90 protein-coding genes and 4 pseudogenes (2 of these 94 only partly in view) are annotated in these 115,343 nt (G+C 71.2%); 43 read left to right on the top strand and 51 right to left on the bottom strand.

Going from position 1 to position 115,343, the window contains the following annotated elements:
* From AC5P09_RS12905 to AC5P09_RS12860, 10 genes are all read left to right on the top strand, one after another.
* Positions 1 to 1,268 carry the final stretch of a putative bifunctional diguanylate cyclase/phosphodiesterase gene (locus AC5P09_RS12905; RefSeq protein ID WP_493873994.1) on the top strand. The gene continues 1,975 nt to the left of window position 1, outside the view, so 1,268 of the gene's 3,243 nt are visible here — the last part of the coding sequence; its start codon lies beyond the left edge, outside the window; the stop codon is at positions 1,266 to 1,268.
* Between the two features lie 72 nt (positions 1,269 to 1,340).
* Entirely contained in the window at positions 1,341 to 4,634 is a 3,294-nt protein-coding gene (locus AC5P09_RS12900; protein WP_493873993.1) for an amino acid adenylation domain-containing protein, read from the top strand.
* Entirely contained in the window at positions 4,631 to 5,419 is a 789-nt protein-coding gene (locus tag AC5P09_RS12895; protein ID WP_493873992.1) for a leucyl/phenylalanyl-tRNA--protein transferase, read from the top strand. The genes AC5P09_RS12900 and AC5P09_RS12895 overlap by 4 nt, the downstream gene beginning before the upstream one ends.
* Before the next feature lie 182 nt (positions 5,420 to 5,601).
* Positions 5,602 to 5,991: a response regulator gene (locus AC5P09_RS12890; RefSeq protein ID WP_493873991.1), complete on the top strand. Its 390-nt coding sequence runs from the start codon at positions 5,602 to 5,604 to the stop codon at positions 5,989 to 5,991.
* A complete protein-coding gene (locus tag AC5P09_RS12885; RefSeq protein ID WP_142165764.1) occupies positions 5,991 to 6,365 on the top strand; it encodes a response regulator transcription factor in 375 nt (124 codons plus the stop codon). The genes AC5P09_RS12890 and AC5P09_RS12885 overlap by 1 nt, the downstream gene beginning before the upstream one ends.
* Positions 6,365 to 7,462 (top strand): HEAT repeat domain-containing protein, encoded by a 1,098-nt coding sequence (locus tag AC5P09_RS12880; RefSeq protein WP_493873990.1) that lies wholly within the window; start codon positions 6,365 to 6,367, stop codon positions 7,460 to 7,462. The genes AC5P09_RS12885 and AC5P09_RS12880 overlap by 1 nt, the downstream gene beginning before the upstream one ends.
* Complete coding sequence (locus AC5P09_RS12875; protein ID WP_493873989.1) at positions 7,459 to 8,946, top strand: glycosyltransferase family 2 protein; 1,488 nt, start codon at positions 7,459 to 7,461, stop codon at positions 8,944 to 8,946. Before AC5P09_RS12880 ends, AC5P09_RS12875 begins: the two co-directional genes overlap by 4 nt.
* A complete protein-coding gene (locus tag AC5P09_RS12870) occupies positions 8,943 to 11,042 on the top strand; it encodes a sensor histidine kinase (RefSeq protein WP_493873988.1) in 2,100 nt (699 codons plus the stop codon). Before AC5P09_RS12875 ends, AC5P09_RS12870 begins: the two co-directional genes overlap by 4 nt.
* A gap of 331 nt (positions 11,043 to 11,373) precedes the next feature.
* Entirely contained in the window at positions 11,374 to 14,178 is a 2,805-nt protein-coding gene (locus AC5P09_RS12865) for a response regulator (protein ID WP_493874039.1), read from the top strand.
* Positions 14,179 to 14,474: 296 nt separating this feature from the next.
* Complete coding sequence (locus tag AC5P09_RS12860) at positions 14,475 to 15,779, top strand: diguanylate cyclase domain-containing protein (RefSeq protein ID WP_493873987.1); 1,305 nt, start codon at positions 14,475 to 14,477, stop codon at positions 15,777 to 15,779.
* A gap of 242 nt (positions 15,780 to 16,021) precedes the next feature.
* Here AC5P09_RS12860 and exaC read toward each other — a convergent pair whose 3' ends face one another.
* The 6 genes from exaC to xylB all read right to left on the bottom strand — a co-directional run bounded on the left by exaC (position 16,022) and on the right by xylB (position 23,755).
* Positions 16,022 to 17,545, bottom strand: coding sequence for an acetaldehyde dehydrogenase ExaC (gene exaC, locus AC5P09_RS12855; RefSeq protein WP_493873986.1), 1,524 nt, complete (start codon positions 17,543 to 17,545; stop codon positions 16,022 to 16,024).
* 138 nt (positions 17,546 to 17,683) lie between these two features.
* Complete coding sequence (locus tag AC5P09_RS12850) at positions 17,684 to 18,961, bottom strand: winged helix-turn-helix domain-containing protein (protein ID WP_493873985.1); 1,278 nt, start codon at positions 18,959 to 18,961, stop codon at positions 17,684 to 17,686.
* 110 nt (positions 18,962 to 19,071) lie between these two features.
* Positions 19,072 to 19,671 carry an N-acetylmuramoyl-L-alanine amidase gene (locus tag AC5P09_RS12845; protein WP_493873984.1) on the bottom strand — a complete coding sequence of 200 codons (600 nt, stop codon included), beginning with the start codon at positions 19,669 to 19,671 and terminating at the stop codon, positions 19,072 to 19,074.
* Between the two features lie 81 nt (positions 19,672 to 19,752).
* Positions 19,753 to 20,766: an acetamidase/formamidase family protein gene (locus AC5P09_RS12840; protein ID WP_493873983.1), complete on the bottom strand. Its 1,014-nt coding sequence runs from the start codon at positions 20,764 to 20,766 to the stop codon at positions 19,753 to 19,755.
* A 255-nt stretch (positions 20,767 to 21,021) separates the two neighbouring features.
* On the bottom strand, positions 21,022 to 22,230 hold the full coding sequence (locus AC5P09_RS12835) for an ROK family protein (protein WP_493873982.1): 1,209 nt from the start codon (positions 22,228 to 22,230) through the stop codon (positions 21,022 to 21,024).
* A gap of 79 nt (positions 22,231 to 22,309) precedes the next feature.
* A complete protein-coding gene (gene xylB, locus AC5P09_RS12830; RefSeq protein WP_493873981.1) occupies positions 22,310 to 23,755 on the bottom strand; it encodes a xylulokinase in 1,446 nt (481 codons plus the stop codon).
* 117 nt (positions 23,756 to 23,872) lie between these two features.
* Here xylB and xylA point away from each other — a divergent pair, with 117 nt between their 5' ends.
* Together xylA and AC5P09_RS12820 are read left to right on the top strand one after the other, a co-directional pair.
* Positions 23,873 to 25,039 carry a xylose isomerase gene (xylA, locus tag AC5P09_RS12825; protein ID WP_493873980.1) on the top strand — a complete coding sequence of 389 codons (1,167 nt, stop codon included), beginning with the start codon at positions 23,873 to 23,875 and terminating at the stop codon, positions 25,037 to 25,039.
* A 348-nt stretch (positions 25,040 to 25,387) separates the two neighbouring features.
* Positions 25,388 to 25,786: a hypothetical protein gene (locus AC5P09_RS12820; protein WP_493873979.1), complete on the top strand. Its 399-nt coding sequence runs from the start codon at positions 25,388 to 25,390 to the stop codon at positions 25,784 to 25,786.
* A gap of 42 nt (positions 25,787 to 25,828) precedes the next feature.
* Here the strand turns inward: AC5P09_RS12820 and AC5P09_RS12815 are convergent, their stop codons facing one another.
* The 3 genes from AC5P09_RS12815 to AC5P09_RS12805 form a co-directional block, all read right to left on the bottom strand.
* Complete coding sequence (locus tag AC5P09_RS12815) at positions 25,829 to 27,169, bottom strand: esterase-like activity of phytase family protein (protein WP_493873978.1); 1,341 nt, start codon at positions 27,167 to 27,169, stop codon at positions 25,829 to 25,831.
* Positions 27,170 to 27,354: 185 nt separating this feature from the next.
* Positions 27,355 to 28,623: an SWIM zinc finger family protein gene (locus AC5P09_RS12810; RefSeq protein WP_493873977.1), complete on the bottom strand. Its 1,269-nt coding sequence runs from the start codon at positions 28,621 to 28,623 to the stop codon at positions 27,355 to 27,357.
* Positions 28,620 to 31,475: an SCO1167/SCO6262 family helicase gene (locus AC5P09_RS12805; RefSeq protein ID WP_493873976.1), complete on the bottom strand. Its 2,856-nt coding sequence runs from the start codon at positions 31,473 to 31,475 to the stop codon at positions 28,620 to 28,622. Before AC5P09_RS12805 ends, AC5P09_RS12810 begins: the two co-directional genes overlap by 4 nt.
* A gap of 242 nt (positions 31,476 to 31,717) precedes the next feature.
* On the opposite strand from AC5P09_RS12805, the gene AC5P09_RS12800 reads away from it, so the two are divergent.
* Positions 31,718 to 32,785 carry an acyl-CoA desaturase gene (locus AC5P09_RS12800; protein WP_493873975.1) on the top strand — a complete coding sequence of 356 codons (1,068 nt, stop codon included), beginning with the start codon at positions 31,718 to 31,720 and terminating at the stop codon, positions 32,783 to 32,785.
* 128 nt (positions 32,786 to 32,913) lie between these two features.
* Entirely contained in the window at positions 32,914 to 33,096 is a 183-nt protein-coding gene (locus tag AC5P09_RS12795) for a tail-anchor membrane protein (protein ID WP_189697265.1), read from the top strand.
* A 152-nt stretch (positions 33,097 to 33,248) separates the two neighbouring features.
* On the opposite strand, the gene AC5P09_RS12790 is transcribed toward AC5P09_RS12795, so the two are convergent.
* Both AC5P09_RS12790 and AC5P09_RS12785 read right to left on the bottom strand, forming a co-directional pair.
* Positions 33,249 to 34,118 (bottom strand): hypothetical protein, encoded by an 870-nt coding sequence (locus AC5P09_RS12790; protein WP_493873974.1) that lies wholly within the window; start codon positions 34,116 to 34,118, stop codon positions 33,249 to 33,251.
* Between the two features lie 136 nt (positions 34,119 to 34,254).
* On the bottom strand, positions 34,255 to 34,551 hold the full coding sequence (locus AC5P09_RS12785; protein ID WP_493873973.1) for a hypothetical protein: 297 nt from the start codon (positions 34,549 to 34,551) through the stop codon (positions 34,255 to 34,257).
* Here AC5P09_RS12785 and AC5P09_RS12780 point away from each other — a divergent pair.
* The 3 genes and pseudogenes from AC5P09_RS12780 to AC5P09_RS12770 all read left to right on the top strand — a co-directional run.
* Entirely contained in the window at positions 34,550 to 34,720 is a 171-nt protein-coding gene (locus AC5P09_RS12780) for a hypothetical protein (RefSeq protein ID WP_493873972.1), read from the top strand. The two genes, AC5P09_RS12785 and AC5P09_RS12780, sit on opposite strands and share 2 nt — an antisense overlap.
* Before the next feature lie 248 nt (positions 34,721 to 34,968).
* Entirely contained in the window at positions 34,969 to 36,324 is a 1,356-nt protein-coding gene (locus tag AC5P09_RS12775; RefSeq protein ID WP_493874038.1) for an FAD-dependent oxidoreductase, read from the top strand.
* An 85-nt stretch (positions 36,325 to 36,409) separates the two neighbouring features.
* Positions 36,410 to 36,556 (top strand): annotated as a pseudogene (locus AC5P09_RS12770) (alpha/beta fold hydrolase); the annotation flags it as partial.
* Between the two features lie 5 nt (positions 36,557 to 36,561).
* Here AC5P09_RS12770 and AC5P09_RS12765 read toward each other — a convergent pair.
* Positions 36,562 to 37,161, bottom strand: a complete 600-nt coding sequence (locus AC5P09_RS12765) for a class I SAM-dependent methyltransferase (RefSeq protein WP_493873971.1) — start codon at positions 37,159 to 37,161, stop codon at positions 36,562 to 36,564.
* A 152-nt stretch (positions 37,162 to 37,313) separates the two neighbouring features.
* Between AC5P09_RS12765 and AC5P09_RS12760 the strand changes: the two genes are divergently transcribed.
* The 5 genes from AC5P09_RS12760 (at position 37,314) to AC5P09_RS12740 (ending at position 42,274) form a co-directional block, all read left to right on the top strand.
* Positions 37,314 to 38,087: an MHYT domain-containing protein gene (locus tag AC5P09_RS12760; protein WP_493873970.1), complete on the top strand. Its 774-nt coding sequence runs from the start codon at positions 37,314 to 37,316 to the stop codon at positions 38,085 to 38,087.
* A gap of 63 nt (positions 38,088 to 38,150) precedes the next feature.
* Positions 38,151 to 40,673 carry a sensor histidine kinase gene (locus AC5P09_RS12755; RefSeq protein WP_493873969.1) on the top strand — a complete coding sequence of 841 codons (2,523 nt, stop codon included), beginning with the start codon at positions 38,151 to 38,153 and terminating at the stop codon, positions 40,671 to 40,673.
* Positions 40,670 to 41,143, top strand: a complete 474-nt coding sequence (locus AC5P09_RS12750; RefSeq protein WP_493873968.1) for a roadblock/LC7 domain-containing protein — start codon at positions 40,670 to 40,672, stop codon at positions 41,141 to 41,143. The genes AC5P09_RS12755 and AC5P09_RS12750 overlap by 4 nt, the downstream gene beginning before the upstream one ends.
* A 19-nt stretch (positions 41,144 to 41,162) precedes the next feature.
* The gene (locus AC5P09_RS12745) at positions 41,163 to 41,576 is read left to right on the top strand and encodes a DUF742 domain-containing protein (protein WP_493873967.1); all 414 of its coding nucleotides are present in this window, start codon (positions 41,163 to 41,165) and stop codon (positions 41,574 to 41,576) included.
* Positions 41,577 to 41,668: 92 nt separating this feature from the next.
* Positions 41,669 to 42,274 (top strand): GTP-binding protein, encoded by a 606-nt coding sequence (locus AC5P09_RS12740; protein WP_266444260.1) that lies wholly within the window; start codon positions 41,669 to 41,671, stop codon positions 42,272 to 42,274.
* A gap of 30 nt (positions 42,275 to 42,304) precedes the next feature.
* Here AC5P09_RS12740 and AC5P09_RS12735 read toward each other — a convergent pair whose 3' ends face one another.
* Positions 42,305 to 42,733, bottom strand: a complete 429-nt coding sequence (locus AC5P09_RS12735) for a PPOX class F420-dependent oxidoreductase (protein WP_307673077.1) — start codon at positions 42,731 to 42,733, stop codon at positions 42,305 to 42,307.
* Positions 42,734 to 42,826: 93 nt separating this feature from the next.
* On the opposite strand from AC5P09_RS12735, the gene AC5P09_RS12730 reads away from it, so the two are divergent.
* Entirely contained in the window at positions 42,827 to 43,240 is a 414-nt protein-coding gene (locus AC5P09_RS12730; RefSeq protein WP_307673076.1) for a roadblock/LC7 domain-containing protein, read from the top strand.
* Positions 43,241 to 43,367: 127 nt separating this feature from the next.
* Positions 43,368 to 44,360, top strand: coding sequence for a DUF6397 family protein (locus AC5P09_RS12725; protein WP_493873966.1), 993 nt, complete (start codon positions 43,368 to 43,370; stop codon positions 44,358 to 44,360).
* A gap of 26 nt (positions 44,361 to 44,386) precedes the next feature.
* On the opposite strand, the gene AC5P09_RS12720 is transcribed toward AC5P09_RS12725, so the two are convergent.
* Both AC5P09_RS12720 and AC5P09_RS12715 read right to left on the bottom strand, forming a co-directional pair.
* On the bottom strand, positions 44,387 to 45,253 hold the full coding sequence (locus AC5P09_RS12720) for an acyl-CoA thioesterase (protein ID WP_493873965.1): 867 nt from the start codon (positions 45,251 to 45,253) through the stop codon (positions 44,387 to 44,389).
* Between the two features lie 19 nt (positions 45,254 to 45,272).
* Entirely contained in the window at positions 45,273 to 47,786 is a 2,514-nt protein-coding gene (locus tag AC5P09_RS12715) for a DEAD/DEAH box helicase (RefSeq protein ID WP_493873964.1), read from the bottom strand.
* A 145-nt stretch (positions 47,787 to 47,931) separates the two neighbouring features.
* On the opposite strand from AC5P09_RS12715, the gene AC5P09_RS12710 reads away from it, so the two are divergent.
* Positions 47,932 to 48,726 carry a metal-dependent hydrolase gene (locus tag AC5P09_RS12710; protein WP_266444278.1) on the top strand — a complete coding sequence of 265 codons (795 nt, stop codon included), beginning with the start codon at positions 47,932 to 47,934 and terminating at the stop codon, positions 48,724 to 48,726.
* A 260-nt stretch (positions 48,727 to 48,986) separates the two neighbouring features.
* On the opposite strand, the gene AC5P09_RS12705 is transcribed toward AC5P09_RS12710, so the two are convergent.
* From AC5P09_RS12705 to AC5P09_RS12690, 4 genes are all read right to left on the bottom strand, one after another.
* The gene (locus tag AC5P09_RS12705; protein WP_053751235.1) at positions 48,987 to 49,238 is read right to left on the bottom strand and encodes a type B 50S ribosomal protein L31; all 252 of its coding nucleotides are present in this window, start codon (positions 49,236 to 49,238) and stop codon (positions 48,987 to 48,989) included.
* A 63-nt stretch (positions 49,239 to 49,301) separates the two neighbouring features.
* A complete protein-coding gene (locus AC5P09_RS12700; protein WP_266444286.1) occupies positions 49,302 to 49,772 on the bottom strand; it encodes a DUF5709 domain-containing protein in 471 nt (156 codons plus the stop codon).
* Between the two features lie 309 nt (positions 49,773 to 50,081).
* On the bottom strand, positions 50,082 to 51,863 hold the full coding sequence (locus AC5P09_RS12695; RefSeq protein WP_493873963.1) for an ABC transporter ATP-binding protein: 1,782 nt from the start codon (positions 51,861 to 51,863) through the stop codon (positions 50,082 to 50,084).
* Positions 51,860 to 53,656, bottom strand: coding sequence for an ABC transporter transmembrane domain-containing protein (locus AC5P09_RS12690; protein WP_493873962.1), 1,797 nt, complete (start codon positions 53,654 to 53,656; stop codon positions 51,860 to 51,862). Before AC5P09_RS12690 ends, AC5P09_RS12695 begins: the two co-directional genes overlap by 4 nt.
* A gap of 193 nt (positions 53,657 to 53,849) precedes the next feature.
* Between AC5P09_RS12690 and AC5P09_RS12685 the strand changes: the two genes are divergently transcribed.
* Together AC5P09_RS12685 and AC5P09_RS12680 are read left to right on the top strand one after the other, a co-directional pair.
* Entirely contained in the window at positions 53,850 to 55,517 is a 1,668-nt protein-coding gene (locus AC5P09_RS12685) for a peptide-N4-asparagine amidase (protein ID WP_493873961.1), read from the top strand.
* Between the two features lie 171 nt (positions 55,518 to 55,688).
* Positions 55,689 to 57,131: a cation:dicarboxylate symporter family transporter gene (locus AC5P09_RS12680; protein ID WP_493873960.1), complete on the top strand. Its 1,443-nt coding sequence runs from the start codon at positions 55,689 to 55,691 to the stop codon at positions 57,129 to 57,131.
* A 95-nt stretch (positions 57,132 to 57,226) separates the two neighbouring features.
* Here the strand turns inward: AC5P09_RS12680 and AC5P09_RS12675 are convergent, their stop codons facing one another.
* On the bottom strand, positions 57,227 to 57,682 hold the full coding sequence (locus AC5P09_RS12675; protein ID WP_493873959.1) for a MarR family winged helix-turn-helix transcriptional regulator: 456 nt from the start codon (positions 57,680 to 57,682) through the stop codon (positions 57,227 to 57,229).
* 99 nt (positions 57,683 to 57,781) lie between these two features.
* Here AC5P09_RS12675 and AC5P09_RS12670 point away from each other — a divergent pair, with 99 nt between their 5' ends.
* Together AC5P09_RS12670 and mltG are read left to right on the top strand one after the other, a co-directional pair.
* Complete coding sequence (locus AC5P09_RS12670; protein WP_493873958.1) at positions 57,782 to 59,584, top strand: ABC transporter ATP-binding protein; 1,803 nt, start codon at positions 57,782 to 57,784, stop codon at positions 59,582 to 59,584.
* Between the two features lie 43 nt (positions 59,585 to 59,627).
* Complete coding sequence (mltG, locus tag AC5P09_RS12665) at positions 59,628 to 60,470, top strand: endolytic transglycosylase MltG (RefSeq protein ID WP_493873957.1); 843 nt, start codon at positions 59,628 to 59,630, stop codon at positions 60,468 to 60,470.
* Positions 60,471 to 60,482: 12 nt separating this feature from the next.
* Here the strand turns inward: mltG and AC5P09_RS12660 are convergent, their stop codons facing one another.
* The 5 genes from AC5P09_RS12660 to AC5P09_RS12640 form a co-directional block, all read right to left on the bottom strand.
* Positions 60,483 to 61,559 (bottom strand): NAD(P)-binding domain-containing protein, encoded by a 1,077-nt coding sequence (locus tag AC5P09_RS12660; RefSeq protein ID WP_493873956.1) that lies wholly within the window; start codon positions 61,557 to 61,559, stop codon positions 60,483 to 60,485.
* Between the two features lie 98 nt (positions 61,560 to 61,657).
* The gene (locus AC5P09_RS12655; RefSeq protein ID WP_493873955.1) at positions 61,658 to 62,683 is read right to left on the bottom strand and encodes an ABC transporter substrate-binding protein; all 1,026 of its coding nucleotides are present in this window, start codon (positions 62,681 to 62,683) and stop codon (positions 61,658 to 61,660) included.
* Positions 62,684 to 62,751: 68 nt separating this feature from the next.
* The gene (locus AC5P09_RS12650) at positions 62,752 to 63,495 is read right to left on the bottom strand and encodes an ABC transporter ATP-binding protein (RefSeq protein ID WP_493873954.1); all 744 of its coding nucleotides are present in this window, start codon (positions 63,493 to 63,495) and stop codon (positions 62,752 to 62,754) included.
* Positions 63,468 to 64,352 carry an ABC transporter permease gene (locus tag AC5P09_RS12645; protein WP_493873953.1) on the bottom strand — a complete coding sequence of 295 codons (885 nt, stop codon included), beginning with the start codon at positions 64,350 to 64,352 and terminating at the stop codon, positions 63,468 to 63,470. Before AC5P09_RS12645 ends, AC5P09_RS12650 begins: the two co-directional genes overlap by 28 nt.
* Before the next feature lie 141 nt (positions 64,353 to 64,493).
* Entirely contained in the window at positions 64,494 to 64,577 is an 84-nt protein-coding gene (locus AC5P09_RS12640; RefSeq protein ID WP_349817350.1) for a putative leader peptide, read from the bottom strand.
* A gap of 122 nt (positions 64,578 to 64,699) precedes the next feature.
* On the opposite strand from AC5P09_RS12640, the gene AC5P09_RS12635 reads away from it, so the two are divergent.
* Positions 64,700 to 65,128 (top strand): secondary thiamine-phosphate synthase enzyme YjbQ, encoded by a 429-nt coding sequence (locus AC5P09_RS12635; protein WP_307673060.1) that lies wholly within the window; start codon positions 64,700 to 64,702, stop codon positions 65,126 to 65,128.
* A 120-nt stretch (positions 65,129 to 65,248) separates the two neighbouring features.
* On the opposite strand, the gene AC5P09_RS12630 is transcribed toward AC5P09_RS12635, so the two are convergent.
* Entirely contained in the window at positions 65,249 to 65,983 is a 735-nt protein-coding gene (locus AC5P09_RS12630) for a hypothetical protein (protein ID WP_493873952.1), read from the bottom strand.
* A gap of 122 nt (positions 65,984 to 66,105) precedes the next feature.
* Between AC5P09_RS12630 and AC5P09_RS12625 the strand changes: the two are divergent.
* Positions 66,106 to 66,646 (top strand): annotated as a pseudogene (locus AC5P09_RS12625) (DeoR/GlpR family DNA-binding transcription regulator); the annotation flags it as partial.
* 209 nt (positions 66,647 to 66,855) lie between these two features.
* Here AC5P09_RS12625 and AC5P09_RS12620 read toward each other — a convergent pair.
* The 9 genes from AC5P09_RS12620 to AC5P09_RS12580 all read right to left on the bottom strand — a co-directional run bounded on the left by AC5P09_RS12620 (position 66,856) and on the right by AC5P09_RS12580 (position 75,179).
* Positions 66,856 to 66,981 carry a SapB/AmfS family lanthipeptide gene (locus AC5P09_RS12620; RefSeq protein WP_493873951.1) on the bottom strand — a complete coding sequence of 42 codons (126 nt, stop codon included), beginning with the start codon at positions 66,979 to 66,981 and terminating at the stop codon, positions 66,856 to 66,858.
* Positions 66,982 to 67,142: 161 nt separating this feature from the next.
* Entirely contained in the window at positions 67,143 to 67,817 is a 675-nt protein-coding gene (locus AC5P09_RS12615) for a hypothetical protein (RefSeq protein WP_493873950.1), read from the bottom strand.
* Positions 67,808 to 68,653 (bottom strand): hypothetical protein, encoded by an 846-nt coding sequence (locus AC5P09_RS12610; RefSeq protein ID WP_493873949.1) that lies wholly within the window; start codon positions 68,651 to 68,653, stop codon positions 67,808 to 67,810. Before AC5P09_RS12610 ends, AC5P09_RS12615 begins: the two co-directional genes overlap by 10 nt.
* 143 nt (positions 68,654 to 68,796) lie before the next feature.
* Positions 68,797 to 69,699 (bottom strand): amidohydrolase family protein, encoded by a 903-nt coding sequence (locus tag AC5P09_RS12605; RefSeq protein WP_493873948.1) that lies wholly within the window; start codon positions 69,697 to 69,699, stop codon positions 68,797 to 68,799.
* Complete coding sequence (locus tag AC5P09_RS12600) at positions 69,696 to 70,649, bottom strand: aromatic amino acid lyase (protein ID WP_493873947.1); 954 nt, start codon at positions 70,647 to 70,649, stop codon at positions 69,696 to 69,698. Before AC5P09_RS12600 ends, AC5P09_RS12605 begins: the two co-directional genes overlap by 4 nt.
* Positions 70,550 to 71,068 (bottom strand): aromatic amino acid lyase, encoded by a 519-nt coding sequence (locus tag AC5P09_RS12595; protein WP_493873946.1) that lies wholly within the window; start codon positions 71,066 to 71,068, stop codon positions 70,550 to 70,552. Before AC5P09_RS12595 ends, AC5P09_RS12600 begins: the two co-directional genes overlap by 100 nt.
* A gap of 24 nt (positions 71,069 to 71,092) precedes the next feature.
* A complete protein-coding gene (locus AC5P09_RS12590) occupies positions 71,093 to 72,424 on the bottom strand; it encodes a vWA domain-containing protein (protein ID WP_493873945.1) in 1,332 nt (443 codons plus the stop codon).
* On the bottom strand, positions 72,421 to 73,698 hold the full coding sequence (locus tag AC5P09_RS12585; protein ID WP_493873944.1) for an AAA family ATPase: 1,278 nt from the start codon (positions 73,696 to 73,698) through the stop codon (positions 72,421 to 72,423). The genes AC5P09_RS12590 and AC5P09_RS12585 overlap by 4 nt, the downstream gene beginning before the upstream one ends.
* Before the next feature lie 83 nt (positions 73,699 to 73,781).
* The gene (locus AC5P09_RS12580) at positions 73,782 to 75,179 is read right to left on the bottom strand and encodes a hypothetical protein (protein ID WP_493873943.1); all 1,398 of its coding nucleotides are present in this window, start codon (positions 75,177 to 75,179) and stop codon (positions 73,782 to 73,784) included.
* 152 nt (positions 75,180 to 75,331) lie between these two features.
* Between AC5P09_RS12580 and AC5P09_RS12575 the strand changes: the two genes are divergently transcribed.
* The 6 genes from AC5P09_RS12575 to AC5P09_RS12550 all read left to right on the top strand — a co-directional run bounded on the left by AC5P09_RS12575 (position 75,332) and on the right by AC5P09_RS12550 (position 86,471).
* Positions 75,332 to 76,507 (top strand): cytochrome P450, encoded by a 1,176-nt coding sequence (locus tag AC5P09_RS12575; RefSeq protein ID WP_493873942.1) that lies wholly within the window; start codon positions 75,332 to 75,334, stop codon positions 76,505 to 76,507.
* A gap of 12 nt (positions 76,508 to 76,519) precedes the next feature.
* On the top strand, positions 76,520 to 77,728 hold the full coding sequence (locus AC5P09_RS12570) for a cysteine desulfurase-like protein (protein ID WP_493873941.1): 1,209 nt from the start codon (positions 76,520 to 76,522) through the stop codon (positions 77,726 to 77,728).
* Positions 77,729 to 77,750: 22 nt separating this feature from the next.
* On the top strand, positions 77,751 to 78,566 hold the full coding sequence (locus tag AC5P09_RS12565) for a DUF427 domain-containing protein (protein ID WP_493873940.1): 816 nt from the start codon (positions 77,751 to 77,753) through the stop codon (positions 78,564 to 78,566).
* Positions 78,567 to 78,678: 112 nt separating this feature from the next.
* Complete coding sequence (locus tag AC5P09_RS12560; RefSeq protein WP_493873939.1) at positions 78,679 to 82,053, top strand: pyruvate carboxylase; 3,375 nt, start codon at positions 78,679 to 78,681, stop codon at positions 82,051 to 82,053.
* 246 nt (positions 82,054 to 82,299) lie between these two features.
* The gene (locus AC5P09_RS12555; protein WP_493873938.1) at positions 82,300 to 85,011 is read left to right on the top strand and encodes an MGH1-like glycoside hydrolase domain-containing protein; all 2,712 of its coding nucleotides are present in this window, start codon (positions 82,300 to 82,302) and stop codon (positions 85,009 to 85,011) included.
* Positions 85,008 to 86,471 (top strand): alpha-amylase, encoded by a 1,464-nt coding sequence (locus AC5P09_RS12550; protein ID WP_493873937.1) that lies wholly within the window; start codon positions 85,008 to 85,010, stop codon positions 86,469 to 86,471. The genes AC5P09_RS12555 and AC5P09_RS12550 overlap by 4 nt, the downstream gene beginning before the upstream one ends.
* A gap of 21 nt (positions 86,472 to 86,492) precedes the next feature.
* Here the strand turns inward: AC5P09_RS12550 and AC5P09_RS12545 are convergent, their stop codons facing one another.
* From AC5P09_RS12545 to AC5P09_RS12505, 9 genes and pseudogenes are all read right to left on the bottom strand, one after another.
* Positions 86,493 to 89,402, bottom strand: a complete 2,910-nt coding sequence (locus AC5P09_RS12545; protein ID WP_493873936.1) for an ATP-binding protein — start codon at positions 89,400 to 89,402, stop codon at positions 86,493 to 86,495.
* Between the two features lie 163 nt (positions 89,403 to 89,565).
* The gene (locus AC5P09_RS12540) at positions 89,566 to 90,573 is read right to left on the bottom strand and encodes a (-)-alpha-amorphene synthase (protein ID WP_493873935.1); all 1,008 of its coding nucleotides are present in this window, start codon (positions 90,571 to 90,573) and stop codon (positions 89,566 to 89,568) included.
* Positions 90,557 to 91,945, bottom strand: coding sequence for a cytochrome P450 (locus tag AC5P09_RS12535; RefSeq protein WP_493873934.1), 1,389 nt, complete (start codon positions 91,943 to 91,945; stop codon positions 90,557 to 90,559). Before AC5P09_RS12535 ends, AC5P09_RS12540 begins: the two co-directional genes overlap by 17 nt.
* A gap of 342 nt (positions 91,946 to 92,287) precedes the next feature.
* A complete protein-coding gene (locus AC5P09_RS12530) occupies positions 92,288 to 95,185 on the bottom strand; it encodes a glycosyl hydrolase 115 family protein (protein ID WP_493874037.1) in 2,898 nt (965 codons plus the stop codon).
* A gap of 444 nt (positions 95,186 to 95,629) precedes the next feature.
* Positions 95,630 to 97,237, bottom strand: a complete 1,608-nt coding sequence (locus AC5P09_RS12525; protein WP_493873933.1) for a C40 family peptidase — start codon at positions 97,235 to 97,237, stop codon at positions 95,630 to 95,632.
* Positions 97,238 to 97,546: 309 nt separating this feature from the next.
* Complete coding sequence (locus tag AC5P09_RS12520) at positions 97,547 to 98,617, bottom strand: NAD-dependent epimerase/dehydratase family protein (protein WP_493873932.1); 1,071 nt, start codon at positions 98,615 to 98,617, stop codon at positions 97,547 to 97,549.
* A 175-nt stretch (positions 98,618 to 98,792) separates the two neighbouring features.
* A pseudogene (locus tag AC5P09_RS12515) lies at positions 98,793 to 98,948 on the bottom strand (FAD-dependent oxidoreductase); the annotation flags it as partial.
* 388 nt (positions 98,949 to 99,336) lie between these two features.
* Positions 99,337 to 100,008 carry a response regulator gene (locus tag AC5P09_RS12510; RefSeq protein WP_493873931.1) on the bottom strand — a complete coding sequence of 224 codons (672 nt, stop codon included), beginning with the start codon at positions 100,006 to 100,008 and terminating at the stop codon, positions 99,337 to 99,339.
* Positions 100,005 to 100,862, bottom strand: coding sequence for a sensor histidine kinase (locus AC5P09_RS12505; RefSeq protein ID WP_493873930.1), 858 nt, complete (start codon positions 100,860 to 100,862; stop codon positions 100,005 to 100,007). Before AC5P09_RS12505 ends, AC5P09_RS12510 begins: the two co-directional genes overlap by 4 nt.
* Positions 100,863 to 101,022: 160 nt before the next feature.
* On the opposite strand from AC5P09_RS12505, the gene AC5P09_RS12500 reads away from it, so the two are divergent.
* Positions 101,023 to 101,730, top strand: coding sequence for an ABC transporter ATP-binding protein (locus AC5P09_RS12500; protein ID WP_493873929.1), 708 nt, complete (start codon positions 101,023 to 101,025; stop codon positions 101,728 to 101,730).
* Entirely contained in the window at positions 101,727 to 104,039 is a 2,313-nt protein-coding gene (locus tag AC5P09_RS12495; protein ID WP_493873928.1) for an ABC transporter permease, read from the top strand. Before AC5P09_RS12500 ends, AC5P09_RS12495 begins: the two co-directional genes overlap by 4 nt.
* A gap of 34 nt (positions 104,040 to 104,073) precedes the next feature.
* Here the strand turns inward: AC5P09_RS12495 and AC5P09_RS12490 are convergent, their stop codons facing one another.
* Positions 104,074 to 104,556, bottom strand: coding sequence for a MarR family winged helix-turn-helix transcriptional regulator (locus tag AC5P09_RS12490; RefSeq protein WP_493873927.1), 483 nt, complete (start codon positions 104,554 to 104,556; stop codon positions 104,074 to 104,076).
* 180 nt (positions 104,557 to 104,736) lie between these two features.
* On the opposite strand from AC5P09_RS12490, the gene AC5P09_RS12485 reads away from it, so the two are divergent.
* A complete protein-coding gene (locus tag AC5P09_RS12485; protein ID WP_493873926.1) occupies positions 104,737 to 105,696 on the top strand; it encodes an alpha/beta hydrolase in 960 nt (319 codons plus the stop codon).
* Positions 105,697 to 105,779: 83 nt separating this feature from the next.
* Positions 105,780 to 106,580 (top strand): alpha/beta fold hydrolase, encoded by an 801-nt coding sequence (locus tag AC5P09_RS12480; protein WP_493873925.1) that lies wholly within the window; start codon positions 105,780 to 105,782, stop codon positions 106,578 to 106,580.
* On the opposite strand, the gene AC5P09_RS12475 is transcribed toward AC5P09_RS12480, so the two are convergent.
* The 5 genes from AC5P09_RS12475 to AC5P09_RS12455 are packed head-to-tail and all read right to left on the bottom strand — an operon-like array spanning position 106,561 to position 111,943.
* Positions 106,561 to 107,811 (bottom strand): glucarate dehydratase family protein, encoded by a 1,251-nt coding sequence (locus AC5P09_RS12475; protein ID WP_493873924.1) that lies wholly within the window; start codon positions 107,809 to 107,811, stop codon positions 106,561 to 106,563. The two genes, AC5P09_RS12480 and AC5P09_RS12475, sit on opposite strands and share 20 nt — an antisense overlap.
* Positions 107,808 to 108,716 carry a 5-dehydro-4-deoxyglucarate dehydratase gene (locus AC5P09_RS12470; protein WP_493873923.1) on the bottom strand — a complete coding sequence of 303 codons (909 nt, stop codon included), beginning with the start codon at positions 108,714 to 108,716 and terminating at the stop codon, positions 107,808 to 107,810. Before AC5P09_RS12470 ends, AC5P09_RS12475 begins: the two co-directional genes overlap by 4 nt.
* A gap of 46 nt (positions 108,717 to 108,762) precedes the next feature.
* Positions 108,763 to 109,707 carry a carbohydrate ABC transporter permease gene (locus AC5P09_RS12465; RefSeq protein WP_266444467.1) on the bottom strand — a complete coding sequence of 315 codons (945 nt, stop codon included), beginning with the start codon at positions 109,705 to 109,707 and terminating at the stop codon, positions 108,763 to 108,765.
* The gene (locus tag AC5P09_RS12460; protein WP_493873922.1) at positions 109,704 to 110,609 is read right to left on the bottom strand and encodes a carbohydrate ABC transporter permease; all 906 of its coding nucleotides are present in this window, start codon (positions 110,607 to 110,609) and stop codon (positions 109,704 to 109,706) included. The genes AC5P09_RS12465 and AC5P09_RS12460 overlap by 4 nt, the downstream gene beginning before the upstream one ends.
* Positions 110,606 to 111,943, bottom strand: a complete 1,338-nt coding sequence (locus AC5P09_RS12455; RefSeq protein ID WP_493873921.1) for a sugar ABC transporter substrate-binding protein — start codon at positions 111,941 to 111,943, stop codon at positions 110,606 to 110,608. Before AC5P09_RS12455 ends, AC5P09_RS12460 begins: the two co-directional genes overlap by 4 nt.
* Before the next feature lie 225 nt (positions 111,944 to 112,168).
* Between AC5P09_RS12455 and AC5P09_RS12450 the strand changes: the two are divergent.
* Positions 112,169 to 112,818: pseudogene (locus AC5P09_RS12450) on the top strand (phosphotransferase); the annotation flags it as partial.
* Between the two features lie 241 nt (positions 112,819 to 113,059).
* Positions 113,060 to 113,935, top strand: a complete 876-nt coding sequence (locus AC5P09_RS12445; RefSeq protein WP_493873920.1) for a fructosamine kinase family protein — start codon at positions 113,060 to 113,062, stop codon at positions 113,933 to 113,935.
* A 133-nt stretch (positions 113,936 to 114,068) separates the two neighbouring features.
* Here the strand turns inward: AC5P09_RS12445 and AC5P09_RS12440 are convergent, their stop codons facing one another.
* A protein-coding gene (locus tag AC5P09_RS12440; RefSeq protein WP_493873919.1) for a TerD family protein crosses the window boundary here: on the bottom strand, positions 114,069 to 115,343 show its 3' portion. The gene runs 897 nt beyond the window's last position; only the last 1,275 of its 2,172 coding nucleotides appear in the window; its start codon lies beyond the right edge, outside the window — the gene reads right to left on this strand; the stop codon is at positions 114,069 to 114,071.

The following is a 115,343-nucleotide window of genomic DNA, read 5'->3' as shown; positions in this document are numbered from 1 at the left end:
GGGACGGCACGGTGGTCGGCGTGCTCTTCATCGACGTGGACGACTTCAAGGTCGTCAACGACATACACGGCCACGGTGTGGGCGACGAACTCCTGGTCGCGCTGTCACTCCGGCTGCAGACCACCGTCCGTGCCTCCGACACCGCCGCGCGCATCGGCGGCGACGAGTTCGCACTGCTGGTGGAGGGCTCCGTCACCACAGAGGGCGTGGAGCGGTTCACCGAACACGTGATGACCGTGTTCGCCGAGCCGTTCCGGCTCAGTGTGGGGCCGATGAGCACGTATGCCAGCATCGGCGTCGCGACTACGGAGGACAGCATCGACTCGGTCGAACTGCTGGCACACGCCGATCTCGCGCTGTACTCGGCGAAAATGGCGGGCAAGCGCCAGTGGTGCCGCTACCACCCGGAACTGCAGAGCGGCATGGCCGAGCGTGCCAATTTGCAGGAGGCTCTGGACAGTTCGACGATCGAGACTTCGTTCATGGTGCTTTACCAGCCCATCGTGGAGCTGGCCAGCGGTAAGATCACCGGCTTCGAGGCGCTCGTTCGCTGGCCGCATTCCACGCGCGGCATGGTGATGCCGGAGCAGTTCATCACACTGGCCGAGGAGAGCGGGCAGATCGTCCCGCTCGGCGCCTGGGTGCTCGACCAGGCCGCGGCCGAGGCGGTCCGGTGGCAGTCCTCCGTGCCGCGCGGCGGGACGGCCGACCGCAACGTGCCTTACATCAGCGTGAACGTGTCGCCGCGCCAGTTCCGGGACGATGAGTTCTACAACGTGGTCCTGCGTGCCCTGGATCTCTCCGGCATCGAACCGTCGTCTCTCGTACTGGAACTGACCGAGAGTGTGCTGATGTACAACGACGAACGTATCCTGGCTGAGATGAATTCGCTCACGGACCTCGGTATCCGTATCGCGATCGACGATTTCGGAACGGGCTACTCGTCGCTGAGCTATCTGCGTGAGTTTCCGATCTCGGTACTCAAGATCGACAAGTCGTTCGTCGACGATCTCGGGCGCTCGCCGGAACAGTACGCCCTTGTCGAGGGCATCACGCATCTCGCGGACACCCTCGGCCTCACGGTTATCGCCGAAGGGGTGGAGAACGTGAGGCAGCAGGAGTTGCTGATCTCCATGGGCTGCCGGTTGGCTCAGGGGTACCTCTTCGCCGAACCGGTCAGTGCCGAGGAGGCGGAGCAACTCGTCCTCGCGCCGCCGCTCGGACGCCTGGCCGAATTGCCTGTGAGGCCCGTGGAAGGGGAGCGGTGATGGCGGCGGCGCTTTCCCGCTAGGGGCGCAGATCGTGCTCCGCGGGACGCCGCGCGAAGGCAGGAGGCCCGAGTGACGGAACGTGAGCAATTGCCGGCAGAGTCGGCCGCACCGTGCGTCGTGCTGCGCAACGACGAGGATCAGTACGCGATCTGGCCCGCCCACCGCCGGATTCCGGCCGGGTGGCGTCGGATCGGCGGACCGGAGTCCGCCGCGTGGTGCGGGAGTCTGGTCGACCGCCTGTGGACCGACATGCGGCCCGCGAGCGCCCGCGCCGGGGGGCGCCCCCCGGAATCCTGGCCGGGCACCGTGTCCGAGCTGGTCCGGGAGCGGGCGCGGCGTGAGCCGTCCGCTCTCGCGGTGCTCTCGGACGACGGTCGGCTCAGCTACGCCGAGCTGAGCGGCCGCGCCGACCGGCTTGCCGACCAGTTGCGGGAGTCGGGCGTCGGCGCGGAGTCCGTCGTCACCGTGTGCCTCGACCGCGTGCCCGAGCTGGTCGTCGCCCTGCTGGCGGTACTGGGCTCCGGAGGCGCGTTCCTGCCCCTCGACCCGGCGACTCCCCGGCAACGGATGGTCGCACTCGTCGGGGAGACCGGTTCCCGCCTCATCGTCACGAGCCGCGAACACGCCCCGATGTTCGCCGGGTGCGGGGCACGGATCGTCTACGCCGGGGCCGCCGGGGCCGCCGGGGAACCGGCCACGCAGGCGCCGCTGGAGGCACCGCGGCCGGCACGCGGCCCCCGGCCGGACGACCTCGCCTACGTGATCTACACCTCCGGATCCACCGGACCCCCCAAAGGGGTGATGATCAGCCACCGGTCGCTGGCCCACTCCCTCACCGCGGTGGCCCGGGCATACGAACTGACGCCCGGCGACCGGGTGCTGCACGCCGCGGCGCTCGGCTTCGACACCTCACTGGAGCAGATCTTCGCCACGCTGATCAGCGGCGCGACGCTCATCCTCGCGGGAACACCGACGTGGGCGCCCACCGACCTGCTGCACCGCCTGCCCGAGCACGGGATCACCGTCGCCGACCTGCCCCCCGCCTACTGGCACCGGATCGTCTCCGTCGCGGAGCGCGGTGAGATCCTCGCGTCGCTGAGGCTCGTCATCGTCGGCGGCGAGATCGTCACCGCGAAGGACTGCCGCGCCGTTCTGCGCCGGATCCCCGGCGCACGGCTCGTCAACGCCTACGGGCTCACCGAGACCACCATCACCTCCACGCTCTGCGACCTGAACCAGGAAGTGCTCGCCGCGCCGGACACCGCCGTCGCCCCGGTCGGCAGGCCCGTGGAGGGGAGTCACGTCCACGTGCTCGACGCCGAACTACGCCCGGTGCCACCGGGCGAGCGCGGCGAGATCTACATCGGCGGTCAGGGTCCGGCGCGTGGTGTCTGGCGGCAACCCGCCCTGACCGCACGGCAGTTCCTGCCCGATCCGTACGGCTCCGCGCCGGGGGACCGGATATATCGCACCGGGGATCTGGGCCGGTGGCGCTCGGACGGCAACCTGGAAGTCCTGGGCCGGGTCGACGACCAGGTGAAGATCCGCGGGTTCCGGGTCGACCCGGCCGAGATCGAGGCCGCGCTCGTCTCCCGCCCGGAGATCGGCCAGGCGATGGTGGTGGCTCGGGCGCGCGACAACGGCGACCGGGACCTGATCGCGTACTACACGCCGGCCTCGCCGCCGGCGGCCGGTGGCGAGGCCGCGCTGCGCGCACGGCTGCGGTCGGCACTGGCCGAGGTCCTGCCGGGTTACATGATCCCGGCAGCCTTCCACGCGATGGAACGGCTGCCCGTCGCGCCCAGCGGAAAGCTCGACCGCAGGGCCGTGCCGGAATCGGGGACCACGACGACGGCCGGCGTCGACGACCGTCCGGTGCCGCAGGGGCTGGCCCAGCTGTGGTGTCAGATCCTGGGTGTGGACCACGTCCGTCCGCACGACGACTTCTTCGAGCTGGGCGGCAACTCGCTGCTGGCCATGGAGATGCTCGCCCGGACCCGCGTCATATTCGGCATCGGCGTCACCCAGATCCGCGAACTGACCCGTTCACTGCTGCGGCAGCCGATGCTCGCCGCGTTCGCCGAGTCCGTGCGCCAGGCACGTGCCGGCACACTGACCCACCCGGACGGCGGGAGCGTCGACTTCGCCTCGGAGACCGATCGGCGCGTTCCGGCGGTGGGCCGTGACGCGCCGGCCCCGGATCACCGGCACCCCGGCGACGTCCTTCTCACCGGGGCGACGGGATTCTGCGGCGCGTACATGATCGACGAGCTGCTGCGCAGCACGACGGGCCGCGTCCTTTGCCTGGTCAGGGCATCGGACGAGCAGCACGGCATGGAGATGATCCGCGCGAGCCACCAGCGGTACGTCCTCAGCGATCTGTCCAGCCCGCGCGTCCAGCCGGTCGTCGGCGACCTGGGCAAGCCCCGACTGGGGCTGTCTCCCGGCCGGTTCGAGGAGCTGGCATCGACCATCGACGCCGTCTACCACTTCGGCGCCCAGGTCAACTTCATCTACCCGTACCACGAGTTGCGCGCAATCAACGTCGACGGAACATACGAGATCATCCGCCTTGCCGCCGGCAGGGCCGTCCCCGTCCACTTCACCTCCAGCATGGCGGTGCTCGCCGGATTCGGGCCGGCCGGTGTGCGCGAGGTGGCCGAGACCACGCCGCTGGACTTCCCGGAATATCTGTCGGTGGGATACGTGGAGACCAAATGGGTCGCCGAGGCGCTGCTGAAGAAGGCATCCGACGCGGGCTTGCCGGTCGCCGTCTACCGCCTGATGGATATCACGGGCAGCAGCGGAACCGGCGTGATGAACACCGGCAGCGAGATGGCCGCCCTCATCAGGTTCATCGCGCGGACCGGTCTGTGCCCTGACGTCCGGCTGCCGTTGGACTTCCTGCCGGCCGACTGCCTCGTCCGCGCAATCGGACACATCTCCACCCGCCATCCCGCGCGCGGCGAGGTCTACCACCTCACCAACCCCCGTCCCTCGCTGCTGGATTCGCTGGCCGAGCGCATGCGCCAGCTGGGATACCCGGTCCGGGAGATCCCGTACGCCGAGTGGATCTCCGCTCTGGTGAAGTACGCGGCCGGGCACCCCACCGACGCGATAACACCGTTCGTCCCGCTCTTCGTCGACCTGTGCCACCACGCCGACATCACCGTGAGCGAGATGTACTTCCAGGGCGTTTTCCCGGAGTTCACCCGCACCAACGCGGAACGGGTACTGGTGGACGCCGGGATCGACATTCCGCCCGTGGACACGGAGATGATGGACCGCTACATCGACTTCCTCGAACAGCCGGAGCACGCCCGGCCGGTGAACGGCCGAGGGCAGGGAGCGGCACGGTGGTGAGCCGATGCCCCGGCTGGGAGGCACTGGACGTGCTGGAAGCGGCGCCCGACGGTCCGGTGGCCTTCTCCGCCGACCTCAGTCCTGGCGGCCTCCTGGCGGCGTACCACGCCGGGGTCTATCCGTTCCCGGCATCCGGCGAGTACACCCGCGCCCTCAACGAAGTGGTTTTCGCCGATCAGGTCGAGGAGGGCCGCATCCGGCTCGTGGGAGAGTTACTGGCCGATCCCTTTGCCGTCTCCTGGTGGTCACCCGACCCCAGGCCGGTGCTGCCCGTCTCGGCTGCCCACCTGAGCCGGAGCCTCGCCCGGCGGCTGCGCAACCGGCTGCCGTGGTCGACCAGCCTGGACCGCGGGTTCGAGTGGGTCGTCCGCGAATGCCGCGGCGACCGTGTCCCGCTGTGGCTCACCGAAGAGCTGATCGCGAGCTTGATCCGCCTTCACGAACTGGGTCACGCTCACAGCGTCGAGGTGTGGGAGGACGGCGATCTGATCGGCGGCGTCTTCGGCCTCAGGATCGGACCGGTTTTCAGCATGGACTCGATGTTCTTCCGGCGTCCCGGCGCCTCGAAGGTCGCGGTGAGCGACCTCGCGGCGCGTTTCGCCCAGGCCGACGGCGAGCTGCTCGACGCGCAGCGGGACAGCCCGCACGTCCGCGACCTGGGCTGCATTCTCCTCCCGCGAGAGCAGTACGTGCGATACCTCCGCCGCACCGCGCGTGACACCCTCCCGATGCCCACCGCCACCTTGCCCGCCCGCCGCCTCGCCCAGCCGGCGGCATCGCGCTGACCGTGTTCGTCGCGCTGCCCGGCGCCCCGGGCCTGCTCATCTGCCGTCCTCTGCCTGAGCCTGTCTGTCACGTCTGTGATGGGTGGGGCGGTGTCCAGCGGGATCGGTGGGTCATATGTGGTGGAAGTGCACTATTGGTTCTAATTTGTGACTGACGGTCTGACTTCGTGGAGAGGACGGTGATGTTCCCACCGCGCGTACTCGTGATCGAGGACGACCAGGATGTGAGCGCCCTGTTGGAGCGGCACTTCCGCGAGCGGGGATGTCCCGTGGCCGTCGCCTATTCGGGGGAAGAGGGGCTCGACCTCGCCTTCGCCGACCCTCCGGACATCGCGGTCGTCGACGTGATGCTGCCCGGTATCGACGGACGGGAGGTCGTCCGCAGGCTGCGGACGGACGAGCGGACGAGGACATGCCGTCTGGTCATCTCCTCGGTGCTCGACCCGCGAGATCTGGACGGTCTCGCGGACGAGGTACTGGCCAAACCGTTCCGGCAGTCGGCCGTGGCACGGCTCGTGGACTCCTACCGAAGCTCCCTGGCCCAGGAGTCCCAGGAGTCCCAGGAGGAGTAATGGCTCATGTCCTGATAGCCGACGACGACGCGGACATCCGGGATCTGGTGGCGTTCAAGCTGACCCAGAGCGGTCACCAGGTCACGGCCGTGGAGGACGGAATGGCGGCGCTCCGGGCCGCGCGTGAGAACACGGTGGACCTGGCACTGCTCGACATACGGATGCCGGGCATGTCGGGTCTGGATGTATGCCGGGAGCTGCGCGCGGCGGCCCGGACCGCGACGCTCCCCGTCATCATGATCACCGCCCGGTCCCAGGAAGCGGACGTCGAGGTTGGCTTCGCGGCGGGAGCCGACGACTACATCATCAAGCCGTTCAGCCCGCGGGAGCTGTCCAGCAGGGTCACCGCGGTGCTCAACCGGGTGGAACGGTGATGCCCGCCGGCCTCCTCGGCGGCGCGTTGCTGGGCCTGCTGGCCGTCGTCTCGGTGCTGGGCCTGCTGATCGTCGGCAACCGGCTCGTCCGCAGGCACCGACAGCGCAGACGCGAGCGGATCGCGGCACCGGTGCGCGGTCTCCTGCTGCAGCTCCTGTGCGCGGAGGACGACGAGCAGACCGAGTTGCCGCGCCGGCTGGCGGAGACGGACAGACGGACCTGGGCCGCCCTGGAGCCGACCCTGACGGCGCTGCTGGGAAAGGTCGCAGGTGGAGCCCGTACGGCGCTGGTCCGCCTGTACGAGCTGCGCGGGGCCGCGGTGGACGCCGTCGCCGACCTGTCGAGCCGCAGTGCGGTCCGGCGGGGGCGCGCCGCCCAGGTGCTCGGTCAACTGCGCCACCGTCCCGCCGCCCCGTCGCTGTGCCGTCTGCTGGCCGATCGCGACCCCGAGGTCCGCCTGGCCGCCGCACGCGCGCTGGGCCGGTGCGGGGGACCGGAGTCCGTTCCGTACCTCCTCGAGGCCCTCCACGGACCGCGGACGGTGCCGCCCGGCGCGGTCACCAGTGCGCTGGTCTCCCTGGGACCGGAGGCACAGCGCAGTGTCGCCGCGGGACTGGAACATCCGGAGCCTCTCGCCAGAGCCGTGACCATCGAGGTCCTCGGCGCGACCGGCGTGGTCTCCCACACGTCCGAGATCGTCCGCGCACTGCGCGAGGATCCCCAGACCGAGGTACGCATCAAAGCGGCACGCGCGCTGGGCAGACTGGGTATGCCCGACGGCGTGGAACCGCTGCTGGAGGCAGTCCGGCCCGGTCGGTCGGTCGCCCTGCGCATGGTGGGCGCCGGGGCCCTCGGCGCTCTGGGAGCCGTCGCCGCGACAGGCCCGCTGGCGGAGCTGCTCGGCGATCCCGACCCACATGTGGCAGCCACCGCGGCTCGCGCGCTGCTGCAGCTCGGCCCGGAAGGGCAGGCCGCGCTGCGCGCGGCGGCCGACGACCAATCCCGCCGCCAGGCCGCCGCCCAGGCCAGAGCCGTGCTCGCCGAATCGGCGGTCGGGGCCGCACGCCACGACGTCCGCGCGGAGGTGGCTCTGTGAGCACGGCGGCCGACGAACCGTGGGCGTCGCTGCTGGGCGTGGCGCACACGGTGGTCACCGTGTGCGACAGCGTGGTGATCATGTACTTCGTGGCCATCAACACCAGTTATCTGGTGCTGATCCTCATCGCTCTCGGGGAGTTCGTCAGAACGCTGCGCCGGGCTCCCTTCGCGGGCCACGACGAGGCCGCCACCAGCCCCCTCACTCCACCCGTTTCGGTGATCATGCCCGCGTACAACGAAGCGGCCGGCATCGTCGAAGCGGTACGGGCCATGCTGCTGCTGCGCTATCCGGAGTTCGAGGTCGTCGTCGTCGACGACGGCTCCACCGACGGCACGCTGGACGCCCTGCGGGACGCCTTCGACCTCGCCGAGGTGGAGTACGTGATGCCCGACGACGTCCCCGTACGCGGCAGGGTCACCTCCGTTCATCTGCCCAGGGGCGGCCCGGTGCGCCTGGTGGTGGCCCGCAAGGACAACGGCGGAAAGGCCGATACGCTCAACGTCGGGATCAACCTGGCGCGCTATCCGCTGCTGTGCATGGTGGACGCCGACTCGATCCTCGATTCCCAGGCGCTGCTCGCGGTGGCCAAACCGTTCTGCGACGATCCGCAGCGGGTGGTCGCCTCCGGCGGCGTGGTCGGCCTCGCCAACGGCTGCACTGTCGTGGCGGGGCGGGTGGCCGAGGCGCGTGTACCGCCGGACCTGCTCGGACGCGTTCAGGTCGTCGAGTACCTTCGCGCCTTCCTGCTCGGCCGCACCGGATGGTCCAAGCTCGGCAGCCTGCTGGTCATCGCCGGGGCCTTCGGTCTCTTCCGCAAGGACGCGGTCGTGGCGGTCGGCGGGATGGACCCGGACTGTATCGGCGAGGACGCCGAACTGGTCATCCGCCTCCACCGGCACATGCGCGAGCAGGGTCGTGACTACCGCATCGTCTTCGTCGCCGAGCCGATCTCCTGGAGCGAGGCACCCTCGAAGCTGCCGATCCTGGCCCGCCAGCGGCGGCGGTGGCACCGCGGCCTGACGGAGATCCTGCTCAAGCACCGCAGCATGATCGGTAACCCCCGCTACGGCCGCATCGGACTGCTGGCACTGCCCTTCTACGTCGTCTTCGAACTCCTGGCGCCGTTGGTGGAGCTCGCGGGACTGGTTCTCGTACCCCTGGGCGTACTGATCGGCGCGGTGAACGTGGACTTCCTCTGGCGCTTCATGCTTGCCGCCTACGCCTACGCCATCGTCGTCAGCATGGTGTCGGTCGGTGTGGAGGAGTACGCCTTCCACCGGTTCACCCGGTGGCGGGACGTCTGGGGCGCCGTCGTCGGGGTGGTCGTCGAGAACATCGGATACCGCCAGTTGACAGCGTGGTGGCGGCTGCGCGGCATGTGGGACGCGTTGCGCGGGGCTCCCCAGGTTTGGGGTGCCATGACCCGTGCCGGATTCGACTCTCCCGGTCAGGAGAGGGAGAGCGGAGGTGATCGTGCATGAGCCGTGCTTCCAGACGGGGCAGCGGCCGGGTGGCGCACCGGCTCGGCCTCGCATTCGGACTGCTGACCCTGCTGATCGCCCTGTGCGGAGCCGGCACGCTGATCGGCGCGCTGGTGCTGGACAGCCAGCGCGACCGGATCAGCGACCGCCTCCACCCCGCCGAGATCGACAATCTGCGCCTGCTCAACGCGGGCATCAGCGTGCAGCGTTCGATGCGGGGCTATTTGGTCACGGGTGACCGGAGAGAGCTCGTCGCCTTCCGTGAGGCCCGGGGCAGCATCTCGTCGATCATCGACGGCGTCCGTGGGCACGAGGTCGCGGACGAAGGCGATCTCGCGACGCAGCAGCGGCAGATCGAGGCGTACCTGCGCGTAGCCGACGACCAGGCGCGCACCACTCCGGGAAGCGCGCAGGCCCTCGCGCTCACCCGGGAGGCCAGCCGGCGGTTCGACGCGTTCGAGGTGACCAACGCCCGTCTGAACGACCAGCTGAACGAAGAAGAGCAGCGTCTGGAGGCGCACGCCGACATGGTGATCCGGGCGGGCGTCGCTGGGCTCGGCGCGGCGCTGGTCGCGGCCCTCGCCGTGGCCGTGTACACGTCGGTGCACGCCACGCGCGCCCTGACCGGGCCGCTGCGGAGAACCGCGTGGACGCTCGGCCGGCTCACCGCGGGAGACCGTGCGGCCCGGGCCGAGGTGACGGGGCCGGAGGAGATCAGGGCGGTGGCGCGGTCGGTCAACCTGCTTGCGGACGAGAGCGACCGGCTGCGGGCGGTCGAGCAGGAACGGGAGCGACTGTCGACGGCCGCGAGGGAGACCGGCATCCGGATCAGGGACCGCCTCGAGGTCGACTATGTCCTCGACGCGGCGTGCGACGGCATCGGCGAGGTCCTGCACGCCGACTACGTCTTCATCCTGCTCGCCGAGAACGGCGGCTCCGAGTTTCCCGTGGTCCGGGTGTGGTCCGCGGAGCGGGGCCTGCTGCCCGACGAGGAGCGCGGACGCATACCGACGCTCCCGGCGGACGTGGTCCGCGACCACTACCGGCGGGGAACGGCCTGGCTGGTCACCGACCTGCCCCAGTACGTGTCCGACCCCAGACGGATGCCTGGTGCCCCCGGCTCCTTCGGGACGACCGGTATGCCGGCGGAGAACCGCGCTGCCGCGGCGGCGCTGGGCCTGTACTCGGCGGTGATCATCCCCATAGGGGTGGGGGAGGAACCGATCGGTGCCGTGTCCGTGGCCCGCACCAGCGCCGACCGCCCCTGGCGTCCGGTGGACATCGAGATCGCCGAGTCCATGGCCGGCGGTTTCGGCCGGGCGCTGCACACCGCCCTTCTCTACGAGAAGGAGTCGGGCCTGGTGGACAAGTTGCGCGCCCTGGACAAGGCCAAGAGCGACTTCCTGTCCACCGTCTCCCACGAGCTGCGCACCCCGCTGACCAGCATCGTGGGATACATCGAGCTGCTGAAGGACGAGGACACCGGTCCGCTCTCCCCGTCCCAGCTGCGCATGCTGGACGTCGTCGACCGCAACGCCAACCGGCTGCGGGCACTGATCGAGGACCTGCTCACGCTCTCCAGGATCGAGTCGGGAGCGTTCACCTCCCAGAAGGCACCGATCGACCTGCGACGCCTGGTGGCCTCAGCGGCCGAGGCGATCAAACCGGCCGCCCAGGCCGCCTCGGTCGCACTGGAGACGCGGTGCCCCGAGCAGCCGCTGGTCCTGGAGGCGGACGGCGAACAACTCGACCGGGTCCTGATGAACCTGCTGTCCAACGCGGTGAAGTTCACCCGCGGCGGTGGGAAAGTCAGGGTACGAGCCGACGTGCAGGACGGGGAGGCGGTGCTGAGCGTGAGCGACACCGGCATCGGCATCCCCGCGGCCGAGCAGGAGAAGCTCTTCCAGCGGTTCTTCCGCGCCTCGAACGCCACCGAGCAGGCCATCCCGGGTACCGGTTTGGGGCTGACCATCGTGCACACGATCGTGGCGAACCACGGCGGCCGGACGGAGGTGCGCTCCGAAGAGGGCCGGGGTACCACGATCACCGCCTGGCTGCCGCTCACCGGTACGGACGGTGGGGCGGGCTCCGCCTGAACGGCGTCGGCACGCCGGCCCCGCCCTGACCGGACCTCAGGGTCCAGCCGTGCAGGGGCAGACCAGTCCTTGCGCGTCGAACTGAAGGGCCGTCAGAAGCTACGGGAAGTCATGGGCATGAAGGTGCCTGGGAACCGGGCTACCCGGGCCGTAGCCCGACCGCAACCCCGGCTCGGCGTCCGCTTCCTCGATTTGCGATCTTCAATGGTTCATTCTTTGCTGGAAATGTCCGACGAGCGGATCGCTTGATCTCCGTCATCGCACGCCGCACCGAAACCGTCGCGACCGGTCTGTTCGGCGGTCCCGGCCGCGCCTTGTGGTCGTGCCTGACATGTGGAGGCGGACGATGGAACCGGAACCGACAGCCACGCCAAGGCAGTATGCGGCCGACGATGAAGAGCGGTTTCGGCTACTGCTCAAGAACTCTCCGGACATGGTCTTCCGCCGGACGATGGAGGGCGTCTACCGGGAGGTGTCCGCCGCGGGGCAGGCATTGCTGGGCCGTCCGGTCGAGGAGATCGTGGGGACGTCGCTGGAGTCCTGGGTCCATCCGGCCGATGTGGAGGAATTCGAGTGGGCGGAGCGGGATCTGCTCCGCGACGGCCGGGTGTCGGTGTGTCTGCGTCTGCGGCATGCCGACAGGCACTCGATGTGGACGGAGTTGACGTCCTGGGTGGTGCGGGACCCCGCAGGCGAGCCGATCGAAGTACGTGGGTTCCTCCGTGAGGCGGAGGGCCAGCGGCGGAGGGAGGAAGCGCTGCGGCTGTTGCAGGATCAGGCACGGTCGGTCATCGAGACCGCCCGGGACGCCTTCGTCTCCCTCGACGAGGACGGTCTGGTCATCGACTGGAACCTGAGCGCCGAGAGGCTGTTCGGGTTCAGCCACCACGAGGCGATGGGCCGCCCGCTGACGGAGACGATCATTCCTGAGCGGTACCACGCCGCGCACAGGGCCGGTCTGCAACGGGTGCTGGCCGGCGGGGAGGCTCATGTACTGGGCGGTCAGGTCGAAGTCACCGCCCGTCATCACGACGGCCACGAGATCCCGGTCGAACTGGCGGTGTGGCGGCTCAAGTCGGCGAAGGCGCGCTGCTTCAACGCCTTCATCCGGGACATCAGCGAGCGCAAACAGGCCGAAGCCGCTCTGGCGGAGGCCCGCGACCAGGCGATCGCCGCGTCCCAGGCGAAGTCGCAGTTCGTCGCCTCCATGAGTCACGAGATCCGCACCCCCATGAACGGCGTCATCGGGCTGAGCGACCTGCTGCTGGGCACCGAACTGGACGCCGGGCAGCGACGTTACGCCGAGGGCATTCAGGCCGCCGGCACGGCACTGCTGTCGCTGATCAACGACATCCTGGACTTCTCCAAGCTGGAGGCGGGCAAGCTGGAACTGGACGCAGTCGCCTTCAGCCCACAGGTGCTGGTGGAGGAGGTCGTCTCGCTGGTGGCGCAGACCGAGCAGGCCCAGGGCCTGGAACTGCTCAGCGACTGCCATCCCTACCTGCCCGCGATGGTGCTTGGCGACGCCGGCCGATTGCGGCAGATCCTGCTCAACCTGGCGTCCAACGCGGTGAAGTTCACCAAAACCGGCGAGGTCGTGCTCCGTGCCCGCCCGGCCCCGTCCCGGCCACCCGCAGAGCAGGCGCCGTGGCTGCGATTCGAGGTGGGCGACACAGGCATCGGTATCGCCGAGGCCGATCAGGCACGGATGTTCGACGCCTTCTCCCAGGCCGATGCCTCCACCACCCGCCGCTACGGAGGCACCGGTCTGGGCCTGGCCATCTGCCGAAGGCTCACCGAGGCCATGGGCGGCTCCATCGGCGTCAACAGCCGGCCCGGCCAGGGCAGCACCTTCTCCTTCGTGGTACCGGTTCGCGCACCCGACGCCCCCGAACAACCCCCGGCCCCACCGCACCCCGACATCCTTCGCGGGCTGCGGGTCCTGGTCGTCGACGACAACGACACCAACCGGCTGATCCTCGACACGCAGCTGCGCAGATGGCACATCCAGCCGGCCATGGTCGCCGGCGGCCCCCAGGCACTGGTGGCCCTGCACGAGGCAGAGGCCGCTGGTCGTCCCTTCCACCTCACCCTTGTCGACATGTACATGCCTGACATGGACGGCCTGGAACTCGCCCGCCGGATCACCACCGATCAGAACTTCGCCCGCGTGCAGCTGCTGCTGCTCACCTCCGGCCCCCCGCCGCCCGCCGCCGAGTTGCAGGCGGCCGGGATCGCCCAGAGCCTGTCCAAGCCCGTCCACCAGTCGCAGCTCCTGGACGCCTTGGTCGAACTCGCCACCCGGAAAACGCCGGTGGCCAGAGCGGCTCCGAAAGCGCAGACCCCCGGCACGCCCCAGCCCGCCCACCGGGGCCATCTCCTGCTGGTCGAGGACAACGAGATCAACCAGATGGTCGCCCAGGGCATGCTCACCCGGCTCGGCTACAGCACGGACACCGCCGCCGACGGCGTCCAGGCCCTGCGCATGACCGAGGAACACAGTTATCAGGCCGTGCTCATGGACTGCCATATGCCCCGGATGGACGGCTACAGCGCCACCCGGGAGCTGCGCCGCCGGGAACGGGACCACGGCCGTCACCTGCCGGTGATCGCCATGACCGCCAGCGCCCTCGCCGAGGACCGGGAACGGTGCCTGGCCGCGGGCATGGACGACTACGTCTCCAAACCCGTCAGCGCCGACGAGCTGGAACAAGCCCTCGCGCACTGGGTCCGCCCCACCGACCCACAGGCGGACAACGAGGACCTGCGCGCATCCATCGAGCAGCGGCTGGACGAACTATGCGGCGCCGGCACCCCGGCCGAGCACCAACTGGTGGACAGGCTGGTGGACCACTTCCTTGTCCGGACCCCCGAGATGACCAGCGCACTCTTCCACGCGCTCGACCGCCACGACACGCAGGAGATCGCAGATCAGGCACACAGCCTCAGAGGCGCCGCCGGCAACATGGGCGCCGAGGGCCTCGCCGCCCGCTGCCAGGAGCTGGAAGAGCAGGCGCGTGCCGGACACCCGGCCTCACTGGCCAAGACCGCTCCCCGCCTCCAGGACGAACTCGACCGCACCTGTCGCACCCTCAAGACGCTCCGGTCCCAAACTCCTGGCCATGAACCTGGTTGAGGAGCCGCCCGCACACCGCCGCCCGGGCGCGTACGGGCCGGAGGAGGGAAGGAGAACCTGTGGGCAAGGTTCAAGTCCTGTCGCCCGCCCGCCGTGATGCGGCGGTCTGGGCGTATGCGGCAGCAGGGACCACGATCATCGTCTTCTATCTGGTCACTTCCTCCCCAGCGCGTTACATGCTGCCCGTGCTGGTGGCCGCCTCGGTCGTCTTCGCGATAGCAATGGGACTCACCAGGAACAGGCCCCCATCGTTCGTTCCGTGGTGTCTCTTCGCGGCGGCAATGGCACCGTACACGGTGGCGGACGCGATCTGGGGCATGTACCAGGTCCGCGACGCAGACGTTCCGTTCCCGGGTGTGGCCGACATGCTGTACCTGGGCAGCTACCTGTTGTTCGCCGCGGGCCTGGTGACGTTGGCCCGGCAGCAGTCAGGCCGTCTGCACTGGGCGGGGCTGCTGGACGCGGGAATCGTCACGCTGGGGTTCTGCATTCTGGCGTGGGCGTTCATCATCGCCCCCTACCTGCGCAGCGAGCTGTCCGCGTGGCCACTCGCGGTGTCCATCGCCTATCCCGTCGCCGACTTGGTGCTGTTGTCCATGGCCGCGCGGCTGATGCTCACCACTGGCAAGCGTACTCCGTCGCTTCTTCTGTGCACCGGATGGCTGCTGGCCCTCCTCGCCGCCGACGGTCTCTACTACGGGACGCTGGCGACGACCGGGACCGCGATCGCGGAAGACGTGTCCGAAGTGGGGTGGATGGTCTCGTCCCTCCTGCTGGGGGCTGCGGCGCTGCACCCGTCGGTCGGCCGTCCGACACAACTGTCGGACGGCAAGGAGAGCATGCCCCGGAAGCGACTGTCGATCCTGATCGCGCTCATCCTGGTGGGGCCGTTGATCGTGGTGGCCAATGTCGGGGGTATCCGGTACCAGCCCGTGAACGTCACGGTGATCGTCGGCATGCTGGCGACCCTTTCGCTGCTGTTGGTGCTGCGCATCGCGTTCCTGGCCCAGTACGCCCAGAGCAGGGCCACCGAAGCGCGGACGCAGGCCCACGACCTCGCAGCATCACTGCGAGAGCAGGAAGAGCTCCAGAAGCAGCTGAGCCATCAGGCGACCCACGACCCGTTGACGGGTCTGGCCAATCGAGTGCTGCTGGACGAGCGCCTGGAATCCGCTCTCGGCCGGTGCTCCGCCACTTCCCCCGCCGGACTGCTGATGCTCGATCTCGACGGCTTCAAGGAAGTCAACGACTCGCTGGGGCACCCGTCCGGCGACGAACTGCTCGTTGACGTCGCACGGCGGCTGACAGGCAGGGTCCGCGACCAGGACATCGTGGCCAGGCTCGGCGGGGACGAATTCGCATTGCTCGTGGAAGGCATGGGCGCGAGCGCACTGTACGACTACACCATGCGGATCCTCGACTCCTTCAAGGACTCCTTCACCCTCGCCCATGGCCATTCGGTTCACGTGACAACAAGCATCGGAGCACGGAGCATCACCAGGCCGACCACGCCGGCAGAAGCGCTGAGGGACGCTGACATCGCCCTGTACCGAGCCAAAACCGCAGGCAAGAACCAAGCCGTGTTTCTCGAAGCCCCGTAGCGGAGTCGTGAATGGGCTGGGCGACAGGCGCCTGACGGGTGCTAAGACCACGTCAGGCGCCTGTCTTCGGGCGTCTAGACCCGTACTTCGCAGGTCGCTGAAAAGGTTCGCCGCAGCGGCCTCCCGGCGTCCGAGATCGACCGGGTCAGCCCTTCGTCGGCGACTCTGGACCGATCCCGTCCGCCAGGCGATCGATCCTGACCTGTCGATCTTCACGATCGGGTGACCTGCGAAGTCCGGGTCTAGAAGAAACCCAGCTTCTTCGGCGAGTAGCTCACCAGCAGGTTCTTCGTCTGCTGGTAGTGCTCCAGCATCATCTTGTGCGTCTCGCGGCCGATCCCGGACTGCTTGTAGCCGCCGAACGCCGCGTGCGCGGGGTAGGCGTGGTAGCAGTTCGTCCAGACGCGGCCCGCCTGGATCGCGCGGCCGGCGCGGTACGCGGTGTTCATGTCCCGTGTCCATACGCCCGCGCCGAGGCCGTACAGCGTGTCGTTGGCGATCTTCATCGCGTCGTCGAAGTCGTCGAAGGACGTCACCGAGACCACCGGTCCGAAGATCTCCTCCTGGAAGATCCGCATACGGTTGTCGCCCTCGAAGATGGTCGGCTGGACGTAGTAGCCGCCCTTCAACTCGCCGTCGTACTCGACGCGTTCGCCGCCGGTGAGGATCCTCGCGCCCTCCTGCCGGCCGATGTCCAGATAGGACAGGATCTTCTCCAGCTGGTCGTTGGACGCCTGGGCGCCGATCATCGTGTCCGTGTCGAGGGGATGGCCGGGCCGGATCAGCTCGGTGCGGGCCACGGCCGCCTCGAGGAACTCGGCGTAGTGGCCGCGCTGGACGAGGGCGCGCGACGGGCAGGTGCACACCTCGCCCTGGTTGAGGGCGAACATCGTGAAGCCCTCGAGCGCCTTGTCGCGGAAGTCGTCGTTCTTCGCCCACACGTCGTCGAAGAAGAGGTTGGGCGACTTGCCGCCGAGCTCCAGGGTGACCGGCTTGATGTTCTCCGAGGCGTACTGCATGATCAAGCGCCCCGTCGTGGTCTCGCCGGTGAACGCCACCTTCGCCACCCGCGGACTGGACGCGAGCGGCTTGCCCGCCTCCGCGCCGAAGCCGTTGACGATGTTCACCACGCCCGGCGGCAGCAGGTCGGCGATCAGACTCATCCAGTAGTGGAGGGACGCCGGGGTCTGCTCGGCGGGCTTGATGACGACCGTGTTGCCCGCCGCGAGGGCGGGGGCGAGTTTCCAGGTCGCCATCAGAATGGGGAAGTTCCACGGGATGATCTGCGCGACGACTCCGAGCGGCTCGTGGAAGTGATACGCCACCGTGTCGTCGTCGAGCTCGCCGAGCGAGCCTTCCTGCGCGCGGATCGCCCCCGCGAAGTAGCGGAAGTGGTCGATGGCGAGCGGGATGTCGGCCGCGAGCGTCTCCCGCACGGGCTTGCCGTTCTCCCAGGTCTCGGCGACGGCCAGGGGTTCGAGATGGGCTTCCATACGGTCGGCGATCTTCAAGAGGATGTCGGAACGCCCGGTCACCGACATGCGACCCCAGCCGGGCGCCGCCGCGTGCGCCGCGTCCAGAGCCCGCTCCACGTCCTCCGCCGTGCCGCGCGCGATCTCCGTGAACGGCTGCCCGTTCACCGGCGACGGGTTCTCGAAGTACTGTCCGCGGGCCGGCGGCACGTACTCGCCCCCGATGAAGTGGTCGTAGCGCGCCTGGTAGGAGACGATCGCGCCCTCGGTTCCGGGCGCCGCGTAACGAGTCATGCCGGTCGGCCTCCTTCAGAAGCGCTGCCCGCCGTTGGGCAGCTCTCGGCGCGAGGCTAGGCAGCGGGAGGTTGCAGGTACGTTGCGTGAACCGGCCCAAGGCGGGTCCTCGGATCCTCGGGTCCTACGGTCCCTGGGTCAGTGTCCTGACGAACGAGACCACGCCGGCGGCGCCGCCAGCTCCGACTCCAGCGCGGCGAGGCGGGCCCGGATCGCCGGCGTCGGTCGTACCGCCGCGAGTGCCCGCCATACGTCGAGGTCGTCCTCGCCCCAGGGCGCGTGCGCCCAGTCCGCCAGCAGGTCGGGATCGCGGCGGGCGATCAACGCCGTACGAAGTCCGTCGGCGAGACGGCGCCTGAGCCTGCGCACCGACGGGGCCTGGGAGCCGGGCAGCAGCGGTCCCGCGTACGCGGTCGCGGCCGCCATGATCGCGCCGGTCTCGAGCCGCCGCTCCACCACTCCGACATCGGACTCGACCGGGACGGTGAGCCGGTACGGCCGCGACGCGAGCAGGCCCGGGCCGAGCACCCGGCGCAGCCGGGCCAACTCGGCGCGCAGCGTCACCGGCGTCACCGACTCGTCCTCGTACAGCGTGCACAGCAACTCGTCGCCGGTCAGCCCCTCCGGATGGCGGGACAGCAACACGATGATCTCGCTGTGCCGACGGCTGAGCCTGATCCTGCGACCACCGGTGACGAACTGGGCCTCGTCGCGGCCCAGCGCGGTCAGCTCGGCAGTGTCGGTGGCGGGCTGCTCGGGTGTGAGCAGCGCCAGGTGGGACTCGGCGGCCCGCGCCACGGCCTGCACGAAGCCCAGGCTGTGCGGATGCGCGAGCCCGTCCCCACCGGTGATGTCCACGGCACCGAGCACCCGCCCGGAGCGCGGATCGTGGACCGGCGCCGCCGCGCAGGTCCAGGGCTGCACCCGCCGGATGAAGTGCTCGGCCGCGAACACCTGCACCGGCCGGTCCAGGGCGACCGCCGTACCCGGCGCGTTCGTCCCGACCGCCGTCTCCGCCCAGCGCGCGCCCGGCACGAAGTTCATCAGTCCCGCCTGTGCGCGAGTGGCCGGATGGCCCTCCACCCACAGCAGCCTGCCGTGCGCGTCGCACACCGCGAGCAGGTGCTCGCCGTCGGAGGCGAACGTGCCCAGCAACTCACGGAACAGCGGCATCACCCGCGCCAGCGGATGCTCGGCCCGGTAGGCACCGAGGTCACCGTCCATGAGCTCCACGCTCGCGGTGCCGTCGGGCCCGACACCCGCCCGTGCGGAACGCCGCCACGAATCGGCCACCACCGATCGGACCGGCCGTGGCACCATGCCCACCTCGGTGAACGTCTCGTGCGCGCGACGCAGCATTCGCAGGTGCTCGGCAGGGTCGGCCCCCGGCTCGAGGGCCACCCACGGATCGGACAACTCGGCCTCCCCGAAAAGCGATGCGCTTGGGGACATGGTCACGCCGGGTGCCCGCCCGGACAACCGTTTCGACCGCGCTCACCCGAACGGTGAGGCCCTCACCGCTCCGGTCAGGCGAAGTTGACCAGCCTTATGTAGCGCGTCCAGTCCCAGTTCGGCCCGGGATCGGTGTGGTCGGTGCCCGGCACCTCGTAGTGCCCGATGATGTGCGCGCGGTCCTTCGGAATGTCGTACGTCGCGCAGATCGCCGCCGTCAGCCGCGCCGACCGCTCGTACAGGGCGTCGGTGAAGTAGGCGGGCCGGTCCACCCAGCCCTCGTGTTCGATGCCGATGCTGCGCGTGTTGTGGTCCCAGTTCCCCGCGTGCCAGGCGATGTCGGCCTCGCGGACACACTGCGCGATGTGTCCGTCGGCCGACCGGACGAGGTAGTGCGCTGACACCTTCTTCTGCGGGTTCTGGAAGATGGCCAGCGTCTGCGCGTACGTCGCCTGTGTGACGTGGATGATCACGTGGTCGACGGGGTGGGCGGTGGGGCGGTCGGCCACCGTGTAGTTGTACGTGGTCGCCGGCTGCCACTCGGCGGCGGGGAAGTCGACGGCCTGGGGCTCGGCTCCGGCGCGTGCGTCGGGGAGCAGCGCGTAGGGGACGGCGGCGAGAGCGGCGCCCTTCAGCAGCCGACGCCTGTCGACGAGCGGTCTTGCGCGTTCCATGAACGAATCGCCTTTCGAGGACGGGGGTTGGTGAGGCGTGCCCGGATGGAGAGACCGGCGCCCGACGCCTGGTGGAGGTGCTCAGCCTAGGAGAGTCGCCGCCGTCTCTCGCAGCCGCGCATGCACTCCCCGGTGTGTCTCGCGGGGCGGCAGCCACCGCTTGCGAAGCTTGGCCACGCAGGTGTAGTTGGTGTCGCAGACGTTGGCCAACGGCGACTCCACGGCCTGGGTCGCGAACTGGTACGCGTCCAGCTCGCTGAACCCGTAGTCGCGCACCATCCACTGCACCAGGTCGAGCTGCGATATCCGGAACGCGTCCTCCAGCGGGCGAGCCGAGCCCGTCGAGATGATGTGGGTGTCCGACTCGATCCGCGGCCAGGGCGTGGCCAGCCCCTTGAGCAACTCGACGACCACCACGGTGTTCATGGCGCACTCGACGGCGACTCCGCAGGTTTCCCCCTCGCCCTGCCGGGCGTGTCCGTCGCCGAGGCTGAGCAGGGCGCCTTCGACGTTCACCCCGAGGTAGCAGGTGACGCCCGCTCGCATCTCCGGCGTGTCCATGTTCCCGCCGTGCGCGTCGGGCACCAGCGCCGAGCGCACCTCCAGGTTGGCGGGAGCCACGCCCACCGTGCCGTGCATCGGGTCGAGGGGCAGCTCGAGTTCGATGTCGCTGTCGTGGGCGCGGAACAACGCCGTGCGCCGGGTGCGGTCGAGCTGCCAGATCCAGACGGTCTCCGGAAGAGGGGGCTGCAGCGTGGCGGTGGTGTGCGTCGAGGTGAGCGCGCCGAAGAGGGGCACCGTGGTCGACGCGGCCCAGTCCCGCGCCGGTTCTATCGACACGAAGTGCACGGCGACTGTGTCGCCCGGTTCGGCGCCCTCCACGTAGAAGGGGCCCGTCTGGGGGTTGAGGAAGGGGAACTCGCACACCTCGGACACCAGGTCCTTCTCGGACCGCACCCGGCCGGCGAAGCAGTCCTCCGTGTACAGGTCGAGGACCGTGCCGGGCGCGATACGCGCCACGGGCGGCGCCCCGCCGAACGTCCAGGCGTACTCGCCCGGTTCGGGGCGCACGGTCAGGACCCTGGGGTCGTTCATCGCTGCAGTGCTCCGTTCTTCGGACGGCTGGTGGACGCCGATTCGTCGAAGTGCCAGTCGAGGTGCCAGTCGAGGTGTTCGTCGAGGTGGACACGCGCGGTCTCCGCTGTCCGCCGGGATGGCCCGATGGGCTGCGCCTCGCGTGAATCACGGTACGGCCCTTGCCGGTTGGGCAGAAGGACACAGTGCTTCTCGGTGGACGACGGCGCGACTGTGGAAAACTCGCTCACCCCTGCGAGTGAAGTCGGCTCGGAATCAGGCCCGTTCGGCCACGGCTGCCGGGTCGTCGAGGACGGCACGGATCACCGAGTGGGCGGCCCCCAGCAACGGCCCCTCCGATCCCAGCCGTGACACGGACACCGGACATGCCGGTCCCGCCGTGCGCCGGGCCAGCTCCGCCCGCAGGGACGGCAGCAGCCACGGGGCGAGCCCGGCCAGCGCACCGCCCAGCACGACACCCTGCGGATCGAGCAGGTTGACCGCCCCGGTCAGCGCTATGCCGAGCGCCTCTCCCGCGTCACGCAGCGCCCGCCGCACGTCCTCGTCGCCGTCCGCGGCGCGCCCGGCGAGCAGCCCGACGCGGTCCTCGCCCGGCTCCAGCCCCGCCGCCCGCAGCACCGCCTCCTCGCCGGCGTACTGCTCCAGGCACCCGCGCCCGCCGCACGCACAGGCCGGCCCGTCCGGCCGGACCGGCACGTGCCCGAGCTCGCCCGCGAACCCGCGCGTTCCGTGCAGCAGGCGTCCGTCCACCACGACCGCCGCGCCGATGCCGATCTCCGCCGACACATGCAGGAAGTCGCGCGGCGTGCCCTCGCCGAGCCAGAGCTCGGCCAGCGCGCCGAAGTTGGCCTCGTTGCCCACGGCCAGCGGGAAGTCGGACGGCAGCAGAGCGCCGAGGTCCGTGTTGTTCCAGTCGAGGTTCGGGGCGCGTACGACGGTACGGGCGTCGCGCGCCACCAGCCCGGGCACGGCCACGGCGAGCCCGGCGGGCCACAGGCCCTCGCTCTCCGCCTCGCCGACCACCCGACGCACCAACCCGACGAGCTCCTCGATCACCGGTCCGGCGGCGCGGCCGCGGTTCGCGCCGTACCGCACGGCCCTGGACCGCACCTCTCCGCGCAGGTCGACCGCGCAGACCGCGAGGTGGTCGACGCCGATCTCGGCGCCGATCCCGGCGGGGCCGTGCCCGCTGACGGCGAGCGCCGACCCCGGCCGGCCCACCCTGCCGGGCCGCTCGGGGCCCAGCTCCTCCAGCAGTCCGGAACGTATGAGCTCGTCGACGAGGGTGGACACCGCGGCCCGGGTCAGACCGATGCGCGAGGCGACGGCGGCACGGGACAGCGGCCCCTCGGCGCTGACGGTGTGCATCACGCGGGCGAGGTTGCGGCGGCGCATGCCCTGCTGGGTGTCGGGCAGCGTACGGCCGGGTCCGGCCGGGTGGGCCTCGTGCAGCGGTGCGGTCATGCCTCCGTCCGTCCTTGGTCGGGGTCGGTCGACGGTCACCCGTCGGTCGGGCGGTCGAGGGGGCACGCCGGGGGCGCCGTCAGTGGTTTCCCGTCCCCCGCTCCAGCAGCGGCGCCGCGTCGGAGAGTACCCCGGTGATCCTCGCCAGCGTCGCCTCGTCCCGCTGCACGGCGTCGAGCACGGGACCGGCGGCCGTGTTCCAGCGCCGGGCGACCGCGGCCGGGTCCTCGCCGGTCAGCAGGCCGGCGGCCTGAGCCGCGGCGCCGAGCGCGACCAGCTCCTTGGCCTCGGGCACCTGGACGGGACGCCCCGAGAGCCGTCGTACGGTCTCCTGCCAGGCCGTGCCCCGGGCCCCGCCGCCGATCAGCAGCAGCGGGCTCGAGCGGTCCGCGTCCTCGTCGAGGACCAGGTCGAGTGCGCCGAGCAACGCGTGCACGGCACCGTCGTACGCGGCCTGCAGGAGCTGGCCGCCGGTCGTGTCGTGGCGCAGCCCGTGCAGGATTCCCGAGGCGTTCGGCAGGTTCGGGGTGCGCTCGCCGTCCAGGTAGGGGAGCAGGGTGACGTCGGCGGTGGGCTCCACCGCCTCGCGGTCGAGGCCCAGCAGGGTCGCGACCCGGTCGACCGCGAGCGTGCAGTTCAGCGTGCAGGCGAGGGGCAGCCAGTCGCCGTGGGCGTCGGCGAAGCCCGCCACGGTGCCGGTGGGGTCCGTGGGGCGGCGCTTGGACACCGCGTAGACCGTGCCCGAGGTGCCGAGGCTCATCACCGGCGAGCCGGGACGCAGGCCCAGGCCGAGCGCGGCGGCGGCGTTGTCGCCGGTGCCGGGGGCGACCAGGGTGCCCTTGGAGAACGGCAGGTCGTGTCCGTCGCGCACGGTGCCGGCCACCTCGCCCGGCCGGACCACCCGCGGCAGCAGGGCGGGGTCGAGCCCCACATGGGCGAGGATCTCCGGGGCGTACGACTCCGTCCCCGAGGCCCACCAGCCGGTCCCGGACGCGTCGCCGCGGTCGGTCGTGCCCTGCCCCGTGAGGCGTTCGGTGAGGTAGTCGTGGGGGAGGCGTACGGCCTTGGTCGCCCGGACTGCCTCCGGCTCGTGCTCGGCCAGCCATGCCCACTTCGTGACCGTGAAGGAGGCGGCGAGGACGGAGCCGGTGCGTTCGGCCCAGAACTTCGCGCCGCCCAGCTCCTCGGTCAGCCGCCGGGCCTGCGGCGCCGAACGCACGTCGTTCCACAGCAGGGCCGGGCGGACCGGCTCGCCCCGCGCGTCCAGCGTGACGAGACCGTGCTGCTGCCCGCCGATCGACACAGCGGCCGCCTCGCGCGCCGCGTCCCCGCACTGGCGCAGGGCCTCGCACAGGGCGTCCCACCACTGACGCGGGTCGCTCTCGCGGCCGGCCCCGGCGGTCACCGTGTGCGGGGCCTGGCCACTCGCGACGACCTGCCCGGTCGCCGCGTCGACGACCAGTGCCTTTGTGGACTGCGTGGACGTGTCCACGCCGACGACGAGCGGACCCTCGGCTGCTGACATCGGGATCTCCCTAAGTTTTTCCGCGGCTCTGCGGGGTCTGTCTTCCCAGAGATGCGTTCGCATACTAATTTGTAAACGGCCATGACGAAATAGTCTCAGCACGCAAGGAGCCGCGGCATGAACTACCAGCCCACCCCCGAGGACAGGTTCACCTTCGGCCTGTGGACCGTCGGCTGGCAGGGAAGGGACCCGTTCGGCGACGCCACGCGGCGTGCCCTCGACCCGGTCGAGACGGTGCAGCGCCTGGCCGAGCTCGGCGCCCACGGCGTGACCTTCCACGACGACGACCTGATCCCCTTCGGGTCCTCGGACACCGAGCGCGAGGCGCACATCAAGCGCTTCCGGGAGGCCCTCGACGCGACCGGCATGAAGGTGCCGATGGCCACCACCAACCTCTTCACGCACCCCGTCTTCAAGGACGGCGCGTTCACCGCCAACGACCGCGACGTGCGCCGCTACGCACTGCGCAAGACGATCCGCAACATCGACCTGGCGGCCGAGCTGGGCGCCAAGACGTACGTCGCCTGGGGCGGGCGCGAGGGTGCCGAGTCCGGCGCCGCCAAGGACGTACGCGTCGCTCTCGACCGCATGAAGGAGGCCTTCGACCTCCTCGGCGAGTACGTGACCGAGCAGGGCTACGACCTGCGCTTCGCCATCGAGCCCAAGCCGAACGAGCCGCGCGGCGACATCCTGCTGCCCACGGTCGGCCACGCGCTGGCGTTCATCGAGCGCCTGGAGCGCCCCGAGCTGTACGGCGTGAACCCCGAGGTGGGCCACGAGCAGATGGCCGGCCTGAACTTCCCGCACGGCATCGCGCAGGCCCTGTGGGCGGGCAAGCTCTTCCACATCGACCTCAACGGCCAGTCCGGCATCAAGTACGACCAGGACCTGCGCTTCGGCGGCGGCGACCTGCGCGCCGCGTTCTGGCTGGTCGACCTCCTGGAGAGCGCCGGTTACGACGGCCCTCTGCACTTCGACTTCAAGCCGCCGCGGACCGAGGACCTCGACGGCGTATGGGCGTCGGCCGCGGGCTGCATGCGCAACTACCTCATCCTCAAGGAGCGGGCGGCCGCCTTCCGCGGCGACCCGGAGGTCCAGGAAGCCCTGCGCGCCTCGCGTCTGGACGAGCTGGCCCAGCCCACCGCGGTCGACGGCCTGAAGGCTCTCCTTGCCGACCGCGGCGCCTTCGAGGACTTCGACGTGGAGTCGGCCGCCGCGCGCGGGATGGCCTTCGAGCGGCTCGACCAGCTGGCGATGGATCACCTGCTGGGCGCGCGTGGCTGAACGCACGCGCGCGTGCCGTCGCTTTCTGCAGAACCTCAGTTCCTGAGGGGCCTCGGTTGAGGAGGGGCCTCGTTTCTTGAGGGAGCTTCGGTTCTCGAGGGACGTCGGCTCTTGAGCGACCCCGCGCGGAATGTTCCGGAATCATGCGATCCAAGGCATGAGGCCGTATCAACCTCCGCGCGGGGCTCGCGCCATGACCGCTTCGAGGCGACTCTGGACGGTATGGCCATGCCGCCCGTACCGCCTCAGCCGCCCGGGCCACCGGGTGACACGCCGCCTCCGGGCGACGGTTTCGGACCGCCACCCGAAGGCTTCGGCCACAACGGACCGACCCACAGTGCACCGACCTTGTACGGCGGTTCGTCGCCGTACGGCGATGCGTCACACGGTGGCTACTCGTCGACTCAGCCGAGGAACCCGACCGACGAACCGGGCGGACCACCCGGTGGCCCCGGAAAGCGCCGGAACCCGCTGTTCGTCCTGCTGGCCGTGCTCGCGCTGGCGGCCGTGGCCGTCGCAGCGGTCGTCCTCATGGCGTCGGGAAACGACGACTCGCCCGACGAGAAGGCGCCCGCCGAGAGCAGCGCGAGCACGAGCCGCTCTCCCTCGCCGTCCTTCAGCATCCCGACCGAGCTCCCCAGCACCCTGCCCACCGAGTTGCCGTCGCAGTTCCCCACCGAGCTGCCGAGCGACTTCCCGAGCGACCTCGAATCGCTGATCCCGTCACTCGGGGACGTGCTCCCCTAGCCGAAAGCCGACGTCGGACGGCCGTACCCACCTCATTCGACGTCAGATGCCATACGGCAGCCGTACGTACGTCACCGTCGTCTCCACCCCGCTGTCGACCAGCCGACCCTGCGTGTCGAACGCGCCCGCGCCGTCCGTCATCCCGAAGTCGTTGTCGTTGATGACAGCGAGCGTGTCGTGGTCCACGCGCGCGACGCCCTCGATCTTCCCGGGCACCCCGGCGACCGTGCCCAGGTCGACGACCAGGCGCTTTGCGAGCACCGGTACCCCGGAGGCCGCCGGGTCGTCGAGCTGCTCCAGTGACGGAGACGTCGTGTCGTCGTCCCACCTGCCGCCCAGGATGTTCGCGTCGCGGTCCAGGCGCACGAGCTGGAGCCGCGCAGCCTTGTCGGTGCGCTCCTCGACCAGCAGTCGGTTCCCGCCCACGGCCACCACCGAGGAGATCTTGAGCTCGGAGGTGTCGTCCTCGCTCGGATCCACCACGTTCACGGGGTCGAAGCGGTACGCGTACTCGGCGGTGACCGCCTTCTTCTTCGGCGAGAAACGCAGCAGGCGGGTGGTGCGGGAGGCCTCTCCGGACTCCGTGTCCGGCAGGGACAGCGGGCTCTGGACGGCCAGTACCAGGTCACCGCCAGGGAGTTGAGCGAGCCCCTCGAAGCCGCGGTTGATCTTGCGGTGCAGCAGAACGGACGGCAGCGCCTCCACCACCGGGTAGTCCGTCCCCGTGAGATTCAGTCCCTTGGGCACGTACCGCGTAAGTACCTTCCCGCGCGCGGAGACGTGGATGAGGGACGGTCCGTACTCGTCCACGAGCCAGAAGCTTCCGTCCGCGGCCCGCACGATGCCCTCGGTGTCCAGGCCGTTCGGGTTGTACGACACCGGAGTCCGCGCGTCATAGGAGTACGGCGCCTCGTCGCGCCCCTCCTGGTTCGGCAGGCCCGTGACCGGCTTGCCGGAGGTGGTGGTGATCGGGATGGCGTCCAGCACCTTCACGGAGTCGCCGGACACGCGGATCTTCACGATCGCGGGATCGAAGCCCGGCACCGGGAACGTGCGGCGCTTGGCGCCGTTCACCTTGATCTGCCCGTTGGGTCCGCGGTCGGTGATCGTCCAGAACTCGCCCTGGCAGCCCGCCGGGTAGATGTCACTGCCGATGCCGCCGAGATCCACGCCCCGGTCGTCGCCCACCGTGCCGGGCAGCAACGCGTTGCTGAACGCGCCCAGTGGGATGTCGCCGAGCGTCGCCGTACGCACGACCCGCGCCTCCCCGGCCGGGACGCCGGCGGCCGGGGATGCCACCACGAGAGCGGCCAGCACGGCGAGGGGTGCGCCCGCCGCGACGGAACGGTGGACGCGGCGCCGGCCGGTGGCGTGCGGGGACATGGGGCCTCCTGAGGGGCAAGTTCACTGACAGCGGCCAGATTTGGGCCTCGCGCGGAACGTGGTACGACCGCCAGGTGAACGCGCGACGTCGGCCACTCGTCGGACCGACGCCGCACGCTGCAGCCTTAGAAGACCTTCGTCGCGGCGCACCGCTCCCAGGGAGCCCTGCTCCGGAGGCGGCCCCTTCAGGAGGGCTCCTCCCCGGAGCCGGCCACCGCCGAAGCCAGCGCGGTCGCGGGATCCTGGGCCGCCCCACCGGCGGGCACCCAGCGGCCGCCCTCCTTCCGATACGGCCACCAACGGCCGTCCCGGCTCAGCCGTACCTGGCCGTTCGCGCCGTCGACGGTCCACCGGTTCGCCGTCGCCCGCAGCGTCGGCCGTTCGTCCTCCTCCCAGGCAGAGTCCAGGGCGGCACGCGCGCGTGCGAGCGTTTCGCCCTCTACGGTCCACTCCTCCTCGCACACCGACAGCGCGGCCGCGCCTCCGTGCCGCCAGGCACGCACGGCCAGGGCCAGCTGTTCCCTGCCGCGCCCGGATCCGTCGGCCAGCCGGTCCAGCACGGCATCCCCGGGGCCACCTGCGGCCAGGCGCACGGCATCCTGAGCCACCGTCAGCTCCGCTTCGCCCCCATGCGGTTCCGGACCGGCTCCAAGAGCCTCGGCGAGCAGGCGTTGGGCCTCCACAGCCGTCCGGGCGGCCAGGAACTCCAGGGCTGCCGGCTCTATGCCGGGTGCCGGCGGGGCCTCGGTGTCCAGCGCCGGAGGCGTGCCGGCCTCCTCGGGGAACTCGGGCAGAGCGGGCAGCGGCGGCAGGACGTCCCCGGCCGCGTACGCTTCCGCGGCATCCACGCCCACCGGTTCGGAGATTTCCGCGGCCGGCGCGGCGCTGCGCTCCTGGAGAGCGTCCAGCAGGGCGCGTTCGGCCCGGCCACGCATCAGCAGCAGTACGAACGGGTCCTGGTCCAGCAACCGTGCCACCTGGTGACACAGGGCCGCGGTGTGTCCGCAGTGGTCCCAGGCGTCGCAGTCGCACTTCGGCTCCAGATCGCCCATGCCGGGCAGCAGCTCGATGCCGGCCGCCGCCGCGTCCTCGACCAGGTGCGGCGGCATGTCGCGATCCAGCAGCGCCGCCACGTGCCCGGCCCGCTCGACTGCCATGTCGAGGAAGCGGTCCCACTGTTCGCCGGTCAGCTCCGCCAGCAGCACGTCCGCCCGGCGGGCGGTGCCGTCGCGGTCCTGGACGACCGCGGTGATGCGTCCCGGACGCACCGACACCGCGCCGACGGCTCCCGCACGCGCGAGTCCGCGGCCCGTCTTCACCTGCTGGGAGTCCAGTGCCGTGTCCTCCAGGGCCTTCAGCCAGGCCAGGCCCCACCACGTCTGCGCGAAACCCCTCCCGCGCGCGGGAGGCAGCGCGGCGAACGTGCGCTCCGGGTCACCCTCGTACTCGCTCATCGTGCGCCCCCTCGCAGTTCGACCAGATCGGCCAGCTCCGCGTCCGTCAGTTCCGTGAGCGCCGCCTCGCCCGCGCCGAGCACCGCGTCGGCCAACTCCTGCTTGCGGCTGAGCATCTCGGCGATGCGGTCCTCGATGGTTCCCTCCGTGATCAGCCGGTGCACCTGCACGGGCCGGGTCTGGCCGATGCGGTACGCGCGGTCGGTGGCCTGCGCCTCGACGGCCGGGTTCCACCAGCGGTCGTAGTGCACGACATGCTCGGCCCGGGTGAGGTTCAGCCCCGTGCCCGCTGCCTTCAACGACAGCAGGAAGACGGGGACTTCACCGTCCTGGAAGCGCTGCACCATCGCCTCCCGTTCGTGGACGGGCGTGCCCCCGTACAGGAACTGGGTGGGCGTACCGCGGGCCGCCAGGTGCCGCTCGACGAGCCGGGCCATCTGCACGTACTGCGTGAAGACGAGAACGCTCGCCCCCTCGGAGAGGATGGTGTCGAGGAGTTCGTCCAGCAGTTCCAGCTTCCCGGAGCGCCCGGCGATCGTCGGCCGCTCCTCCTTGAGGAACTGCGCCGGATGGTTGCAGATCTGCTTGAGGCCCGTCAGCAGCTTCACGATCAGCCCGCGCCGCGCCATGTCGTCGGCGCGGGAGATCTCCGCGAGGGTCTCGCGCACCACCGCCTCGTACAGACCCGTCTGCTCGCGGGTCAGGGACACGGCACGGTCGGTCTCGGTCTTCGGCGGCAGTTCCGGGGCGATCCCCGGATCCGACTTGCGGCGGCGCAGCAGGAAGGGGCGTACGAGCCGGGCGAGCCGCTGGGCGGCAGCCGGGTCCAGGCCGGCCTCGACGGGCTGTGCGTACCGCGCGCGAAAGGTGCCGAGCCGGCCCAGCAGACCCGGGGTGGTCCAGTCGAGGATCGCCCACAGCTCGGACAGGTTGTTCTCCACCGGCGTGCCGGTGAGCGCCACGCGCGCGCGTGCGCTGATCGAGCGCAGCTCCCGGGCGGTCGCAGAGTACGGATTCTTCACATGCTGGGCCTCGTCCGCCACGACCATGCCCCACGGCACCTCGCCCAGCCGGCGCGCGTCCAGGCGCATCGTGCCGTACGTCGTGAGCACGAACTCCCCGTCGGCCAGGTCGTCCAGGCTGCGGCGCGATCCGTGGAAGCGGCGCACGGGGGTGCCGGGCGCGAACTTCTCGATCTCGCGCTGCCAGTTGCCCATCAGGGACGTCGGGCACACCACGAGCGTGGGGCCGGCGGACTCGGCGTCGGTCTGCCGGTGCAGATGCAACGCGATCAGGGTGATGGTCTTGCCGAGTCCCATGTCGTCGGCCAGACAGCACCCCAGGCCCAGGGAGGTCGTCCGGGCCAGCCAGCTCAGGCCCCGCCGCTGATAGTCCCGCAGCGTGGCGGCGAGCGCGGCGGGCTGTGCGACCGGCTCCTGCGCCTCGGGGTCCGCGAGGCGCTCCCGCAGTGCCGCCAGCCAGCCCGTGGGATGGACGTCCACCCGGAGGCCGTCGACCTCCGTGGAGCCCGTCAGCGCGGCACTCAGCGCGTCGATGGGTGTCACCTTGCGGTCCTGCTGGGCCCGAGCGCGGCGCATCTCCTCGGGATCGACCAGGACCCACTGGTCGCGCAGTCGCACGACGGGGCGGTCGGCCTCGGCGAGCCGGTCCAGTTCCTCGCGCGTGAGCCGCTGGTCACCGAGCGCGAACCGCCAGTTGAAGGCGAGCAGCGCGTCGGCGGACAGGAACGACGGTGTGTCCGCGGAGACCTTGCCGGGACCTGTCGCCTCGTCCGGCGGACCGACCACAGCGCGGGCGGTCAGCTCGCGGGCCAGTTCCTTCGGCCAGTGCACCTCGACCCCGGCGCTCAAGAGGCTGCGCGCACCCTCCCCGAGCAGCTCGGTGACCTCCTCGTCGCCGAGTTCGACGGCATCCGGCACGGACGCCGAGAGCAGTGGCGCGAGCGCCTGCCAGGCTCGGGCCGCACGGCGGAGCGCGAGCAGGGCGTCCATCCGCGCGCGCGGGCCGAACGTTCCGCCCGCCGCGCCCGTCAACACCTCGACGGCGTCCGCGACGAGCGTCGGATCGCTCACGCTGTGCACCTGCACCACGGCCCGGAACGGCAGCACCGTGTCGTCCCGCGCCTCGGCCAGACCGGGCACCTCGACCCGCAGCGAGAGCCGCACACCCGCGTCATGGCCCGCGGCGACATCGGCGGCCCACCCGCGCTGCTCCGGCAGGTGCTGCGGTTCCCGCGCCGCATAGGCGGGCCCGCCTGTCACCAGCGGTGCCGCGGGGGAGCGGGGGAGCGTGTCTGCGACAGCGTCCAGGAAGGCGCGCAGCAGCCGCTCCGGGTCGGGCAGGCGCGGGGGGCCGGTGCCGTCCAAGGGCACCGCGTGCGCCTCGGGCGGCATCGCGGCGGCAAGCCGGCGGATGCGCTCCATGTCCGCCGTGCCCAGGGGGCCCGTGCGCCAGGCGTCGTGGTCGAGCGGGGAGAGGCCGGGGAGCAGCAGGCCGCGTGCCGTGAGGTGCAGGGCCAGCACGGCAGCCGCACTCCAGAACGCGGGCGCCCGGTGTGTCTCTTCGGAGGCACGCGCGCGCGTGAGCACCGGCAACGCGGCGTGCACCGGCAGCAGGACGGCCGGCACGCTCACCAGCTCGACACCGTCGTCACCGGGCAGGACGACGGCCAGGTCCTCGACGGACCCCGCCTCGACGGCAGGAGGAACTTTGCCGTCGGGCCGCCAGAAGGCGACACTGCCGGTGCGTGCCGGGTCACCGGGCACGAAGACGGCACAACAGTGGGTCAGTTCGGAGATCTCGGAGGGGGGTCCCGCGGAAATCCTCTGCACAGAAATGCTGTATTCCTCAAATTTGACTACTGGTGGATCGTCGAGGGTACAGCACGTCGGCGGCCCACCTGGCAGGTCCGGCACGTGGCCTGAGTCACTTCTCGCCGGGGGTGTCGTCAACCCCCTGTCCGTGCGGTGCTGGCCCCCGGTCCTGCACGGGGGGTTGCCGGATGGTCGCCGCAGGTCGCGGATCCGTACGTTTCCTCAGGTCAGCCCGTTTCTGAGAGAGCCGGAGTCCAGACATGCCCCAGACCGCCGCGATCGAAGCCCACCCTCGGGCGACGCCCCGCTCCACCTCGGGCGGAAGCGAGTTCACGCCCCTCCTGCGCACCGTCAAGAGCCAGGACCTCCTGGAGCGCCGGTACGGCTGGTACGCGCGGCGCATCGCTCTCAACGCACTGGCCCTCGCCGCCGTCGTCACCGGCATCGTCCTGACCGGTGGCTCCTGGTGGACGCTGCTCCTCGCGCCGCTGCTCGCCGTGTTCTCGGCGCGTACCGCCTTCATAGGCCACGACGCCGGTCACTCACAGATCACCGGCAACAAGACAGCCGCCCGCCTCATCGGACTCGTCCACGCCAATCTGCTGCTCGGGATGAGCTACTCCTGGTGGAACCACAAGCACAACCGCCACCACGCCAACCCCAACCACATCGACAAGGACCCCGATGTCGTCGCCGACGTCCTCGTCTTCACCGGTGAGCAGGCGGCGGACCGGAAGGGCTTCAGGCGCTGGCTCACCCGCAACCAGGCCTGGCTGTTCTTCCCGCTCACCCTCATCGAAGGCGTGGCCCTCAAGGTCCAGGGATTCCGGGATCTGCGGCGTCAGTCGCCCGGCGAGCGGTCCGTGGAGGCCGTGCTGCTGGTGAGCCATGTCGTGGGATACGCGACGCTGCTGCTCACCTCCATGTCCCCCGGCAGGGCACTTGCGTTCGCCGCCCTCCACCACGCCCTCTTCGGCCTGCACCTGGGGCTGTCCTTCGCGCCCAACCACAAGGGCATGGAGATGCCGGACCCGAGCGGCGAGCCGTGGGGCCACCTGCGCCGGCAGGTGCTCACCTCGCGCAACATCCGTGGCGGCGCGGTGACCGACTGGTTCCTCGGCGGCCTCAACTACCAGATCGAGCACCATCTGTTTCCCAGCATGCCCCGCCCCCATCTGCGGCTGGCCCGGCCTCTGGTGCGCGCCCACTGCAGGGAGTTGGGTATCCCCTATGCGGAGACCGGGCTCGTCGACTCCTACCGACAGGCTCTGCGCCACATGCACGAGGTGGGAGAGCCCCTGCGGACACAGCCACAGCGGACGGAGTAGTGGACGCTGTAGGGGAGCGAGTCAGGGATGTCTCAGGGACGTCTCAGGGTCGCGGTTCGGAACCGTGGGAGGCGCGGAACCGTTTTTCTGGACAGAGAGCGGCAGTGGCCGCGGAGGAGGCGACGTACATGTCGAAGAACGCCAAGATCGCCGCAGGAGGTGTGGCGGTCGGGCTCATCCTGTTGATCTGGCTGCCCTGGTGGGCCGCGCTCCTGATCGTGCTGGGAGTCCCGGCGGCCGCGTACCTCACCTTGGACCCCTCACAGCGGCGCAGGCTGCGCCGTGTCTCGCGAAAGGAGCTCGGCCGCTGACGCACCACCGTGTCGGCCCGCTCGGGCCGTCCGGTGCGCGGGAGCCCACCGTATAGCCGCTCGCGGGCCTGCCGACCGGCAGGGTCCGCGGGCGGACGTGCCCGTGTCAGCCAGGAGACCGGCGCCGATAGCACGTCGCCGTCCGGCCGGGCTCAGATGGGGCGTACGGCCATCTTGTCGAGTGCCTCAAGTAGACCCGGCAGCTCCGGGCCCCGGCCCACCGGAAGCACCTCGCCGGGCTCGTCGTCGAGCAGGACGAACGCGATGTCGTCGGTTCTGGCCACGAGCGACCAGCCGGGACCGTCGGCGCGCAGGGTCCTCGCGTCCCCGGGGGCGAAGGACGACCGCACGCGGCCGAGGGGCGGGGGCGTGTCCACGTAGGCGCGGGCCTCCGCCATGACGCGTCGGATGCCGCCGTGCCCTTTGCGTCCGTCCTTCTCGGCTTCCTCCGCGCCCCCCGTGGCCTCGGGTGACCCGTCGTCGGCCGCAGTTCCGGAAGCCCCGTCGGCCGAACGTGCGAAGGCCGCGTCGTCGATCTGCTCGCGCCAGATCGCCCACTGGAGCGCGATCTCGTCGGCGCCCAGTCGCCGCTGGGCCGGCCCCCAGGTGGTGGTGTCCGGCGGCGCCAGCGGGGGACGGTCGGCGACCTCGGGGTCGGGATCGTGCGGCGCGGGCACGCCGGGAGCCGCGACGGCGACCGCGAGGGGCCAGCCGGGAAGGCCGGCGACGACGGTGCGTTCGTCGGGCGACAGGTCGTACTCCATGCCGCAGTCCCAGGAGGCGATGGCGACGGCGACCAGCGACACGTCGTCGATGACGACCGTCCACCGGGCACCCTCGCCGTCCTGGCCGAGCACCAGGCCGTACCCGTCGGCCAGCGGCGCGAGGCCGAGCGCCGCGCAGGCCTGCGGATAGTCGTCGCCCAGCACGCTCGGGAACTTCGCCGGCGTCAGCAGCACCGCCGTCAGCACATAGAGCGCGTCGTCCTCGGCGGCGACGGCGTCCTCGTCCGTCCCGGCCATCCCAGTCTCCCCATCTGTTCGTCCAACGGCGCGCACCCTAGTGCGCCCGGAAGGCGCTTGTCACGACTCCCCGGCGCACCGGAGCTGCAGTTCTTGGACCGGATGGGGCGAATCGACCACCCGGTGTCGGCGCGCGTCAGGCCGCCGGAAGCCCCAGCAGCGCCCGTGCCACGGTCCGAGGCGACTCGTCGCGCTCCCGGGCGAGCGCGATGACGGCCCGGCAGGCCAGCTCGTTCACCCCGAACGACAGGGCCTCGGGCGAGACCCAGCCGGCGGCATCGTCGATCCGATCCTGGTCGTCCTCCGCGCAGGCCGACACGTATGCGGCGGCTGCCTCGAACAGGTTGTGCGAGTGTGTGTCCCGACCGGTCTCGGTCTCGTCGCGCAACGCTTTGACGAACCCGGCCCAGGACTTGCGGACTCTGCCGAACATGCTGACCACCTTCCCCCTGTGGTTGCCATGGCTGATCGTTCATCCTCCGCTACTCAACGTAGAGTTGGAGCTTCGGCGGCAGAAGGGGGACGGCGCGGTGAAGCGCTTCGAGCGGCTCGCACAGATCCGGACGTTGGCCCCGGAGCAGGACGCCACGCCGCGGCGGTGAGGACCGGGCGCCTTTTCTGCAGTCAGGCGGAGCGTCAGCGGTCGGCGAGGTGAGGGCGGACCAGGGTCGAATCGAAGGCGACATCCATCTGTGCAGAAGGGCCGGAACGCGGTCAACCCGCCTTGCCGGGCGGGATACTTGTGTCTTCTCACGACGTTGGCGACCAGGGGAGTGGATCGGTGAAGTCTGCCGTAGGAACGGGCCGTTGGGGTGACGGCGGTGGTCGGAGCGGGCGGCATGCGGTCGTCGTGGGCGGGAGTCTCGCGGGGCTCCTCACGGCGCACGTCCTGGCCGGATACGCCGACCGGGTGACCGTCGTCGAGCGCGACCGGTTCCCGGACGGCACCGGGTCACGGCCCGGCGTACCGCAGGGCCGGCATCCGCATGTCCTGCTGCAGGGCGGGCAGGTGGCTCTGGAGTCGCTGCTGCCGGGCTTCCTGGCGGAGCTGCGAGCGGCGGGGGCGCCGCGGGTGGGCATGCCGTCGGACATGGTGATGTGGCAGAACGGCCGCTGGTTCCGCCGCCTGACCGCGACGACGCACATCTACACCGGTTCCCGCGCGCAGCTCGAGGAACTGGTGCGGGGGCGGGTTCTCGCCAACCCGGTGATTAGCGTGGCGGAGGGGACCGATGCCGTCGGGCTTCTCGGTGATGCCTCGCGGGTGCGGGGCGTGCTGCTGCGGGACCGCTCGGGCGGCGCCGGCGCGGAGCACCGGGCCCTGGAGGCCGATCTGGTCGTCGACGCCTCTGGCAGCGGCACCAAGGCGCCGCAGTGGCTCGCTGCGATCGGTGCCGAGACTCCGTACGAGGAGACCATCGACACCGGGCTCGCCTACGCCTCCCGCGTCTACCGCGGCAGGAAGGGCGTCCTCGACGGCGAGACCCTCGGCTACTACGTCTACCCCGGCCCTGATCAGGTCCACGGCGGCGGTGCGCTGCCGCTGGAGGACGGCAGCCATCTCGTCATCGTCTCGGGACTGCGTGGCGACGAACCGCCCACGGACGACGACGAGTTCGAGACGTACACCAAGCGGCTGCAGCATCCACTCCTGGACCGGTGGCTCGAGGACGCCGAACCGCTCTCACCGGCGTTCGGCTACCGGCGGACCGCGAACATCCGCCGCCGCTACGACCTGCCCGGCCGCCGCCCGGCCGGATTCCTCGCCACCGGCGACGCCCTGTGCACCTTCAACCCGATCTACGGGCAGGGCATGGCCATCGCCGCGATGACCGCGGTCGCCCTGCGCGGCGCGCTGGCCGACCGGCGCCGGACGCCCACCACGCGACGCGTGCAGCAGGTGCTCCTCGCGGCGTCCCGGCAGGCATGGGACATCTCGGCCGGGGCGGACCGCAAGATGCCGGGCGCGGTCGGCACCGCGGTCGCCGACGGGCCCGCGGACCGCGTCGCGGACTGGTACCTGCGCCGGGTCATGGAGCGGTCCCCCGGTGACCCGGTCGTGGGGCGCGCCTTCCGCTCCGTGCTGACCCTCTCCGCGCCCGTCACCGCCCTGTTCGCTCCACCCGTGGCCCGGGCCGTCCTCTTCAGCCCGCCCGGGCCGACGCCCATCGAGCCGCCGGCGACACCGGAGGAACCGGGGGGCTGAGCAAGGCCGGCCGCCGACGGCCTCCTGCGCAGGAGGACCACGCCGACGCCCTGGCGGCGGCACTGGACGAGGCCGATGCGTGTAGCTGCAGGGCGAGCTCAGCGGCGTACTCGACGGGAGGACGGATCTCGAGGCTGCGGGCGTGCGCGTCGTGACCGTGCCCGGGACCGGTCACAACGTCATGGTCGACAACCCCGACGCCTTCGTGGCCGCGGTCGCCGGACTGGACTGACGGCGTCAGCCCTCGCGGACGGCCAGGGCCAGGAACCGGTCGTCCCGGTCGACGTACGACGTCATGCGCCACCCGGAACCGGCCAGCAGCGGCCGGAGGTTCGGCTCCGCGCGCAGATCGTCCGGAGTCATCTGCCGGCCCTGGCGCGCCGCGAGCGCAGCCCTGCCGATCGGGTGGAACAGGGCCAGCGTGCCGCCGGGGCGCACCGCGCGCGCCAACTCCCGCAGGTTCTCGGCCGGATGGGGCAGATGCGAGATGAGGCCCGCTCCGAACACCGCGTCCAGCGACCGCGACCGCAGCGGCAGCGCGGTCACGTCGGCCAGCAGCAACCGCCCGTCCCGGTCCCGTCCGGCCCGTACGGCGGCCTGGAGCATGTCCGGGGTCAGATCGATCCCGACGACCACCCCGGCGGGCCCCACGGCCGCACGCAGCGGCGTCAGGGCCCGTCCCGTGCCGCAGCCCGCGTCGAGCACACGATCGCCCTCGCGCAGTCCGAGGTCCGCGACCGCGGCGGCATAGGCGGGACCGTCGTCGGGGAACCGGCTGTCCCAGTCGGCGGCGCGGGCGGCGAAGAACTCCTGGACGTGTGTGTGGTCGTCGCTCATGTTCCGCATAATCCCTCACCGACACGGATGACGCCGCGGCGCGCACGTTCGAGCGTGCCGCGATCGTTCAGATGCACCGCTGCGCCATATTCCAACAGTTTTCGAACTGCGCCCCCTTTGTACGCCCCTGCCCGGACTAGCGTCCCGGAGCCATGGGACACCTGGACCACGCCGCCCTGGGGTGGCTGACCCCCGTGCTGTCGTACGTGATGGCCTGCATAGGCGCCGCACTCGGGCTGCGCTGCACCGTCCGCGCGCTCGGCGCCACCGGACGCTCGCGCCGCAACTGGCTCCTGACCGCGGCCTCCGCGATCGGCACCGGCATCTGGACCATGCACTTCGTGGCCATGCTCGGCTTCAGCGTCAGCGGCACCGACATCCGCTACGACGTGCCGCTCACGATCGCGAGCCTCCTGGTCGCCATGATCGTCGTCTGCGCCGGCGTCTTCGCCGTCGGCTACAGCCGAGACCGCACCCGCGCACTCTTCCTCGGCGGACTCACCACCGGGCTCGGTGTCGCGAGCATGCACTACCTGGGCATGGCTGCGGTACGGCTGCACGGCGACGTCACCTACGACCCGGCGCTCATCGGACTCTCCGTCCTGATCGCCGTCGTCGCGGCGACAGCGGCCCTGTGGGCGGCCCTCAACATCAAGTCACCCGTGGCTGTCACCATCGCCTCCCTCATCATGGGGGCGGCCGTGAGCAGCATGCACTACACCGGGATGTTCGCGGTGGGCGTGCGCGTCGCGCCCTCCGGGGCGGCCCTGCCCGGGGCCACGGCGATGCAGTTCATCTTCCCCCTCGCCGTCGGTCTCGGGTCCTATCTCTTCCTGACCTCGGCCTTTGTCGCGCTGTCGCCGACGACGGGGGAGCGTCAGGCATCCGCCTCGGCCCAGCGGCCGATCGAGAGCGCGGCCCACTAGCGGCGCCCCGTACCCCGCACTGCCCGGACGGCACGCCCCGAACCACTCCCGAGCGAGGAGGCCATGCGTACACCGCGTAGGACCCCCACAACCGGCGCCGAGTCGCCGCCCCAGCCCACCGTGCGCGGCCGCCGCGCACACGCCGGACCGCCGGCCGACGAAAGCCCGGACGACTCTGTGAGCGCGATACCGGACGACGCACCCGCGCGCGCGGGACGCTGGCTGATACGTCCGCGGACAGTACGCGCCAAGATCGTCTGCCTGCTCATGGTGCCGGTCGTCTCCCTGCTCGCCCTGTGGGCGTACGCCACCGTCACCACCGCCCAGGACGTTGCCCGCCTGCGGCAGTTGCAGCGCGTGGACGCCGGGATCCGGACCCCCGTCGCCGCGGCCGTGGCCGCGCTGCAGACCGAACGGGCAGCCGCCGTCCGCCATGCGACCGATCCGTCGGCCGGGTGGAGCGACGATCTGAAGACGCTCGCGGAACGCACGGACAAGGCGGTGGCCGAACTGCGCCTCGGAGACGCCAACACCATCGCGGACAGCGAGGAGTTGCCGGCCGGAGTGTCCCAGCGGCTCGAAGCGTTCGTCACCGGCGCCGAACAACTGCGCTCACTGCGCACGGCCGTACTCGACCACAGCGCGGGCTGGGACGAGACCTACGGCCGCTATACGAAGGCCATCGGGAGCGCCTTCGCGGTGGGCGGAGCCCTCACCGGCATCCAGGACGCCGAACTCGGCTCCGACGCGCGCGTGCTGCTCGAATTCTCCCGTGCGGGCGAAGCGCTGGCCCAGGAGGACGTCGTCCTCGCCGCCGCGCGCCTCGCCGGCGGCCTCTCGGGCGAGCGACTGCGGCTGTTCACCGGCGCCGTCGACACCCGCCGCGCCCTCACCGAGTCCGCGGTCGCCGACCTGCGCGGCTCCGAACGCGCCGCCTGGCACAAGCTCGCCGAAGGCAGTGACTACGCCACGGTGGGTGCCACCGAGGACAAGATCCTCGCCGTCGGCGCGGGCTCCCGCGCGATCGAGGCGGCTCCCGAAGCCAAGTGGACCGGGGCGCACGCGCGCGTGCAGAACGGCATGCGGACGATCGAGGAGGACGCTGGACGCGGTGTCGCCGACCGGGCCGACCCGTTCACCCGCGGCCTGCTCACCCCCGCAGGTGCCGCGGTGCTCCTAGGCCTCGTCGCCGTCGCCGCCTCCCTCGTCATCTCCGTACGCATCGGACGCGGCCTCGTCGTCGAGTTGGTGAGCCTGCGCAACGGCGCCCTGGAGATCGCCCGCCGCAAACTCCCCGAAGCCATGCGGAAACTGCGCGCCGGCGAGGAGATCGACGTCCAGGCCGAGGCCCCGCCGGGACCGCCCGCGGAGGACGAGACCGGTCAGGTCGCCGAGGCCCTGGCCACCGTGCACCGCGCCGCACTGCGGGCCGCCGTGGAGCGCGCCGAACTCGCCAGCGGCATCTCCGGCGTCTTCGTCAACCTCGCCCGCCGCAGTCAGGTCCTCGTCCACCGCCAGCTGAGCCTCCTCGACAGCATGGAACGCCGGTCCGACGACCCGAACGAACTCAGCGACCTCTTCCGGCTCGACCACCTCACCACGCGCATGCGACGCCACGCCGAGAGCCTGATCATCCTCTCCGGGGCCGCCCCCGGCCGCGCCTGGCGCATGCCGGTCTCCCTGACGAACGTGGTCCGCGCGGCAGTCTCCGAAGTCGAGGACTACGCGCGCGTTGAGGTACGTCAGCTCCCCGACGCGTCGGTCGTCGGCGCGGCCGTCGCCGACCTCACCCATCTGCTGGCCGAGATCATCGAGAACGCCGCCCAGTTCTCGCCGCCCCACACGCGCGTGCGCATCACCGGCGAGCCCGTCGGCAACGGCTACGCCGTCGAGGTCGAGGACCGGGGTCTGGGCATGGGCAAGGAGACCCTCGCCGAGGCCAACCGACGCATCGAACAGTCCGAGACACTCGACCTGTTCGACAGCGACCGGCTCGGCCTCTTCGTGGTCAGCAGGCTCGCCGCCCGTCACGGCATCAAGGTGCACCTGCGTACCTCGCCCTACGGCGGCACCACCGCGGTCGTCCTGCTGCCCACGTCCTTGCTTCACGCCGGCGCGGCGGAACGTTCCCCTCGTCGGGTGGAGGACGCGCAGCGGCCCGCGGAACGCGAGTACGCGCGCGTGGCCGCCACCGCACAGCACCAGGAGTCCGTCCCGGCACCGGCCGACCGCCCCGCACTGGTGGCACCGGCACCGGCCGCGGCACGGGCCACGACGGACACCCCACCCGGAGTCACCGCCTTGCGTCTGCACCGTCCCCCGGACGACTCTGCCGAGGACTCCGAAGACCTCCCACGCCGGGTACGGCAGGCGAACCTCGCCCCCCAACTGCGCGAGCGGCGCTCCGAGGAGCCGGCCCAGGCCTCCGCCGCCCCGAGCGACGACCAACGCACCCCCGAACTCGTACGCGACCGCATGACGGCGTACCGCGACGGCTGGGCCCGCGGCGGCGGCAGGCAGCCCGGCCGCGGTGCCGCCCCGGACTACCCGGCGGACAGCGACAGCAGCGAAGGAGACCCCGAATGATCCAGGACCCGAGCATGAGAGCCGCCATGGGGGTCCCCCCGCTCGAGCGAAGCCGAGAGTGGGGGAGGTCCGGCGAACTCGACTGGCTGCTGGACGACCTGGTGGTGCGCGTGAGCGAGGTTCGGCACGCCGTGGTGCTGTCCAACGACGGACTCGCCGTGGGCGCCTCGACCGACCTGCGACGCGAGGACGCCGAACACCTCGCGGCCGTCGCCTCGGGCTTCCACAGCCTGGCCAAGGGCGCGGGCCGGCACTTCGGTGCCGGAGGTGTGCGTCAGACCATGGTGGAGATGGACGACGGCTTCCTGTTCGTGGCCGCCGCGGGTGACGGCTCCTGTCTTGCCGTCCTCACCGCCGTGACCGCCGACATCGGCCTGGTCGGCTACGAGATGGCACGACTGGTCAAGCGGGTCGGCGAGCACCTGTACACGCCTACCCGCGTCGGCGCGCGGCCCCCCGCCGCCGGATGAGGCGAGAAGGCCCACGCACATGACCGAGGACATGACGGGCGCCCCGCGGGAGCAGGGTAGCCAGTGGTACGACGGCGAGGCCGGTCCACTCGTCCGCCCCTACGCGATGACGGGCGGACGCACCAAACCCGGCCCCACCGGGGTGCGCTTCGACCTGATCGCCCTCGTCACGCTGGACGCGAGTGCGCCCGGCATCGACGACGACACCGCGCTGGGGCCGGAACACCGGGTCCTGATCGACCTGTGCCGCCCGGAGACACAGTCGGTCGCGGAACTCGCCGCGGGTGCCGACCTGCCCGTGGGCGTGGTCAGGGTGCTCCTCGGCGACCTGCTGGAACTCGGCTGTGTCACCGTCAGCCGTCCGGTGCCGCCCGCCCAACTGCCCGACGAACGGATTCTGCGCGAGGTGATCGAGGGACTGCGAGCGCTGTAGATGAAAGTCGCCCTCGGAAAGAAACCGAAGTTGTCACCATGACCCACCTGTTGCCGCCGCCCGTTTGCCGGCCCTCCCGAGAGAAGTGATCGATGGTCTCCGATGACTCCGACGTCCAGGACGGCGAGACAGCCGCGCTGGCGTTGAAGATACTGGTCGCCGGCGGATTCGGCGTGGGCAAGACCACCCTGGTGGGCGCGGTCAGTGAGATCCGGCCACTGCGCACCGAGGAACTGCTCAGTGAGGCCGGTCAGTTGGTCGACGACACCGACGGCGTGGACCAGAAGGTCACCACGACGGTCGCCATGGACTTCGGCCGCATCACCATCCGCTCCGGTCTGTCGCTCTACCTGTTCGGTACGCCGGGCCAGGACCGCTTCTGGTTCCTGTGGGACGAACTGTCGCAGGGCGCTCTCGGTGCCGTGGTGCTCGCCGACACCCGCCGACTGGAGGACTGCTTCCCCGCGGTGGACTACTTCGAGCACCGGCACATCCCGTTCGTGGTGGCCGTCAACTGCTTCTCGGGTGCCCGGACCTACGGCGCACAGGACGTCTCACGCGCCCTCGACCTCGACCAGGGGACACCTGTGGTGCTCTGCGACGCCCGTGACCGCGACTCGGGAAAGGAGGTGCTGATCCGGCTGGTCGAGTACGCCGGGCGGATGCACACCGCCCGGCTGCTCGACTCGGTGAGCTGACGCCGACACGGTCGGCGCCGGCAGCCGATCTCAGTGGGCGACGGCCTTCTGCGCCAGGACCTTGTCGATCGATACACGGACGAGCAGTTCGCCCGGGACGCCGTTGCGGGCGCCGAACTCCTCGGCCCGCTCCTCGCCCATGTACCGCGCCCCGATGCGAGCGGCCCAGTGGCGGACCTCGTCGAGGTCCTCCGAGAGCCGGGCGTGGCCCTGTATCACCACGAAGTCGAAGGGCGGGCGGTCGTCGTCCACGCACAGGGCGACCCGGCCGTCCCGGGCCAGATTACGACCCTTCACGCTGGTCTTTCCGGTGTTGAACACGAGTTCGTCCCCGTCGAGCAGGAACCAGATCGGTGTCAGGTGCGGGCTCCCGTCGGCCCGCACGGTCGACAGCTTTGCGGTACGGGTGCCGTACGAGACGAACTCCCGCCATTGCGCTTCGGTCATCTTCTGTGCCATGCCCCTATCCTCCTTGCCCGCGGGACGGCGGTGGGGAAGGGTGGCAGGGAATCCTCCAGCGAGGGGGAGACGTCACACGGGGAGACGGGAAACATGGTGCAGAACCAGGGACTTGGCTGGCTGCTGGACGACTTGACCGAGCGTGTCGAACATGTGCGGCACGCCTTGGTCCTGTCCAACGACGGGCTGGTGACCGGAGCGAGCACGGGACTTCGCCGCGAGGACGCGGAGCACCTGGCCGCCGTCTCGTCCGGACTGCACAGTCTGGCCAAGGGCTCGGGACGGCACTTCGGCGCGGGCCGGGTGCGCCAGACGATGGTCGAGTTCGACGACGCCGTACTGTTCGTCACGGCGGCGGGCACCGGCAGTTGCCTGTGCGTGCTCAGCGGTGCGGAGGCCGACATCGGCCAGATCGCCTACGAGATGACACTGCTCGTCAACCGTGTCGGCGAGCACCTCGGCGTGGACGCCCGCCAACCCGAGCAGAGCCCGGCAGCAGAGCTCTAACCTACCCATTCGTCATCCGCCGTGTAGTTATCCACAGGCTCGCCACGATGTCCGCCGGACCGGCTACGGTTTTTGTCACGGCGAACGCACACAGCGTGAGCGACCAACTCCACGGGGGAAAGCGACCATGTCCGTCGACACCGTCAGCACACCGCACCGCCTGTCCTGCGCGCCGAGCCGCGCCGCACGGGAACTGGGGCTCAGGCGAGGCGAGTTCGACCTCGCCGTCCACCTCGGACACATCCAGACCGTGCCCGACGAAGGGGGCGGGGGTCGTCGCGTCCCCCGCTCCGAGATCGACCGGCTCTGTGCGCACGAAGGCTTTCCCGAGTCGCTGCGGGAGCGCGTGAAGGCCGTGGGCACCACGGAGGGCGCGGCCGCCATGGAGGTTCCCCCGGGCAGGTTCACGCGCCTGGCACGCCTGGGTCTGGTAGTGCCGGTCACTTTCTACCTGAACCGTTACCGAGCCGTGGTCTGGCAGTACCTGGCTGAGGAACTGCGGCAGTTCGCGGCCGACGAGAAGAACACCCGGCTGCTGACGGCGCGTATGCCCGAGGGGCTGCGCGACCAGCTGGACGCCGGTTTGGATCTGCGCGCTCGCAATTGGCGCGGACGTCACCTGGGATTCCTGCTCCGGCAGGCCGACGACCCGTGGGAGCAGGCCGGGGCCGTGGCCGCCTTCCTGGACCCCCTCCAGATCGCGGAAATCGTCCCCGACCCCTACGAGCGCTCCCATCTGAACCGCTTCAGGCCGGGGCCACCCGCCCATGGCGCACCGGGCTCGCCCGCCGCGCACCTCGCCGAGAGGATCATGACGGCGGACGACCCGGACGAGATCGGCTGGCTGAGGGCGGACCTGGCCCGAGCCCTGGAGGAGGCACGGGAACACCGGCCCGCGCCGCGCCCCGCGACCAAATCGCGCCCCGCGCCACCATCGATCCCCGCGACGAAACCGGTCCCCGGGGCGGCGCACCGCCACTCACCGGTGCCCGAGGAGCCGCAACCGAGGCCACCCCGAAAACTGCTGGGATGGCTACGCCGTGCCAACCCCCGGCCCGGCCGGCCCGGCCAAGGCTCTGAATCGGCCTGCAGGGCCCTGAACCGGCCTACAAGGCCCTGAACCGGCCTACAAGGCCCTGAACCGGCCTACAAGGCCCTGAACAAGCCCTCCTGGACGACCGACACGAGCAGCCGCCCCTCCACGTCGTAGATCCGGCCGCGGGCCAGCCCGCGTCCGCCCGTCGCGATCGGCGACTCCTGGTCGTACAGGAACCACTCGTCGGCCCGGAACGGCCGATGGAACCACATGGCGTGGTCCAGCGACGCCATGTCGAACCCTCGCGGGCCCCACAGGGGCTCGACCGGGATACGGACGGCGTCCAGGAGGGTCATGTCACTCGCGTAGGTCAGTGCGCAGGTGTGCACGAGCGGGTCGTCGCCGAGCGGCCCGACCGCGCGCATCCACACCGCGCTGCGCGGCTCGGCGTCCTTGATCTCTTCAGTGGTCCAGCGCAGCCGGTCCACGTAACGGATGTCGAAGGGCTGCCGGCGGGCCATGCGCTCCCACTGCTCGGGCAGCGTGCCCAGATGTTCCCGGATCTCCTGGGTGACCGTCGGCAGGGACTCCGGTTCCGGGACCTCGCGGGCGGGCCGCAGCTGGTGCTCGAAACTCCCTTGCTCAGGCTTGTGAAAGGAGGCGGTGAGATTGAAGATCGTGCGGCCCTGCTGCACGGCGGTGACCCGGCGGGTCGTGAACGACCGCCCGTCCCGCACCCGTTCCACCTGGTACACGATCGGCACGCCCGGTCGGCCCGGACGCAGGAAGTACGCGTGCAGCGAGTGCACGGGGCGGTCGCCCTCGGTGGTGCGCCCGGCGGCGACCAGCGCCTGGCCCGCCACCTGGCCGCCGAAGACCCGCTGCAGGGACTCCTGCGGGCTGAGCCCGCGGAAGATGTTGACCTCGATCTGCTCCAGGTCGAGCAGGTCGACGAGCCTCTCGGCCGGATTCGTCATGGCTGGGATTCTCCTGCGCTCACAGCTGGCCGACGTCGGTGACGCGGACAATGGCACGGCCCTCGGCGTCGGAGGCCGTGAGGTCGACCTCCGCGCTGATCCCCCAGTCATGATCGTCGTTCGGGTCGTCGAAGATCTGGCGGACGCGCCACAGGCCGTTCTGCGGCTCCTCCTCGATCAGCAGCAGCTTGGGGCCGCGGGCGTCGGGTCCGGTACCGAGGTCGTCGTACTCGTCCCAGTACTTGTCCATGGCCTCGCCCCAGGCATCGGCGTCCCAGCCGGCCTCGGCGTCCAGCTCGCCCAGCTCCTCCACGTGGTCGAGGGCGGCGAGTTCGACACGGCGGAACATGGCGTTGCGGACGAGGACGCGGAAGGCGCGGGCGTTGGCCGTGACCGGCTTGACCTGGTCGGCCTTCTCCTGGGCCTCCTCGGCGGTCATCTCCTCCGGGTTGGCGAGCTGCTCCCACTCGTCCAGCAGGCTGGAGTCCACCTGGCGCACCATCTCGCCGAGCCACTCGATCAGGTCCTGCAGGTCCTCGGACTTGAGGTCGTCCGGGACGGTGTGGTCCAGGGCCTTGTAGGCGCTCGCGAGGTAGCGCAGGACGATGCCCTCGGTGCGGGCCAGCTCGTAGTGGGACACCAACTCCGTGAAGGACATCGCCCGTTCGTACATGTCACGGATGACGGACTTCGGGGACAGCGGATGGTCGCCCACCCAGGGATGGCTCTTGCGGTACGTGTCGTACGCGTGGAAGAGCAACTCCTCCAGGGGCTTCGGGTATGTGACGTCCTGGAGGCGCTCCATGCGCTCCTCGTACTCGACGCCGTCCGCCTTCATCGCGGCCACGGCCTCGCCGCGCGCCTTGTTCTGCTGGGCGGCGAGGATCTGCCGCGGGTCGTCGAGCGTGGACTCGACGACGGAGACCATGTCCAGGGCGTAGGACGGCGACTCCGGGTCGAGGAGCTCGAACGCGGCAAGCGCGAAGGTGGACAGCGGCTGGTTGAGCGCGAAGTCCTGCTGCAGGTCCACGGTGAGGCGGACGATGCGGCCTTCGGCGTCCGGCTTGTCGAGCTTCTCGACGATGCCGCCGTCCAGGAGCGAGCGGTAGATGGCGATGGCGCGGCGGATGTGCCTGAGCTGCTGCTTGCGCGGCTCGTGGTTGTCCTCCAGAAGGTGCCGCATCGCCTCGAAGGCGTTGCCTGGCCGGGCGATCACCGACAGGAGCATGGTGTGCGTCACCCGGAAACGGGACGTCAGCGGCTCCGGGTCGGAGGTGATGAGCTTCTCGAAGGTGCTCTCCGTCCACCCGACGAAGCCCTCGGGCGCCTTCTTGCGGACGACCTTCCGGCGCTTCTTCGGGTCGTCGCCCGCCTTGGCGAGCGCCTTCTCGTTCTCCACCACGTGCTCGGGAGCCTGCGCGACGACGAAGCCCGCCGTGTCGAAGCCCGCGCGTCCGGCGCGGCCGGCGATCTGGTGGAACTCACGGGCGCGCAGCGTGCGCACACGCGTGCCGTCGTACTTGGCCAGCGCCGTGAACAGCACCGTGCGGATGGGGACGTTGACACCCACGCCCAGCGTGTCCGTGCCGCAGATGACCTTCAGCAGACCGGCCTGCGCGAGCTTCTCCACCAGCCGGCGGTACTTGGGCAGCATGCCGGCGTGGTGGACGCCGATGCCGTGGCGCACGTAGCGGGAGAGGTTGCGGCCGAACTTGGTGGTGAAGCGGAAGTTGCCGATCAGCTCGGCGATCTTGTCCTTCTCCTCGCGCGTGCACATGTTGATGCTCATCAGCGCCTGCGCCCGCTCCACGGCCTGCGCCTGGGTGAAGTGCACGATGTAGACGGGCGCCTGCCGGGTCTCCAGCAGCTCGGTGAGCGTCTCCGTGAGCGGGGTGAGCCGGTACTCGTAGGAGAGCGGCACCGGGCGGGTGGCCGAGCGGACCACCGACGTCGGCCTGCCGGTGCGACGGGTGAGGTCCTTCTCGAACATCGAGACGTCGCCGAGCGTGGCCGACATCAGGATGAACTGCGCCTGCGGCAGTTCCAGGATCGGGATCTGCCAGGCCCAGCCGCGGTCCGCCTCCGCGTAGAAGTGGAACTCGTCCATGACGACCTGGCCGACGTCGGCGTGCTTGCCGTCGCGCAGGGCGATCGAGGCGAGCACCTCGGCGGTGCAGCAGATGACGGGGGCGTCGGCGTTGACGGACGCGTCGCCGGTGAGCATGCCGACGTTCTCGGTGCCGAAGATCTTGCACAGCTCGAAGAACTTCTCCGAGACGAGCGCCTTGATCGGAGCCGTGTAGAAGGTGACCTCGTCACGGGCCAGCGCGGCGAAGTGGGCACCCGCAGCGATCATGCTCTTGCCGGAGCCGGTGGGCGTCGACACGATCACGTTGGCACCGGACACCGCCTCGATCAGCGCCTCCTCCTGGTGCGGGTACAGCGTGAGACCGCGCTCCTGGACCCACGACTCGAAGGTGTCGTACAGGGCGTCGGGGTCGGCGGTCGGCGGCAGCTGATCGATGAGGGTCACCCACCCATCTTGCCTGCCCTTCTCCCCTATAGGGGAATCGGCTGCGGGCAGGAAGATCGCGAACGCTACGCTGTGTCGCCGACGGAGCGTCAGCGCGCCCGGTCAACTGGACAGCGGCACACGATGAATGGGGCGGGCAGCGGCCATGATGGGACCAGCACACTCACTGTCGGGGGCCGCGGCCTGGCTCGGCGTCGGCGCGGCTGCCGCCGCGGCGGGGCACACCATGCCCTGGCCGGTCCTCCTGGTCGGAGCCCTGATCTGCGCCGGCGCGGCGCTCGCCCCGGACCTCGACCACAAGGCCGCCACCATCTCGCGGGCCTTCGGGCCGATCTCCCGCGGGCTGTGCGAGATCGTCGACAAGCTCTCCTACGCGGTCTACAAGGCCACGAAGAAGCAGGGCGACCCGCGTCGCTCCGGCGGGCACCGCACGCTCACGCACACCTGGCTGTGGGCCGTCCTGATCGGCGCGGGCGGCTCGGTCGCGGCGATCACCGGCGGGCGCTGGGCGGTGCTGGCGCTCCTGTTCGTGCACATGGTGCTGGCCATCGAGGGCCTGCTGTGGCGGGCGACCCGTGGCTCCAGTGCCGATGTCCTGGTCTGGCTGCTGGCCGCGACCAGCTCGTGGATCCTCGCCGGCGTCCTGGACAAGCCGGGCAACGGCTCGGACTGGCTGTTCACGGCGCCGGGCCAGGAGTACCTGTGGCTGGGGCTGCCGATCGTGCTGGGCGCGCTGGTGCACGACATCGGGGACGCGCTGACCGTCTCCGGCTGCCCGGTCCTGTGGCCGATCCCGGTGGGCCGCAAGCGCTGGTACCCGATCGGCCCGCCGAAGTTCATGCGGTTCCGGGCCGGCAGCTGGGTCGAGCTGAAGGTGTTGATGCCGGCGTTCATGCTGCTCGGGGGAGTGGGCTGCGCGGCGGCACTCAACTTCATCTGAGCGCCGGCCCTCCGGACAAAGGGCTCGCCCTGTGCGGGGCCCTGTCTCTACCCTTGCCGGAGCGGGACTGCGCAGTTCCCGCAGGTTGCGGAGCCGTGGCAGAGCGGCCCATTGCGATCGGCGTGAGCGAGGCCTCTCTCATGCCGACTGACGAGACCGGGCGGGCCTGCCCCTCTCGTCCGCGGGTTCGAATCCCGTCGGCACCGCAGCCGACCGGCCTCGCGCCCGCACACGACCGGCCGGCCCAGCCCGGTGCGTTCTCAGCCCGCCCCGCCGCCATAGCGCCGCTCGAACTGGGCGATGCGGCCCTCCGTGTCCACCGTCCGTGCCTTGCCGGTGTAGAAGGGGTGGCTCTCCGAGGAGATCTCCACGTCCACCACGGGGTAGGTCTTGCCGTCGTCCCACTCGATGGTCTGGTCGCTGCTCGCGGTGGACCGGGTCAGGAAGGCGTAGCCGGCGGCGCGGTCACGGAAGACGACCTCGTGGTAGTCGGGGTGCTTGTCCTGCTGCATGGATGCTCCTTCTACGGCGTCGGTGAGGCGCCCGAGGGCGCGGGAACGGCCGGATCAGCCGGATCAGCCGGACAGGGTCTCCTCGTCGACGATGTGCATCGCGGCCTCCTCGGCGGAGGCCGCCGCACCGTCGATGCCCACGTCCGTGGCGACCAGTGCGCTCTCCTCGTCCTCGTGCGCCCCCTCGTCGGGTGCCACGAGTCGGCCGGAGCGGGCCGAGCCGACCTCGTTGTCCAGGAGTTCCCCGTCGGTGCCCTCGGAGTCGCCGATGCCGTCGCCCTCGGGGGCGGCGGGGTCGGGCAGCTCCTCGGCGAGCCGCTGGTCCAGCGTCTCGCCCCGCCGGCGCTCGGCGGCCGTCACGCCGCTGTGCTCCACCGCCCAGGGCCGCTCCGGAGGGGACCAACCCCGGTCGAGGGGATCGTCGACACCGTCGTTCTCCAGGGTGTCCTCCGCGTCCAGCAGCCCCGCGTCGTCCTGGATCTCGGATCCGTCGGGCTGGTAGACGTCGTCGCCCCATCCGTCGGCGCTGTTCACGGGTACCTCCAGGTGACGAGGGCGGGCGCGTCCTCCCCGCGGTCGGCGGCCGGCGGCGGGCGTACGGGGCACACGCGGCGCTCGTCACCAACCGCATGCACCACGGGCGCTCCCCGAGCCGGTGCCGGTTTCCAGCCTTCCACCCCTTTTCGGAACCGCGCAACGCCACGGACACGGCGGCCCGCGAGCAGCTCACCCCCGACCGGTCCCCGCACAGCCCGCGCGGGGACGACATCTTGGCCCACCCGGCCGCGCCGCAACTGCGCAGCCCGGCCCCGGCACACCCCGCGCTCCCCGGCGGAGCCCCGCTCACCCGTGCCAGGACCGCCACAGCGCCGCGTACGCACCATCCGCGGTGACCAGCTCGTCGTGGCTGCCCAGCTCGCTGATGCGGCCGTTCTCGACGACGGCGATGACGTCCGCGTCGTGGGCCGTGTGCAGGCGGTGGGCGATGGCGACCACCGTGCGGCCGTCGAGGACGCGGGCGAGGGAGCGCTCCAGGTGGCGGGCCGCGCGCGGGTCGAGAAGGGAGGTCGCCTCGTCCAGGACCAGCGTGTGCGGGTCGGCCAGCACCAGGCGGGCCAGCGCGATCTGCTGGGCCTGGGCGGGGGTGAGCGCCAGACCGCCCGAGCCGACCTCGGTGTCGAGGCCGTCGTCGAGCGCACGTGCCCAGCCGTCGGCGTCGACCGCACCGAGCGCCGCCCACAGCTCGGCGTCGTCGGCATCGGTCCGGGCGAGCAGGAGGTTGTCGCGCAGCGCCCCCACGAAGACGTGGTGCTCCTGGTTGACGAGGGCCACGTGCTCGCGGACCCGCTCAGCGGGCATCCGGGAGAGTTCGGCACCGCCGAGGGTGATCCGGCCGTCCCGGGGCGCGTAGACACCGGCGAGCAGCCTGCCCAGGGTGGACTTGCCCGCGCCCGAGGGACCGACCAGCGCCAGCCGGGTGCCGGGCGCCACCTCGAGGGAGACCTTGCGCAGCACGTCCACGCCCTCGACGTAGCCGAAGTGCACCCGGTCCGCGTGCACGTTCCGCCCGTCGGGGGCCACCGTGGCGTCCCCGGCGTCCGGCTCGATGTCCCGTACGCCGACCAGACGGGCCAGCGACACCTCGGCGACCTGGAGCTCGTCGAACCAGCGCAGGATCAGGTTCACCGGGTCGACGAGCATCTGCGCGATCAGCGCACCGGTCGTCAGCTGACCGACATCGATCCAGCCCTGCAGCGCGAACACGCCGCCGATCATCAGGACCGAGCCGAGCACGGTCACATGGGTGACGTTGATGACCGGGAAGAGCACCGACCGCAGCCACAGCGTGTAGCGCTCCCAGGCGGTCCACTCCTTGATCCGGCGTTCCGACAGGTCGATACGGCGGTGGGCGAGCCGGTGGGCCTCGACGGTGCGCCCGGCGTCCACGGTCTCGGTGAGCGCGGCTGCCACAGCGGCGTACCCGGCGGCCTCCGAACGGTAGGCGGACGGCGCGCGCCGGAAATACCAGCGGCAGCCGACGACCAGCAGCGGAAGCGCGAGCAGCACGGCGGCCGCCAGTGGCGGTGCCGTGATCACCAGCCCGCCCAGCAGCAGCGCCGTCCACACCACACCGATCGCCAGCTGCGGCACGGCCTCGCGCATCGCGTTGCCGAGCCGGTCGATGTCCGTCGTGATCCGGGACAGCAGGTCGCCGGTCCCGGCCCGCTCCAGGACGCCCGGCGGCAGCCCGACCGACCGTACGAGGAAGTCCTCGCGCAGGTCGGCCAGCATCCGCTCGCCGAGCATCGCGCCGCGCAGCCGCACCTCGCGCACGAACACGGCCTGGACGACGAGCGCAGCCACGAACAGCGTGGCGGTCAGCCCCAGATGGAGTTCACGCGCGTCCTCCGACAGCCGCTCCACGAGGCCGCCCAGCAGCCACGGTCCGACCATCGAGGCCAGCACGGCGACCGTGTTGACGGTGATGAGGAGCAGGAAGGCGCGGCGGTGACGGCGGAACAGTTCGGCCACGTAGGCGCGTACGGTCGCGGAGGCTCCGACGGGCAGCGTGTTCGCTGTGGTCGGGGCCGCCGGGTCGTACGCCGGTGGCGCCACGCCGATCATGCTGTCTCCTCGATTTCTTCGAGTTCGTCGAGCTCTTCGAGTACGCCGTTCAGGGCGGCCTCTTCGTCGGTCTCGCGGGTCACGACCGCCCGGTACCGGGGTTCCTTGTGGACGAGTTCGCGGTGCACGCCGACCGCCACGACCTCGTCCTCGTGCACCAGGGCGACCCGGTCCGCGCGGTCGAGGAGCAGGGGCGAGGAGGTGAACACCACGGTCGTGCGCCCTGCTCGCAGTTCGTGCACGCTCTCCGCGATCCGTGCCTCGGTGTGCGAGTCGACCGCGGAGGTCGGCTCGTCCAGGACGAGCACCTCCGGGTCGGTGAGCAGCGACCGGGCCAGGGCGAGCCGCTGGCGCTGGCCGCCGGACAGGGAGCGTCCGCGTTCGGTGATGCGGGCGTCCATCGGGTCCTCGGCGCCGAGTGACCCCTGGACGAGGGCCGTCAGGACGTCCCCGCACTGCGCGGCGGCCAGTGCCTTCGCGGCGTCGACGTCACCCGACGCGGGGACGTTCAGCAGTTCGCGCAGCGAACCGGACAGCAATACCGGGTCCTTGTCCTGGACGAGGACGGCCGTCCGTGCGGAGTCGAGCGGGAGCTCGTCGAGAGGCACACCGCCCAGCAGTACCGACGCGCCCTCCTCCGAGGGGTGGCCGCCCAGCCGCTCCGCCAGGCGCCCCGCCGCGTCCGGGTCGCCGCAGACCACCGCGGTGAACCGGCCGGACGGCGCGAGCAGACCGGTCGCCGGGTCGTACAGGTCGCCGGAGGGCACCTCGGCGGCGCGCGACCCGGTGGTGTCGGTCGCCCGCTCCAGGGACAGCACACGCGCGGCCCGTTTGGCCGACGGGCGCGAGAAGGAGTAGGCCATCGCGATCTCTTCGAAGTGGCGCAAGGGATAGGCGAGGACCATGACCGAGCTGTAGACGGTGACCAGTTCGCCGACGCTGATGCGGCCCTGGCGGGCCAGATGGACGCCGTACCAGACGACCGCGACCATCAGCAGCCCCGGCAGCAGCACCTGGATGGCGGAGATCAGGGCCCACATCCGGGCGCTGCGCACGGCCGCGTGGCGGACCTCCTGGGAGGCACGGCGGTAGCGGTCGAGGAAGAGTTCCTCGCCGCCGATGCCGCGCAGCACGCGCAGACCGGCGACGGTGTCCGAGGCGAGTTCGGTGGCCCGTCCGGCCTTCTCGCGCTGGAAGTCGGCACGCCGGGTCGCCCGGGGCAGCAGCGGCAGCACTGCCAGCGCCAGCACCGGCAGGCCCACGGCGACGACCACGCCGAGCGCCGGGTCGTAGACGACCAGGCCGACGCAGACCAGCACGACGGTGACCGCCGCCGCGGTGAACCGTGACCAGGCCTCGACGAACCAGCCGATCTTCTCGACGTCCCCCGTGGAGACGGCGACGACCTCGCCGGCCGCGACCCGCCGGGTCAGCGCCGAGCCCAGCTGGGCGGCCTTGTGGGCCAGCAACTGCTGGACTCGGGCCGCCGCCGTGATCCAGTTGGTGACGGCGGTGCGGTGCAGGAAGGTGTCGCCGATCGCCTGCCCGGCGCAGCACAGCGCCAGCAGCCCGCCCGCGAGGGCGAGCCGTCGGCCCGAGCGGTCGACGACGGCCTGGACGGCGATACCGACACAGAACGGCAGCGCGGAGACGGACAGGAAGTGCAGCAGTCCCCACGCCAGTGACTTGAGCTGGCCTCCCAGCTGATTCCGGAAGAGCCACCACAGGAATCGGGGACCCGAGCGCGCGTCGGGCACGCCCGGATCGGGATACGGAAGGTCTTGAATCTGCATGACGTCCCAGTGGCTCGTGTCAGGGGGTGGAGGGGACCGCGAACGGCGGCAACAAACTGTGAAAGGTTCGCGTCGGAACGTGGTCGGGGGCAACAGGTTTTCTGCTCCGACGCACAGAATCGGCTACGGCCTGAGGTCTGCGTCAGCGGAGGCCTCATTGCGGGGGACGCCCCACTCGCATAGAACACCGGCCATGAAGAGACGGATCATCATGTCCATGCTCGCCGGAGCGACCCTCCTGGCGAGCACCCTCCTCGGCGCGGCACCCGCCCAATCGGCCGACGTCCTCTCCCCGTCCGCCGACGTCCCCGCCGAGTTCGGCTCCGACTGGCACGACCCGATCATCGCCGCCCCGCCCGTCACCAAGCCCTCCGGCAGGTCCTGCCAAGTCACCGTAGCCGAGGCGCAGTTCCGTGACTTCACCCCGTACAGGGGCACCTACACCCCGCCGGACGGCTGCGGCGACGGCTGGAGCAAGGTCGTGCTGCGCATGGACGGCAAGGTCAAGGGGCGGCAGTTCGACCGGCTCGGTTATCTCCACGTGGGCGGGGTCGAGATCTTCCGTACGTCCACGCCCCAGCCCTCGCCCGACGGCATCGAGTGGTCCGTCGAGAAGGACGTCACGCGCTACAGCGACACACTCCGCCGCAGCCAGGACGTCGAGATGCTCATCGGGAACGTCGTCGACGACACGTACACCGGCATCATCGACGTCAAGGTCACCCTGACGTTCTACGCGGGCAGGCAGGCCGCCACGCCCGACCGGATCCTGACCCTCGCCGAAGGCACAGACGGCTCAGACGGCACCAACGGCACAGACGGCTCAGACGGCACCAACGGCACCATCCTCACCACCCCGCGCAACAGCGAACGCATCGTCGCCGAGGTGTACGCCACCGGCTCCGGCGGCGGCTGCGAAGAGTACTGGTACCTGAGCGTTCCCGACGGCGCCCCGTACTCCTGCCAGGCCGACCGGGGCCCCTATCGCGAGGTCCAGATCAAGGTCGACGGGCAACTCGCGGGTATCGCCGCCCCGTTCCCGACCGTGTGGACCGGCGGCTGGTCCAACCCCTTTCTCTGGTACGTCGTTCCGGGACCGCGCGCCTTCGACATCAAGCCGATCGAATACGACCTGACGCCCTTCGCCGGCCTTCTCAACGACGGCCGCCCGCACCGCGTCGAGGTCTTGGTCGTCGGCGTGCCCGAGGGGCAGAGCGGCTGGAGTACTCCAGTGAACGTCCTCGTCTGGCAGGACGCGAAGAGCGCGCACGTCACCGGGAAGCTCACCGCGCACAAGGTCGGCGACCTCGCCGACTCCTCGACGTACACGCCGGGTTCGGAACACCGTGTGGACACCGAGGGTGACCACCGGCTGACCGTCGCCGGATACGTCGACACCTCGCACGGCCGGGTGACGACCACCGTCAGCCGCTCCCTCGCGAACACCTCCACGCACCGCTGGACCGACGGCGAGACCACGGACGCGCTGCACGCCACCTGGACGGACGACGAGTCGGTCACCGTCGACGGACGCGGACCGGCCCGCACCACGCGCGCCCAGCGGACGTACACCATGGACGGCACGACCACGCTCGGCGCGGCCGACCGGCTGCGTACCGTGCTGACCCTCGGTGACGGTGCCGCGGTCACCGAGTCGGTGGGCGGGCGACGCACTGCCTGGTCGCGGCTCGACGACGAGTACGCGGGCGACGCGACGTACACCGTGAACGTGCCGCGCGACCAGCGGCACGCGGTCGGGACCACGGGCGAGCGCTATCGGATCCGTGGGTCGAGCGGGTGCTACGAGCGTTCGCTGAGCACCGTGCAGGGGGTGCTCACCGAGGATCGCAGCGGCTGCTGAGGGGAGTTGTGTGCGATGCGTCACACGTGACCGTGATTTACACGGCCGCAACGCGGCGGTCTTGTCGGCGATCAACGACCACTCCAGAGTGATCCAACACGGAATCCGCTTTCCGTATCGCAGAAGTCCCGTCCCGGCCTCTGTGTATCACCGTCCCCTCAAGGAGTGCCCGTGCCGCCGTCCGTCCCGTCCCTGCCGCGACGCGTCGCACGCATATTGCGTACCTCTCTCTTCGCGCAGGTCGCCTGCGCGCTGGTGCTCGGAATCGTCGTCGGAAAGCTGTGGCCCGACGTGGCCACGGATCTCCAGCCGCTCGGCGACGGTTTCACCCGGCTGATCAAGACGATCATCTCGCCCCTGGTGTTCTGTGTGGTCGTCGTCGGCATCGCCAAGGCCGGCGACCTCAAGGCGTTCGGCCGGATCGGGCTCAAGGCCCTGATCTGGTTCGAGGTCGCGAGCACGCTCGCCCTCATCATCGGTCTCATCGCCGCCAACGTCGTCCAGCCCGGCTCGGGGATGAACGTCGACCCGTCCACGCTGAACACCTCGGCGGTCGACGCGAAGACGGGCGGCGGCTCGCTGCCCTCGACGACCGAGTTCATCGTGAACGCGATCCCCACCAGTTTCATCGGCGCCTTCGCCGAGAACTCCCTGCTCCAGGTGCTCATCCTGGCCTGCCTGGTGGGCGCCGCGCTGCTCCACCTCGGCCACACCAAGGTGCCGCAGGTCCTGCCCGCCATCGAGCAGGCCCAGGAGATCATCTTCGCGGTCGTCGGCTTCATCATGCGGCTCGCCCCGATCGCGGTGTTCGGCGCGATGGCCGTCCTGATCGGCCAGTACGGGCTCGGTGTGATCGAGACGTACGCCAAGCTGATCATCCTGTGCTACGCGGCCGCGGCGTTCTTCATCGTGCTGCTCGCCGTCGCCCTGAAGATGGTCACCGGACTCAGCCTCTGGAAGTTCCTGCGCTACATACGTGAGGAGATGCTCCTCGCCCTCGGCACCGCCTCCACCGAGTCCGTCATGCCGCGCGTGATGCAGAAGCTGCGCAAGGCCGGCGCCCGCGACGACGCGGTCGGCCTGGTGCTGCCGACGGGCTACTCCTTCAACCTCGACGGCGCCTCGCTCTACCTGTCCATCGGCACGCTGTTCATCTCCCAGGCCGTGGGCGTCGACCTGAGCCTGAGCCAGCAGATCACCGTGGTCCTGGTGCTCATGCTGACCAGCAAGGGCATGGCGGGCATCCCCGGTTCGGCCTTCCTCGCCCTGTCCGCGACCGCCTCCTCGCTGGGGGCCATCCCCGCCGGCGCCGTCGCCCTGCTGCTCGGGGTGGACCGCATCATGGACTCGATGCGCGTCGTGACGAACCTCCTCGGCAACTGCGTCGCCGTCTTCGCCGTCTCCCGCTGGGAGGGCGCGCTGGACGCCGACAAGGCGAAGAGGGTCCTGGACGGCGAGATCGTGCCGACGGCGGACGACGACGCGGGCGATCCGACCGCGACGGAAGTGCCGGGTGTCGGGGCCTCCGAGGCGCCGGTCGGGTCCGACCCCGACGACAAGCTCGCGGCCGTACCGGCTCAGTCGGCCAAGGAACCGGCCCCTGAGGCCGGTTGACGACCACGACCCGACGGGCCGCGGTCCCCGCTCCTTACTGTTGGAGCAGGGACCGCGGCCCGTTTCGCGCTGCTCAGCGGTTGCCCAGCAGTTGCTCAGCAGCTCCGACCGCGCTCCGGTGTTCCGTCCACCAGCGTGTCCAGCAACCCGCCGAGCACCTCGCGCTGTTCGCCCGTCAGCGGGGCCAGGATCTCCTCCGCCGCGGACCTGCGCGCGCCGTGCAGCTCCCGCAGGGCCTTGTGCCCGTCGTCGGTGAGCTCGATACGGATCACCCGGCGGTTGGTCGGGTCCGGCATCCGCCGCACCTTGCCGCTCGCCTCCAGCCCGTCGACGAGCGTCGTCACGGCACGCGGCACCACCTCGAGCCGCTCCGCGAGGTCGGCCATGCGCGGCGGCGAGTCGTAGTGCGCAAGAGTGCGCAGCAGCCGGGACTGGGCCGGGGTGACGCCGAGGCCGCGTTGCTCCAGATGGTGCTTCTGGATGCGGTGCACACGGCGGGTCAGCCGCAGTAGCTGCTCGGCGAGCAGGCCGTCGGGATCGGGGGTGGTCATGCGGGAACAATATCAGGACCATGCTCATTGTGAGTATAGGTAACAATGAGCTAAGCTCCGTCAGTCTTCACCCCTCACCCCTCACCCTCCGTAGGAGCCATGCCCCGCGACGACATCAAGTGGACCCCCTCTTCAGGCACCTCGACCGACGAACCCCGGCAGGTGCGCCGCATCCTCAAGCTGTTCAAGCCCTACCGCGGCCGGCTCACGGTCGTCGGCCTGCTGGTCGGCGCCTCGTCGCTGGTCACCGTGGCGACCCCGTTCCTGCTGAAGGAGACGCTGGACGTCGCCATCCCCGAGGGCCGCACCGGACTGCTGAGCCTGCTCGCGCTCGGCATGATCCTCAGCGCCGTCCTCACCAGCATCTTCGGTGTGCTGCAGACCCTGATCTCCACCACGGTCGGCCAGCGCGTCATGCACGACCTGCGCACGGCCGTCTACGGCCGCCTGCAGCGCATGTCCCTCGCCTTCTTCACCCGCACCCGCACCGGCGAGGTCCAGTCCCGCATCGCCAACGACATCGGCGGCATGCAGGCAACCGTCACCTCCACCGCCACCTCCCTGGTCTCCAACCTGACCAGCGTGGTCGCCACGATCATCGCGATGATCGCCCTCGACTGGCGCCTGACCGTCGTCTCCCTGCTTCTGCTGCCGGTCTTCGTGTGGATCAGCCGCCGGGTCGGCAACGAACGCAAGAAGATCACCACCCAGCGCCAGAAGCAGATGGCCGTGATGGCCGCGACCGTCACCGAGTCGCTGTCGGTGAGCGGCATCCTGCTCGGCCGCACGATGGGCCGCTCCGACTCGCTCACCCGCTCCTTCTCCGACGAGTCCGAGCAACTGGTCGACCTCGAGGTCCGGTCGAACATGGCCGGCCGCTGGCGCATGGCCGTCATCTCGATCGTCATGGCCGCCATGCCCGCCGTCATCTACTGGACCGCGGGCCTCGCCCTCGCGACGGGCGGCACCCAGATCTCCATCGGCACCATCGTCGCCTTCGTCTCGCTCCAGCAGGGCCTGTTCCGCCCGGCCGTGAGCCTGCTGTCGACCGGCGTTCAGATCCAGACCTCGCTGGCGCTCTTCCAGCGCATCTTCGAGTACCTCGACCTGCCGATAGACATCACCGAGCCCGAGCGGCCGGTACATCTGGACCGCATCAAGGGTGAGGTGCGATTCGAGGACGTCGAGTTCCGGTACGACGACAAGAGCCGCCCCGTCCTCGACGGCATCGACGTCACCGTCCCCGCGGGCGGCAGCCTCGCCGTCGTCGGACCGACCGGCGCCGGCAAGTCCACCCTCGGCCATCTCGTGCCGCGGCTGTACGACGTGACGGGCGGCCGGGTCACCCTCGACGGGGTCGACGTCCGCGACCTCGACTTCGACACCCTCGCCCGCGCGGTCGGCGTCGTCTCGCAGGAGACGTACCTCTTCCACGCCACGATCGCGGAGAACCTGCGCTTCGCCAAGCCGGACGCCACCGACGAGGAGATCCGGCAGGCGGCGAAGGCGGCCCAGATCCACGACCACATCGCGTCCCTGCCCGACGGCTACGACACGGTCGTCGGCGAGCGCGGCCACCGCTTCTCCGGCGGCGAGAAGCAGCGGCTGGCGATCGCCCGCACGATCCTGCGCGACCCGCCGGTGCTGATCCTCGACGAGGCGACCAGCGCCCTGGACACCCGCACCGAACACGCCGTCCAGGAGGCCATCGACGCGCTCTCCGCCAACCGGACCACGCTCACCATCGCGCACCGGCTGTCCACCATCCGGGGTGCCGACCAGATCGTGGTCCTGGACGCCGGACACGTGGCCGAACAGGGAACGCACGAGGAGCTGTTGGAGCGGGGCGGGCGGTACGCGGCGCTCGTCCACCAGGACGCCCGACTGGAGCCGACAAAATGACGATATGCCGGGTTTGTGTGCTTTAGCGGGTTACCGTGCCCGCATGCACATGAACACTCCGCCACGGAGCACGATTCGACTGACGCGCCGGGGCCGTGTCGCCCTCATCGCGACCGGGGCCGTCGTGGCCGGCACCGCCGTGGCGGTGCCGCTGCTGAGCCTGGCAGGCGACGAGGAGACGAAGCCCAGGACGCTGGTGATCCCGGAGGGCTGGCGGGCCGGCCAGGTCTACGAGGCCGTCGACAAGGCCCTCGCCCTGCCCGCCGGAACGGCCAAGAAGTCCCTGGCCAAGGCCAACCTGAAGCTGCCGAACGACGCGGAGGGCAACCCGGAGGGGTACCTCCTCCCGGCGACGTATCCCCTCCAGGAGAAGGCGACCGCGGAGCAGATGCTGTCGTTCATGGTCGACACCGCCAACAAGAGGTTCAACGGCGCCCCCATCGCGGCGGGGGCGCAGCGCAACGCCATGAACATCTACCAGGCCGTCACCGTCGCGAGCATCATCCAGGCCGAGGCGGCCACCAAGGCCGACATGGGCAAGGTGGCCCGGGTCATCTTCAACCGCCTGGAGCGGGGCATGCCGCTGCAGATGGACTCCACCCTCAACTACGCGCTGAACCGCTCCACGCTGAAGACCACCGTCGAGGACACGCGGATCGAGAGCCCCTACAACTCCTACCAGCGCATGGGCCTGCCGCCGACCCCCATCGACAACCCGGGCGAGGACGCGATGCGCGCCGCGATCAGCCCGACGCCGGGCGACTGGTTGTACTTCGTCACGGTCAAGCCGGGCGACACCCGCTTCACCGCCGACTATGCGGAGCACCAGCGCAATGTCGCGGAGTTCAACGCCCACCGCAAGGCGAGCCCGCAGTCCTCGACCTGACCGGTGAGGGCATCACGCGGCGACCGGTTCCTCCGCCAGCAGCCGCCTGATGTCCCGTACGGCCGCACGGCCCGCCCGGTTGGCGCCGATGGTGCTGGCCGACGGGCCGTAGCCGACGAGGTGGATCCGCGGATCGGCGATGGCACGGGTGTCCTCGACGCGGATCCCGCCGCCGGGCTCGCGCAGCTTCAGCGGCGCCAGATGGTCGATGGCGGCCCGGAAGCCGGTCGCCCACAGGATGACGTCGACGTCCACGCGACGGCCGTCGTTCCACTCCACGCCGTCGGGTGTGATCCGGTCGAACATCGGCAGCCGGTCCAGGACCCCGTCCGCGATTCCCTGCCGGACCGCGTCGTTGAGCGGCAGGCCGGTCACCGAGACGACGCTCTTCGGCGCCAGCCCCTGCCGTACCCGCTCCTCGACGAGCGCGACCGCGGCCCGGCCCACGTTCTCGTCGAAGGGGCCCTCTCGGAAGACGGGCGGCCGCCGGGTGACCCAGGTGGTGGCGGCCGCGTACGGAGCGATCTCCAGCAGATGCTGGGTGCCGGACGCGCCTCCGCCCACCACCAGAACCCGCTGCCCGGTGAGCTCCTCGGGCCCTGGGTACTGCGCGGTGTGCAACTGACGTCCCCGGAAGGTCTCCTGACCCGGGTAGCGCGGCCAGAACGGCCGGTCCCAGGTCCCGGTCGCGTTGATCAGCGCCCGCGTCGACCAGTTCCCCGCCGAGGTCTCGACGAGCAGCCGCCCGCCGACGCCCTCGCGCACGGTACGTACGTCGACGGGCCGCCGTACGCGCAGGTCGAAGGCGCGCTCGTAGGCCTCGAAGTACTCGGCGACCACCTCGGCGGACGGTCGCGTCGGATCGCCGTCCGTGAGTTCCATGCCGGGCAGGGAGTGCATCCCGTGCACCCTGCCGTACGTCAGCGACGGCCAGCGGAACTGCCAGGCGCCACCCGGACCGGGGGAGTGGTCGAGCACCACGAAGTCGCGGTCCGGCTCCGAACCGGTGCGCCGCAGGTGGAAGGCGCCGGCCAGTCCGGCCTGACCGGCGCCGATGACGACCACATCGACCTCGCGCGTGTTGTTCACGGTTCTACCAACAGTGCGGAGGCCCTGGATCTTCCCGCGAGTCGTGTACGGTCGCCCGCCCTCGGGAGCCTCCCTCAGGAGCCGGTCTCAGGACGGTCTCAGGAGCCGGTGGAGGCGCGGGCCGGAGTGGTCGAGGCCGGGAGGTCGCCGTTGAAGCGGGTGTCCACGAAGTCGGCGAAGTCGACCTTGCGCGGGATGAGCTTCAGCTCGGTGAACGCGTCGGCGATCTTCTGCTCGGAGGCGACCAGCGGCCCGTCGACGGCGACCGAGATCCGCGTCGAGTTGGTCCTCCGCACCGAGGCCAGCGCCACCTCGTACGGCAGCCCGGTGTCCTTCGCCCAGACCTTCGCCCACTCCTCCTGGTGGTCGTGGACCCAGGCCGTCGCCCGCCGCAGCCGGTCCAGGTAGTCCCGGATCGCCGCGGCCTTCTTCTTGTTCCCGAGCGCACTCGGCGCCGCCACCTGGAAGGTCAGCCCGTTCGTCACGCCCTCGCCGGTCGTCAGGACGCGGCCCTGCCCGGTCTGGAGGATCTGCGAGGTGTACGGATCCCAGACCGCCCACGCGTCGACCTTGCCGGACGTGAACGCGGCCAGCGCGTCGGCCGGCTGGAGGTACTTGACCTTGACGTCGGCGAGGCTCAGCCCGGCCGCTTCGAGGGAGGCGACCAACTGGTAGTGCGCGGAGGAGCCCTGAGCCACGGCGATCGACCTGCCCTTGAGGTCCTGCGGCTTCGTCAGCTTCGAACCGTCGGGCACGAGGAGGGCGTCGCCCTTGGACGTGCCGTGCCACGCGGACACGACCTTGATCTTCGAACCGGCTCCGGCCGCGAACACCGGCGGGGTGTTGCCGACGCCGCCGATGTCGACGGCCTTCGCGTTGACGGCTTCGAGCAACGGCGGACCGGAGGTGAAGGTGGACCACTTGATCTTGTAGTCGAGGTTCTCGAGCTCGCCGGCGGCGCGCAGGATGGCCTCGGAACCACCCTTCTGGTCACCGACGTTGATGGTGAGGGAGCCCGTGCCGTCGGTGTCGCCACCCGTCGAGGCGGCCGAGTTCCCGCCGCAGGCGGTGAGCAGCAGGGCGAAGGGGAGGAGCAGTGCGGCGGGGGTGAGGCGTCGTCGCATGGTGGATCCGTTTCGGGTGGCTGAGGTTCGCGGGGGGACGGTTGGGCATGGCGGGGCTGGTGGGGAGTTCAGGCGGCTGCTGCGGGGGCGGTGTCGACGCCCAGGCGTTCCAGGAGACCCGCGCGCAGTTCGGCGAACCGCGGGTCGGTGATGTCGCGCGGGCGGTCGAGGTCGATCTCCTGCTCGTGCGCGATGACTCCGTCGTCCATGACCAGGACGCGGTCGGCGAGCAGAACCGCCTCCTCGACGTCGTGCGTGACGAGGAGCACGGCGCAGCCGCGGCGCTGCCACAGCTCGCCCACCAGACGCTGGGCCTTGATGCGGGTGAGCGCGTCGAGGGCGCCGAACGGCTCGTCGAGCAGCAGCAGATCGGGCTCGCGCACCAACGCCCGTGCCAGTGAGGCGCGTTGTGCCTCGCCGCCGGAGAGCGTCTTGGGCCAGGCGTCGGAGCGGCTGCTCAGACCGACCTCGGTGAGGGCCTGCTCGGCGACGGCGCGCTCGGGCTTGCCGGGCAGGCCGAGCAGTACGTTGCGCCACACCTTCTTCCACGGCATCAGACGTGGTGCCTGGAAGGCGACGGCCTTGCGACGCGGCACGAGGACGGTGCCCTCGATGTCGCGGTCGAGACCGGCGAGGATGCGCAGAAGGGTGGACTTGCCGCAGCCACTGCGGCCGATCAGGGCGACGAACTCGCCCTGTCGGAGGTCGAGTCGGAGCTCGTCGATGACCGGACGGCCGTCGAAGGACCGGGTCAGCCCCTCGACACGAACGGCCGAGGGGGTGTCTACCGGCCGGTGAACGTCGGTCGCCATTGCAGCAGCAGCCTTTCGAGAGTGCGGACGACGAAGTCGGCCAGCAGGCCGAGGAAGGCGTAGACGATCAGGCAGACCACGATCACGTCGGTCCGCAGGAAGTCCCGCGCCTGCACCATGAGGAAGCCGATCCCGGAGTCCGCGTTGACCTGCTCCGCGAAGACGAGGGCGAGCCAGGCGATGCCGAGGGAGTAGCGCAGGCCGGTCATGGCGCCGGGCAGCGCCCCCGGCAGGACGACGTGCCGCACGAGCCCCCACCGCGACAGGCCGAGGGACTCACCGGCCTCGATCAGCCGGGCGTCGACGCCGCGAATGCCGGCGTACACGTTGAGGTAGAGCGGGAACGTCACGCCGAGCGTGATGATGGCGACCTTGGGTGCCTCGCCGATGCCGAACCAGATGATGAACAGCGGGATCAGGCCTACGAAGGGCACGGTCCGCAGCATCTGCACCGGGGCGTCCACGAGGTCCTCGCCGATCCGGAACAGGCCCGACACCAGGGCGAGTCCGGTACCGACGACGGTGCCAAGCAGCAGTCCGGCGGCCACCCGCTGCAGCGAGGTGCCCATCGCGGAGGTCAGTGAACCGTCGGCGACCAGCTCCCTGGCGACCTCGGCGATCCGCCCCGGCGAGGCGAGCACGTCGGCGGTCAACACGCCAGTGCTGCTGAGGACTTGCCACAACGCCAGCAGCAGGAGCGGGCCGCTGGTGCGGCGCAGCCAGCGGGGAACGCGGGTACGGCGGGAGGAGCTGGGGACGAGCGGCTCGAGATCGAGCTTCGGAGGGGAGGCGGTGGAAGCTGATTCAGGCGATATATCGGGTTTGTGGGAGTCGGGCGGGGCATGGCTGATGCTCATGAGTGCTCCACGGGAGGTGAGCGTCCGGGGGAGAGGGGCGCGCTTCAGCGCCGCGACATCACCGGCGCGTCAGAACACACGAGTACGGCGAAGCGCAGGCGCAGATGACGGCGAACCGGTGGTGAGGAGAGGGGAAAGGCGTCAGCAGCCGCGGCGACACGCGGCGGAGGCCACCCGCAGCAGGTCGATGTGACCGCGCGTGGTGAGCAGGGCTGAACGCAACATGCGCCGAAAGTAGCCAGATGACGTGGCCACGGTCAATGGCGTCTCGCGAACTGGACCGCCGGTGTCAGGGGGTGGGCGAACGCTCGTGTGTGAAACGCGACGTGTGGGTGAGGATGGGAGTCATGTCAGACGCTTTCACCACTCGAGTCCTGAACGTGGCCACCGGCTCCACGGAGCGGATCGCCGACCTGACCCGTGACTGCGAGGCCTTCCTGCGGGAGGCGGCCGCCGGCCGCGACGGTCTGCTGAACGTTTTTGTGCCCCACGCGACCGCCGGCATCGCGATCATCGAGACGGGCGCGGGCAGCGACGACGACCTCCTCGCCGCCCTGCACACCCTTCTCCCCGCCGACGACCGCTGGCAGCACCGCCACGGCAGTCCCGGCCACGGCCGTGACCACGTCCTGCCCGCGGTCGTCCCGCCCCATGCGACGCTGCCGGTGCTGAACGGGCGCCTGGAGCTGGGTACTTGGCAGTCGGTGTGTCTGGTCGACACGAATCGGGATAACTCGGAACGAAAGGTGCGTCTGAGCTTTCTTGCCGGCGGGTGAATTTCGGCCACGCCGGACGGACCGCGGGAGGAACCCCAGGCGGGACCGGCCGCAGCCACAGCCTCGACCTGATCGGCGCGCCGGTCACCGGTTGCCTCACCGGCATCGCCGGCGTCGCTGTCATCGCAGGATGTTGACGGCCCGGGCGACCACCAGGACCACGGTTACCAGGGAGACCGAGGACTGCACCATCATCAGCATCTTGGCCCAGCGTGACAGCGGCATCACGTCGGTCGGGCTGAAGGCGGTGGAGTTGGTGAACGACAGGTACAGGTAGTCCGGGAACGCCGGTTCCCAGTCCGGCGGCGCGGTCTGAGGGGTCTGCATCTGTACGAAGAGGAAGTCGGCGAACTGGTGGTGGCCTTGGGCCCGCGCCAGCGGTCCGCCGCGGTCCCACTCCCAGTACCACAGGGCGAACACGATGACGTTCGTCAGCCAGATTCCGCCGCCGGTCAGCAGCAGGGGCCCGGCGTCCGTCCCCTCGGTTCCGTTCACCAGGCCCGCCACCAGCCGGACCGCCGCCCAGCCGTTGGCCAGGCTGATCAGGCAGATCATGGCCAGGCCGAGCCACCGCAGCCACCGGGTCCGGGGCTCGACCCGCCGGGGGTTCGCGGCGATCAGGCCGGCCAGCAGGACCAGCTCCAGGACCGGTAGCGCCCAGTGCGGCTGGAGGGTGAGGCGGTGCGGCAGCATCAGCTGGAGGGTGACCGCCACCAGGATCACGGCGGTCACCGCCCAGCGCGGCTCACCCTGTGTCGCCCGGCGCCATGCGGGTGCCGCGTCGTGCCCGCCGCTCTCCAGCAGTCGCTCGATCCTGGCCAGGCGGCTCTCCGCGTTGTCCGTACTGTCGCTCATGGCGACGATTGTCCCGGGGGAAGATGTTGATCATGCGACCGGCCGGACCGTGGGTGGCCGCCGTGCGCATAAGTGCTGGCTTTGGGCGTCTAAGCTGCTGAAACAGGCATTGCTTTTCAAGGCTGGACATACTGACGCGCGACGGGCGGATCGAGGTCGAGGCCGCCGCGGACGTACTGCACGTCTCCACCGCCACGATCCGACGCGACCTGGATGAGTTGGCGCGCCAGCAAATGGTCACCCGTACCCACGGCGGCGCCGTGATCAACGCCATCGCGTACGACCTGCCGCTCCGCTACAAGGCCGCGCGCAACGCTCCGGAGAAGGAGCGGATCGCCAACGCGGCGGCGGGCCTGGTGAAGGCGGGTGCCGTGGTGGGCTTGAACGGCGGTACCACGACCACCGCGGTCGCCCGGGCGCTGGCTATCAGGCCCGAGCTGAGCACGGAGGGCGCCGGTCCCTCGCTGACGGTCGTCACCAACGCCCTGAACATCGCCAACGAACTGGTCGTACGCCGCCATGTGAAGCTCGTCCTCACCGGGGGGAGTGGCCCGCCCTGCCTCGTACGAGCTCACCGGACCGCTCGCCACCGGGATGCTCGCGCAGATCACGCTCGACCATGCCTTCATCGGCGTCGACGCGATCGACGTCCGGCACGGGGCGACCGTCTTGCCCATGACGGCGGGCAGAAGCACGTACACCCCTGCCAGCAGGAGGGCCGTTGCGGCTTGGACCCCGCTCCACGCACCTCCTCGCCGGACCGCCGCCAGCCGCAGACGGTCCGCCGCGCGTCGGTCCACCGGCTGCTCCCGTGGTCGTACGGTTCCGGAACGGGGCGGCGGCGCGATGTGCCCCCGCCGTGTCGGTGACGACTAGCACAGCAGCAGGCTGAGGAAGCTGATTCCACCACCACAGCCCTTGCTTGCCCGACTGCCGGGCGGCGGACGGTAACCGGCGTCCGACTCGATGGTCAGACCCTGCAGATCGAGGAGCGACACTGCTTTTCACCACCTCTCTCGTACTTGTGCGGGGACGGGAAGGTCATGGGCGGGCAGCCCCGATGTCAGGAACGGCAGCCCGGTGGGCCGGGAGTGCGAGACGGCGCCCAACGCGAGCAGGACGCCCCCACCTCCGGTGGCCAGGTCCATGGACAGCCGCATCAACTGCTCACCGGGAAGGCCAGACGGCCGTCGAGCAGGCAGGCGTGGCGGGACAGACGGCGTACGTGGTCGGCGACCACGGGGTCCCGCGCGGCCGCCGTGCCGGGCGGGGGCGCACGGCTGAGGTGGAGGATCATCCCGGCGATGCCGTCGAAGAGCCCGGGTTCGATGTAGAACGACGCCCTGGCGGCCCTGCGGATCGCGTCGGCGGAGGTTGCGGACTCCTCGTCCGCGCGGTGGGACAGGTAGTCGTCGAGGACCATGCCGATACCCACGCTGCCGTCGGCGAGATAGGGCATGGTGCGCCAGCCCTCGTTCACCTCCATCGACACCTCCTCGCGCACGAGGCAGCGGCGCAGGTCCTGGCGCAGCGCGGTGGCGGCCAGGTCGAGGAGTGCGGGGTCGCCGCTGTGGTCGTACAGGCGCAGGAACATCAGCGCGGGCCCGGACGATCCGTACATGAGCCCCGCTCTCGGGTGGGCGCCGCCGCTGATCTCCGGCACGCCGTCGGCCGGCCCCAGGCGGTCGGCGACGGCTTGTGCCACGCGCAGGACGGCGTCACGGCAGGCGGCGTCGCCGGTGGTGGTCGCGAAGTGGAGCAGGTCGAGGCGGATGCCGGACAGACCGCCGTTGAGGTCGAGGGCCAGGGTCTCCCAGCGTTCACTCAGGCACATGTCGAGGACCTTGACGGCCTCCTCGTGGTGCCCGAGGTGGTCCAGGACGTACGCGATGCCGTGCAGGCCGTCGTAGAGGCCGAGCCGGGTGCCGGTTCCGGGTGGGGGGCGTGCCGGATCAGCCAGTCCTCGTGGTCGGGGTGGCGTCCGGCGCCGGTCACGTCCAGCGCGTACAGGACGCCCGCCGCACCATGGGCCAGGCCGAGCCCGCCGCCCGGGGTGGCGAACTGCTCGATGTCGCCGGGGAAGAGCCTGTCCCGGCGCTCGGGTGTGGCGGAGGCCAGGACGGCCGCGGCGATCGAATCCCGGGCGCTCAGCCAGCCGGAGTGGTCGGGTTCCAGCCGGGGCTCGTCGTCCGCCCCGGCGGCCATGTCGTCGCCGGTCATCGTGCGGACGGCCGCGTCGAGGAACCGGCCGGGGACGGGGAACAGCCGCGCGGCTTCCCTGGCGAGCTGTCCCGCCTTGCCCCGGTCCAGTTCGATCAGGCCGGTGAGCGGCATGAACAGGGCGAGCCTCAGACAGGCCAGCGCGTGCCGGTCGATGTCGAAGCCGGTGGTCCCCTTCGGGGCGAGGGACCCCGGGGCCGCGAGGACCTGGTGTCGCGCGTCGGCCACCTCTGAGGCGCCCTCGAAGTCGATCAGGACGACGCTGCCGCCGGGACGGACCAGGATGTTGAACGTGTGGACATCGCCCATCACGATGCCCCGGTCGTGGACCGCGGCGACCGCTTCCTCCACCTGCTGGAACATGTCGAGGGCCCAGGAGGTGTAGTCGGCGAAGTCGGCGAGGGCCGGGTCCAGCGCCACGAGCGGATAGCGCTCGGCGAACACGTTCATGGTCGTCTCCTCGTGCAGGGTGGGCAAGGGGACTGTCGATCGCCGAGTTGCCGAGTTGCCGAGTCGCCGAGTAGGCGTGTTTCCGGTCTCTCCTCAGCCAACTCGCCGGAATACGCGCGCAGTTGAATCGCCCCGGTGAACGTTCAGTCCTTTCCGGTGAGCAGCCGTCGCGGGTTGGCGATGCGGAAGGCGTAGGCCGCGGCACCGCCCAGACCGAAGCCGGGGTGCCGCGGCGGCTCCGCATAGGGCCGGTCCGAGCCCTGGACGACGGCGTCCACACCGAGGGCGCGGACGATCGCGTCGACGGCGGTCGGCCCGTACGACGAGGTCTCGACGAACACGTCCGGATCCGCCCCGACGTCCGCCCCGTCGCCCCGCGCGGCGAAGCGCTCCCCGTGCAGCGGGGCGAGCCCGGCCAGCAGGGCGAAGCACACCCTGAGGCGCGGATGGCGCGGCCGGCCGAAGGCGCGGAAGGCGAACCAGGCGGCGTGCATCTGCTGCACGTAGGGGACCATCGCGGGCCACCAGCCGGGTCCCCCCGACCCGCCGGGCGCGGGTCCCGGGTGGACGAACAGGGGGAGGCCGCGCTCTTCGAGCAGATCGAGCAGCGGGGCACAGCGCGCGTAACCGGCCGCGTCGGCAAGGGCGTTCGCCGGGAGCTGGAGTCCGGCGAACCCCCGGTCGAGGTCCTCGGCCGTCGCGCTCGCGTCGATGTCCCGTACACCGGCGGCGGCCCAGGCCCCGAAGGGCTCGGGCAGCGCGGCCGCGCCCTCGTGGTAGGCGTCGAGCAGGGGCCGCGCCTCGGCCGAGGGCAGCCACTCCACGCCGATCGGGGCGGACAGCGAGACGAGCACCCGTCCCAGGCCGTCGGCGGCGGCGAGATCCGTACGCCGGGTGAGGTCGTGGTCGGCGGGAGGGATCTCGTAGGGCGGCTCACCATCCAGGAACAGGGTCCAGTTGTCCAAGAACGGCGGTTCCCGGCGGGACCGCAGGGTCGTCACCAGCGAGGGGGTCCACAGATGCTGGTGTACGTCGACGTTGGTCATGACGCTCCTCCCACCAAGGCGCGCAGCGCGCTCCGGACGTCGTCGGACCCCAGGATGTCGCGGTTCACCACCTCCACGTCCACCCCGCAGGGCCGGTCGTCGTCCAGGCGGGGCACGATCGCCCGGATCGAGCGGTGCACAAGACGAGGTCCTCGCCCCAGTGCGGACGGTTCGGCCAGGTCCACGGCCTGCGCGGCGACCACGGCCTCGACCGCGAGCAGTGGCCGCAGCCGGGTGAGCATCGCGGTCAGCCGCCGCGCCCCGAGGGCCGCATTGGTCGAGTCGTCCTCGACGGCGTCCGAGCCGTGGCGGGGGTCGGTGCTCACCGGTGCGGACAGCATGCGGATCTCGGCGACGAGGGCCTGCGCCGTCTTGGCCAGCGGTGCGAAGCCGGAGCGTTCCGGACCGTACGGCGAGAGGTTCGCGGGCAGTCCGCTGACGGCGGGGTCGAGCAGCCGGCGCATCCGCTCGGCGGAGATCGCGGCGGTCTGTGTCAGGGCCAGCGCGAGGGTGTCGAAGGCGAGGGCCAGGGCCGGGGTGTGGAAGTTGCCGGACGAGAGGATCTCGCCGGTGTCGGCCAGGACCACCGGCTTGTCGCCGCAGCCGTTGAGCTCCGGGTGGAGCGCGTCGTCGCCGAAGTCCAGCGCGGCGTGCAGCGCCCCGTGCACCTGGGCCGAGCACCGCAGGCTGACGGGGTCCTGGACCCGCCGTGCGTGCCGGGGGTCGCGCAGCTCACCGCCGTCCAGCAGGGCGAGCAGTTCGCGCGCCGCGCGGGACTGCCCGGGGGAGGGGCGCAGGTCCAGCACCCGGGGGTCGAGCGGGCTCGTGTTGGCCCGGAAGCCCTCGTAGGTCAGCGCGGTGACCGCCTGGGCCGGCGTGAGCACGGCGGCCGCCTCGTGCAGGGCGAGAGCGCCCTGTCCGGCCGCCAGCGGGCTCGCGCTGCACAGCACATGCCCGTCCCTCGGACCCAGTTCGGCGGGGGCGAGACCGGCCCGCCGCAGTGCTGTGTGCCGTCGAGCACCTCACCGGCGAACTCGGCGCTGCCCTCCCCGATCACCGGATGCACCCGGGCGTTGAGCATGGCCACAAGCAGCCGCGGGATCCCTGGCCGCACTCCGCTGCCGCCGCCCGCAATGCCGTTGACACGGGCCAGGACGGCGGCGCGTACGACGGGGACCGGCAGCGGTGCGCCGACCGCGTTGGCCCGGCCCCGGACCGTACGGACGCTGAACGCGTCGAGTTCGTCGCGGGGGAGTGCGTACGGCGAGCGGGTGGCGGCGTATTCATGCGTGGGCGTCTCCCGAGTGACGATGGTTGCAGTGTGCCCTGATCGCGCAGGGAACGTCAGTGGCGCCGAGGACGGCCGCAACAGATCCCCCCAAGAGTTGCCGCACTAGCCGATGTCCACCACGCGCGCCCATGAGGGCGGAGAGTCCGGCACGTAGTCGGGATCGTCCTCGTTGTCCCACGCCCCCGGTTGCCGAGGGAACAGGCCCACCACCGTCCGGCACGCCGGCCGCGTGTCCGGCCAGGGTGTCTGACCGTCCGTCAGGACCACGACGACGTCGGGTCGTGGCCGCGACCGCAGCGCCTTGGCGAAACCGGTGCGCAGATCCGTGCCCCCGCCGCCCATCAGCGGAATTCCCTCACCACGGCACAGCGGGTGCACCACCCTGGCCGCCGCGTCACACGGCAGCACGGAGACCAGGTCACGACGGCCGCCCACGGCACGGGAGATGGCGGCGACCTCGAGGATCGCGCTGCCCAGTTCGGCGTCACTGACCGACCCGGACGTGTCGATGATCACGGACACCCGGGGCGGCCTGCGCCGCAGGCTCGGCAGGACGGCCCCGGGCACCGAGGCCGAGCGCCGGGACGGCCGGCCGTAGGTGTAGTCCTCGCCCGCGCCCGGCCCGGAGGCCGCCGAGCGGATCGCCGCTCCCAGCAACTCCCGCCACGGCTGCGGCGGATGGAACGCCTCCTCGGCCCACCGACGCCAGCCCTTCGAGGCGTGCCCCGGGCGGCCGGTGATGCCCTGCGCCACCCGGAACCGGACCGCGTCCCGTTCCTGCTCGCTCAGGCTGCGCGCACCGTCCGGTCCCAGGTCCCACTCCCGTTCCAGTCCGTCGGCGCCACTGCCGCAGTCCAGCCAGGACATGCTCTGGGTGAGCGGCCCGAGTCGGAACCAGGTCAGGTACTCCTCCATGAGCTGCCCCTCGGGCAACCGCAGGAACGCCGGATCGACGACGTCCTCGGGCCGGACCAGCCCGTCACCGAACACGTCGTCGTTGATCTCGCAGTCCGCGGCGATGTTCATCCGCAGCCGTTCCCCCGGGCCGGTCAGCCCACGTTCCCGCGCGACCCGGTCGCTGCGCCCGTGATGGTCGCGCAGCAGGTGCGACACCTCGTGCACCCACACGCCCGCCAGTTCCTCCACCGGCGTCCGGTCCACGAACGCCGGCGAGACGTAGCACCGCCAGTGCCGGTCGACGGCCATGGTCGGCACCCGCCGCGACTCGACGGTGTGCAGGGCGAACAGGGCCGTCGCCAAGTAGGGCCGGACGCGGGCGGCGTGCAGCCGGGCGGCGAAGAGCTTGTCGAGGTCCAGCGCACCCGGTGCGTCGGGTGCCGGCGGTGTGTCGGGTGCCGGCGGTGTGTCGGGTGCCGGCGGTGCCGGCGGTGCCGGCGTTGTGTCCGGTCGTCGCCGGCCCTGTTCCGCGCTCATCGGCCGGCCTTCGCGGCGACCGCGCCCCGGGCAGCCGCGCGATCCGCCGCGCGATCCGCCGCGTGGTCCGCCCGCCGGGACAGGGACACCACTCCGGCGAGCCGCTCGATCGACGCCGGAACGTCCCAGTCCTCCTGACGCAGCGAGGCGAGGGTGGTCGCGGGGACGACCACCAAGTCCGGGGCTCCGGTCTCCACCGCCCGGACCAGGAGCGCCCAGGCCGCGTCCCAGCGGGCCCTGTCCGGGCGCCGGCGCACCGCGTCCACCACACCGTCCAGCACGGCCTGGCGAAGATCGCCCCGCTCGGGCAGTACCGCACCCGCCGGATCGGCGAGCACCTCCTCGGGGTCGGGGAGGTCCAGCCGGTCCAGGCTCGCCAGTAGCTCAAGCCCCGGACCGTCCCCCACGGTGCCCCGGACCAACAGGGAGAGCACTTCCCGGGAGGATCCGGCCGCGTTCGCGAAGGCGATCAGGCACAACGTCATCTCCCAGCTCCGGGGCGACGGCCAGGCACCGCCCCGGCGCGTTTGACTGCTGGGCAGCTGGTGCACGAGCTTGGGGCGGGCGGTGAGCAGCCCGCACACCGCCCGCCGGGCGAAGTCCACGGCCTGCGGCAGCTTCGCCGGGTCGAGCCGCGGCAGGGTCGCCCGGGGCCAGGTCCCGCCGAGGCCGCGTACGACGACCTCGTGGTCGTGGGTCCACTGCAGATGGACGAAGCGGTTGGCGAGCGGCGGGCTCAGCTCCCAGCCGTCGGCCGCCGAGGACCGCGGATTGGCGGCGGCCACGATCCGGACGCCGGGCGGCAGCTGCAGGGCGCCGATGCGCCGCTCGAGGACGAGCCGGAGCAGCGCGGCCTGAACGGCCGGCGGTGCGGTGGAGAGCTCGTCGAGGAACAGCAGCCCCCGGCCGGCCCGCACCAGTCGCACCGCCCAGTCCGGCGGGGCCATCGGCACGCCCTGTTCCGCGGGGTCGTCCCCGACGACGGGCAGCCCCGAGAAGTCGGACGGTTCGTGCACGCTGGCGATCACGGTGGTCAGCGGAAGGTCCAGGGCTTCGGCGAGCTGGGTCAGCGCGGCGGTCTTGCCGATGCCCGGCTCGCCCCACAGCAGGACGGGCAGGTCGGCGGCCACGGCCAGGGTCAGGGCCTCCAGCTGGACGTCGGGTCGCGGTTCGGTGGTGGTGTCGCGCAGCAGGGTCAACAAGTCGCCCGCGACGTCGAGTTGGGAGTCGTGAACAGGGGCGGAGGGGACAGCGGACAGGGTGCATGTGGGCATGTGTGATCACCTTTTGGCTAGTAAGGGTTGGGGAGATCCCCCAGGGCATTGAGTGGTCGTGAGGGGACCCGTGGTCCCCGAGGTCAGCGGCCGGTGGTGTGGCGGGGATGCGAGCGGTGGTGGCGGGGACGGTGAAGCCCCGGGCGGACGCGGTCCGGTCCGGGTCCGACCAGGCCGGCCCTGAACAGCCCGTAGGTGATCCGGCGCTCCGCGGCGGCCTCGAGTTCGTCCCGCAGGGCGCCGTCGCGCAGCGCCGCGTCGGGGCCCAGCAGGCCCTCGACGACGGCCAGCGCACCGGCGATGTCACCGTGGTCCAGGCGTTCGCGCACGCCGGTGAGGCAGTCGGGACGTCGGTGTGCCTCGTCGATCGCCCGCAGACAGGGAAGCGGCGTGCCGGTCAGCGCGACCAGCAGCTCTTCCCGGCGGATCTCGTCGGGGTCGTGGTCCAGCGGGGCCAGCACCCCGTCGACCAGGCCGATCCGGTGCCGGGCGCCCCGGCACTCCACGAGACGCGGGTGCCCCGCCCGGTCCGAGGTCCGGGACGACCCGGGCGGCGACCAGTCCGGTACGAGTGCCGAGGCGACCAGTGGATGCAGCCGCTCCGCCTCGATCGCACCGCTGCGGATCAGCTGCAGGTCGGGCGGCACCCAGGTCGCCGCGTCGGGCAGCAGCGGCAGAGCGGAGGTGTCCCCGCCGCTCGGCGCCGCGATCCGGACAGTCGGCGGCCCGACGTCGTCGACCACCTCCAGGACCAGCCGATGCCGCCTCCCGAGCCGCACGACGACGGCACCGGAGGACCGCCCCTCGGCGTCCAGCAGGATCCCCGCCTCGGCCGCCCACCGGTCCACGGCCCGGCGACGCCCGTGCGGCAGCGGCTGCGGCGCCGTCCGGGGCAGATCCGGGACGGCCACGGGCCGGCCGCCGTCGGCCGGCCCGTCGGCCCCGGACCGGGTCCGCAGTTCATCGGTCCTGCGTACGTCCCACAGATGGCGGTGCAGGTCCAGGCGGAAGCGCCGACTGGGCCAGGGATGCGGATGGCGGTCGGCGCCGCCCTGCGCGGGGGAGCCGTCCCACAGCGCGAGGCTGATCCGCTGACCGGCGTCCGCCCAGGCGGGCGGCGTACGGACCACGAGATGCACCGGGCCGTCACGCCCGGCGGCCTCGTACCGGGCCAGCGAGACGGTCAGCCCCGGACGCAGCAGCCCGTCGGGAGCGATTCTCGGCAGGTGCCAGCGCAGCAGGTCCGGAGCCAGATGGCGGAGATCGGCGCGGATCCGGGCCGCGAGGTCCCGGCCGTGGGTACGCGCCACGGAACGCAACTGGAGATCGACATCGACACCCGCGGCGGCACACGCCCCCGCCCAGTCGCCGACGTGTCGGCGGGCGGTCGCGGTCTCGATCATGGAGGGCGGCACGGCGAACTCTCGCACGCGCGGCCAGAAGGAAAGGCGGGAATCCTCGTTCGCGGTCCTGGTGAGCATCAGCACTCACCTTGCGCGGACGGGGCCCCCAATCTGTCAACAGAATGAGTCGTCATCGTCGCGGAGCATAGCGTCCTTCACTTCGGTCTGTCACCGGTGATTCAACTTCCCGGGCCGGTGGACGAGTTCGTCCGCGGGCGCGGTTGTTAGCCTTGGCTGTGATCGGTTTCTTCCCGCTCGGCGCCGCGACCACCCTGTCCGAACTCGCCGAGGACCCGCATCCGCGCCTGGCGTCGCTGCGTGCGCACGAGCCCGTGTCCTGGCTGCCCGAGCTGGACGGCTGGCTGGTGACCCGGCGCGATCTCGCGATGGGCGTGATGCGGGACGCCGCGACCTTCACGGTCGACGACCCCCGGTTCTCCACCGCGCAGGTCGTCGGGCCGAGCATGCTGTCCCTGGACGGTGCCGAGCACGCCCGTCACCGTGACCCCTTCGCTGCTCCGTTCCGCCCCCGAGCGGCGCACGACGGTTTCGCCTCGTACATCGAGCAGGAGACCGACCGGCTCATCACCGCACTGGAACCGGCCGGCGCCGCCGAACTGCGAACGGCCTTCGCCGGCCCGCTCGCGGTCGCCGTCGTGACCGAGGCGCTCGGGCTGGTCGGCACCACCGCGGCCACGGTGCTCTCCTGGTACGACTCCATCGTGCGGTCGGTCTCCGACATCACCGCCGGACTCGAGGCCGGACCCGCCGGCGCGGTGGCGTACGCGCAGCTGAGGGCGGCCGTGGAAGCCACCGTCTCCGACCGGGACGCTGCCTCTCTCCTCGGCTCCGCGGCCGGGCGGCTGGGACTGCCCGAGGTGGCGTCCAATGCCGCCGTCCTGATGTTCGGGGGCATCGAGACCACCGAGGCGATGATCACCGACGCGCTGCTGCACCTGCTGAGCCATCCCGGCCAACTCGCCCTCGTCCGGGCCGATGCCGGTCTGCTGGACGGCGCGATCGAGGAATCGCTGCGCCTCGAACCGGGCGCCGCGGTCGTGGACCGCTACGCCACCCGCGACACCGTCCTCGGCCCGGCCACGATCCGCCGCGGTGACCTGGTCACCGTCTCCCTGACGGGAGCGGGCCGCGACCCGGCCGTCTTCCCCGACCCCGACCGGTTCGACGTCCGCCGCGAGAACGCGCGCCTCCACCTGGCCTTCGCCCACGGCCCCCACCACTGCCTCGCCGCGCACCTCGCCCGACTGGAGACCCGGATCGCCCTGCGGCGCCTGCTCGAACGCCTTCCCGACCTGCGCCTCGACCCGGACCGCCCGACCGCGCCGTACGGCCTGGTCTTCCGCAAGCCCCCCGCCCTGCACGTGCTGTGGGACAGGGCTGCCTGACAGGAGCATCTCGTGACGTACGACATCACCGCCATCCGCTCCCAGTTCCCCGCCCTGACGGCCGACACCGCCCACTTCGACGGCCCGGGCGGCACTCAGACGCCCCGACCGGTCATCCAGGCCATCGCCGACGCGCTGGCCCACCCCCTGTCGAACCGGGGGCACACGGCGCCGGGGGAGCGCAACGCCGAGAGCATCGTCATCGAGGCCCGCCGGGCCCTGGCCGACCTGCTGGGGACGCAGCCGTCGGGGATCGTCTTCGGCCGCAGCGCCACCCAGCTCGCCTACGACTTCTCCCGCACCCTCGCCAGGACGTGGGTCCCCGGAGACGAAGTGGTCGTCACCCGCCTCGACCACGACGCCAACATCCGTCCCTGGATCCGGGCCGCCGACCGGGCCGGTGCCACCGTGCGCTGGGCCGACTTCGACCCCGCCACCGGGGAGTTGACCGTCGACGACATCCGCGCCGTGCTGTCCGAACGCACCCGGCTGGTCGCCGTCACCGCCGCGTCCAACCTGATCGGCACCCGGCCCGCGATCGCCGAGATCTCCCGACTGGCCCACGCCGCAGGGGCGTTCACCTACGTCGACGGCGTCCATCACACCGCCCACGCGTCGGTCGACCTGGAGCGGCTCGGCGCGGACTTCTTCGTCTGCTCCCCGTACAAGTTCCTCGGCCCCCACCACGGAGTCCTCGCCGCCCGCCCGAAACTGCTGGAGACGCTGCGGCCGGACAAGCTCCTGCCCTCCACCGACGCCGTTCCGGAGCGCTTCGAACTGGGCACCCTGCCCTACGAGTTCCTCGCGGGCACCACCGCGGCGGTCGACTTCCTCGCCGGCCTGGACACGAGTGCCACCGGCACCCGGCGACAGCGCCTGATCGCGGCGTACACGGCACTCGAAGCACACGAGGACAGCCTGCGCACGCAACTGGACAAGGGACTGTCCTCGCTCGAAGGCGTCACGATCCACTCCAGAGCGGCCGACCGCACCCCCACCCTGTTGCTCACGTTCGAGAACCACGGCACGGTGGACGCGTACCGCTTCCTCGCGGAGCGCGGCGTCCACGCCCCGTCGGGATCCTTCTACGCCGTCGAGGCCTCACGCCGACTCGGCCTCGGCGACACCGGCGGCCTCCGCCTCGGCCTCGCGCCCTACACCTGCACGGAGGACGTCGACCGGCTCCTGACGGGGTTGTCCGAGTTCCTGACAACCCGGTGAGCCGTTGAAAGGAGAGCAGGTCATGAGCACATTCCCCACCGCCGGGGCCGTCCGGACCACCCCGGAAGGCCTTCTGTGGGAGCCCAGCGCACGCTGGGTCCGCGGCCGCAAGGGCGAGGTGACGGTCGTCGACAGTCGGCACCCCGTCCTCGTCTGGGAACCCGACGTCCCCGTCCCGCTGTACGCCTTCCCCCGCGCCGAGGTCCGCGAGGACCTGCTGCGCCCCGCGAAGAACCCTCCGACGGGCACGCACACCGGTTCGCGGATCTTCTACGACCTCGAAGCCGACGGCGAGACCGTGGAGAACGCGGCCTGGACCTTCCCCGGCGCCGACCTCGCCGACCACATCGCCTTCGAGTGGTTCCGGCGCGCCGGCCGGGGCCTCGACCACTGGTACGAGGAAGAGGAGGAGATCTTCATCCACCCCCGCGACCCGCACAAGCGGGTGGACGCGATCCCCAGCAGCCGCCATGTCGTGGTGGAGATCGGCGGCACCGTCGTCGCGGACACCCGCCGCCCGGTCCTGCTGTTCGAGACCGGTCTGCCCACGCGGTACTACATCCCGCGCGAGGACGTCCGCCTCGACCTGCTCGAGCCCACCGACCACAGCACCGGCTGCCCCTACAAGGGCACCGCCCGGTACTGGTCGTGGCGGGCCGGCGCCGGCGTACCGCCGAACATCGTCTGGAGCTACCCGGACCCGCTGCCCGCGGTGGGCGCCGTCAGGGGACTCCTCGCCTTCTTCAACGAGGCGGTCGGCATCATCGTCGACGGCGAACACCAGGAGCGGCCCGTCACGCCGTTCACCCCGATGCTCTCGACCCCGTCACCGGAGTGACCGGCGCACACCGTCCCGAAACCGACACTCCCACGTGACCCGCCTCTCATGGCAAGGCGGCGGTATTGCCGCGACCATGGTGTCCCGCACCGGCAGTTCGAAGGGATCCGGAATGCTCCGCAAGGTACTGGTCGCCAACCGAGGCGAGATCGCGATTCGAGCCTTCCGCGCCGGCTATGAACTGGGCGCGCGGACCGTCGCCGTCTTCCCGCACGAGGACCGCAACTCGCTGCACCGGATGAAGGCCGACGAGGCCTACGAGATCGGCGAGCCGGGGCACCCGGTGCGGGCCTACCTCTCCGTGGAGGAGATCATCCGGGCGGCCCGGCTGGCCGGTGCCGACGCCGTCTACCCGGGCTACGGGTTCCTGTCCGAGAACCCGGAGCTGGCACGGGCCTGCGAGGACGCGGGCATCACCTTCGTCGGGCCGAGCGCGCAGATCCTGGAGCTGACGGGCAACAAGGCCCGCGCGGTGGCCGCCGCCCGCGCGGCCGGCGTACCGGTGCTGGGCTCCTCGGCGCCCTCTGCCGACGTGGACGAGCTGGTGCGGGCCGCCGAGGACATCGGCTTCCCCCTGTTCGTGAAGGCGGTCGCGGGCGGCGGCGGGCGCGGCATGCGCCGCGTCCAGGAGCCCGCCCAGCTGCGCGAGTCCATCGAGGCGGCGGCCCGCGAGGCGGCCTCCGCGTTCGGCGACGCCACCGTCTTCCTGGAGAAGGCCGTCGTCGAACCCCGTCACATCGAGGTGCAGATCCTCGCCGACGGGCACGGCAACGTCATCCACCTCTTCGAGCGCGACTGTTCCGTGCAGCGCCGCCACCAGAAGGTCATCGAGCTGGCGCCCGCGCCCAACCTCGACCCGGTGCTGCGCGAGCGGATCTGCGCCGACGCCGTGCGGTTCGCGCGCGAGATCGGCTACCGCAACGCGGGCACCGTGGAGTTCCTCCTCGACCGCGACGGCAACCACGTCTTCATCGAGATGAACCCCCGCATCCAGGTCGAGCACACGGTGACCGAGGAGGTCACCGACGTCGACCTCGTCCAGGCGCAGCTGCGCATCGCCGCCGGCGAGACCCTCGCCGACCTCGGTCTCTCCCAGGAGACGGTCACCCTGCACGGCGCCGCACTCCAGTGCCGGATCACCACCGAGGACCCGGCCAACGGCTTCCGCCCGGACACCGGCCGGATCAGCGCCTACCGCTCGCCCGGCGGCTCGGGCATCCGCCTGGACGGCGGCACCACCCACGCCGGTACGGAGATCAGCGCGCACTTCGACTCCATGCTGGTGAAACTCACCTGCCGGGGCCGGGACTTCACGACCGCGGTCCGCCGGGCCCGGCGTGCCGTGGCCGAGTTCCGCATCCGCGGGGTCGCCACCAACATCCCGTTCCTGCAGGCGGTCCTCGACGACCCGGACTTCCAGGCCGGAAACGTCACCACGTCCTTCATCGAACAGCGACCGCACCTGCTCACCGCACGCCACTCCGCCGACCGCGGCACCAAGCTGCTCACCTACCTCGCCGACGTGACGGTGAACAAGCCCCACGGCGAGCGGCCCGACCTGATCGACCCCACCACCAAACTCCCGCGGCACGACGCCACGGAACCGCCCGCCGGCTCCAAGCAGAAGCTCACCGAACTCGGCCCCGAGGGCTTCGCCCGGTGGCTGCGCGAGTCACCGACCATCGGCCTCACCGACACCACCTTCCGCGACGCGCACCAGTCGCTGCTGGCCACCCGGGTCCGCACCAAGGACATGCTCGCCGTCGCCCCGCTCGTCGCCCGCACCCTGCCCGAGCTGCTGTCCCTGGAGTGCTGGGGCGGCGCCACCTACGACGTCGCGCTGCGCTTCCTCGCCGAGGACCCCTGGGAGCGCCTGGCCGCCCTGCGGGAGGCCGTGCCGAACATCTGCCTGCAGATGCTGCTGCGCGGCCGCAACACCGTGGGCTACACGCCGTACCCGACCGAGGTGACCGACGCCTTCGTGCAGGAGGCCGCGGCGACCGGCATCGACATCTTCCGCATCTTCGACGCGCTCAACGACGTCGGGCAGATGCGGCCCGCCATCGACGCCGTACGCGCCACCGGCACGGCGATCGCCGAGGTCGCCCTGTGCTACACCTCCGACCTGTCCGATCCGAACGAGCGGCTGTACACCCTCGACTACTACCTCCGCCTGGCCGAGCAGATCGTGGACGCGGGCGCCCATGTCATCGCGGTGAAGGACATGGCGGGCCTGCTGCGCGCCCCCGCCGCCGCGAAGCTGGTCTCCGCGCTGCGCCGCGAGTTCGACCTGCCGGTGCACCTGCACACCCACGACACGGCGGGCGGCCAGCTGGCCACCTACCTCGCCGCGATCCAGGCCGGAGCGGACGCCGTGGACGGCGCGGTGGCCTCGATGGCGGGCACCACCTCGCAGCCGTCGCTGTCGGCGATCGTCGCGGCGACCGACTACTCGGAGCGGCCGACCGGCCTGGACCTGAGGGCCGTCGGTGACCTGGAGCCGTACTGGGAGAGCGTCCGCAAGATCTACGCACCGTTCGAAGCGGGCCTGGCCTCGCCGACCGGCCGCGTCTACGACCACGAGATCCCCGGCGGGCAGCTCTCCAACCTGCGCACCCAGGCCGTCGCGCTGGGCCTCGGCGACCGGTTCGAGGACATCGAGGCGATGTACGCCGCCGCCGACCGCATTCTCGGCCACCTGGTGAAGGTCACCCCCTCGTCCAAGGTGGTCGGCGACCTCGCCCTGCACCTGGTCGGCGCCGGCGTGGCGCCCGAGGAGTTCGAGGCGACGCCGGACAAGTTCGACATCCCCGACTCCGTCATCGGCTTCCTGCGCGGCGAGCTCGGCACCCCGCCCGGCGGCTGGCCGGAGCCGTTCCGCAGCAGGGCGCTCCAGGGCCGCGCCGAGGCCAAGCCGGTGCAGGAGCTGTCCGCCGAGGACCGTACGGGGCTGGAGAAGGACCGGCGCGCCACGCTCAACCGGCTGCTGTTCCCCGGGCCGACGCGCGAGTTCGAGACGCATCGCCAGAGCTTCGGCGACACCAGCGTGCTGGACAGCAAGGCCTTCTTCTACGGCCTCAGGCCCGGCAAGGAGTACGCCGTCGACCTCGAGCAGGGCGTGCGGCTCCTCATCGAGCTGGAGGCCGTCGGCGAGGCCGACGAACGCGGCATGCGCACGGTGATGTCCGCGCTGAACGGCCAGCTGCGGCCGATCCAGGTCCGCGACACCGCCGCGTCCTCCGACGTGCCGGTGACCGAGAAGGCCGACCGCTCCAAGCCCGGCCACGTCCCCGCGCCGTTCGCCGGGGTGGTGACACTCGCGGTCGCCGAGGGCGACGAGGTGGCGGCCGGTGCCACCGTGGCCACGATCGAGGCGATGAAGATGGAGGCCACCATCACCGCCCCGAAGGCCGGACGGGTGTCCCGGCTCGCTATCAACAAGATCCAGCAGGTGGAGGGCGGAGACCTGCTCGTCGAGATCGGCTGAGGCGGCCGCGCCGGGCGCGCGTCCCACCCGTTCGGCCGAAGCGGCGACAGCCGTACGCCGTCGGGCGGCCGAAGTGGCGACAGTCGTACGCCGTCCGGCGGCCGAGGTGGCGACAGCCGTACGCCGTCCGGAAGGAGCCCCGTCCGGCAACCGGCGCAGGTGCCTTCAGCCCTCGCGTGTGATTGCGCCCCCGTCCGACCCGTCCGACTCTGGACGGGTCGGACGGGGGCGTGAGGAGCGTGGGCGATGACGACCGGTGATGACGCACGGGACGCCGAGCGGCGGCGGCTCGCGGAGGCCGACGACGGCGTGGCACCCTGGCGGCGCTGGGGCCCGTATTTGAGCGAGCGGCAGTGGGGCACGGTCCGGGAGGACTACAGCGCCGACGGCGACGCCTGGTCGTACTTCACCCACGACCAGGCCCGCTCCCGCGCCTACCGCTGGGGCGAGGACGGCATCGCCGGCGTCAGCGACGACAAGCAACGGCTGTGCTTCGCGCTGGCCCTGTGGAACGGCCGCGACCCGATCCTCAAGGAGCGGATGTTCGGCCTGACCAACACCGAGGGCAACCATGGCGAGGACGTCAAGGAGTACTACTTCCACCTTGACAACACGCCCACCCACTCGTACATGAAGTACCTCTACAAGTACCCGCAGGGCGAGTTCCCCTACGGCGACCTCGTCGACACCAACCGGTCCCGCGGCCGCGGCGACTTCGAGTACGAGCTGCTCGACACCGGCGTCTTCGACGAGGACCGCTACTTCGACGTCGTCGTCGAGTACGCGAAGGCGGGACCGGAGGACCTGCTGGTCGAGATCACCGCGCACAACCGCGGCCCCGACGAGGCGACGCTCCACCTGCTGCCGACCCTCTGGTTCCGGCACACCTGGTCGTGGGCGGGCGGCTCCGCGGTCCCCGCACTGCGCGCGACGGAGGGAGCCGTCCGCGCCGACCACGAAGAGCTCGGCCCGCGCTGGCTCCACCACCAGGGTGAGGCCCTGTTCACCGACAACGAGACCAACAACCAGCGCGTCTTCGGCAGCCCCAACACCACGCCCTACGTCAAGGACGGCATCGACCGCTACGTCGTCCACGGCGAGCAGGACGCCGTGAACCCGGAACGCACCGGAACCAAGGCGGCCGTGCACCACGTCCTGACCGTCCCCGGCGAGCAGAGCGCCACCATCCGCCTGCGCCTGACCGACGCCGAACTCACCGATCCCTGGGCGGACTTCGGACAGGTGCTGGACATGCGCCGCACCGAGGCCGACGCCTTCTACGACGCCCTCGCCCCGGACGGCATGGGCGAGGAAGAGCGGCACCTGGTCCGGCAGGCGCTCGCCGGGATGCTGTGGAGCAAGCAGTACTACTACCTGGACGTGGAGCGCTGGCTGGCCGAGCACGGAGTCGACCCGCTCGCCGCCGATCCGCGGGTCCGCAACAGTGCCTGGTACCACATGGTCAACGACGAGATCATGTCGATGCCGGACACCTGGGAGTACCCGTGGTTCGCGGCCTGGGACCTCGCCTTCCACACCCTCGCCCTGTCCATGGTCGACATCGGCTTCGCCAAGGGGCAGCTGGAGCTGCTCCTGCACCGCCTCTATCTGCACCCCAACGGCCAGATCCCGGCGTACGAGTGGAACTTCGGCGACGTCAACCCGCCCGTGCACGCCTGGGCGACCCTCTTCGTCTACGAGCTGGAGAAGCACCGCACCGGGCACGGCGACCGCGCCTTCCTGGAGAACGCCTACCAGAAGCTGATGAAGAACTTCACCTGGTGGCTCAACCGCAAGGACGTAGACGGCAACAACGTCTTCCAGGGCGGCTTCCTCGGCCTCGACAACATCGGCGTCTTCGACCGCAGCGCCCCGCTGCCCACCGGCGGCCACCTCGACCAGGCCGACGGCACCGCCTGGATGGCGCTGTACTGCCAGAACCTCATGGACATCGCCATCGAACTCGCCGTCGACAACCCGGTCTACGTCGAGCAGGCGCAGATGCTGTTCGAGCACTTCGCGTGGATCGCCGTCGCCATGAACCGTATCGGCAAGGACAACGCCAGCCTGTGGGACGAGGAGGACGGCTTCTTCTACGACGTCCTCAGGCTGCCCGACGGCACCGCGACCCCGTTGAAGGTGCGCTCCCTGGTCGGCCTGATCCCACTCGCCGCGACCAGCGTGATCGGCGGCCGGGCGGATCGCAGCTTCCCCGAACTGGTCGAGAGCGCTCAGGAGTTCATCAAACGGCACCCCGCCGTGGAGGCCTTCGTCTCCCGGCACGCGACCGCGGACCCCAACACCGACGGCCGCTACCTCTTCGCCCTGTTCGGCGAGGACCGGCTGCGCCGCATCCTGGCCCGCATGCTCGACGAGGACGAGTTCCTGAGCCCGCACGGCATCCGCTCACTCTCCCGCCACCACGAGGAACACCCGTACTCCTTCGACGTGCACGGCCAGAGGTACGGCGTGGGATACCTGCCCGCCGAGTCCGACTCGGGCATGTTCGGCGGCAACTCCAACTGGCGCGGCCCGGTGTGGTTCCCGATCAACCTCCTCCTGATCCGCGCCCTGATGAACCTGCACGGCTACCACGGCCCCGACTTCACCGTGGAGTGCCCGACCGGCTCCGGACGGCGGATGAACCTGTACGAGGTCGCCCGCGAGATCTCCGACCGCCTCACCTCCACCTTCCTGTCCGACCCCGACGGCCACCGCCCGGTGCACGGAGCGCAGCCCAAGTTCGCCAAGGACCCGCACTGGAAGGACCTGATCCTCTTCTACGAGTACTTCCACGGCGACAACGGCGCGGGGCTCGGCGCCTCCCACCAGACCGGCTGGACGGGGCTGGTCGCGGCCACCGCGACGCTGTTCCATGTCGTTGACGCCGACGACTGGCACAGCGGCGGCCGGGAGTCCCTACGGCCCACGGACGACCGGGAGGAACCCCTGTCATGACGGTGATCCTCGAGATCAACACCCTTGTCTGGCTGAGCGGGTTGAGCGAGCGCCTCGGGCGCCGCATCACCCTCGGCGAGGTGCCCGGCGAGGTCTGGGACGAGATCACGCTGCCCGGCATCGACACCGTCTGGCTGATGGGCGTCTGGGAACGCAGCCCGGCCGGCCGCGCGATCGCCCTGCGCGACGAGACCCTGATGGCCTCGTTCCGCGCGGCCCTGCCCGACGTCACCGAGGCGGACATCACCGGATCCCCGTACTGCGTACGGAACTACGTCGTCGACGCCTCCCTCGGCGGCCCGGAGGGACTGGCCGCCGCCCGCGCCCAACTGGGCGCGCGCGGACTACGGCTGATCCTCGACTTCGTCCCCAACCACGTGGCCCCCGACCACCCCTGGCTCGCCGCCCACCCCGACCGCCTGATCCAGGGCACCCCGGACGATTTGACCCACGCACCGGACGCCTTCATCGAAGCCGGCGGCCACCTCTACGCCCGGGGCCGCGACCCGTACTTCCCGCCCTGGCCGGACGTCGTCCAGCTGAACGCCTTCGCCGACGGCCTGCGGGCCGCGACGGTGGACACCCTGGTGTCCACCGGCGACCAGGCGGACGGCGTGCGCTGCGACATGGCGATGCTGATGATGAACGACGTCTTCGCCAAGACCTGGGGCGACCGGGCGGGACCGGTTCCCGCCGAGGACTTCTGGCCGTACGTCATCCCGCGCGTCCGCGCCCGCCACCCCGACCTCCTCTTCGTCGCCGAGGCGTACTGGGACCTGGAATGGTCCCTCCAGCAGCAGGGCTTCGACCACTGCTACGACAAGCGCCTCTACGACCGCCTGTGCCACGAGAACGCCGACTCCGTCCGCGCACATCTGGGGGCCGACTTCGCATACCAGCGCGGCCTCGTCCGCTTCCTCGAGAACCACGACGAGCCGCGGGCCGCCACCACCCTGCCCGGCGCACAGGGACAGGCCGCGGCCATCGCCGTCGCGACCCTCCCCGGCGCGACGCTCTGGCACGAGGGCCAGTTCGAGGGCCGCCGGGTACGCCCACCGGTGTTCCTCTCCCGCCGGCCACCGGAACCGGCCGACGAACCGCTGCGCGACTTCTACGGCCGTCTGCTGGGGGCGGCGGCCGCCGTACGCAGGGGCGAGTGGCGGCCGTTGACCCCGACGGGCCTGCCGGACAACGACACCCACGGCAGTCTGCTGGCCTGGACCTGGACGCACGAGGACACCCGCCACGTGGTCGTCGTCAACTACGCCGACCGCCCGGCCCAGGCACGGCTTCCCCTCCCGTGGGACGACCTCCGAGGCGGCCACCACCACCTCACCGACCTCCTCACGGACCGGACGTACGACCGCGAGGGCGACGAACTGACCGACCCGGGCCTATTCGTGGCCCTGGATGCGTGGAACGCGCACGTCCTGTCCGTACCGGTCCGGAGGACCTCGTAACGGCTCGTGACGGCACTGTCGTCACAGTTGAGGCCGCGGAAAGGTCTTCAACGCCCCGGCGAGCCCCGCGGCGTCCGTGCCGATCTTCCGGTAGGCGGCGGAGAGCAGGTTGCGGACGCCCTGCTCGGTCAGGCGCAGTTCCTTCGCGACCACTGTCACCGGATGCCCCTGGGCCGTCATCTCGGCGGCTCGGCGTTCGTGGGCGGTGAGGGTGTCCGTCTGGCCGTAGCGCAGGGGCAGGGGGCGCATTCCGGCGGCGGAGAGTTCCTCCCTGGCCCGGGTGGCCACGGCCTCGGCACCGCAGTGGACGGCGGTCTCCAGCCCCTGGTAGAGCCGGTCGGCGGCATCCTGGAGCCGGCTGTTGCGGGACAGCGCGGCGCCGTGACCGACCAGGGCGCGGGCCAGCTCGTAGGAGGCGGGGGACTGCTCCAGGTGCTCGACGGCCTGCGCGTGCAGTTCGAGTGCCGCGGGGCCGCCGGTGACCTCGGCCTCGACGTGCAGCGCCTGACCGATCACGGACGCCGCCCCGAAGTCGCGGGCCCGCTTGACGGCGTCCTGGGCGAGACGGACCGCCCGGTCGGGAGCGCTGAGGGCGACGGCGGACGCCAGGTCGAGCTGCCAGGGACACCAGGAGGGGTTGCGCCAGGCACGCGCCTCCAGCCGGTCCCCGACGTCGGACAGGAGGCACTCGGCCTCCGAGCGCCGCCCCTCGGCCAGGAGCAGCTCGGCGTACACCGTGCGCGGATCGGGGTAGATGACGGCGTTCGGGACCACCTCGCCGTAGTGGTACCGGTCGGCGAGCCGACGGGCGGCGGCGGTCCGGCCGCGGGCCAGCAGGATCTGGATCAGGATGCCGATGGCGAACCACTGGGCGGGTACGGCGCCTTCGACGCGGTCGGCGATGCGAAGCCCTTCCCGGGCGAGTTGTTCCGCCTCCGCCAGGCAGCCGCGCCGGTAGTGGATGTAACCCAGGAGTGCCTGGCTCAGGGCGAGATGGGAGCCGCGCCAGCCCTTCGTCTCGCACTCCGCCATGCCCTTGGTGAACAGTTCCTCGGCCCGTCGGGGCTGGTCGCAGTACATGAAGACCAGGGCGACGGAGACCGGCACCTCGAAGCCCCGGTTCTCGTCCGTCCAGCTCATTCCGCCGCGCAGGGCGTCGTCGGCATACCCGAGGACCGTGCGCCGGGACTCACCACGCACCAGCGCGTCCCATGCCCGCAGCCCCAGGATGTAACGCTCCTCGAGCCCGCGGCCGGTCAGCTTCCCGGCCAGCCGCGCCAGCTTGCGGGAGCGGGCGGCCGAGTCGGGCTCGTCGGTGCGGAACGAGCTCCACACGAAGTGTTCGGCCTGCATGCGCAGTTTGATGCGCGGGCTGGTGGCCTGCTGTGCCTCGTCGGCGGCCACCTCCGCGGCCTCGGCCAGCCGGTCGGTGTGGGCCAGCGCCTGGGCGAGCCGGTAGACGATGCCTGCGCGCAGGTCGGGGTCGACGTCGGGTTCCGCCAGCGCCTCCCGGAGATGGCTGACCGTGGCCCTGGGTTCGATCAGGAACGTCGAGCACGCGAGCTCGTGCAGGATGGCCGCACGGTCCTCCGGAGGCGGCGGTTCCTGCAGGGCTCGGGCCAGGACGCGCCGGGCGGCCTCCGGGGCCCCGGAACGGAGGTACTCACGAGCGGCCGCGCGCAGGCATTCGACCACCTCGGTCCGTCCGTCGCAGGGAACCTCCAGCAGGTGCCGGGCGGCGGCCATGGGGCCGAAACCTGCGGCGCGGACGGCTTCGGCGGCTCTGTCGTGCATGCCGACGCGCAGGTTCGAGGGAACGTCCCGGTAGATGGTCGTGGCGACGAGGGGGTGGGCGAACTCCAGTCCGCCGCCCGGGCCCTGGCTGTCGGCCAGGATCCGGGCGCGGCGAAGCCGCTCGGCCGCCTCGGCGGACTCCTCGTTGCCGATCACCGCGAGGGTCGCGGCGAGCTCCGGCGAGAAGGACCCGCCCAGGACGGCGGCGGCCCATGCGAAGCGGACGGTGGACTGGCTGAGGCGGTGAAGTCGCTCGATCAGCCCTGGTCCCTTGACGGCCGCCGCGAGGTCCCGCATCACGGGCAACTCGCGGCGCACCCCCCTTACTCGCCGTTCGCCGAGCCTGATGGCCAGTTCGACGGCCTCGAACGGGCTGCCGCCGGTGGCTGTCCAGCACTCGTCGCAGAACTCGTCCTCGGCATCCTCGCCCACCTCGTTCCTGACGATCCGCGCGACGCCGTCGGCGCTGAGCGGTCCCAGGGTGTGGGGACGGTTCCCGTGACGTTCGACGGTCGTGCGGAAGGCGCTCGCCTCGGGCGGCATCTCGTCGGGCCGGTAGCCGGCGACGATCAGCATCGGGAGGTCGGCGGCCCGCGGCGCGAAGGACGTCAGCCAGCCGAGGGACTCGGCATCGGCCCAGTGCAGGTCGTCCAGGAGAAGTACGACCGGCTTCTTCTTCATCGCTACGCGTGTCATGACCCAGTCCAGGCCGTCGCGCACCCCGGTCGGGTCCGGCACATGGGCGGTGTCCCTCGCCTCGAGACCGAGCGCCACGGCGACGATGTCGTACCAACTCCCCAGGAAGGTGCGGAGCTCCGTCTCGTCCATCGCGGCCAGGGCGGGTTGCAGGAGCTGGCGCACCACGCGGAACGCCAGCCCCTGCTCGTTCTCGCCGCCCTTGCCCGAGAGGACCGTGCACCCCTGTGCGAGGGCACGGGCGCGGGCAGTCGACACGAGAGCGGTCTTCCCCATGCCGGCCGGACCGGCGAAGGTGACGAGTTCGCTCGACGGCGTGCGAGGCACGCCGTCGGCCGTTTCGCAGAGCTCTGTCAAAGCGGAGTCGAGCGCCTGCAGTTCCCGGTGGCGTTCGAGCAACGGACGGTTTTCGGTGAGGGATTGTCGCAGTCCAGGCGCCATGTGCGCTACCGCTTCCTGTTGTTGATCCGCGGAGGACGGCGCCGAGCGTATGCCCTCAGAAACGCCCGGCGACGGTGTTCGGACAGGAGAACGGCGGGGAGGGTGAAATATCCATTACAGCGACTCGCGTTCCCGTTCTTCGGGTACGATGCCGCGCCTGCGTTCACGGAAGGGCGGATGCCTCCGCGGTGTCCGCGTAACGCGGCACGGTGCGGGACCAGAAGTAGCATCCCCGGATCCAGCCGGCCATGCCGTCCACATAGCCGATGCCGGCCGGGCTCAACTCCGGCCTGATCTCCTCGTAGAGCACCTCGAACTCACGGATCGTGCTGTTGATCAGCCGGATGGCGAGCATGACGGCCGTCGCCAGCGAGCACCCCTGGGCCCGCCGGTGAGCCAGGGCGAGATTGATCAGGCTGCCCGCGCGCTGCTCCTTCACCGCGGAGAAGAGGTCGGGTACCCACACCGCCGCGTCCGCCGACAGCCGCGCCAGACGCCTTACGACGGGGTGATGGAGCTCCTCGGCGGCCAGTTCGCGGGACTGCGCGGCCTCGCAGAGCGGGTGGAACGGTTCGACGCCGGCGATCAGTGAGCGTATCGACCTGCACAGTCCGGTCTCCAGAGGTGTGGATTCGGCCTGCGCCACCGCCTCGTACAGCAGCCCGTGCACGTACTCACGGCTGTTCCACGCCCAGCGCGCGGCCTGGGCGGGGGTGCACCGCCCCCGGACCTGCCGGTGGAGGTCGGCCAGCGCGGCGCCGAGGGGTGTCCTGGGTGACCGGCCGTCCCTGAGGATCTCGACGCTCTCGCTCAGCATGGGCAGCAGCAGGCCGGGCCGGCTGCGGCCGACCTCTTCGGCCCGGTCGTCGAAGATGAACTGGTAGGCGATCTGGTTGGCGACGATCTGGAGGATGTCTGCGTCCATGGACGGGCTGTTGTAGGCCGCGAGCTGGGCGGGGCGGGTGGCGGTGATCATGGCCGCCACTGCCGGGTCGTCGGTCAGCCCGCAGGCGCGCAGCCAGGTCTGGACGCCCGCCGTCGCCTCGGCCGCGCGGTGATTGCTCTGGAACGGGAAGGGCATGTAGAGGTGGGCGTCGATCAGGTCCCGCAGACTGCCGGCCGTGATCACGCCCTGCGGAGCCACTGCGATGTCCTCATACGTCGTCGACACCGTTGTCACCTGCCGTTCGGGAGTCCTGTGCGCGGGTTGCTGCGGTCGCTCGGGAAGCGAGGGATCGTGGACGGGCTGTGTCGGCCGGCGCGTGCGCACGCGGTTCGCACGTCATCACCAGCGACCGGGGTCCCAAGGTTGCGGCGGGGCGCAGCCGTTCGGCGCATCCGGGCAGATGGCGCAGCCGCCAGCGGCCGGCGATGGTCGCGAGGGCCAGCGTGGCTTCCGCCCACGCGAAGGTGTCGCCGATGCACTTCCGGTTCCCGGCGGAGAAGGGGAGCATCGCGCCGTGCGGATCGGCGGTGGCCCGCCCCGGGAGCCAACGCTCGGGAAGGAAGCGCTCGGGATCGGGGAACGAGGCGGGATCGTGGTGCAGCAGGTAGGGGCTGTACAGAACGGTGGCTCCCCGGGGGAGCCGGTGCCCGGCGAGCGTCGTCTCCTTGGTGGTGATGCGCGTGAAGAGCCAACCGGGCGGTCGGTGGCGCAGTGTCTCGGCGACGACGCACCGGGTGTAGGTGAGCCGCGGCAGCTCGTCGGGGCCGGGCAGCGGCCGGTCGGCGACCACGGCATCGACCTCGGCGTGCAGGAGACGTTCCGCCTCCGGATTCCGGGCCAGCAGATCGAGGGCGGAGGCAAGGCAGTTGGAAGGGCTTTCGGATCCGGTGAGCAGCAGCGTGACGAGCTGGTCGTGGACCTCCTGCTCGGTGACGCCCGAGGCTTCGCAGCGCGTGGCTGCCAGGAGCGTGTCGAGCATGTCCTCCCGGTCGTCGTCGGGGCCCCTGCGCCGGCGCTCCGCGATCACCTCGTCCACGATCGCGTGCACCCGGTCGAACGCACGCCGGTAGCGCCGGTTCGCGGGCGTCGGGACGCGGAACAGGGCGTCGACCGGCAGGGCCGTGCGGACGAACAGACCACGGACGATGACGGCGAGACAGTCGCCGACCTCGGCGGCCGCCGCGCCACGAAGCGAGTCGGAGAAGAGGACGTGGTTCATCACCCGGGTGGTCAGGGCCATCGTCGCCGCGCTGACGTCGATCCGGTCCCCCGCCCGCCACTCACGGCACAGCGCCTCGGCTTCCCGGCCGATCATGTCCGTGTGGTCGGTCACCCGGGAGGGGCGGAAGCCGGGTTGCAGCAGCCGGCGTTGCCGTCGGTGTGCGTCCTGATCACATGTCACCACGCCGTTGCCCATCAACGGCCGCAGCCTGTTGTAGAGCGGGCCCCCCTTGTCGAAGGTCCGGGTCTCCACGAGGACTTGGCGGGCCACTTCCGGGTGGCACGCCATCCAGGCGCGGAGCGGGCCGAGGCGTAACTCGACCAGATCACCACGGGCCGGCAGGGAATTCAGAAAATCCAGCGGCCGACGGAACAAGGCAATAGGGTGGCTGACGGTCGGGAATATGCCCGGTGCAGTACCCACGGTCCATGCTCGCTCTGTTTCAGGTGCGGCATTGCTCATCGAATACCACCTGTCTCGGTCGACACTCGAAAGTCAGTGGCTGTTCCACCGGCTTGGCGTTCGAGACATGTCCTGCCCAGTCCAGGCTGCTGACGGCGGTCCGAATCCTCAGTGCGCGGGGGCGCACAGGAGCACGAAGACGCATTGAGCGGGCGACCTTGGGTGTGCAATACACCCAAGAATTTGTCGCCTTCTGTCACCCAAACGTCTCTCGTGCCCCTTTTTCGCTGCAGCGGATCTGAACAGGCCGGGCAATCAAAGGTGGGGATCGGGATTGAACACCCGGTGGTAGCTCTCCGGCGGCGCGAGATAAGTGGCGGGCAGTCCGCCGGTGTCGACGACGATCTGGTCGACGGCGATCGCCGGGTCGACCATGAAGAGCCGCAGGACGTGCTCGCCGGGCGCGACGACGGTCACGGTGGCGGTCAGCTTCTCGATGCCCTCCTCCACGTTGCGGGCCCAGGCGTCGCCGCGGTTGCCGGTGGCGACGGACTGGCCGGACAGCACGGTGACCGGCTCGTCGTCCAGGGCGACGGCGATCCGGCGGTGGCCGCGTTCGTCCAGGGAGGGCAGCCGGAACACAGTGACAGGGAAGGTCCCGGCGCTCGCGAACCGCACCCGGTACCTCAACTCCGGCGCCCGGACGGTGAAGTCCCCGGTGACCGGGGCCGCCGTCGACGGCACCGCCTCCATCGCGCCCGTACGGCGGCCGAGCCCGCGCACGGTCCGCCAGCGGGATCCGCCGCGCGCCACCCGCTGCTCGAAGTGCGCGGCGTCGATGGACAGGTATCCGTTCGCCTCGACGAACCCGCGAGCCCGCCGACGCGCCCGCTCCCCGTCGTTGACCACCCGCACCGGCACCTCGAAGCGCTGCCCGGCACCGGTGACGACCACCGTCGACTCCTGCGCACCCTCGGGAAGGCCCGCCCAGTCGATCTCCACCCACACCCTGGTCTGCTCGGTGACCGAGCCGCCCGTCTCACTCAGCCGCACCCAGGGATGACCGGCCTCCGCCGCCCAGTCCACGCTCAGGAAACCGGTGTTGAAGACGTCCACGAACCGCCGGTCGCGGGTGTAGGAGGAGAAGGACAGCGGCCGGGCCGCCCCGGTCTCGTTCCCCTCGGCCGCCACCCCGAGCCCCGAGGTCTCCTGCCTGGCGACCCTGGTGACGGCCGGCCTGCCGGGCGCCTTCGGGATCTGGGAGGGGTAGGGATTGACGATCCCGTCCCACTTCCCGCCCGCCACCTCGGTGTTGTACCGCTTGGTGATCGCCGCTTCCTCGGCGTGGGCGGCCTCGGCCAGGTCCGCGAAACGGTTCGTGCCGGCCCCTCGCCCCTGCCGGACCGCGAGCGCGTTGCGGTCCGCCCAGTAGTACTTCAGGTTCATCAAGTAGGCGCCGTGCACCGGGTATTCGACCAGCTCGTAGAAGGCGTCCCGGTAGGCCTCGGGCAGCTCGGCGCCCAACGCCCGCACGCGCTCCAGCAGCCGCTCGTAGGCGGCTGTCCGGCGTCCCGCTTCGTCGCCGTGGTGGACGACGGAGAACATCCCCCGGTCGATGAACTCCGGGCGCCGCTCGGCCGCGAGACGGTAGTACTCCGTACGGATCGCGGCGATCTCCGGGCCGTGGCGCCGCCCGAACAGCCGCCCCGCCCACTGGGCCACGAAGTCCTCGACGTCGTCGGCCTCCCAGCGGTCCACGTCCCAGGCCATGTCCATGGAGAAGGACAACCCGGTCTCGATCGATTTGACGTCACCGACATTGAAGATCCACATCCGGTCGACGCCGTGCTCGTACACCCGCCGCAACTCCTGCCAGACCTTGGACAGCTGGGTGGTGTCCAGCCACAGATAGCTGCGCGGCCGGCCCCAGTAGGACAGGTGGTAGTAGATCCCGTTGCCGCCCGCGCGGACACGCTCCGCCTCGTCGGGCAGCTGGCGCATGTTGCCGTGGTTGTCGTCCGGCCAGATCAGCGTGACGTCGTCCGGGACCCGCACACCCGCGTTGTAGAGGTCCAGCACCTCCTTGTACGGGATGAAGATCTGCGGCTCGGCGGCGGCGCCGACCTCCTCGGCCAGGATCCGGCGCTGGTCCGCGATGATGTCGTTCATCACCACGACTTTCTCCGGAATGGTCGTCGCGTACTTCGTCTCCAGCGCGCTGTCGTGCAGCCCGCGCATGCCGAGCGTCCAACTGCTCTCGTACGACGCGTTCTGCCGCGCCCTGGCTCTCCAGTACTCGGAGATGACACCGGGGTTCACCGTGTAGTCGTAGACCGGCAGGGTGCCGTCCGCGCCGGGATGGTCCTTCGCCCACGGCTCCCACTCGTGGACACCGTTGCGCAGCAGGGCCTCGGGGTGGCTGGAGCCGACGACGATGCCGTAGCGGTCGGCGAGCTCGGGGTTCTCGCGGTGCTTGTTGAAGAAGTCGGAGTACGGATGCATGGCCGGCCACAGGTAGTTGGCCTTGAGGCGCAGCAGCAGCTCGAAGACGCGCTTGTACGTCTCGGGGCCGATGTTCTTGTCCGGCTCCTGGGTGCGGCGGGACCAGGTGGTCAGGTTCTGCTCGTCGTTGATGAAGACGCCCCGGTAACGGACGGAGGGTTCACGCCGCTTGAGGGGGCCCGCCGGGACGGCCACGGTGTCGCGGCGTACGACGGGCACGTCGGCCCACCAGTACCAGGGCGAGACCCCGATGCGCTCCGAGGTGTCGTAGACGCCGTAGACCGTGCCGCGCCGGTCGCTGCCCGCGATCACCAGGGCGCGGTCCACGCCCGGTAGGGGTCGCTCCACCACCTGGGTGACCGACGCCTCCCAGCGCCCCTTCACCCCGGAGACGTCGATGCGCCGGTCCGCGACCAGTCGGTCGATGACCGGGCTGGCGCCGAGGGTGCCCACCAGGACGAGGTGCGTCGCGTGCGTGGGCAGGGTGTGCAGCAGTTGGGGTCGCAGACCGCTGACCCGTTCGATGTCGGCGGGCAGGTCGCCGGCCGCGCGGACCACGGCCGGGTCGTCCGCCGTGTCCACGAACACGGCTGTGGCGACGCCGCCTTGGACCAGAGGAAAGTCAGCCCGGTCCGAGGAGGCGGCCTCGGCGGCCCGGGCGGTTCCGGGTAACACCCCCGGGAGCAGCGGGGCGATGCCGACGGCGGCCATTCCGCGCAGGAAGGACTTGCGGGTCCATGACTGCGACGGTTGGGACGGCTGCGACGACTCCGACGGCTGCGACGGGCCCTGCGGTTCGTTGTGCGGCACGAGACGCTTCCTTTCCGCGCCGGGCAGGCTCGGCGGCCCCTCGTGCGGGCCGTCCGAACAGGGCTGGCGCATGGGGCTGGGAGAGAAGGCCGAAGAGGGACGAAACGAAACGGAACGGTACGGTGCCATGAGCAAGCTAGAAAGCGCTTACTGTCGCACCTTAGGGCAGGGCTGGAGGGGGAGTCCAGAGTCGTGCGGGGTTGGGGTGCTTGCGGGGGCGTGGGGGAACTGCGAGGCACAAGGGTGGGGTGGCGGGGCGTCGGCTGGACGAGGTCGGCATCGTGGGGCCCGCCGCGTCGGGGCGGGGCGACGATGCCGACCGTGGAGGTCCTGTCGGGGGAGGGCTCAGGCGGGCCGCACCGCTCCGCGGATCGCCGACTCGCCGGCGTAGAAGACCGACTCCTCACGGATGTACGCCCCGGGGCCCGGCGCGTGGATCATCGTGCCGTTGCCGATGTAGAGGCCGACGTGGCTGAGGTCGTCGTAGAAGAAGACCAGGTCGCCGACGCGGGTGTCGGCGAGGGGCACCACCGTGCCGGAGGCCGCCTGGGCGGGCGTGGTGCGGGGGAGTTCGACGCCGGCGGCCCGCCACGCGGCCTGGGTGAGGCCGGCGTTGTCGTACGAGCCCGGGCCCGCCGCGCCCCACACGCACGGCTTGCCGATCTGGGCCCGCGCGAAGGCGAGTGCGCGGGTGGCCTTGGTCTCGTAGGCAGGGGCTTCCGGAGCCTGGGTGATGCCGGCGGGTGCCGGCGCCGCGGCGGTGAGGGGGAAGCCTGTGCTCGGGGTGTCGACTGCCTGGAGGGGCGCGGCCATGGCGTAGGGCGCGGGTGTGGCGAAGGGAGGCTGAGTGGGGGCGGGCGGGGCTGCGGGAACCGGTGGGACGGTGGGGGCGGGGGTGGCGAAGGTGAACGACGCGTCCGTGGCGAGTGGCGTGTTCGTGGTGAGGGGCGCGGCCATGGTGAGCGGGGTGTCCATGGTGAGGGACGTAGCTGTGCCGAGGGATGCGTCCATGCTGAGCGACGAATCCATGCTGAGCGACGAGTTCATGGCGAACGGCGCCTCCATGGCGAGAGGCGTCTCCGTGACGAGAGGCGTCTCCACGGTGAGCGGCGCGCTCATCGTGGCGGCGGCCGGCTGCTGTTGCTGCCAGAGCGGGTCGCTCCCGAGGCCGGTCTGCGGGGCCGGGGCGGCCCATGTGTCCTCGGCCGGGCGGGACTCGATCGCGGCGAGAGGTGTGCTCGGCGGGGCGGCCTGAGCGGTGTGGGCGGTCAGTAGGTCGCGGGCGGCGGCGAGTTGACGCTGGACGCGTTCCTTCGTGGTCCGCAGCGAGGAAGGCCTGGATTCGGCAGCGGTGGCGGGCAGTGCCCTGGGGGCGTCCGCTTGCCGAGCCTCCTGCGGTGCTCCCGGCGCGGGGGCGGACCCGGCGGTCAGCTCCAGGGCGGGGCGGTCGGCAGTGGCCTGCTCACGGACGCCGGGGGCCGACGCCGGGCGGGCGGGCCGGGAGGCTGCCGGCGGGGCCGGCCTCCGGTCGGCCGGCAGGGCGGCCGGGACGGTCGGGCCCAGCTTGGCCCGCGCCGCGTCGAACCACTGGCGCGCGACCCCGTCGAGGGCCGGATCGGCCTGCCTGCGCGGCGAGTTCCCGGTGCCGGTGCCGGTGCCGGTGCCGGTGCCTGTGCCGGCGGCGGTGCGACCGCGGCCGTCGTCGGTGGCCGAACCCGCTCGTTCGCGTCCGCTCTCGGCGAGCGAACCGGCGCGTTTGCGCGGGCTCGTGCCCGCGCGGGTGGCGTTGAAGGTTCCCGTGTCGGACTCGGCCCGGTCGTAGAGGTTGTCGATCCGCTGCCGGACCTCATCGCGACTCGGCCCGTCCTCGGCTGCCGCGGGCGTGGCGCTCGCGGTCTGGGAGAGCAGCGCCACGGAGGTGAGAGCCGCCGTGGCGAGTGCGGAGTTGCGCATGCCCGGGAGACTGATCCCTCCGGGGCGCGGGGTTCGCTCCGACGCCATGGAAGACGTACTCCTTCCGTAGCCCCACCACCGAACTCCTGCCGCCTGGGCGGCCGTCGGGTCCGGTCAGGGGGTGACTCGAACGAGGAACGCGCGACACGGCGGGGTTCGCCGGAGGAAGTCGTGCGGTCCGGCGGCCAACCTAACCAACTTGTGTGACTGATGTGAAGATTGAAGGGTAAAATGCCCGATACGTAACTGTGACCTTCGTCGTGTTGCTCCGATGGATGTTTGACGGACCTTCGCCTGAGGGCGGTGCGGTCACCGCGCGGCCCGCTGCGTGCGCCATGCCTCGTAGTGGTCGAGCACCGTCTGCTCGATCGGGCGGTAGGTGATGCCCAGTTCGTGCACGCTGCGGCTGTTGTCCACCCGGAAGCGGATGCCGAGGTGCTTCCGGATGTAGTCCTGGGTCAGACCGAAGGCGGGGCCCAGGACGCGCACCGGCCAGTGCGGGAGCGCGGTGCGCGGAAGCCGCAGGTCGCGGGGGTGGTGCGCGCGGATGATGCGGGACATGTCGTGGAACGACGTCATCGTCGGCGCCGCGATGATGTAACGCCCCTTCGCCTCGGGGTTCTCGGCCGCCGCGATGTGCGCGTCGGCCACCTCCCGTACGTCCGCCGTCGTGAAGGCGAAGTCCGGAGCGCCGTAGAAGAAGTAACCCTTGAACAGCTCCTCCAGCAGGAACAGGCTGCCGGACTCCGACGCGGGGGAGAGCGAAGGGCCCAGGATCAGGCCGGGGTTGACGGCGACCATGCGCCAGCGGTCCTGGGCCGCCTCCGCCTCCCACGCCGCGCGCTCCGCGACCGTCTTCGCGTAGTGGTACGGGTTGTTCTGCACCGTGCTGGTGGTGTTGAAGTACTTCTCCGAGAGCACCTGGTCGTCCATGTCCAGCACGTCGGCGTAGTCGCCGAAGATCGCGCCGACGGTGGAGGTGAACACCAGTCTCTCGACCGTCGGGGTCCGCTCCAGGCTGCCGAGCACGTTGCGCGCGCCGAGGAGGGCCGGGTCCACCATGTCCCGTCTGCCGTCCTTGATCTTCTCCGGCATGAAGAACGGCGACGCCACGTGGAAGACGACTCGGCAGCCGCGGATCGCGTCGTCGAAGGACCCCTCGCGCAGCAGGTCCGCCTCGAACAGGTCCAGTCGGCCGGGGAACTCCTCCTGCATCTCCCGCAGCGGCCGCACCTTCGCCGTGTGCGCGAGGCTCCGCACGGTGGTGCGCACCGCATAGCCCCGCACCAGCAGCCGCCGGACCAGGTGACCGCCGACAAACCCACTGCCGCCGGTCACCGCGACGGCTCTCTCCCCGCCTCCGCCCACACCCACGCCCACTCCTCAGTCCCCGTCACAGGTCGGTCCGAGGGCACGGCGATCCGCGCCCTCGGTCAGCGTCGGGCATGTCCCCGTAGAAAGGGAACATCAATCACCGAGTTGTGATCGTTCGGGACGGCTCCACCGGCCGGGGGCAGGTTCGTCTCGCTGCCCTCTGTTGAGGAGGTCGCTCAGCCGGCCGCAGCAGCACCGCGGGCACGTCCAGTTCCTCGGCGTCGTCGACGGCGTGGTCCACCCGGTCCGCCCAACTCGTCACCGAGAGCCGGCCGGTCCGGTCGAGCAGCAGGCCGCGGCCGCCGTGCATCAGCTCGTAGAGGCACCCCTGTTCAACGCCCGGCCACGTGGTCTGGGGGCAGACGGCGGAGCCGGACTGGAGGCACTGGCTGAGCGGTGGCGCCGCACCGGTCCGCGAGACGGACGACTCACTCGCCGCCACGCCCATTCCCCGGCCGTCGCGGTACCGGCCCGGCGTGCACGCCCGCGTGCTGCTGATCGCGGCGGTCGCGGCCCTCACCGCCGTCCCGTACCTGCTCGGTGTGGTCCCCCTACGGGCTGGGCCTGGCACTCGGTGAGGTCGCGGGATTCTGGCGCCGGCCGCGGGAGTGCGGTTGAGCGGTCGCGAGATCCAGAAGCGGAACGTGGACCCGGAGTTGTGGACCGTCCGCCAGGCGTCGCACCTTTCCCTGCGCTGAGTACGTCGGCCGTCCTTCCGCCGGAGCTCACCCGCCCGGCTTGACCAGCCCCGTCTCATACGCCAGGACGACGGCCTGGGCGCGGTCGCGCAGGGTCAGCTTGGCGAAGATGCGGGCCACGTGGGACTTCACCGTGGCCTCGCTCAGGGTCAGTTCGGCGGCGAGCTCGGTGTTGGACAGGCCGCGGCCCAGCAGGGTCAGGACCTCCAGTTCGCGGGGCGTGAGGGCGGCGAGATCCGCGGGCACGGCGGACGGACCCTCGCCCCGGGAGGCGAAGCGCTCCACCAGGCGCCGGGTGATGGACGGGGCCAGCAGGGCGTCGCCCGTGTCGACCAGCCGTACGGCCGCCGCCAGGTGTTCCGGCGTGACGTCCTTCAGCAGGAAGCCGCTGGCCCCGACCGACAGCGCGGTGTACACGTAGCGGTCCAGGTCGAAGGTGGTCAGCATGAGCACCCGGCAGCCCGGGGCGTGTTCCAGGATGCGGCGGGTGGCCTCCAGGCCGTCCATGACGGGCATGCGAATGTCCATCAGCACGACGTCCGGCTCGAGTCGGCGGGCCATCGCCACCGCCTCGGCGCCGTCGGCCGCCTCCCCCACCACCTCGAGGCCCCGGGCGTTCAGGATCAGCCGGAAGCCGGTGCGGATCAGGTTCTGGTCGTCGGCGACGAGCACGCGGGGCGTCCGCCCGGCCGCCGTCACGGGCGGTCCAGGGGGATGCGCGCCCGGACCCGGTAGCCGCCGCCGAGCCGGCGCCGGGCGTCCAGGTCGCCGCCGTAGACCGCGACCCGCTCGCGCAGTCCGAGCAGTCCGCGTCCCGTGCCGTCCCGGTGCCGGGGTGCCGTCCGCGCGGGCGCGGCGCCGGTCAGGACGCTCGGTCCGGTGTTGAGCACCTCCACGCGCAGTGCGTGGTCCGCGTACCGCACGGTCACTTCGGCCTTCCCTCCGTCACCGTGCCTGAGCGCGTTGGTCAGCGCCTCCTGCACTATCCGGTACGCGGTCACGTCGATGCCCTGCGGCAGCGGGCGCGGCTCCCCGGAGATCCGTACCTCGACGGGCAGCCCGGCGAAGGAGATCCGGTCCACGAGCGGGCCGAGCCGGTCGAGGCCGGGCTGCGGAGCCAGCTCCACCGAGTCGCCGCCGTCGCCGACGGGTCCGGGATCCACGTCCTCGCCGCTCGCCGACGGTGCCAACAGTCCCAGCAGATGCCGTAGATCGGTCATCGCTCCGCGTCCCGCGTCCTCCACCGCCCGCAGCGCCGCCGCGGCCTCGTCCGGCATCGTGCCCAGCACCTCGCGGGCCGCCCCGGCCTGCACCACCATCAGGCTGACGTTGTGACTGACGATGTCGTGCAACTCCCGGGCGATACGGTCGCGTTCGGCCGCGACCGCGGAGCGTGCGGCACTCTCCCGCTCCCGCTCCAGCAGCCAGCCGCGCTCCCCGACGGCCGCCTGCCACCGGCGCCGCGTACGCCACAGCGCCACCGCCAGCCCGACGGCCGCCGCGCACACCACCGCCAGCGCCGCCATCAGCGCCTTCGTCTCCCCGTCCCACACGAGCATCACCTTGGCAGACCGTCACGGGATCCGCATCAGCCTGTGGATACAGGGCCCTGCATCTCCAGGATGAGCGGCCGCCCGATGTGCCATCCGTGGAGGGATGTTCAGGCCGCCATACCCTCCGTAGCGTCTTGTGCATGATCACTGAGGAGAGCACATGATCACTGGGGAGAACAGGGGAGAGGCCGTCGTACGGCTCGACGGTGTGCGCAAGGAGTACGGCGAGACGACCGCGCTGGACGGAGTGTCGCTGGAGATCGGGGCGGGGGAGGCGGTCGCCGTGATGGGGCCCTCGGGGTGCGGCAAGTCCACCTTCCTCAACATGATCGCCGGGTTGGACCGGCCGACCGGCGGCACGGTCGTCGTACACGGCGAGAACGTGGGGGAGTTGAGCGAGAAGGGCCTGGCCCTGTACCGGCGCCGCCGCATCGGCATGATCTTCCAGTTCTTCAACCTGGTCGACGACCTGTCGGCGCTCGACAACGTGGCGCTGGCCGCGCAGTTGACCGGCACCCCGGCCCGGCAGGCCCGCCGTCGCGCCCTGGAGCTCTTCGAGGAACTCGGCATCGCGGACCGCCGCAACGCCTACCCGGCGGTGCTCAGCGGCGGCGAGCGGCAACGCGTCGCCGTGGCACGGGCGTTGATGAACCGTCCGGCGCTGCTGCTGGCGGACGAGCCGACCGGTGCCCTGGACAGCCGCGCGGGCGAGCAGGTGATGGACCTGCTGCTCGACCTCAACCAGATCGGCCAGACGCTGATCCTGGTGACCCACGACGAGCACCTCGCCCGCCGCTGCGCCGGCCGGCTGGTCGAGTTCGCCGACGGCCGGGTCACCGGCGAGCACACCCTGGAGCCGTCCGCATGAGGGCGGTGTGGCGGGCCGCCCGCGCGGCGGTACGGCGGCGCAGGCTCCAGACCCTGGTCATCGCCCTGGTCACGCTGACCTCGACGGCGGCGCTCGTGGTGGCGCTCGGTCTGCTCGACGCGGCCTCCGCGCCCTTCGACAAGGCCTTCGCCGAGCAGCGCGGCGCACATGTGGTCGCCGCCTTCGATCCCGCCAGGGTCTCGGACGCCGAGCTGGCGCGGACGGCCCGGCGGCCCGGTGTCGAGGCCGTGGCCGGGCCCTTCGCCCAGGCCGCGGTGGAACTGCCGCGCGAGACCATGAACTTCGGGCTCGGCACCGACCTCACTGTCGTGGGCCGGGGCGACCCGGCGGGCCCGGTGGGCCGGCTGGACCTGTGGGCGGGCCGCTGGGCCACCGGGCCGGGCGAGGTCGTCCTGAACCGGCAGTCCGACTGGACCGCGGACGACCTGGGCAAGAAGCTCCGGGTGCCGTCGGGCCCGGACCTCACGGTCGTCGGGTTCGCCTTCGACCTCGGCCGGACCGCCGACGCCTGGGTGGCGCCCGAGCAGATCGAGGCCCTGCACCCCACGGCCACGCAGATGCTCTTCCGCTTCACGGACGCCTCCTCGCAGGAGCGGCTCCGCGCGAGCCTGGCCGCCGTCACTGACGGGCTGCCGCCTGGCGCGCTGACCGCCTCCCAGTCGTACCTCACCCTCAAGCAGCAGATCGGCAGTTCGGCCCGCGCGTACACCCCCTACCTGATGGCCTTCGGCATCCTCGGCATCGTGGTGGCGGTGCTCATCGTCGCCAACGTGGTCAGCGGCGCGGTGATCTCCGGCTTCCGGCACATCGGCATCCTCAAGGCCCTGGGTTTCACCCCGGGGCAGGTGCTCGCCGTGTACCTCACGATGATCTCCGTGCCCGCGGTCGCCGGCTGTGTCCTCGGCACCGTCGTCGGCAACCTGCTGGCCCGCCCCTTCTTCGAGTTCGTCTTCATGGGGCCGGACGCCGGGGTGTTCCACGACAGCGTGGGCATCGCGCCCTGGGTGAACGTCCTCGCCCTGCTCGGCATGCCCGGCGTCTGCCTCCTCGCCGCGCTGGCCCCGGCGGCACGAGCCCACCGGCTGCCCGCGGCGCGGGCCATCAGCGCGGGCAGCGCCCCGCGCGCCGGACGCGCCCTGGGCATCCAGCGACGCCTGGCGGGCAGCAGACTGCCACGCTCGGTGAGCCTGGGAGTCGGCCTGCCGTTCGCCCGGCCCGGACGCAGTGCCCTCACCCTCGCCGCCGTCGTCCTGGGCGTGACCACCGTGACCTTCGCGACCGGTCTGGCCGCGTCGATGACCAGGTTCGGCGAGGCGGGCCGGGACGCCTACCAGGTCACGGTGTACGTCGGCGCGTACAAGGACGGCAAGGAGATCCGGCCCACGCACACCGACCCCGAACTCGAGTCACTGCTGCGGTCCCTGCCCGGCGCGGAAGAGGTCACCGCGAGGGCGGACATCGAGGTGCGGATGGCGGGCTCCGCGCAGGAGGTGATGCTGGAGGGCCGTCGGGGGGACCGTCCGCCGCTGGACAGCGTGCTGACCGAAGGCCGGTGGATGCACCGGACCGGCGAGGTCGTCGCCGGCTCGGCCTTCCTGCGCCAGAACGACCTGCGGGTCGGCGACCGCTTCCGCCTGGAGAAGGGCGACCGGCACGAGACGGTGGTGATCGTCGGGCAGTACATGCACAACGACCGCCGACTCGTCGTCACCGGCCAGTCGACCCTGACCGCCCTGGCCCCCGAGGAGAAGCCCATCGCCTACCACGTCAAGCTCCGCGACGGAGCGGATCAGGCCGCCTACGCCCGCGCGGCCCGGGCCGCCGATCCCGGGGTCAGCCCGGACCCGGTCGGCGCCAACACCGTCACACAGACCATCATCGGCTCGGCATCGGTACTCACCGTGATGCTCGCCGTGGTCGCCTCCCTCGGCGTCTTCAACACGGCCGTCCTCAACACCCGCGACCGCCGCCGCGACCTCGGCATGCTCAAGTCCATCGGCATGACGCCCCGGCAGGTCACGGCGATGACGGTGACGTCGATGGCGGTGCTCGGCGCCCTCGGCACCGTGGTCGGCATACCGCTGGGCATGCTCGGCCACGAGCTGGTCGTACCGCGGATGGCGGACGCCGTGGACATCACCCTGCCCGCGTACATGACGGACGTGTGGCAGGCCTCCGCCCTGCTTGCCCTCGCCCCGGCGGGCGTGGTGATCGCCGTCCTGGGCGCGTACATCCCGGCGCGCCGAGCGGCACGGCTGACGGTCGCGCAGGTACTGCACAACGAGTGAGGGGATACGACTGCTCCGCCCTCACCGCGTGGCCTCAGGCGGCGCTGACATTCGAGGTGAGCAGGCGGAGCAGCTGCTTGGCGAGGGCGTCCTGCTCCGGGGTCAGGCCCATGGCGTCGCCGATGGCGAGGGGGACCGTACCCGCCCGTTCCCGGAGCCGGGCGCCGGCCTCGCTGAGGCGGATGGCGACGGAGCGCTCGTCGTCCGGCCGCCGCTCGCGGTGCAGCAGGCCGTTCGCCTCCAGGCGCTTCAGGAGGGGCGACAGCGTGCTGGACTCCAGCTGGAGCGAGGCGCCCAGCTCACGCACGGAGATCGAGTCCTGCTCCCACAGCACGAGCATGACCAGGTACTGCGGATAGGTCAGCCCCAGCTCGTCCAGCAGCGGCCGGTAGCGCGCCGTCACCGCACGGGAGGCGGCGTACAGCGCGAAGCAGAGCTGGTCGTCCAGGAGCAGCGACCCTTCGGCCGGTTCGGGGGCTGTGCTCACGGCTCGACTCCTGGTCTCTGTACTGGTCATCGATGCTCACCACCCTATCTTGAGTCCCCTCGATTCTATCGCCCTCTAATAAGTAGAGCACAAATAAATAGAGGACTAATAAGTTGCGCACGACTGAATCGAGCGCTACGGTGCATCTGTGTCGCCGCTCCGGAAGCCCCGCCGGGGTCTGCCCGCGGCACCCGATCCGAGGAGATCGTCATGACCGAAACCCGCCCGGTTCTCGAGCCCGCCGCCCAGGCCTTCGCCGAGGCGACCGCGAACCCGCCGTACCTCTTCGACCTGCCGCCCGCCGAGGGCCGCAAGGCCGTCGACGAGGTGCAGTCCGGCGAGATCGAGAAGCCGGAGATCGATGAGGAGTGGGTCACCGTCACCGGCGGCCCCACCGGCGAGGTCCGCGCCCGCATCGTCCGCCCGGCCGGCGCCACCGGGACCCTGCCGGTGATCGTCTACATCCACGGCGCGGGCTGGGTGTTCGGCAACGCCCACACTCACGACCGGCTGGTGCGCGAACTGGCCGTCGGCGCCAAGGCCGCGGTGGTCTTCCCCGAGTACGACCTCTCCCCCGAGGCCCGCTACCCGGTCGCGATCGAGCAGAACTACGCGGTCGCCCAGTGGGTCGTGCAGCACGGCGCGTCCAAGGGCCTGGACGCCACCCGCATCGCGGTCGCCGGTGACTCGGTCGGCGGCAACATGACCGCCGCGCTGACCCTGATGGCCAAGGAACGCGGCGATGTCCCGCTGGTGCAGCAGGTGCTCTTCTACCCGGTGACCGACGCGAGCTTCGACACCGGCTCCTACCACCAGTTCGCCACCGGCTACTTCCTGCGCCGCGACGGCATGCAGTGGTTCTGGGACCAGTACACGACCGACGAGGCACAGCGGGCCGAGATCACCGCGTCGCCGCTGCGGGCCACCACCGACCAGCTCACCGGACTGCCCCCGGCCCTGGTCATCACCGGCGAGGCCGACGTCCTGCGCGACGAGGGCGAGGCCTACGCCAACAAGCTGCGCCAGGCCGGTGTCCCGGTCACGGCCGTCCGCTACCAGGGCATCATCCACGACTTCGTGATGCTCAACGCCCTGCGCGAGACGCACGCCGCCGAGGCCGCGATCAACCAGGCCGTCAGCACGCTGCGCACGGCACTCGGCACCGCCTGACAGCGGCTGGTTGGCCCCGAGGGAACAGGGGCACGTCTGAGAAGCGTGCCCCCTCCGTCCTCATCCACCCAGGAGAACAACCCGTGATCGACCTCGGCCGCATCCGCCTGTTCTGCACCGGTCTCGGCGCCGCCGACGCGACCGCCCTGCTGCTGGTGCACGGCTGGGGCGGGGACGGCAGGGAGTGGTCGCCGCACGCGGAGGCGCTGGCCGACCGATTCCGGGTGGTCGTGCCCGACCTGCGCGGACACGGCCGCTCAGAGGTACCGGCCGAGGGCAACACCCCGGCAGAGATGGCCGCCGACCTGGCCGCGCTGATCGACGCGCTCGGCACCGGCCCGGTGGTCGCCGTCGGGCACTCCATGGGCGGGCAGGTCGTCAACCTGCTGGCCGTCCAGCACCCGCACACCGTGCGGTCGGTGATCGCGCTCGACCCCGCCCACGGCGCCCACGGCGAGGAGGCCCAGCAGATTCCGGCCCGGCTCGCCGACTACCGCGCCCGCGGCTCGCGCGCCGCGGCCGACTTCGTGGCCGCGGCCTTCGCCCCGGACGCCCCGGCAGGGCTGCGCACCGCGCACGTCCGCACCATGCTCGGCACACCCGACCACGTCGTCGCCCAGGCGTACGCCGGGATGTACACCGACCCGGGCGCGGTGGGCGTACGCCCGCACAGCGAGCGGTACCTGAGCCACCGCACCCGGCCGGCGCTGACCGTATGGACGTCGGCCGAGGCCGCCGCCTGGGAACGCGGCACCCTGCACGTGCCCGGTTCACGCGTCGACCACTGGCCGGGCACCGGGCACTACCTCCATGAGGAACACCCGCGGCGCACCGTCCGCCTCGTCGAGGACTGGGCGGACTTGGTCACCAACGCGGCAGTCTGAGCTCGTACTCGGGCTGGATCCGCCGCATGTAGCCGGTGTCGTCCCGGCTGCGCATCCCGGAGTCCACGTACAGCCGGTGCAGCCGGTCCAGGGCGTCGTGGTCGAGTTCCACGCCGAGACCGGGCCCGGTCGGCACCTCGACCGCGCCGTCGCGCAGCTCCAGCGCCCCCGGGACGATCACGTCGTCGGCCGAGTTCCACGGATAGTGCGTGTCACAGGAGTGGTCGAGGTTGGGGATGGCGGCCGCCACGTGGGTCATCGCGGCGAGGCTGATGCCCAGGTGGGAGTTGGAGTGCATGGACAGCGCGAGCCCGAAGGCCTCGCAGACGGCGGCCAGTTCACGGGTGCGGCGCAGTCCGCCCCAGTAGTGGTGGTCGGTGAGCAGGACCTGGATCGCGTTCTGCTCGATCCCCGGCTTCAGGTGTTCCCAGGCGATCACGCACATGTTGGTCGCGAGCGGCAGCGGCGAGTCCCGCGCGACCTGAGCCATGCCGGGGATGCCCTTGGTCGGGTCCTCCAGGTACTCCAGTACGCCGTCCAGTTCACGGGCGACGTACGTCGACGTCTCCACCGTCCAGGCGGTGTTGGGGTCCAGTCGCAACGGCTGCCCGGGGAACGCCTCCGCCAGCGCCTTGATCGCGGCGATCTCCTCGTCGGGCGGGAAGACCCCGCCCTTGAGCTTGAATGAGCGGAAACCGTACCGCTGTTGCATCAGCCGGGCCTGCTCGACGATCCCGGCCGGGTCCAGCGCCTCGCCCCAGTCGTCGCCGACGGCCGCGCGGCCGTCGAGCGCCGGGTGTTCGGCCCACTTGTAGAAGAGGTACGCCGCGAACGGCACCGACTCCCGCACCGCGCCGCCGAGCAGGTCGACGACCGGCCGCCCGAGCAGCCTGCCCTGTGCGTCGAGGCAGGCCACCTCCACCGCGGAGGTGGTCCAGCCGCGTTCGTGCGAGCTGGACACGGTCGGCAGCAGGGCGGCGTCGATCGCGGCCGCGACGGCCGTCGTGTCGAAGACGTCCATGCCGACGACCACCTTCGCGGCCGCCTGAAGCCGCTCCAGACGGGCGGTGCCTCCGGGCGACTCGCCGAGGCCCACCGTGCCGTCCTCCAGGACGAGTTGGAGGATCACGCGCAGGGCGAGGGGCTCGTGGACGCCGTTGGAGTTGAGCAGCGGTGGGTCGCGGAAGGCGATCGGGGTGACGATCAACTCCCTGATTCTGGTGGGGTTCATGCGCCGACCACCTCCAGGCCGTGGTCGATGAGTTTCGCGAGCCGGGCGACGTGCTCCGGCGTGGGGTCGACGAGGGGCGCCCGTACACCGCCCACGTCCAGGCCGCGCAGGGTCACCCCGGCCTTGACCAGGGCCACGGCGTATCCGGGTACTTCGTCACGGAGTTCGACCAGTGGGCCGTAGAACTCGTCGAGGAGCGTGTTGACCAGGGCCTCGTCGTTCTCGGCGAGCGCCCGGTGGAAGGCCAGGGCGATCTGGGGGGCGAAGGCGAACACGGCGGAGGAGTACAGGTCGACGCCGATGCCGCGGTAGGCGGGTGCGGTCATCTCGGCGGTGGGCAGGCCGTTGAAGAACTGGAAGTCCTGCCCGTCCGGCAGGGCGCGCACGGCCCGGACGATGCGGTGCATCCGTTCGATGTCGCCGAGCCCGTCCTTGAGGCCGACGACCCCGGGCAGGGCGGCGATCTCGGCGGCGGTGGACTCGGTGAGGCGGGCCGTGCCGCGCTGGTAGAAGACGACGGGCAGGCCGGTGGCCTCGGTGACCTCCTTGACGTACCGCACCAGGCCCTGCTGCGGGGCGCTCACCAGATAGGGCGGCAGCAGCAGGATGCCGTCGGCGCCGGCGCATTCGATGCGGGCCGCCTGGTCGCGGGCGACCGGCACGGGACCGCCGGCCGCCGCGAGGACGGGCACCCGCCCCGCGGTCGTCGCAACGGCGATCCGGGTCGCCCGCTCGATCTCCTCGGGCGTCAGCGCGTGGAACTCGCCGGTGCCGCAGGCGACGAACACGCCGCCCGCGCCGGCCGCGACTCCGGCCTCGATGTGCCGGGCGAGCCGCTCCTCGTCCAGCGAGCCGTCCGCGGCGAACGGCGTGACCGGGAAGAACAGCACTCCGTGGAACTTCATGTCTCCCTCGTAACTGGGGTGTGGGGGGTTCAGGTCCTCGACGGGATCAGCCCTTGGTGGCGCCGGCGGCGATGCCGGTGACCAGCGAGCGCTGGAGCAGCAGGTAGACGATCAGGCTGGGGATCAGGGCGATGACCGCCCCGGCGAGCACCACCCCCGAGCCGACCTCGGGGTCGGTGCGCAGGATGGACAGGGCGACGGTGACCGTGTAGTCGGTGGGGTCCTTGGAGGCGATCAGGGGCAGCAGGTACTGGTCCCAGATCATGACGAAGCCCAGCACGCCGGCCACGCCGAGGGCGGGCTTGCACAGCGGCAGGACGACCTGCCACAGCATCCGGAACTCGCCCACGCCGTCCAGCCGGGCGGCCTCCTCTATCTCGGTGGGGATGTCCTTCATGAACTCGGTCAGCAGCATCACGGAGAAGCCCCAGGCACCGAGCGGCAGGATCACACCCCACGCCGTGCCCTTCAGGTCCAGGCCGACCACCGGGACATGACCGAGGACCAGGGACAGCGGGATCGCGATGACCTCCTCGGGGAGCATCATCGTCAGCATGAACAGGGTCAGCACGAGGGCCTGGCCACGGAACCTGTGCCGGGCCAGCGCGTAGGCGGCGAGCACCGACACCGCGAGCTGGAGCAGCAGCGCGCCGCCCGCTATGACGAGGGAGTTGGTGAAGTAGTCCCAGATCCCGCGCTCGCCCGCCACCTTGAAGTTCTGCAGCGTGCTGTCGTGCGGGAGGAAGGAGAGCGACGAGCCGCTGGCGTGCGTGGTGAAGGCGCCGGAGACGATCGTCAGGAACGGCGCCGCGAAGATGCCGAGGGCGATCGCGCAGAGCAGGATCCGCAACGCCCAGCCCACGCCCGGACGGTCGCTCCAGCCGAGGGCGGTGTCGAAGCGGGCGGGGGTGGCTCGTTGCTTGAGCGAGGGCTTTCCGGCCGGTGATCCAGGCACGGACGTGCGGACGGGGTCGATGGCGGGTGCGCTCATCGCACGTCTCCCCTCTTGCGGAAGTAGTTGACCGTGACGGTCAGCAGCAGGGTCACGCAGAGCAGCACCACCGAGGCCGCCGAGGCCCCGCCGATGTCGTTGCGGGTGAAGCCGAGGGTGTAGGCGCGGGTCATCCAGACCTCGGTGGACCCGGCAGGACCGCCGCCGGTCAGGACGTACACCTCGGTGAACACCCGCAGCCCGCGGATCGCGGCGAGGGTCAGGACGATGCCCAGCGCGGGACGGATCGCGGGCAGCGTCACGTAGCGCAGCCGCTGCCACAGCGAGACGCCGTCCATCGCGGCGGCCTCGTACAGGGTCCGGTCCACGCCCGCCAGGCCGGCGAGGATGATCACCATGTTGTAGGGGGCGAGCATCCAGACGGCCATGACCATCGTCGCCCACAGCGCGGTGTCCGGGTTGTCGAGGAACTGCGCGGGCCCGAGGCCGAGGAAGCTCAGACCGTGGTTGATCAGGCCGTCGGAGGTCGGGTAGTACAGCAGCCGCCACATCTCGCCGACCACCGCGGTCGCCGTGACGACCGGCAGGAAGACGGCCGTACGCATGATCTTCAGGGAGCGGGCCTGGCCCTCCAGGAGCAGGGCGAGGAGGAAACCGACGAGGATCGCGCCCAGCGACTGGCCGAGGCCGAGCAGGAGGGTGTGGCCGATCGCGTCCTGGAAGCGGTGGTCGGTCAGGACCCGGGTGTAGTTGTCGAGGCCGACCCACTTGTCGCCGAGGAAGGGCCGTACGTCGAAGAAGCTGAGCCAGATGCCCTTGCCCATGGGGAGGAACTTGAAGACCAGGGCGAGCAGCAGGCCGGGGGCGAGGAACAGCCAGGGGAGCACCGACCTCTTGGCGAGGACTCTGCGCCGCCGGGGCGTGGTGAGGGTCGCGGTCATTTCAGCAGGTCCTGGTCCTTGAGGTCACCGGCGAGGGTGTCGTTGAGTTCCTTCAGGCTCGAGGCGACGTCGCTGCCGCAGTACGTGAAGATCGCGTTGAGGCTGTCCGCGGTGTCCTGCTTGATCGGGGCGAAGTCCGGCGCGTTCGGGAACTGCTGAGAGGTGTCCTCGTACGCCTTCTGTACGACGCTCCAGCGGGAGTCGTCGCGCACCTTCGCCGCGTCCAGGGCGGAGTTGACGGGGATGCGGACGACGGGCTGGTGGCCGTCGACGCTGGTCATGGCGATCCGCTGGCCCTCGGGGGAGATCAGGAACGCGGCCAGCGCCTGCTCCTGCCTCGCCTTGCCGGTCTTGGCGCCGAAGTAGACGTTCTCGCCGTCGGCCAGCACGTCGGACCCGGCGGGCCCGGCCGGGGCGGCCACGACCTCATACGTGTCCTTGCCGGGCGTGGCGTCGAAGGTGGTGATGTTGTACGGGCCGGTGAGATACATGCCCGCGTTGCCGTCCTGGAAGTTGGTGGCGTTCGCCGTGATGGCCGTGAGGGCACCCGGCTGGACGACGTTCTTGGCGCCGCAGAAGAGGTTGTCCTTCAGCCAGGTGACGGTCCGTACGGCGGCGGCCGAGTCCATGGCAGGGCGGTAGCGGCCGTTGCCGGCCGGCTCGATGATCCGCGCGCCGCCCTGCCACAGGTAGCTGGCTCCCCACCAGGCGGCGTAGCCGTTCTGGGGGCTGCCGGGGACGACCATGCCGTAGGTGTCGGCCTTGCCGTCGCCGTCCGGGTCCTCGGTGGCGAAGGCCTTGGCGACCCGGAGCATCTCCTGCCAGGTCGTGGGCGCGTCGAGACCGAGTTTCCGCAGCCAGTCCTTGCGGATCATCAGGGTCTGGGCCTGGCGGGAGTACGGGATGCCGTAGTGCTTGCCGTCGACGCCCACCGTGGAGGACCAGGTCTTGGCGGTGATCTGGGCGTGGCCCGCGACGGCGTTCGGGTCTATGGGCTTGAGCAGGCCCTGGGACTGGTAACTGCCCATCAGGGCGGTGTCGTTGATCAGGACGTCGGGCAGGTCCTTGGTGGACGCCCGGCTCTGGAGCTGCTGGTCGAAGTTGAGGGAGACCGGCTGGTAGTCGATCTTGATTCCGGTCTTCTTGGTGAAGGCGGCGAAGACACGGTCGTAGGTCGCGGCGGCGTCCGGATTGCTCCGGGTCCACACCTCCAGGGTGTTCGGGTCACCGGAATCGGTGCTGTCGGAACCGGAGCCACAGGCGGCCGTTCCGAACACCAAACCCGCGACGGTCAGCGTGGCAGCCAGGCGGCGACTTCGTCGGCGATCGCCCATGGGCACTCTCCGTTCATATCCGTGAACTTGCTTCACGAATCTAAATGATCGCCCAAGCTACGAATCGTTTCACCCATATGTCAATGCGGAGCTGAAACATTTCACCAGCGTCACACAAGGGCGGATCGGGCCCTCGGAGCCGCTCTGCGCCGAAAACGCGTTGTCACGGGCGGACCGGCCGCCTACCGTCTCGGGCGTGCTGCCCCTGGTGGAAACGGACGAGGAATGGGCCGCGGTCGTCCCGGACGAGACGGTCATGCGGGCGAGACGGTCATGCGGGCCGGTGCGCAGGATCTGTGCGCACGACTCGGGTTGGCCGGCGCACCACTGACCCGCTTCACCGAGGGGACACAGCCGGTCCACGCGGTGGGCGACGACCTCGTCCTCAAGCTCTTCCCCTCGGCCGCCGCCCAGGACGGCATCGCCGAGGGCCGCGTCTTGTCCCACCTCCAGGGGCTGCTGCCCGTGCCCACCCCCCGAGTGCACGACTTCGGCCCGTACGAGAACGGCTGGCAGTACGTCCTGATGTCCCGCCTGCACGGCGAGAACCTGGCCCAGGTCTGGGGGCGGCTGCCGCGGACCGACCAGGAACGGTTCGTCGCCGACATCGGCGAGACCCTCGCCGTGCTCCACTCCCTCGACCCGCACCCCCCGCGGACGTCCTCGGGCCCGGGGACTGCGGCGCGTTCCTGGACCGTCGCCGCGCGGCCGCCGTGGAACAGCAGCGCCGGCACGGGCTGCCGGCCGTGTGGCTGGAGCAGATCCCCGGCTTCCTCGCCTCGGTCGCCCTTCCCCGCGCCCCGCGGCCCGCCCTCCTGCACACCGAAGTCATGGGCCAGCACTTCCTCGTCGCCCCCGACGGCCGCCGGCTGACCGGCCTCTTCGACTTCGAGCCGGCCATGATCGGCGACCGGGCCTACGACTTCGTCGGCGTCGGCCTCTGCGTCACCCGAGGCGACCCCGACTGCTGGCCCGCCTCACCGCCTCGTACGGCCGCGCCTTCGAGCCCGCCGACCTGCTCGCGTACACACTGCTGCACGTGTACTGCAACCTGCCTTGGTACCTGCGCGAACTGCCCGCGCCCGCCGACGGAACGCCGGCCTCGCTCGCCGAGGCATGGTTCGGTACGGCGTGACGCACCAGGCGCCCGGTGACGTGGCGGCGCGCCTCACCGGGCGCCCGGTCACCGCGGTGCGCCCGCTGTCCGGAACGCTCGCCGAAGTCACCCTGGACGGCGGCCGGGTGGTCATGGTGAAGCTGGGGGAGGAGCCCGGTGCCATCGAGGCCGAGGCGGCCGGGCTGCGCTGGCTGGCCGAGGCGGGCGCGGTCCGCGTCCCGGTGGTGCACGGTCACGAAGGGCGTCGACTCGTGATCGACCGGATTCCGCAAGGCCGGCCCACCGCCGCCGCGGCGGTCCGGTTCGGCCGCGATCTTGCCGCCCTGCACGCCGCCGGCGCCCCCGCGTTCGGCGCCCCGCCGCCCGGCGGCCCGAGGGACGCGTACATCGGACTCGCCCCGATGCGGAACACCGACGGCGGCGACTGGCCGTCCTGGTACGCCGAGCACCGGGTGCTGCCCTACCTGCGCCGCGCGGTGGACGACGGAACCGTACGCCCCGCCGAGGCGGCCGTGATCGAAGAGGTCTGCGCGCGCCTGCCCGAGCTGGCAGGCCCGCCCGAACCGCCCGCCCGGCTGCACGGCGACCTGTGGAACGGCAACGTCCTGTGGGGCACCGACGGCGAGGCCCGGCTGATCGACCCGGCCGCGCACGGCGGCCACCGCGAGACCGACCTCGCGATGCTCCACCTCTTCGGCTGCCCCCACCTGGACCGGGTGCTGGGCGGCTACCAGCAGGCGGCGCCGCTCGCCGACGGCTGGACGGACCGCATCGGCCTGCACCAGCTCTTCCCGCTCCTGGTGCACGCCGTGCTCTTCGGCCGCGGCTACGCCGAACAGGCCCTGGCCCAAGCACGAACGGCCCTGGCGCGCTGATCCGCGCGCCAGGGCCGTCGTACGAACAACGCCTTCCGGCGTGAAGTCCAGGGCGAGGAGAGCGAAGGGACTAATTTCAAGGAGGTGTGAGAAGGAAGCCCCTTCATGGCCTCGCCGTGGTCAACGCTAGCAGTCAGCCGGGGATCAGGTCGCGCAGATTTTCGAGGGTGATGATCCGGGAGTCCGGGTGCAGCCCCTCGGGACGCTCCAGACCGATGTACGTGACGGGCCCCTCCGGCACGGACGTGCCGTCCCACACCGTCGTGCCGGTGGTGCCGTCGGCCATCAGCTCCGTGAGGTACCGCACCGTCAGCTGCTCACGCTCGACGATGCCGCGCAGCAGCGTGGCGACCGAGACCCGGTTGCCCTCGACCCGGTTCGACGTCGGGGTGCCCTTCAGGTACAGGTGCAGCCACTTGGCCCGCCACCGGCCGTCCTCGCCCCGCAGGAACGCCAGCGGCAGCGCCACCCGCCCCGGCCCGCGCAGCTCCGACTTCATCCGCACCGTGCGCGCCTCGAACGGACGGCCCTTCTGCTCGCCGTCCCGCAGCATGAACCCGAAGAACGACTCCTCGACCTCCTCGAATCCCTCCCCCGAGAAGAGGTTGACCTGCGGCACGACGAAGGTGCCCCGCACGGCGCCGAGCCGCAGGTTGATGAACTCCGAGGCCCCTTCGGGCGCGTCGACGATGTCGCCGGAGTGCTCGCCGTCCACGGCGGACAGGTTCGTGTACGACAGCCAGGAGACCGTCTCGTAGTCGGCGCCCAGCATCAGCGCCGACAGGTCGTAGTCGGTGGTGCGCTCGGTCTGCTTCCAGTACACGAAGAAGCGCAGCAGCTCGCCGTCGACCGGGGAGACCGAGCCGCGCGGCAGCACGCCGAGACCCGCCGCGGTCGCCTTGCCGCTGAGCGGCAGCGCCACGTCGAGGACGTCCGGGTCGACCAAGAGGTGCCCCGGTGCGGGGAGCCGGCGGCGGGTCTCCGCGTCGAGCGCGGCGATCAGACGATCGCGTTCCGGTGCCGGCAGGGGCGGGCGGTCCTCGGCGGCGACCCAGGCACGGCCCATCCGGTTGATGAAGACCCGCCGATGACCGGACGCGTCGGCGCGGTTGTGCAGGTGCTCGCGCACCGACAGCACGACCCGGCCGGCGACCGATCCGGCGACCTCCTCGACGGCGGCCACGACAGCCTCCCGCTCCTCCTCGCCGGCGGCCGTACGCAGCAGCCGGTCCAGCGCCCGGAACAGCTTGCCCGGAGCGGACTTCAGCAACGCGGCCGCCGCGACCACGCCACCCGCGCCGAGCAGCTCCTCGACCCGGCTGTCGAAGGACCGCGCCGTCAGCTCGCCGCGGGCGACGGCGAACACCTCGGCGGCCTGCGGCCACCGCGGGTACTCGTGCGGATGCAG

The organism is Streptomyces sp. a15 (assembly GCF_059026085.1).
Note: the sequence above shows the minus strand (reverse complement) of the source record. Positions and strands in the feature narration are given on the sequence as shown.

Bases quoted from the DNA above. Each gene is read 5' to 3' on its own strand.
- AC5P09_RS12890 (WP_493873991.1), top strand. From the start codon at position 5,602: ATGTTCCCACCGCGCGTACTCGTGATCGAGGACGACCAGGATGTGAGC.
- AC5P09_RS12885 (WP_142165764.1), top strand. From the start codon at position 5,991: ATGGCTCATGTCCTGATAGCCGACGACGACGCGGACATCCGGGATCTG.
- AC5P09_RS12880 (WP_493873990.1), top strand. From the start codon at position 6,365: ATGCCCGCCGGCCTCCTCGGCGGCGCGTTGCTGGGCCTGCTGGCCGTC.
- AC5P09_RS12870 (WP_493873988.1), top strand. From the start codon at position 8,943: ATGAGCCGTGCTTCCAGACGGGGCAGCGGCCGGGTGGCGCACCGGCTC.
- AC5P09_RS12865 (WP_493874039.1), top strand. From the start codon at position 11,374: ATGTGGAGGCGGACGATGGAACCGGAACCGACAGCCACGCCAAGGCAG.
- exaC (WP_493873986.1), bottom strand. From the start codon at position 17,545: ATGACTCGTTACGCGGCGCCCGGAACCGAGGGCGCGATCGTCTCCTAC.
- AC5P09_RS12845 (WP_493873984.1), bottom strand. From the start codon at position 19,671: ATGGAACGCGCAAGACCGCTCGTCGACAGGCGTCGGCTGCTGAAGGGC.
- AC5P09_RS12840 (WP_493873983.1), bottom strand. From the start codon at position 20,766: ATGAACGACCCCAGGGTCCTGACCGTGCGCCCCGAACCGGGCGAGTAC.
- AC5P09_RS12835 (WP_493873982.1), bottom strand. From the start codon at position 22,230: ATGACCGCACCGCTGCACGAGGCCCACCCGGCCGGACCCGGCCGTACG.
- xylB (WP_493873981.1), bottom strand. From the start codon at position 23,755: ATGTCAGCAGCCGAGGGTCCGCTCGTCGTCGGCGTGGACACGTCCACG.
- xylA (WP_493873980.1), top strand. From the start codon at position 23,873: ATGAACTACCAGCCCACCCCCGAGGACAGGTTCACCTTCGGCCTGTGG.
- AC5P09_RS12815 (WP_493873978.1), bottom strand. From the start codon at position 27,169: ATGTCCCCGCACGCCACCGGCCGGCGCCGCGTCCACCGTTCCGTCGCG.
- AC5P09_RS12810 (WP_493873977.1), bottom strand. From the start codon at position 28,623: ATGAGCGAGTACGAGGGTGACCCGGAGCGCACGTTCGCCGCGCTGCCT.
- AC5P09_RS12800 (WP_493873975.1), top strand. From the start codon at position 31,718: ATGCCCCAGACCGCCGCGATCGAAGCCCACCCTCGGGCGACGCCCCGC.
- AC5P09_RS12795 (WP_189697265.1), top strand. From the start codon at position 32,914: ATGTCGAAGAACGCCAAGATCGCCGCAGGAGGTGTGGCGGTCGGGCTC.
- AC5P09_RS12790 (WP_493873974.1), bottom strand. From the start codon at position 34,118: ATGGCCGGGACGGACGAGGACGCCGTCGCCGCCGAGGACGACGCGCTC.
- AC5P09_RS12780 (WP_493873972.1), top strand. From the start codon at position 34,550: ATGCTGACCACCTTCCCCCTGTGGTTGCCATGGCTGATCGTTCATCCT.
- AC5P09_RS12785 (WP_493873973.1), bottom strand. From the start codon at position 34,551: ATGTTCGGCAGAGTCCGCAAGTCCTGGGCCGGGTTCGTCAAAGCGTTG.
- AC5P09_RS12765 (WP_493873971.1), bottom strand. From the start codon at position 37,161: ATGAGCGACGACCACACACACGTCCAGGAGTTCTTCGCCGCCCGCGCC.
- AC5P09_RS12760 (WP_493873970.1), top strand. From the start codon at position 37,314: ATGGGACACCTGGACCACGCCGCCCTGGGGTGGCTGACCCCCGTGCTG.
- AC5P09_RS12755 (WP_493873969.1), top strand. From the start codon at position 38,151: ATGCGTACACCGCGTAGGACCCCCACAACCGGCGCCGAGTCGCCGCCC.
- AC5P09_RS12750 (WP_493873968.1), top strand. From the start codon at position 40,670: ATGATCCAGGACCCGAGCATGAGAGCCGCCATGGGGGTCCCCCCGCTC.
- AC5P09_RS12745 (WP_493873967.1), top strand. From the start codon at position 41,163: ATGACCGAGGACATGACGGGCGCCCCGCGGGAGCAGGGTAGCCAGTGG.
- AC5P09_RS12740 (WP_266444260.1), top strand. From the start codon at position 41,669: ATGGTCTCCGATGACTCCGACGTCCAGGACGGCGAGACAGCCGCGCTG.
- AC5P09_RS12735 (WP_307673077.1), bottom strand. From the start codon at position 42,733: ATGGCACAGAAGATGACCGAAGCGCAATGGCGGGAGTTCGTCTCGTAC.
- AC5P09_RS12730 (WP_307673076.1), top strand. From the start codon at position 42,827: ATGGTGCAGAACCAGGGACTTGGCTGGCTGCTGGACGACTTGACCGAG.
- AC5P09_RS12725 (WP_493873966.1), top strand. From the start codon at position 43,368: ATGTCCGTCGACACCGTCAGCACACCGCACCGCCTGTCCTGCGCGCCG.
- AC5P09_RS12720 (WP_493873965.1), bottom strand. From the start codon at position 45,253: ATGACGAATCCGGCCGAGAGGCTCGTCGACCTGCTCGACCTGGAGCAG.
- AC5P09_RS12710 (WP_266444278.1), top strand. From the start codon at position 47,932: ATGATGGGACCAGCACACTCACTGTCGGGGGCCGCGGCCTGGCTCGGC.
- AC5P09_RS12705 (WP_053751235.1), bottom strand. From the start codon at position 49,238: ATGCAGCAGGACAAGCACCCCGACTACCACGAGGTCGTCTTCCGTGAC.
- AC5P09_RS12695 (WP_493873963.1), bottom strand. From the start codon at position 51,863: ATGATCGGCGTGGCGCCACCGGCGTACGACCCGGCGGCCCCGACCACA.
- AC5P09_RS12690 (WP_493873962.1), bottom strand. From the start codon at position 53,656: ATGCAGATTCAAGACCTTCCGTATCCCGATCCGGGCGTGCCCGACGCG.
- AC5P09_RS12685 (WP_493873961.1), top strand. From the start codon at position 53,850: ATGAAGAGACGGATCATCATGTCCATGCTCGCCGGAGCGACCCTCCTG.
- AC5P09_RS12675 (WP_493873959.1), bottom strand. From the start codon at position 57,682: ATGACCACCCCCGATCCCGACGGCCTGCTCGCCGAGCAGCTACTGCGG.
- AC5P09_RS12670 (WP_493873958.1), top strand. From the start codon at position 57,782: ATGCCCCGCGACGACATCAAGTGGACCCCCTCTTCAGGCACCTCGACC.
- mltG (WP_493873957.1), top strand. From the start codon at position 59,628: ATGCACATGAACACTCCGCCACGGAGCACGATTCGACTGACGCGCCGG.
- AC5P09_RS12655 (WP_493873955.1), bottom strand. From the start codon at position 62,683: ATGCGACGACGCCTCACCCCCGCCGCACTGCTCCTCCCCTTCGCCCTG.
- AC5P09_RS12650 (WP_493873954.1), bottom strand. From the start codon at position 63,495: ATGGCGACCGACGTTCACCGGCCGGTAGACACCCCCTCGGCCGTTCGT.
- AC5P09_RS12645 (WP_493873953.1), bottom strand. From the start codon at position 64,352: ATGAGCATCAGCCATGCCCCGCCCGACTCCCACAAACCCGATATATCG.
- AC5P09_RS12640 (WP_349817350.1), bottom strand. From the start codon at position 64,577: ATGTTGCGTTCAGCCCTGCTCACCACGCGCGGTCACATCGACCTGCTG.
- AC5P09_RS12635 (WP_307673060.1), top strand. From the start codon at position 64,700: ATGTCAGACGCTTTCACCACTCGAGTCCTGAACGTGGCCACCGGCTCC.
- AC5P09_RS12630 (WP_493873952.1), bottom strand. From the start codon at position 65,983: ATGAGCGACAGTACGGACAACGCGGAGAGCCGCCTGGCCAGGATCGAG.
- AC5P09_RS12615 (WP_493873950.1), bottom strand. From the start codon at position 67,817: ATGTGCCTGAGTGAACGCTGGGAGACCCTGGCCCTCGACCTCAACGGC.
- AC5P09_RS12610 (WP_493873949.1), bottom strand. From the start codon at position 68,653: ATGAACGTGTTCGCCGAGCGCTATCCGCTCGTGGCGCTGGACCCGGCC.
- AC5P09_RS12605 (WP_493873948.1), bottom strand. From the start codon at position 69,699: ATGACCAACGTCGACGTACACCAGCATCTGTGGACCCCCTCGCTGGTG.
- AC5P09_RS12590 (WP_493873945.1), bottom strand. From the start codon at position 72,424: ATGAGCGCGGAACAGGGCCGGCGACGACCGGACACAACGCCGGCACCG.
- AC5P09_RS12585 (WP_493873944.1), bottom strand. From the start codon at position 73,698: ATGCCCACATGCACCCTGTCCGCTGTCCCCTCCGCCCCTGTTCACGAC.
- AC5P09_RS12580 (WP_493873943.1), bottom strand. From the start codon at position 75,179: ATGCTCACCAGGACCGCGAACGAGGATTCCCGCCTTTCCTTCTGGCCG.
- AC5P09_RS12565 (WP_493873940.1), top strand. From the start codon at position 77,751: ATGAGCACATTCCCCACCGCCGGGGCCGTCCGGACCACCCCGGAAGGC.
- AC5P09_RS12560 (WP_493873939.1), top strand. From the start codon at position 78,679: ATGCTCCGCAAGGTACTGGTCGCCAACCGAGGCGAGATCGCGATTCGA.
- AC5P09_RS12555 (WP_493873938.1), top strand. From the start codon at position 82,300: ATGACGACCGGTGATGACGCACGGGACGCCGAGCGGCGGCGGCTCGCG.
- AC5P09_RS12550 (WP_493873937.1), top strand. From the start codon at position 85,008: ATGACGGTGATCCTCGAGATCAACACCCTTGTCTGGCTGAGCGGGTTG.
- AC5P09_RS12545 (WP_493873936.1), bottom strand. From the start codon at position 89,402: ATGGCGCCTGGACTGCGACAATCCCTCACCGAAAACCGTCCGTTGCTC.
- AC5P09_RS12530 (WP_493874037.1), bottom strand. From the start codon at position 95,185: ATGGCCGCCGTCGGCATCGCCCCGCTGCTCCCGGGGGTGTTACCCGGA.
- AC5P09_RS12525 (WP_493873933.1), bottom strand. From the start codon at position 97,237: ATGCGCAACTCCGCACTCGCCACGGCGGCTCTCACCTCCGTGGCGCTG.
- AC5P09_RS12500 (WP_493873929.1), top strand. From the start codon at position 101,023: ATGATCACTGGGGAGAACAGGGGAGAGGCCGTCGTACGGCTCGACGGT.
- AC5P09_RS12495 (WP_493873928.1), top strand. From the start codon at position 101,727: ATGAGGGCGGTGTGGCGGGCCGCCCGCGCGGCGGTACGGCGGCGCAGG.
- AC5P09_RS12490 (WP_493873927.1), bottom strand. From the start codon at position 104,556: ATGACCAGTACAGAGACCAGGAGTCGAGCCGTGAGCACAGCCCCCGAA.
- AC5P09_RS12485 (WP_493873926.1), top strand. From the start codon at position 104,737: ATGACCGAAACCCGCCCGGTTCTCGAGCCCGCCGCCCAGGCCTTCGCC.
- AC5P09_RS12475 (WP_493873924.1), bottom strand. From the start codon at position 107,811: ATGAACCCCACCAGAATCAGGGAGTTGATCGTCACCCCGATCGCCTTC.
- AC5P09_RS12470 (WP_493873923.1), bottom strand. From the start codon at position 108,716: ATGAAGTTCCACGGAGTGCTGTTCTTCCCGGTCACGCCGTTCGCCGCG.
- AC5P09_RS12465 (WP_266444467.1), bottom strand. From the start codon at position 109,707: ATGAGCGCACCCGCCATCGACCCCGTCCGCACGTCCGTGCCTGGATCA.
- AC5P09_RS12460 (WP_493873922.1), bottom strand. From the start codon at position 110,609: ATGACCGCGACCCTCACCACGCCCCGGCGGCGCAGAGTCCTCGCCAAG.
- AC5P09_RS12455 (WP_493873921.1), bottom strand. From the start codon at position 111,943: ATGGGCGATCGCCGACGAAGTCGCCGCCTGGCTGCCACGCTGACCGTC.
- AC5P09_RS12445 (WP_493873920.1), top strand. From the start codon at position 113,060: ATGGTTCGGTACGGCGTGACGCACCAGGCGCCCGGTGACGTGGCGGCG.